This is a genomic window from Parazoarcus communis (assembly GCF_003111645.1).
GTDB classification, from domain to species: Bacteria; Pseudomonadota; Gammaproteobacteria; order Burkholderiales; family Rhodocyclaceae; genus Parazoarcus; species Parazoarcus communis_A.
Genome location: NZ_CP022187.1, coordinates 4,118,935 through 4,233,635 on the forward strand (window position 1 = coordinate 4,118,935; position 114,701 = coordinate 4,233,635).

Genomic DNA, 114,701 nt, shown 5'->3' on the forward strand with positions numbered 1-114,701 from the left:
TTCTTCAAGCCCGATGGTGAGGGCTATGATCCGGACACCATCAGCTTCATCGGGCGCATGGACTACTATCCCAATCAGGAGGCCATGTTCCGCTTCTGCGAACAGATCTGGCCGCTGCTTCGTGCCAAACGGCCCGAAATGAAGCTGCTGATCGTGGGCGCCGACCCCATCCCCGCAGTCATCAAGCTGGGTGAGTTGCCCGGTGTCACCGTGACCGGATCCGTGCCTGACGTGCGTCCCTACATCCTGCGCTCTGCTGCGATGGTCGCGCCGCTCAATATCGCGCGCGGCACCCAGAACAAGATTCTTGAAGCAATGGCGATGGGCGTGCCCGTGGTGTCGAGCAGCATCGCAGCTGGCGGGGTTGATGCCCAGGGTGAGGAGCATTTCCTCGTCGCCGACACGCCGATGCAGTACGCTGATGCCATTCTTCGCCTGGTTGAGCAGCCTGCCGAGCGCGAGCGGCTGTCCCGGGCGGGGCGTGAGCGCATGCTTTCGCACCACGCATGGCCGCGTTCGATGGAACGCCTTGACGGCATCATTGAGCGCTGCCTGACCGAATTTCGCGGCAACAAGGAAACCAGTCAATGAAGATCAGTATTTTCGGTTTGGGCTATGTTGGTGCAGTGTCGCTCGCCTGTCTTGCACGTGATGGGCATCAGGTCATTGGCGTTGATATCGATGCCGCCAAGCTGGCGCTCATCAAGGCGGGCACCACACCGGTTGTTGAAGAGGGCATGGTCGATCTCATGCTCAGCGTTGCCGCAAGTGGCCGAGTCAGTGTGACGACCGATGTTCGTCAGGCCGTGCTCGACAGCGACATTTCGCTGATTTGTGTCGGAACGCCCTCTGCCACCAATGGCAGTCAGGATCAGGGCGCGGTACTTCGTCTGGCAAAGGATCTTGGCCTTGCGATCGCCGACAAGACCGCTCCGCATGTCCTGGTGTTTCGCTCCACCCTGGTGCCCGGCACAGTTGAAGACGTGCTCAAGCCCATCATCGAGGCCGAGTCCGGCAAGCGCGATGGCGAGGGCTTCCACCTGTGCTTCCAGCCCGAGTTCCTGCGCGAAGGCTCGTCGATTCGCGACTACGACAAGCCGCCATTCACCGTTGTGGGCGCAAATCATCCTTATCCGGCCGACCGCCTGCGCGAACTGTTCGGCCATCTGCCGTGCAAGTTCCTGCAAACCTCGGTTCGCGCAGCCGAGATGATGAAGTACTGCTGCAATAACTTCCACGCCCTCAAGATCACGTTTGCGAACGAAACCGCGCGTCTGTGCGAGGCCCTCGGCGTCGATGCGTTCGAGGTCATGGATCTGGTCTGTCAGGACACCCAGCTCAACATTTCGCCGGCCTACCTCAAGCCGGGATTCGCCTTTGGCGGTTCCTGCCTTCCCAAGGATCTGCGCGCAACCAGCTATCTGGCCAAGACGCACGACGTCGAACTGCCCATGCTCAACGGCATCCTGCAGTCCAACCGCCAGCACATCGACCGTGCCATCGCCAAAGTGCTTGAGTCTGGCTGCCGCAAGGTCGGCATGCTCGGCCTGTCGTTCAAGACCGGTACCGACGATCTGCGCGAAAGCCCGCTGGTTACGCTCGCAGAGCAACTCATCGGCAAGGGTGTGCAGCTGTCCATCTACGATCCCGACGTTCAGCTTTCCCGCCTGCTCGGTGCCAACCGACGTTTTATCGAGACCCAGTTGCCGCACATCGGGGAACTGCTCAAGCCGGATCTCGATGCAATCATCGCGGAATCAGAAATGTTGATCGTGGGCGTCTCGAATCCCGCGATCTTCGATGCAATCGCCACGCATTCGCGTGCTGAGCAACGCATCATCGATCTGGTCAAACTTCCGGCACTGGATGGAATGCGGGCACAGGTGGAAGGGCTCTGCTGGTGAAATCCGGCATGGAGCCCAGCAAGGCCGGGAAGATCGCTGCTACGCTATGGCTGCGTCTTTTCCTGGTGTCGGCGGTGCTGACGCTGATTGCAGCAGGTTCGCTGCTGCCGCATCTGAAGAACTCCGCTGAACTTGTGCGGATGCGCAACGCCTTGCTGCTTCAATCAGAACCCGCGGAGTACGACTGGACTCCGGCGACAAAGCCGAAGAGCTTTGCGGTGGACGACGGCGCGCCAATGCCGCTCTATGCAGACATCGTAGCGAGAAACGAGCTTCGGGTCGAAGGCGATGACTGGGCGACTGCGCTGAAAATCGGACAGCACCTGCTTGTCGACGGGAATCGCACTGGGGGCCCGATTCAATCGGATCTTACGCAGACCTATCGACGGATTACCGAGCTTGGCGAGGGCTACTGTGGCGACTTCGCCGATACCTTCACCGGCTTTGCATCCGCTGCAGGGGTATTCACCCGCCCATGGGCTTTCTCGTTCGACGGTTTTGGTGGGCATGGACACATCTTTAATGAGATCTGGGACGCACAGCAGGCGCGCTGGATCATGATCGATGTGTTCAACAACTTCTATCCGGCAGACGCCACCGGACGCCCATTGTCAGCGATGGCATTTCGCAATGCCCTGCTGACAGGTGTGACGGTCCCGCAGCTGGTGCCGGTTGATGCTCTGGCCAAGCCTGGCTTTAAATACGCTGAAAAAGCGATCGCGTACTACCGTAGCGGGCTTCCCGAGTGGTACATGTGGTGGGGCAGCAACGTGTTCGAGAACGATCAGGCGTTCCTTGTGCGCACGCTTGGCGGCACTCATCGCGCCCTTGAACAGTTGGGCGGTATCGTCGGGGGCACTTATCCGGGTATTCGAATCCTCGAAACGTCGCAGAACCAGCCCCAGCGTGATTCAATGCACTGGCTTCGTTTGCGTCTGATCGTTGCAACCGCTGCCGGGGTGTTTTCCTTGATTTTTTTTGTGGCTTGGCTGGCAACGCGCCGCGGAAGTAAGGAGGCTGCACTACAAGGCCGGCCAACATGACGGCAGCGCAAGCACTGCCGCAGGCTTCTGAAGCGCATTCAGAACACCTGCCGTGCATTGCCATTTTTTCGACGCTGTTTCCAAGCAGTATTCAGCCAAACGCCGGGCTATTCATCCGTGAGCGCATGTTTCGCATGGGGCGTCACGCCCCCTTGATCGTAGTGGCACCCCAGCCCTGGTTTCCACTGCAATCGCTGATTCGCCACTTCAAGCCGGGCTATCGGCCGATGCCTCCCCGGCAGGAGGTTCAGGAAGGCGTGACGGTTCTGTTCCCAAGGTTCCTTGCCGTACCGGGGCTTTTTCGTCGGCTTGACGGCCTGTCAATGGCGCTATGCACCTTTACGTTGATGCGTCGTCTTCGCAAGGAGCGGCAGGTCGGCATCATCGACGCGCATTTTGCATATCCCTGTGGGGATGCTGCGACGAGGCTTGGGCGCTGGTTGAAGCTTCCGGTCACCATCACATTGCGTGGGACAGAGTCGCGCCATCTGGCTGACCCCGCGCTAAAACCTCGCGTGTTGCAGGCGGTGACCGCAGCAACCCGCGTCTTCAGTGTCTCGGACTCTTTAAGGCAGCTGATGATTCGGCAGGGCGTGTCGCCCGAGCACATATCGGTCGTGGGAAATGGTGTGGATCTGGCTAAATTCCGCCCAATTTCAAAGCTTGATGCTCGTCTTCAAATGGCTGTGCCCGACGACGCTCCAATCCTGATTTCGGTAGGTGGGTTGGTCGAACGCAAAGGTTTTCACCGCGTCATTGAGCTTTTGCCTGCGCTACTGAAACATTTTCCCCGACTTCACTACCTCGTCGTAGGCGGCCCGAGCCCTGAGGGAGATATGAGTGTTGCCTTGCGGGAGCAGGTCCGCGGGCTCGGCCTTGAGGCGCACGTCACCTTTACTGGTTCGTTGCCTCCCGACCGTCTCCACGTTCCGCTCAGTGCGGCAGATGTATTTGTGCTGCCAACCCGCAACGAGGGGTGGGCAAACGTGTTTCTTGAAGCCATGGCCTGTGGTCTGCCGGTGGTTACAACTGATGTGGGTGGCAATCCAGAAGTCATCAACTCGCCAGCACTGGGGCAAATTGTCCCGTTCGGGAACGCTTCCGCACTAGAGGCGGCAATCACAGCGGCACTTGAGAACGATTGGGACCGCGAGCGTATTGTTCAGTACGCGCATGACAATACGTGGGACAAGCGCATTGACCTGCTTGTCCGTCATTTTCATCAGGTGCTTGCGGACTACCGCGCACCCAACTGAAGAACAAACGATGTCAATTTACACACGGGTTGCTTCCAGGCTTCTGTTTCCGATTCACGAGAAGCTTAAAGGCCACGGCACGGTGGCGCTTCACCGGCAGCTCGAGCTCAGCCAGTGGTGGGAGCCAGAGGCGCTTCGTCGCCACCGTGTCGAGCGGCTGCGCGCTTTTCTTGTACTCATTGGTACAACGGTCCCTTATTACCGGCAATTGTTTGCTGAGCAGAAGTTCGACCCCGCATCCGTGGATTCGCTCGAGGCCTTGTCTGCACTGCCCCTGCTGACCAAGTCCGATATTCGCGGCAACACGGAAGCGATGAAGGCTGAAGGACATGGCCCACTCAGTCGCTACAACACGGGAGGCTCGTCCGGCGAGCCGCTGATTTTCTATATGGGCAAGTCTCGAAAGAGTCACGATGTCGCCGCAAAATGGCGCGCCACACGCTGGTGGGGGGTCGATATCGGTGATCCGGAGCTTGTCGTTTGGGGCAGCCCGATCGAACTCGGCGCGCAGGACCGCATCCGCCAACTGCGTGACGGGCTCATGCGCAGTCAGCTGCTGCCCGCATTCGAAATGTCTCCGGCCAATCTCGATCGCTTCGTCGAAACCATCCGTAGCGCACGCCCGGCCATGCTGTTCGGCTACCCGTCGAGCCTGTCGCTCATTGCCGGGCACGCCCGAAGCAAAGGCGTGGCCATGGACAAGCTCGGCATCCGGGTGGCGTTCGTAACATCCGAAAAGCTCTACGACGAGCAGCGCCAGACCATAAGCGAGGTCTTCGGCTGTCCGGTCGCAAACGGCTATGGCGCGCGCGACGCAGGCTTCATCGCCCACGAGTGCCCGGCCGGCAGCCTGCACATCAGTGCCGAAGACATCATTGTCGAAACCGTGCTTCCGGATGGCTCGTCCACCACCGCTGGCGAAGCTGGCGAGATCGTGATCACCCACCTCGCGACGCCGGATTTTCCGTTCGTACGCTATCGCACTGGCGACATCGGCGTGTTGTCCGATGCGCCGTGCGCCTGCGGCCGCGGTTTGCCGGTGCTCAAGGAAGTACAGGGGCGGACGACGGACTTTGTTGTTGCCAAGGATGGCACGATCATGCACGGTTTGGCGCTGATCTACACGGTGCGCGACCTTCCCGGCGTGGAGCGCTTCAAGATCGTGCAGGAGTCACTGGACCGGACGGATGTCTTTCTTGTAACCAACTCGGGCTTCAACGCAAATTCGGTGTCACGTATCGTTCACGACTTCAAGGCACGGCTGGGCGAGGGGGTGGAAGTGGCGGTACACTGCGTCGACGAGATTCCCGCCGAGGCCTCGGGCAAGTTCCGCTACGTCGTCAGCAAGGTAGGGCTCCAGAACCGGCAGGAGGCGGTCGCCCATGCGTGATCTGCTTATTACCGCAATCGTGCTGGGGACGCTGCCGTTTGTTTTTCGCCATGCCTGGATCGGGGTGCTGTTATGGACCTGGCTCAGCATCATGAACCCCCATCGCCTCACTTGGGGCTTCGCCTACGACGCTCCGTTCGCCGCAATGGCGGCAGGCGCGACCCTGATCGCGCTCTTCTCCACCAAGGACAAGGTAAGCTTGCCGCGCAGCGCAACCTCGAACACCTTGATACTGTTCATCGTATGGATGTGCATCACCACCGCATTTGCAATGTTCCCCAGCGATTCGCTCGGGCAACTCAACAAGATCATCAAGATCCAGCTGATGACACTGGTTGCGCTGGCGGTGCTGCACCACAAGCTCAGTATCCAGTTGTTCGTCTGGATCAACGCGCTCTCGCTCGGTTTTTACGGGGTCAAGGGCGGTATTTACACGATCCAGACCGCTGGCGCCGGGCGGGTGTGGGGCCCCGGCGGGTTCATCGGCGGCAACAACGAGATCGGGCTAGCAATTCTGGTAGCCATCCCGCTCATGTACTACCTTTACTTGGTGACCGAGCAAAAATGGATACGGCGAGGCTTGATCGGCGCGATGCTGCTGTCTGCAGTGGCTGTGCTGGGTACTCAATCGCGCGGGGCCTTTCTGGCGATTGGGGTCATGTCCGTGGTGCTATGGTGGCGAGCGCCGCGAAAGGCTCTGGTGGGTGCCGGCTTGGTTGCGGCGGGCGTTGCAGTGCTGGCAATCATGCCTTGGTCATTTTCGGACAAAGTCAACTCGATCACGTCTTATGAAGAGGATTCGTCCGCCATGGGGCGGATCAACGCTTGGGAAACCGCGATCAACATCGCCAACGATCGCCCCTTTGGCGCGGGCTTCGAGATGTACAACGGACTGGTCTGGGGGCTCTATGCGCCAAATCCGACTGTCGATAGAGCATCGGACCCGTCCATTGTCCGCGCTGCTCACAGCATTTATTTCCAGGTGTTGGGGGAGCATGGCTGGATCGGGCTTGGGCTGTTCCTGATGATCGGGTGGCTGGTATGGCGGGATGCAGCGCGTTTACGAAAGCGAACGCGGGATAAGCCCGAATTCCAGTGGGTGTTTCACCTCGCCAGCATGACGCAGGTGGCGCTGATTGGCTTCGCCGTGGGGGGCGCCTTCCTGAGCCTTGCCTATTTCGATCTTCCATACAATCTGCTGGTGATCATCGTGGTTCTGCAACGCTGGCTTAACCTGCAGGTATCCGAAAACGCGAACAACCCGGCGCCTGCCGCTCGTGGCGCAGTGGGCAGTCCGCACCCTGTCACCGGATTCGTGGGGGATAGACAATAGTGTTCCTCATCCGATCCCTGAACGCGGTTTTCTCTCCGGGGGGGCGCCATGGGCGGCTTTCCACCCTGATCTTCCATCGCGTGCTGGCGCAGCCAGACCCCTTGTTTCCGGAGGAGCCGGACGCGCGGCGGTTCGACGAGCTGATGTCGTGGGTTGGTGCGTCTTTCAATGTGGTCCCGCTCGACCAGGCGCTTACTCAGCTGCGTGCTGGGACGCTGCCGCCCCGGGCACTGGCGATCACCTTCGATGATGGTTATGCAGACAACTGCGAGATCGCAATGCCGATCCTGCGCCGGCATGGCATGAACGCCACCTTCTTCGTCGCAACGGAGTTTCTCGATGGCGGCCGCATGTGGAACGACACCATCATCGAGGCGATCCGTCGCACCGCCGCGCAGGCGCTGAATCTGTCGGACCTCGGGCTGGGAACGCACGATCTGTCGTCCGTGACCAAACGCCGGCAGGCGATCGACAGGCTACTGCCGGCGATAAAGTACCTTGCACTCGACCAGCGTTGCGCCATGGTGGACGTCCTGGAGCAACGCTGCGCGGTAGCGCTGCCGAACGATCTGATGATGACCAGCGGGCAAGTCTGCGAACTGCGCGACGGCGGCATGTCCATAGGCGGTCACACCTGCAGTCACCCCATACTCGCGCGGCTGGATGAGCGCGCAGCGCGGGACGAGATCGTCGAGAACAAGTCAAGGTTGGAACGAATGCTTGGGCAAGCAATCGAGCTGTTTGCCTACCCCAATGGCAAGCCGGGCGCCGACTACCTCGCCCGCGATGTTGGTCTGGTTCGAGAGGCGGGCTACCGCTTTGCCGTGTCCACCTCCGCAGGCGTGGCAAGGCAGGACTGCGATCCATTCCAGATCCCACGGTTTACCCCATGGGACAGGACGCAGTTTCGCTTCGGCATCCGGATGGCACGCAACATGTTCAGCGCAAGCTCGGTGGCGGCGTGAGGCGCGGCGCGGCGCTCCTGTCTGCCGCCCTATTCCTGGGCCTTGCGTCTACGTCCCATGGCGCGGGCGGGGCAGTGCCCCTGGACGACTCGCCGCAGGGCATGACTTGTCATTTCTATTCGAAGGCGGCTCGGCTGAGCTGGCAGCAGAAAGGCGGTGACTGGCGCGATGCCGCTGGCTCGGCGTACGGCGATCTTTCTTACGTCCGCGATTCGGTTGCCAAAGGCGACGCGCTGCAGACGTTTCGACTCGATGTAAGCCCTCTGGCGAGAGACTGGATTGCGGGAAAGGCGCCGGTGGGCAGCATATTCTTGCGCAACACCGGTGGGGGGCGTGCCGGCATCGTGAACTTCGCGAGTCGCGAACATCCTGATGTCGCCCAGCGCCCCAAACTGACGGTGAGCTGGGATGACGGCGTGAGAGCGGAAGAGAACGCGGTTGCAGACACCCATTTTTCCTGTCCGAACCATCGCAGTTACGGTGGAGAGAAGGTGTTCAAGGTTGGCGGAGGACACAACGCGGTGCTTGTGTTCCCGTTCAAGGCTCGCGCGGGCCGAACGCTGGTATCTGCGCACCTTCAACTGTCCAGTGACAAGCAGTACGGCCCCCAGTCGTCGATCGGAGTGTTTGCCCCCGCGCCTGGTGGCAGCGCGCAGCCGTCGACTTCCGGCGGTCTGGCCGACGGCTTTCCGAATGATGTCGGAATCGCAAGCCATCCCGACGTGATCTTCGCCGACCGCTTCGAAGAGCGGGGATGGCAAGCCTTCTGGTCCGGCATCGATGCGCGCTCCGCCGCAGAGATGATCAGCGAGGACCGGGGCAATGGCTTCGAACCGCTAACCGGGCGTGCGTTGCGCGTGACCCTGGCCAAAGGGGTCAATACCGCCCTGAATGCCCATCTGCGCTTCGCCGCCCTCCGTGACGGTGAACCGGAGGAGGCCTACTTCCGCTACTACCTTCGCCTTGGAGAAAACTGGAATCCGACGATCGACGGTGGAAAGATGCCGGGCTTCTCGGGCACCTACGGCAGGGCGGGATGGGGAATGCGCAAATCTGACGGCGTGAATGGTTGGTCCACGCGCGGCGCGTTCTTTCAACAAACCTCGAGTTCGGGTGTCGCAGCGGCGTTGCGCGGCGTGGGCTCCTACGTCTACCACGCCGATATGGAAGGGCTCTCAGGCGATACCTGGGGCTGGAGCCTCGGCCCCTCGGGGCTGCTGCAGAAGAACCGCTGGTATAGCGTCGAGCAGCGCGTTCGAATGAACTCCCTGGGCAAGGCGGACGGGGTGCTGCAAGCCTGGATCGACGGTCAGCTCGTGTTCGAACGAAAGAACCTCCGCTTCCGTGAAGTTCCGGACCTTAAAATCGAATCGGTGTGGATGAACGTCTATCACGGTGGCGTGAGACCCGCCCCGCACGACATGAGCCTCTACATCGATAACCTGGTCGTGGCGCGGAAGTACATCGGGCCGATGAAGGTGGCCGAATAGCCAGAAAGGAGGCGGGATGCGGCGTTTGAAGGGTTGTGCAGCGCTGCGTGCTCTGCTCTTCGTCGGAGCTCTGTTCATGTTCTGCGTACCATCGCAAAACGTGACCGCAATGGATCTGGCGCCCGATTCTTCGGTGCTGCGACGGATCGAGGCGCTGGAGGAAAACCACGGTCTGCGCCTGGGTTCGGCCCGTGTGCTGGGCGACTTCAATGCTGTGGCCCGGCGCTTCGATCTTCATCGCACCGGTCCAAGGAGCCGAAACTACTCCTTGAAGATGGTGTGGGCACCGGAGCGGCAGCGCGCGTTGTTCGCCGGTGCAAATCATGGCAAACCGCACAGACTTAACGACGTGTGGGAGTTTGATCTGGCGGCGCTGGCCTGGGTGATGCTCTACCCGCCCGACAACCCGCGCAGTTACGACGGCCTTGGCGAGGATGCGAGTGACGTCGTCTTCGAGGATGGACTCCTCATCACCCGGCGCGGTGGCCCGGCCGTGATCGGCCACACCTGGTGGGGCATCACCTACGATCCGGTGAATCGACAGATGCTCTTCATGAACATCTGGCTCACTAAACAAGAGGAAGCCATTCGGCAGTTAGGTGGTGACCCTGCTGCTCGCTATACCGGTCCGCCCCTGTGGTCCTTCAAACCTGAGACGGGACAGTGGGCTCCGCTCAAATCCGTGCCACCCGGTCCCCGTGCGCCCTTTGGCGCAATGCTCGAATACGTACCGGAACTCGAAGGAGCCATTTGGCATATGAACAACTGGCAGATGCGCGCGACTTGGCACTACGAGCCAGTGAAACGGGCTTGGACGCTCCTTCCCCTCAACACGGAAGAAAAAGACTTCAAACAGCAGGCACCATCGCGTGAACTGGTTGGCTACTACGATATGAGGCGGGGTATCGTCGTAGCTCAACAGGGCAAGAGCACTTTTCATCTGGATGTCGTTCGTCGCCGCTGGGAAAAGGTTTTGAATGCCCCAGAAAACTCAGATGCGGTGCCATTCGGTCACGATGCAAAGACATCCTTTTACTATGACGCTGCAAGTGGTGATGGGCTGTTGCTCGACCATGAAAAGAAGGAACTCTGGGCCTACACTCCTGACACGTCGAGTTGGAGAGTTCTGAATCCGTCCGGCGACCCGATGCCTAAAGGGGATCGGCTGCTTGCTTATGCCGATCCAGCGCTAAACGCGTTCGTTGTTATCGATGATCGGATGGTCTGGGTGTATCGACATCGCGGAGTACGAGACTAAACCGGGGGAGTGCCTGGAGAGTTGTCGTCTCAGCTTCCAGGTCGCTGCAAAAGGATTTGTCGCCTCATGCGCGCGCCCGCATTGGCCTTATTGCGCATACTTCTCGGCGAACCAGACGAGCCAGTTATACGACAGGAGCGCTGACCGACGGCGATAGATCGTATCCAGACGAGTCAGGTTCTCATCACCGATTGCAGTTAGCAGACGGTTCAATGAGTACCGCACCCGCGCAAGATGGAAGGCCGGGTCGTGTGGCTGAATGGCACCGTAGGACTGGAGGAACTGTGCCTGCATCCGACTCAATAGCGGGGCGGAATAGGTCCAGTCGCATTTAAGCATCTCGAGTTCGAGCCAGAAGTTGCAAGGATCATAGGCGGTTGACCCGTGATCAAACATGCTGAAATCAATAACCCGAATCTGCCCTTTGTGAGCGATTATGTTATGACTGGCAAAGTCGTTGTGGCGGCCGGAAATCGCGGTCACAAGCGGTCTTGAGGAGGCCGCGGTGGTCTGAACCGCCGAAACAATTCTATTGGAAAGGCTCGAGGATACGTATGGTGCAGGACCCTCCGTAAGCATTTTCAACCTGATGCTGCAATAGTCGAGGAGCTCCCATACATCAAATTTCGCAGGTTCGCAGCTCGTCTTTGATTGAAAATCTTTAAGCCACGCACCACATAACCGCATATATAAATCAAGAACTCCGCGTCGGCGAGGCAGCGAGACCAGTCGGGCGTTTCCACGGTACCAATTTCTTAGTGGCGTCCCTTTTGCTGCGAGCGTGACTATGGTGGGAAACTGATCGTAAAAAGCATATGGGGTCGCTACGCCGATGGGCGAACCTTCCGACTGGGCATTGGAAAGTAGCGCCATTATTTCGTATTCGGACCTTAATCGCGCCGACACGAGCGACGCGTTAGACGCATCCATCTTCGGTGTCTTCACGAAGTACGAAGACTTATGAGTTCCCTTCCGAACTGAAACTATGCAGATGTCAGAATAAGGGCTCGCGATCTCGCTTGTGCCGAATTCGGTCGTCCCGTCAAGGGTCCGAAGATCCTGATCAAGTGAAAATTTAAGTAGCTCAATAGGACCTTTATCGTGCGCACTCATACGGTTATGCCTGATTTCACTTCCCTTTTCTAAGTATCGCTACCGGGCGGGCGATGTCCTAAACTCGTGGATAATAGAAAGTAACTTCTCCGTTCGTTCGCGAAACACGAGTTCGTTCGACAAATAACGTACCCTTCCGTTAATTATTCCATGGAGGACTCTTGTTATCTCAAACCTCTTAAGTCTATATTTCGCAGCGGAGAGTAGCCCGGGCTGTCTGGGCCATATCGGAGGAAGATCCTTGGGTTTGAAGTCAATGCCGATCGAACTGCACCAGTCAGTCCATTTGAACTTATTTGTCATTCCCTCTCTTTCGATGCTATTGGAGCGTATTGGGTACCAAGGAATTCGAAGTGCGTCCGCGATAATGGCTCCATGCATCGCTTCGGAGATGACAAAGTCGCACTGGCTAATTGAATCAAGAAAGTCCGGAACGCTCATGTGCGGCGAAATTAAGGACAATCCCATCTCGTTTGCGATTTCCTGCCAGAAATCGTGGGGAGACGAAAAATATGGGACGACGCCAATTTGAGCGGCTCGTGAGGACGGTCTGACGTAATGATAGGCCAACAACGCTGCTGGGTCAGTTGTGGATTTACATTCGTCGATTCCTAGGGCCTCCGCCGTTAGGGGGCCTCGAACTGCCATGACGTGTAAGTCGTGACGGATCTTTACTCCGTGTGCTGGGCCTCTAGCGCCGCTGCCAATCACATAAGTTGTTCGATGAGAGTTAATGCGTTCGTCGAGAATCGAGCCAATTCCGAATAGAACCGATTCGGGGAAAAGCTGCTCTAGTTCCGGAATTAGCCGTGGCCAGATCCACTCGTTCAGGGCGTCGCCGACATTAGGTGGGGTGGTTTTACACCAGTAAAGATTCATTTTTCCGAGAAACTTTTCGTGGAGTGGGTCAAATCAAACGGAAGGGGATTACTTGTATCCGTTTCGACTGGAGCTTGCTGCAAGTTGGAGACGATCGCCGTCAGCTTATTCTGGATGGCAGTACGGCTGTACAAGTCCAAGACGCGGGACCGTCCGGATGTCGCAAGTTCATCACGACGGATGGGGTCCCGAAGCAGCTCGACGCATGCAGTTGCAAATTTCTCGGGAGAGTCTGCTTGAAGAAGGTCCCGTCCTGGCTCCAAGTCAAGTCCTTCGGCACCGATCGTCGTCGAAACCACAGCCCTCCCGTAAGACAGCGCTTCGAGAATCTTGATTCGCGTTCCGCCTCCAAACCGAATAGGAGCGATAACGAGGTCGGCTTCAGCGTAGTAGGGTTCAACCGAGTCGACGCCTCCGGTGACTATGATTGCGTTCCTCCCCCCCAGCTCCTGAACGCAGGGGCGAGGCCGGCGCCCCACGATTGTTAGGCTCACCCTGTCGCCGAGCTCCCGGCGGATAAGCGGATAGATCGAGTCGCAAAAATGAAGGATCGCATCCTCATTAGGAGGGTAGCTGAGCGCGCCCAAAAACATGATTCTCGCAACTCCTGATTCTGGGCTCGGCGGTAGAGCTGGCTTAAATGGGAACGAGTTTGGAACAACAGCGATTTCTGCGGCGCCCGGGCGGCGGAGCAATTCGCTTCTGTCATGATCAGAGCATACGCTGACAAGGTCGGCCTCGCGCTGAATTCGATGCTCCAGCCTCAGCGTTTCAATGCGCTCAAGCTTCGCGACAATGCTGTTCTCTCGGCCCAGACGCTGCCTCAGGAACGGCAGCTCCCGAGCAAGCGTAATGGACTCAATGTCGTCAAAATCAACATACACGCGCTTCGCTGTGACGCCAGTATGCCGCTGGATCTGTTGCCACACGGGGTAGTTTCGGATGCGGAAACAAAACGCCATGTCGTAGCAAAGCGGGGCGCCCGCTTGGCGAAAACTCTCCAGTTCGTCCTTCGCGACAATGTGGGAATCCTTCCACAGCAGCGAAAGCCTGATCGCAAAAGTAAGCCCAGGTAGTTTTCTTGACGTTAGCTTGGAGCTTGGCGATAACCTGACGATCCGCACGCTGCGGCATTTTGTGCGCAACTCTTCCACGTTGGCGCCTCCGCTCACTTGCTTGGCCGTCATGGCAAGGACAAGGTCGACGTCGCCAATGCTGCACAGCGCGTCGAGGTGCGACCACGCTCTCTGTTCGACGCCGATTCCATCGAACGTGGGGAAAACAGGAGAGATGAACAGAAAGGTGGGTCGTTGTTCTTGGGTCATGACGGTAGTCAAATCTCGGATGGTGTTAGCGCACGCTGATGTCGAGGTTCTTATACACTTCGGCGATGCTGGAGGATACCTGATGCCAGGTAAGATGAGCGACCATGGCTCTGCATCGATCGCGAGCATCTGTGGGGGCGCTAGTCGCAGATTCGATTGCACTCCGGAGCATCGAGCGATTGCTTGGATCGATGAACTGGAGATAGGGTGGGTTAGGTAGAAGCCCCAAGCCATTGGATTTTGTAATGATCGCCGGCGTTCCAGCAGCGAGTGACTCGACTGCGGTAAGTCCAAAGGTCTCGCCTGCACTCGCGAGTACAGTTACCCCGGCAGCAGCATATGCAGATGCCAATAGCGGGTCATCGTGAGCTAGGCTTCCAATGTATACGACGCGCTCCCCGCCTTCCTCCAGGCACTGGGCAAGATAGTCTTTGTTGCTTGGTGGTCCGATCAGGACGACGGGGCGATTGGACTGTCGGATCACGCCCAGCTGATTTTTGTAGGGCGATATCGACCCAACTACGAGAACAAATCCCCCTGGGGTAGGGTGGCGTTCGAGGAATAAGTCCGGCTCTGCTGAGAAGAAGGCGGGGTCAATGCCGTTAGAAATACGCGATATACTGCGCTTATCAACCCCGTATCCGTCTGTAAGGACCTGCTCTTCCTCACTGCTCAAGGCGATCAAGCGATCGCTATATTTCAGCGCCGACTGGATGTTGTCAAAGGTGGTGCGTATGTCGTAGCCAGTGAGTCGCCCGGTGATCCAGCTTGCAATCGCGTAGCGCCTGAACGTCCAGCGGCTTTTCTCTGGTTGGAGAATCGGGCTGAGCACTGTTCTCGCTCCTTGAGCCTGCGCTTCGCGGAGGATTACGTGCGTCCCGTTAATCGCAGAGAATACGTGAACTATATCGTAGTTAGAGAAGCGATCGTTAAGGGTGTCGAACACACGTGCATCAATGCCTTCGGCGCGGAGGTGCTCCACGGTCTTTAGGATCTGGACCTGGAGCCCCCCAGTTCTCTGCCATAGCATTGGGTAAGAGGTGATCGCTACTTTCATATTGTCTCTTGGATCGGCACGTTCATAATCAACTCAAGCCTTGCGGGGTCTTATGGTTCGTAGTATCTGCATTATTTCGAAATTGAGGGGATGTCTAACTAAGAAAATGGAAGCGAGCCACGTTACAGAAAAGAGTATCCCCGAAAGCAGAAGAATGCTGAGGTCTGAGAGATCCCACTGATTATAGTTGTTGAATGCACGGAAGGTGATCGGCAAAGCTAACGTTAGGGGAATTAGCAAATAGCTTCGCCATATGCTCTTAAAAAGTGCTGAGGCTTCAAGGTTGAATGAGTGCTTAAGGCACCGCGCAAACAGGAAGGATGTCGCAATTGCCCATATGGAAAGGAGGAGTACCACGTTCTCAAGTGAAACCCATATTGAGCATAATAGTATGAGTATTCTTAACGACTGCGACGTTATCTGAACCTTAAGGAGCGATCCAACATAGCCTGTTGCAATTAGTGCATTTGCGGCCAGGGAGAAGGGGGCCGTCAGCAGGGAGTAGATGCAAAGCACTGACGCCAGCGGGGCGGACCGAGCCCACTGGTCTCCAAAAAAGAAGAGTATTAGTGGCTCGGACATGAGGGCGATAAAGGCTATGAGTGGGACAGTAACACCTGTCATGTGACCCATGGCTTGCGCGTACATGCGTGAGGGATCGCCGCCACCCCGGAAGTCCTTGGCAAACGCCGGAAGAAATACGTCCTGGATTACACGGATTATCTGCGCCATGATCATGTTAATCAGGCCGGCAGCCCTGCTGTAAAACGCGACAGCGGCAAAGTCCAAAGTACGGCCGATGATGATATCCGGCGCACTCGCGCCCGCCTCGTTCACCAGAGTTGCCGCGCTTGCCTTATATCCGAAGCTGAGGACTTCCCGAAGGCCCTTGAATGTCGGGAGAAGCATGACGTGCGCGGGGCGAAGGAGAAAGAGCAGCGCGATGTTTGTGAGCATCCCCGCGATTGAACCCCAAGCCATGCTCATGTAGCCGAAGCCATTTAGTGCGGTGAGGACCGTCACCGCCGCCTGGACTGCGGTGTTAGTGGTTGAGACCAGTGCCAGTTTGCCGAACAGCATTTCGCGCCGCATTACGGAAAGAATGGGGGCGCCAAACGGGATGATTAGGAAGTTGAAGGAGATCACTCCGATGACTTCGGCTACGCTATCCCGTTGATAGAAGTCGGCGATTGGCCACCGCAGCAGAAATAGCAGCGCAGCAATTGTCCATGAAATAAACAGCATTACCGAGAAAGCGGCGCGCATTCTCTCGCGCGAGACGTCCTTGGCCTGAATCAGGTACTGCCCAACTCCAAAGTCGCGCAGAATATGCGCAATCCCAATCAAGGAGACTGCGACTGAGAAAATTCCGATTTCCTCTGGAGTCAGGAGGCGCGATACAACAATCACGCTTCCGAAGTTGAGGATGAAGTTGATTGCCTGCGTCGCTCCACTAATGCCCAGTGATCTTCTGATTGCCATGGTTCGTGATTTGATCTCGTTTGAGTGCGACGGAAGTCAAGGTGGGTTTCGTGCAGAAGATGTGTGCGTACGTGTCCTAGGATGTGACGGGTTAGAGCGTTAAGCTTAAGCGTATGCTGAATTGGTTATCTGTTGGGCGCTGCGCGGCTTGCTCTAAGGTTGCTGGATTTCTGCGATGACTTTCGCGGGCGGAGGGTCGGGGGTGCGCGCGGTGCCTCGAGCGCGGAGCATCGGCTGTGCGGTTTAGTGTTGGCACAACGGCGGGAGGCATAGAGTCGTAGAGACAAGTCGGACATGGTTCGGCTCAAGCTGTATGCAGGGGGAGACGCCCGGCGCAAGACGCCGACGTCGGAGGCATTGCACTGAGCGCCGCGCGTTGCTTCGTGCGGTCGATCATCGCGACCCCTGCTCCTGTGCGACAGGAGGCGAAAGCTGCAACTGGGGGCGGCGCGCGTGGCTGGTGCAGATGCTGAAGAACGGTGTCTTTCCATGGAACGAAAACTGCGCCGTGCCCAGCACCAGAAAAGTTGCTGTGCCGAGCTGGCGGATGCCGAGCCGGCGATGGGCTGCGAGCGATGCCGGGTTGAACGCGGAAATGCGCGACAGGCTCCACTGCACGCCCTGGGCGGCAAGATGGGCGTTGGCCGCTTCCCATAGCCGCGAAAAACTGCGACCGATACGAAAGTCCGGTTCCACATAAACGTCGAAGTCCCATGCGCACAGCGCGGGGGGGACGAGTTCGTAGCGACAGCGCACTTCGTCTTCTTCATAGGCTCCGCGTGCGAGCCACAGAAACCCGGCGAATCGGTCGCCCATCTCGGCCACGAAGCAGGTCGCGCCGTCGGAAAAGCGCCGGGCAATGACGTGCGGCGGGCGCGGAAAGGCGCTTACCACCGGGTCATGTGCGCCGACGATGCGGATGCGACACTTGCCGGCGGCGCGCGGCGCCGCCGGGGGTGTCTGCGGAACGGGCTGCGCGAAGAACTGATAGCGAACGATGCGGACGCGGTCGCCGCTGAGTCGCTGCAAAAGGCGGCCGACCAGGTACACCGCGCCATTGACGGCGCCGAGTTCTTCGAAGGTGTGCTTGAGATTCGCGGGCAACATGGGCTCAGGCGCGCGCGGTTGCGGTTACATCGTCGAGCATGCGGGCCAGATCGCGTGTTCGGCCGCGACGTGATGCGGCTTCAATGGTGCTGTCGGTGGCCAGGGTGCCCTGGGTGGGGCTGGCGACAAACTGCGCAAGGCATTGGGCGATCGCCTGTGCGCTGTCGAGTGGCGCAATCGCGGTGATGCCGGCATCGCGGCAGGTGAGGCCGGTGTCGCCGGCGGGGTCGGTCAGGGCAAGTATCGGACGGCGGGCGCGGAAATACTCGTACAGCTTTGCCGGAACTTGCGCATTGCAGTTGCTCGCCTGCAGCACGAGCAGTGCGTCGGCGCGGAGCATCTCGGAGAGCGCTTCGCGATAAGCGACTGGCGGCAAGGTCTCGATCGCGTCGGCAACATTGTGCTGCCCGGCCAGCTTATGCAGAAGCTCGTCGTGTACCGCAGCGCGGAATCGGACGCGGAGACCGGCATAGACCTCGGGCGAACGCTCCCGAAGCAGGGCGAGCGCGGCAAAGAGCTGGGTCGGGTCGCGTTCGCTGGGGTAGACGATGCCACTGTGAAGCAGGGTACGTTTGCCGGGGTTCAATGCGTCGCCCCCCCGCGGCGTTGGCAAAGGTCTCCTCGTCGTAGCCGTTCTCGAGCAGTTGCAGGCGGTCGGCGCGCTCGGTGTAGCGCTGGCGGTAGTGCGCCACTGCTGAAGGGGTGGTGAAGGTGCTCAGCGCGGCATGCTTGATCGCGTGCGCTTCGATTCTGGCAAAGCTGCGCCAGGTGGCCGGGTCTTCCGGGTAACCATCCTGGGCCATCGGGTCGCGAAAGTCGGCGATCCAGGGCAGTCCGCTACGGGCATGCAGCGTGGCGCCGATGCGGTGGGCCGTGGCGATCGGATAGGTGGACCAGATCGCTGCCGGTTTGAGCTCGCGGATGAGCTTCATTCCGGCAGGAACGGCACCAAGCCACCACGTCAGCCAGCGGTCCGGGCGGGCAAGAAAGCCGGGATAGCGCCCAGCGATGGACAAGTGGCGGGCGGTGTCCCATGCCTGTGCCCGGACGATCTCGATGCCCGGCGGGATGTCGGCGAGCTGGTCGGTAGCGGTTTGTTCGTAGGCGCGGGGGTGTGCGCTGAGGATGATCGGCTTCCAGCCGAACTCCGGCAGGTAGCGCGCGAAGCGCAGGGTGCGCTGCATGCCACTGCTTCCCTGGATCGGCGGGAAGTGGAAGGCGGTCATCAGGATGCGTTTCATTGGGCGAAGGCTTTGGGTTTGGGGGCAGCGGCTGTGGACAAATCCGTCACGGTCAGACTCGAATGGACGCTTATAATAGCAACCGGATTCCTGCGGCATGGTCGATTTAGTCACCGCCGCACATAAATACCTGTCAGGAGTACAGCGTTGGAAATCAAGAAAGAAGTGCTGGCCATTCTCGATGAAGTGTTGAGCCTGGGGGGGCGGGCAAGCGGATTCGAGCTCGAAACGCCTTTGCTAGGCGCTGTTCCCGAGCTGGATTCGATGGCCGTGGTCGGAGTGATCAATCTGATGGAGGAACGTTTCGGTTTCATTGTCGAGGACGACGAGATTGACGGTGCCTCTTTCGCCACCGTTGGTTCGCTGGTCGAGTTCGTTGAAGGCAAGCTGGCCTGAGCGTGTCAGGGGCAATGCGAGAAGCTTTTTTCCTGGATGCTCCGCGGGGTGGGCGATTTTGTCTTGCGACCCGGCCTGCGGGCACATCGAAGGGCGCAATACTGTTCGTGCCCCCCTTTGCCGAGGAGCTTAACAAGTCGCGGCGGATGGTGGCGCTGGCTGCGGGTGCCTTCGCTCGAGAGGGCTGGACCGTGCTGCAGATGGACTGCTTCGGTTGCGGAGACAGTGCAGGTGATTTTTCCGACGCGAGCTGGAAAGACTGGATTCAGGACCTGGGGTCGGGCTGGGACTGGCTGCAACAGGATGGCACGCAGCGCGCTTCTGCGAAGTTGCCGCTCGTTCTATGGACCCTGCGCAGCGGAAGCTTGTTGGCCGCCGACTGGATGCACGAGCGTGGGGAGTGTCCGCCCTTGCTGATTTGGCAGCCCGTGACCAGTGGCAAACAGCACCTCACCCAGTTCTTGCGTCTCAAGGCCGCCAACGAGATGCTGGCCGAATCGGACGCGCGGCAGGTGATGGCATCGATTCGGGCCGCACTGCAGCGTGGCGAAAATGTCGAGGTCGCGGGCTATGGCCTTTCCCCGGCGCTGGCGTCCGGAATGGACGCCGCGAATTTACGTCTGCCGGCGGGCTATGCGGCGCCCGTTGCGATACTGGAACTCGGAAGTGCAGAGCGAGCCGATTCGTCGCCAGCGGTGGCAAGTCTGACTGCAAAGTGGACCGCTGCGGCCATCAGGGTAAGGTCGGAGGTGGTGGCAGGGCCGGGCTTCTGGCAGACCCAGGAGATCGAGACCGCACCGCTTCTGATCGAGCGCTCGCTGGGCATGCTGGAGTATCTCGCTCAATGACGGTGCGTGAAGCCGCCTTCCTGTTCGAGTGCGAGGGCGACGAACTTGTCGGCATCATCGCTGCGCCCGAAGAAATCAGTTCAGATCTCGGCATTCTGGTGGTGGTGGGCGGTCCGCAATACCGCGTGGGGAGCCATCGGCAGTTCGTACTCATGGCGCGCCGGCTCGCGGCAAATGGTTTTGCCTGCATGCGTTTCGACTACCGTGGCATGGGCGATGCAACTGGCGAGCAGCGCGATTTCGAACATGTCGAGCAGGACATTCGTGCTGCGATCGATGCATTCTGCGCGCGCGCGCCAGCGGTGAAGCGCGTGGTGCTGTGGGGCTTGTGCGACGGCGCGAGCGCAGCGTGTTTTTATGCTGCGGGCGATACGCGCGTGGCTGGCATGGTGCTGCTTAATCCGTGGGTCAAGACCGCTGCAGGCGAAGCAAAGACGTATCTTAAGCATTACTATCTGCAGCGTGTGCTTGAGCCGGCTTTTTGGAAGAAGCTGATGGGTGGTGGCGTTTCGATCGGGAAGTCACTTCGTGGCCTTTTTTCTGCGGTCGAAGTGGCGAGCAGCAAGGCGGGCGTGACAAGCGATGGCGCGGCAAAAGGCGACCTTCCGCAACGAATGGCGGCAGGACTTGTCCGTGCGGGAAAGCCCTTTTGTGTTGTACTGAGTGAGCGCGACTACGTCGCCCGCGAGTTCGAGTCGGTGGTTGGGGCGGGCGGAGCCTGGAAAGGGCTGACGGCGGCGACTTCGCCGACACGCATCGCGAAATCCGACCATACTTTTTCCACTGCCGAGTGGCGGGCGCTCGTCGAGGACTGCACCAAAGCCTGGGTCAGCGGTTTAGGACGCGGCCAACCGAAGGAGAAGCTGTGATTCTGAGGCCTTTAAGCGGTGTGATGATGGTGTTGCTGGCGCTGAGCAGCCACGCCTTGTTTGCTCAGGAAGCTCCAGCCGCGCTGGGCTGCGGAACGCTGCAGAACGCGTATGGGCCGTTCGACTACCGCACGGATAAGGGCCGACTCGGTATCGTCGAGAAGTTCCACTTCGGCCCGGGTCAGGAAACGCTGTCGAATAAGGTGGGGCTGGGCGGCAACATCGACTACACCCTGCGCGCGTTTCCCAACCATCACCGCGCCTTGATGTCGATGATGAAACTCGGGTTCCTCGAGCGCACGTCCAAGCCAAAGGGCGCCGACTATACGATCAAGTGTTACATGGTTCGTGCGGAGGCTTTCAGACCGGATGACGCGATGGTCAAGGTCATCCATGGTCTGTACCTCATTCAGTCGGGCGCAGCACAAGAGGCAGTGGCAAAGCTCGAACAAGCCCGCGAACTCGATTCCTATAACGCGAATGTGCACTACAACCTGGGGTTGGCGTACTTCGACCTGAAGAAGTATGAGCTCGCGCTAGAGAGCGCCCATGTTGCCTACGCCCAGGGTTTTCCGCTGAGGGGTCTGCGGGATAAGCTGAAGCGAGCAGGGAAGTGGCGTGACCCGGTTGCGGGGCGTGCAGGCCTCGTTGCGCCTAATTTGCCTTCGGCGCCCGCAGAAATCGTTCCCGAGTTCGAATCACCAGACAAGGGCACTCCGGAGTCGGCAAGTGAGTCCTAGAGACCGGGTTCCTACTGCCCTGTGTGGCCGACTTTTGTTGGCTACAAGCGTGAGTCCGCGTGCTTGAAAATCCGCCCGTTCAAATGGCCGAAAGCGCAGGCCTATGTCAGCCTCATGCCGCGGATCACTCCGCCGTCACGCCCGCCTGAGCCCCTTGCGTCCCGGCCGGATTCAGACCAGTACCTCGATCACCTCCGGATGCCCCAGAAACCCCTGCGGGCTTGCACTGGCTCCATACGCACCGGATTGATAGATCACCACCAAATCACCAGGTTGCGCCACCGACAGGCTCATTCGGTCTGCGAGCAGGTCTAGCGGGGTGCAAAGCGGACCGACCACCGAGACGTTTTCCTGGCCCTCTGCGCCCATCCGGTTCCCAATGGCTGCGGGGTAGTTTTTGCGGATGACTTGCCCGAAGTTGCCCGAGGCTGAAAGATGGTGGTGCAGGCCTCCGTCGGTGACAAGGTATGTCTGGCCTCGCGAGACCTTCTTGTCAATTACCTTGCTGACGTACAGGCCGGCTTCTCCCACGAAGTAGCGGCCGAGTTCGATGACGATCTCTGCTTGCGGCAGGCTGATTTTCGCCTGCTCGACGATATCGGTGAGGTTGGTGCCAATCTGTGTCAGATCCAGCGGCTGTTCGCCTGGGAAGTACGGAATGCCGAAGCCGCCCCCAAGGTTTAGAAACTTGACGGGTGCGGGCGCGTGTTCGGCGAGCTTGCAGGCAAGGGCAAAGCTTTTCTGTTGCGCCTCGACGATTGATTCTGGCTTGAGGTTTTGCGAACCCGCAAAGAGATGAAAGCCCTCGAAGGCGAGCCCGGCGCGGCCGATTTCAGCGAGCAGCTCAGGCACTTGTTCGGCATCGACACCAAACTGCTTTGGGCCGCCGCCCATCTTCATGCCGGACGACTTGAGCTCGAAATCTGGATTGACCCGGACAGCAACCCTGGCGGGTAAGCCGAGCTCCTGTGCTGCGGCCGCAAGGATAGGGACTTCGCGGAACGATTCAACGTTGATGAGAATGCCCGCCGCAACGGCCTGCCGCAGTTCGGCATCGGTTTTTCCCGGTCCGGCAAAGCTGACTTCCTGTGGGTTGGCGCCCGCGTCGAGCGCAACCATGAGTTCGCCCGCGGAGGCAACATCGATGCCATCGACGAGTCCTGCCATGTGGCAGACCAGCGCCGGCATCGGGTTCGCCTTCATTGCATAGTGAAGCTTGATCGCAGCTGGGAGGGCTGATCGTAGCTGTTTCACGCGCGATGTGAGAAGACTGCGGTCATACACATAGAAGGGGGTGCGGCCGATTCTTGCGGCAATGCGACTGAGCGGTATGCCGTTGACCAGGAGTTCGCCTCCCCGCGCGGGAAACTGATTCATTGGCGTATGGACAGGAGGAGTGCGGACTTCAGTCATGTGTTTGTGCTCTTGGTTCTTGGCGTTGGCAGATGGATGCTAGTCGTCGTTTAGTGAGCCGTTTCGTGCTCTCGCATCCAGAATTCCATCATCATCAGAATCCATACCATTTCGCCATAGTAGCCGGGGTGGGCTGGGAGGTGGATTTTCAGCAGGTCGTCAATAAAGTTCGACTTCACAATGCCGCGACCGCGGAAGCTGCCTAGCGCGTCTGCAGCCATGGCTTTGAGCCCTGCGTGCTGACAGGCCCACACGCCAAAGGGCAAGCCAAAGCCGTGCTTCTTCTTGGCGATGATTTCGTCGGGGAGGAAGCCGCGCAAGGCTTCCTTGAAAAACCAGCGCAACGTAAGGCGTTTGAGCTTCCATTCGGGTGGCAATGAGGTCGAGAATGCCAGTAGTTCATCGCTAAGCAGCGGAAAGGCGACATCGATGCCTGCGAGTTGTGTCGTGCCGATGACCTTTGGAAGGTCGTTGTCGGCAAGGGTGTATTTCCAGTCGTAAGCCAGCATGCGGTTGATGTGCGATTTGGCATTGGTCGCATGCCAGACTTCGCGCTGTTCGCGCTGCGGCCGGTCGGTGTCTATCCTGGCAAGGAAGTCGGGTTCGAAGACGTTACCCATGCCCAGTCGCACAAGCATGTTGTACATATGGATACGGTCTGGCATCGGGACGCGGGCCTGCTCGACGTAACTGACCCCCTTCTTGATCAAGGGAATGCGATCCATGCCGGGAAGGGCAAGGCTGGGCTCAAGCAGGCCGCGGCGAAGTGCGCCGGGAACGCTGTCGTACCAGCCGAATACGCGTTGTTTGGCGTAGCGGGTGTTACCACCAAAAAGTTCATCGCCCCCATCGCCAGCGAGAATCTTGTCAATGCCGTCTTCGCGCGCACGGGAGGCGCAGATCCACGCGGGCACGGCTGAGGAATTGCCAAAGGGTTGGTCGTAGTGGGTGGCTACGCACGGTATGCCGTCGAGGAGATCGTCGGGTGTTACGTAGTACTCGTGATGGTCCGCACCAAAGTGCTTGGCAGCGATACGGGCGTATTCCATTTCGTCGTAGCCACTGGCGTCGAAACCAATGGAATAGCTGCGCGCGGGCACGCCGAGCGTCTTGCACAGCATGCCGGTAACGGTGGAGCTGTCAGTGCCGCCCGAAAGGAAGGTGCCCACGTTGTGCCCAGCGGCTTCATGGGTGACGCCGTCCTGAATGATCTGGAGGAACTGTGCTTTAGCGTCCTCCAGATCCGGCGTATTCTGCTCGTCGAAAATCGGCGTCCACCAGCGAATGCATTGTGCTGCCCCCGCCTGCCATTTGAGCAAGTGCCCTGCCTCAAGGCGCAGCACCCCCTCGAAAATAGTGTCTGGGGCCGGAATCATGTGGAAAAAGAGATACTCGTACACTGCCTGCGACGAGATCTGCCGCTTGGCATCGGGAACGCAGTCGGCGCGATCAGAGAAGGTCAGCATATCGGCTGTGGCCGAATAGCAGATCGGCCAGGTTCCGAATCGGTCTGTGGCAAGCAGGACGTCATTACCGTTGTCGCTGATCAGGACCACACAAAAGCGGCCTTTCACCTCTTGAAGCGCTGCTTCGCCATTCTTGCGCAAGGCGCGCATCCATGCCGCGGATGCGCCTTGTTGCGCGCAAATTTCGCGCAGTGAGGAATCGTTGAAGCGGGGTGTTCCCAGAGCGAGGCAGGTAAGGCCGTCTTCACTGAAAGTGCTTAGCGTGTTGGAGTGGCCGAGTGCTCCATGCGGAAAATCATGACGGGACAGGTGCGATGATAGTGCGGGCTGTGCTGGCGCGCCCGGTGTGCTTTGAAAATGACCGCTGAACTGTTCAGGCACTGCGAACTCCATCAAACGTTTTTGCGAAGGCGGGTGCGGAAGCGGGAAAGACTCGGACTTCCGCACTATTTGAGCTGTCAGGCCCGCCTCGAACTGCCTTATGTCCAAGGACTGAGTGCGCTGGAAAACGATGACCGCGCAGGCTGGCAGTCGGGTTGCCTGAAGTGCAGAAGGTGATAGCTTGCCGCTGGCTCAATGCTGCACCAACTCACTCGCCAGCATCTTGCGATCAATCTTTCCATTCGGATTGCGTGGCAGAGGACCTTCTCGGACTTCAATCCGACTGGGCACCATGTATGCCGGCATGCGGGTGCGGCACTCGGTCTGCAGTGCTGCGAGGTCTATCGCGCCCCCCGGTGCTGGCGTGACGATTGCCACGATGGCCTGGCCCAAGGTTTCGTGGGGCACGCCAAATGCAGCGCACTCGCCAACCATTTGCGTTGCGTAGAGGATTTCTTCAACCTCGGTGGGGCTGACCCTGTAGCCTGAGGTCTTCATCATTTCGTCACGGCGTCCGATGAAGTAAAGAAAACCTTCTTCGTCGCGACGAACGTTGTCACCCGAAAACACTGCAAGTTCGGGAATGACGATTCCGGCCTCTCGCCCACCTGCGCCAGAGGGCAAGGGTTTGTAACGCTCGGCTGTTTTCTCGGGATCGTTCCAGTAGCCCATGCCCACGAGCGCTCCCCGCTGCACCAACTCTCCGGGTTCGTGCGGCGCGCATTCCGAACCATCGTCGCGCAGTACAAGCACTTCTGCATTGGGTATGGCTTTGCCAATAGAGTCGGGCCTGCGGTCGACCTCTTCGGGGGGAGGTAGGTGGCGCGGAAGGCCTCGGTGAGGCCATACATCAGGTATGGTTTTGTCTTCGGGAGCGCCGAGCGCAGCTTGTTCAGGGTCTCCAGTGGCATGCGCCCGCCGGTGTTGGCGATGTAGCGAAGATGATCGGTAATGGTTTCCGGCCATTGCAGCTGGGAAAGCTGAATCCACAGTGGCGGCACGGCTGTGAGGCCGGTGACTTTCTCTTTCTCCATGGCCTTGAGTACATCTCGCGGCATCAGGTAATTGAGCAGGACGGCACGGGCCCCGGCATGAAATGCAGTTGTCAGCTGTGAAAAGCCGGCGTCGAACGAGAGTGGCAGGGCGGCAAGCAAGGTATCGCCAGGGCGATTCTCAAGATATTGAGCGACACTTTTGGCGCCGATGACCATATTGCGGTGCGAGAGCACGACCCCCTTTGGCCTGCCGGTACTGCCCGAGGTGTACAGGATGGCGGCCATGTCCGTGTCGATGATGCGATGGCCAGTAGAGGACGGCCCAGCCGTCAGCTCCGACCACACGTGGACTGAGGCCCCTTGCAGGGTCGGGCGCTCGTCGGGGGTACTGGTAAGAATGACGTGGCGCAGGTCATGGCAGTTTTCGAGGGTGCTCTTGAGCGCGCTCAGACGTTCAGGGCTGGTGACCAGCACCCGAACATTGCAGTCCTGCAGAATGTAGCCGACCTGTTCTGCTTTCAGGATGGGATTCACGGGCACGAACACGCCGCCTGCCGCACTGGTGCCAAATGTTGCAACGACGGTTTCGATGCGCTTGTCGAGATAGAGCGCTACACGTTCGCTGCGGCTGAGACCGATCGAGATCAGTCCGTCGGCAAAAGAGGTAACGCGTTCTGCCAGTTCGAAGTAGCTGAGCGTGTCGGCGCCATGTGTTAGCGCCGCACTGTCGGGCGAGCGTTGTGCAGACGCGGAAATAAGCTGATGCAGGAGGTGGGTCGAGTTCATTGCCAGGCTGCCATATAGTGCTGATTGAATATGCAGGCTGCCGAGTCTAGCCCAAAGCAGCCGCACCGTTTGCGACAAATGTCCGCTGATGACCGGAATGGACGCTGTTGCAGTCCGCTACAAGACTAAACGTCTTGCTCATTTCGGAACGGTGATTGAGGCAAGAGGTGGTTCGGTGCTTTGATATGCACCGGGCGTCCATTGGGTCGTGGGCGGCAGGGAGCGAGTGCCACGTGGAAAGGTAAATTCGGCTTGTGGGGTAAGTGCTGGCGGCTCAGCAGGGGAGGCAAGGCCCCGAAGCCATGATGAGTCTCCGAGCGTTAATTCAAGTGTTGCGGGGTCGAGCGCACCGGGCAGCAGCGGGCAGTTTCCACTGTGGCTGCCAGGCAGCAGAGTGGTGAAGACGCCCAGGCCCACGGTGAGGTTGTTGCGAGTTGTGATTGTGGTGTCAGCAGGCAGCTTTTCTGCCCAGCTGCGCACGAACCAGGCTGGGCGCCAGCCTTGGCTGATCAGGGTGTTGTGGGACATCTGCAGCCGGCTATTTGGCCAGGTCGGACCTTCAGCGCCAAAGGCTACGATGACCGGATTCTGGCTCGCTGCGCTTTGACCGATGATGTTTCCGATCAACAGGGCGTCGCCACCGTTTGGGAGGTCGACCTCGTATGAGGCTTCACCAGCAGGGCCGTCGTAGATGAGGTTGTAGCGAAGGTCTGTGTTGCGTGCGCGGGACTTGATCAGGTGCCCCTTGAAGCCGCTGTGGAAGCGACTGCCCGTGATCGAGACGCGAGTAATTTTCCCGATGTAGAGCAGGTGGTTGAGTGTGGGACCGTCGTGCGGGGCAGTGCTGAAAATGCTGTCGCTGATCAGCAGTTCTGCATCCTCGTAATTGGCGGTGAGCAGTCCCATCTGGTTGTCTTCGAACAGGCAGTTGCTGATCGCAAGTTTTCCGCGTTCAAACCGAATCCCCGCCCCATTTCCGTCGGCCACCCGCGTACCGCGGAACTCGATGTTATCCACTGTGTAGTCGCCATTTCGGAACACCCAGATGGCCTTGCCTTCGGCGCTCTTGCCGTCGGCGATCAGCACGGGGCGTCCGTCAATGCCGCGGATTTCGAGTTGCTTTTGCGTCCACACGGCCACATCGCCGCGGTAGGTGCCGCCCTTGATCAGGACGGTGTCGCCGTCCTGGGCAAGACGTGCCGCAGCAGCAATCGTATCAACCGACTCTCCGGGGCCGACCGTAATGACGGCCGCGCTTGCGCCAGTTGTCGTCAGGGCGAGGAGGAGGGCCGCGCGGCGCAGGAGCATGAGGGGCGTGAGGAGCGTGGAGGAGTTGTTCCAGGCAAAAAAACGGAGGCCGTAGCCCCCGTCGTCGTGATTACTTGCTCTTGATCATCGTCCCCACCCCGTGATCGGTGAGGATTTCCAGCAGCAGGCAGTGTTCCACCCGGCCGTCGATGATGTGCACCGACTTCACGCCATTGCGTGCTGCGTCCAGCGCAGATCCGATCTTGGGCAGCATGCCGCCTGACAGGGTGCCGTCGGCGACGAGGTCGTCGATCTGGCGCGGGGTGAGGCCGGTAAGCAGGTTGCCGGCCTTGTCGAGGACGCCCGGGGTGTTGGTGAGCAGCATCAGCTTCTCGGCCTTCAGGATCTCGGCGAGCTTGCCGGCGACGACGTCGGCATTGATGTTGTAGGTCTCGCCTTCTTCGCCGACGCCGATGGGGGCGATCACCGGGATGAAGTCGCCCTTGTCGAGGAAGGAGATCAGGCTGGGGTCGATGCTGGTGATCTCGCCGACCTGACCGACGTCAACGAGGTCGCCGAGCGGGGCGTCGAGCTTTTGCATCATCAGCTTCTTGGCGCGGATGAAGCTGGCGTCCTTGCCCGTGAGGCCGACGGCCTTGCCGCCGTGCTTGTTGATCAGGTTGACGATTTCCTTGTTGACCTGACCGCCGAGCACCATCTCGACCACTTCCATGGTTTCGGCATCGGTGACGCGCATGCCCTGGATGAACTCGCCTTTCTTGCCGACGCGGGCCAGCAGGTTCTCGATCTGCGGGCCGCCGCCGTGCACCACGACCGGGTTCAGGCCGACGAGCTTGAGCAGGACGACATCGCGCGCGAAGCAGTCCTTCAGCTTGGGGTCGGTCATGGCGTTGCCGCCGTATTTGATGACGATCGTCTTGTCGAAGAAGCGCTTGATGTAAGGCAGCGCTTCGGCAAGGATCTCGGCCTTGAGGGCGGGAGGGGTGGATGCGGTGATGCTGGCAGCGGACATCGGGTTTCTCCGGAAACGATGCCCCGATTGTAGTGGCCGCAGGTGTAAACAAAAAGCGGAAGACCGTGGTCTTCCGCTACTGAAAGGCGATCAGGTTCGCAAATCAGTCGATTGTCAGGCGCTTGGCTTGCGCGGCAAGCTTCTTCGGCAGCGTGAGTTCCAGCACGCCATCGTTGAACTTGGCCACGGCCTTGGCTTCATCGACATCCTGGCCGAGCTGGAAGCTGCGCGAGACCTTGCCGAAGTAACGTTCGGTGCGAAGGACGCGCTCGCCATCCTTGACCTCTTTTTCCTGCTTGCGCTCGGCGCTGATTGACACCACCGGGCCATCGATATGGACGTGGATGTCTTCCTTCTTCATGCCCGGGAGTTCGGCGTGGACCTCGTAGCCTTCGGTGTTCTCCTTGACGTCGACGCGCATCTGCGGCGCTTCGGTGTTGGCGACATTGCCGAAATCCACCGGGCGGACGAAGAAGCCGCGGAAAAGATCGTCGAGGGGGTCACGGCGGGAAAGGTTGCTCATGTTCGCTCTCCTTGTCTTGATGTTTGCCGGTGAATCCTCCGGCTTCAAGACAAATATAGGGTCTGGTCGAACAGTTTCAAGTCCCCAGTCGAACCTGTCGGAAAGCGATGTTGATCAATGGGATGGAAACTGCGCGGCCGGCCGGCCGGTTCAGCCGGCGTCGGGGCCTGAGAGGTCGACGAAGGCCCAGAAGGCAAGCTGCTCGCCAGCCCAAAGGGCGGCGCTTTCGCGCAGGATGGCAAGCAGGGTTTCGAAGTCTTCGGTGTGGCGCTCGCGAAAGCTGCCGGCGTGTTCCAGTAACAGGACATGGCCCTTGGCTGGATGCCAGCCGAGGTCGCCGAGGCAGTCGGCAAGGGCGTCCCAGTTGTGACCGAACCAGCGCGGAAACGCGAGTGCAGTGGCGATGCGGGCCAGCAGTGCGGCCTTGTCCTCGCAGTCACCCAGGTCGATGCGTGCGCAACTGAAACCGATCTGCGATGCGGCGGCGGCCAGGCGCTCGGCGCTGCCCGGCGGCAGGGGGCGTACGCCTGCGCGGGAGAGGTCTGCGAGGAGTGCGGTCAGTGGCCGGGGGGCGGTGGATGTGCTCATGGGCGGGGCTCGATGCGGCGGAAGCTGCGGTAATGGTCTGCAGTGTAGTAGAACACTTCGGGGGGCTTGCCGCCGGTCACAATGCGTCTGGCGCCCCGGTCTCGCGCGCCTGGAGTGGGGACGGTGTACTCACGATAGTAGCCGCGCGGGCGATCGGGCAGCAGGCGTTCGCGGTTCTGGAAGACCGTGCCGTCCTTGCGATAGGGGAAGGGGCCGCCATTCTGGATGAGACTCAGGGTGTCGATGGCTTCGGGCGGGAGCCCCGACGCGTCGGTGTTCGACCCGGCTGGTGTGCAGGCTGCGAGCAGGAACAGCAGCGGCAGGATGCGCGCGGCACGCTGCAGTGTGCTCAGGAATGGGGTAAGCGTCATTTGCGGGCGTTGGCTCTGCGGAAAAGGGCCGCCTTGTCGGCGCTGTCCATGACCCGTTCCGGCCGGATGCCATAGCGCTTGATCAGTCCGTGCATGAACTCGGTGATCGCAGACAGGCGGTTGCTGGTGGGCGCGAGCTTGCGTGCGCGCTCGATCAGTGCCCGCGCCTGCCTGGCGAAGGCCTCGTTCCAGCCCCGGTGCTCGATGTGACGCAACAGGGCGAGCGCTGCGTTGAACAGCACATGCGGGTTGCCGGGCATCTTGCGTGCCGCGTTCATCATCTCTGCCACAGCACCGTCGAAGTCACCGGCGTGGGCCTTCTCTGCTCCGACCGAAATCAACTCCTTCACTTCGGTCTGAATGCGTTGCTCGATTTCCTTCGACAGCTTCTCAAGCCCTCGGGATTTCATCAGCGTGCGGGTGGTTTCCACCGTGCGCTCGTCGGCCGAGGTGCGCAGGATATTCATCACCATCTCGCCGCCGGCATCGCCGAGCTGATGATCGAAGCAGGCCTTGATGAGCTCCTGCTTCAGGCCGACCGACATGTTTGCCGCGCCCGGGGCAGCCTTGGCCGCGCCGAGCAGAGCTTCACGGGCGCGTGCAGCCTCGCCGGTGTGGCTGTGCAGCATGGCGGTCGACAATGCCTTGCACAGATCCGCCTTGGGCTGCCCGCCCATGCTGCGGTCAAGGTCGGTGATGGTCGCGCTGGCAGCGTCCACACGGTTCAGCGCAAGCTGCGCCTGCACCAACCGGACGTGATCTTCCGGATCGCGAAAGTCCGAGTACTTGCCCTTGCGCACGACTTCCGCCAGGGCTTCTTCGGCTACCCCCGGGTCGTTTACCGCCAGGGCCAGCGCTCCCACGTGGCGCAGGCGGGTTACCCGATAGGGCGAGCGTTCGCTTGCGGTGCGCAGGACGTCGAGCGCGGCTTCGGGGCGGCCGGTGTCTTCGCGCACCCGGGCCAGCAGGTCATAAGCGGCAATGAAGCGATCATTCTCGGCGATCAGTTCGCTCAGGATGCGGTCGGCTTCATCGTACTGCTTGCTCAGGAACAGCGTGCGGGCCAGGCCGAGGCGCGCCCAGGGAATGTACTTTCCACTGAGAACCTCACGGTAGACCGCCTCGGCTTCGGCCATCTGGCCCGCGGATACGTGCAGCTCAGCCTGCAGGCGCATGAAGTCGACAATGTGCTGCGGATAGCTGTCGACAGCCTCCTTGCAATAGGCGATTGCTTCCGGTGTGTCGCCGATGGCCATCAGGTGCCACGCAGGAAGGAAGGCGTCGCGTTTGTCGAGCGCACGCATCAGTCGTGCGCGCAAGGCTTCGGCTGCAAGTGGCTTGAGAATGTAGTCGTTGGGCGACAGCTCGGCGGTGCTCACCACCCGCTCGTAGTTGCGTTCGCCCGTGATCATGACGAACAGCGTGTCGAGCGGAATGATCTCGTGGGTACGCAGGTCTTCCAGCAGGTGTTGCCCGTCCTGGCCGTCCCCCAGGTTGTATTCGCACAGGATCAGGTCGTAGCGACGCTCACGCAGGCGCCGCACCGCCATGCCCGCAGAAACCGCGAACTGCACCTCGGCAAGGCCGATCGAGGACAGCATGGTCCTGAGCTGCGCACGCATGGTGGGCTGGCTTTCGATGACGAGTACGCTGAGCTGATCCAGTGAGGCCATGAATGGCGGGGCGTGATGCGCCCCGGGTCCGTTGATATGCGCTTGGAAATGTTACGGCATTCCGGCGCAAAAGCTTGAGCGAATTGCGACGGAACTGACCTTGATCGGACCGTAGCGCCCGTCCCGACGGTGGCGACGATGCGCGTCGTGCGTCTTCAACCGGTCTCGCTTACGACCTTCAGGATGTCTTCACCGTAGGCTTCGAGCTTGCGGTCGCCAATGCCGGTGATGCCACCCAGAGCGGCCATGCTGTCGGGCCGGGCGAGGGCGATCTCACGCAAGGTGGCATCGTGAAAGATCACGTAGGCGGGCACGTTGCGTTCTTTGGCCAGCGCTGCGCGCCACGCCCGCAGGCTGTCGAACAGGGTGGTCGGGATGCCGCCCGGGATGTCCAGGCGGGCGGCGCTGCGTCGGCTGCGGCTGCGGGTTTTCTCGGTCGATACCCGCAGCAGGAACTCGGCCTCGCCGCGCAGCAGCGGACGGGCGAGGTCGGTCAGGGTGAGTGCGTTGTAGCGCTCGTGATCCACCGCGACCAGTTCGCGCGCAACCAGCTGGCGGAAGACCGTGCGCCAGCGCTTTTCGTCGAGGTCGCTGCCGATGCCGAAGGTGCTGATGTCGGCGTGGCCGCGCTCCACCACTTTCTCGGTGCTCTCACCACGCAGCACGTCGATCAGGTGACCGGCGCCGTAGCGCTGGCCGGTGCGATAGACGCAGGACAAAGCCTTGCGTGCGGCGTCGGTGGCATCCCAGGTCTGGGGCGGACTGATGCAGTTGTCGCAATTGCCGCAGGGGGCCGAGCTTTCGCCAAAATAGGCCAGCAGGTGCTGGCGCCGGCAGGTGGTGGCTTCGACCAGTCCGACCAGCACCTCGAGCCGGTTGCGTCCCAGGCGCTTGAACTCTTCGCTGCCCTCGGATTCGTCGATCATGCGCCGCTGCTGCACCACATCCTGCGCACCCCAGGCCATCCAGGCCTGCGCCGGCAGGCCGTCGCGCCCGGCGCGTCCGGTTTCCTGGTAATAGCCTTCGATCGAGCGTGGCAGGTCGAGGTGGGCGACGAAGCGCACATCGGGCTTGTCGATGCCCATGCCGAAGGCGATGGTGGCCACCATTACGATGCTGTCTTCACGCAGGAAGCGGTTCTGGTGTTCGGCACGCACTTCCTGCGGCAGGCCGGCGTGGTAGGGCAGGGCGTTGACGCCCTGTTCCTGCAGCCAGGCTGCGGTTTCCTCCACCTTGCGCCGCGAGAGGCAGTAGATGATGCCGGCGTCCGAGGGGTATTCCTCGCGGATGAAGCCGATCAGCTGGCGGCGCGGGTCGTCCTTCTCGACGATGGTGTAGCGGATGTTGGGCCGGTCGAAGCTCGAGATGAAGCGCCGTGCCTCGCCCAGCCGCAGCCGGGTGGCGATCTCTTCGCGCGTCTGGCGGTCGGCGGTCGCGGTGAGGGCGATGCGCGGGATCGACGGGTAGCGCTCGGGCAGGATGGAGAGCTGCAGGTATTCCGGGCGGAAGTCATGCCCCCACTGCGATACGCAATGCGCTTCGTCGATGGCGAACAGTGCAAGCCGGTTGGTGTCGCGCAGGTGGTCGAGCTGATCGAGAAAGCGCGGCGTCATCAGACGCTCTGGCGCCACGTAGAGCAGATCGAGGCTGCCGTCGTAGAGCGCCCGCTCCACCGCGCGCGCCGACTCGGCGTCGAGGCTGGAGTTGAGGAAGGCCGCATTGACGCCGGCCTCCACCAGTGCACTCACCTGGTCGTGCATCAGCGCAATCAGCGGTGACACCACGATGGCCGTGCCTTCGCGCATCAGGGCCGGCACCTGGTAGCACAGCGACTTGCCGCCGCCAGTGGGCATCAGCACCAGTGCATCGCCGCCGCTGGCCACGTGCCCGACGATGGCTTCCTGCTCGCCGCGGAAGGCGGTATAGCCGAAAACGTGTTCGAGGATGTGCAGTGCGGAGGCGGATTTAGCGGGCATCGGGGGGCATTCTAGCTGCAAGGTGGGCGAGGTGCTGCGTCTGTTTGGCGCCTGCAGCGTGCATCCGGCTCACCCGCCGTCGCGGATGCGACCGATCAGCGCCGTCGTGGAGCGATCAACCTCGAATGGAATCGAATGCACCGTGCCGCCCCAGGCAAGCACCTCGGGGGCGCCGACGATGGCTTCGGGCGCCCAGTCGCCGCCCTTCACCAGAATGGCGGGGTGCGCCGCGAGGATGCGCTCGATCGGCGTGTCTTCGTCGAACCAGGTGACAAGATCGACGCTCTCAAGTGCGGCCATGACGGCCATCCTGTCTTCCAGCGGGTTGAGCGGACGGTCATCGCCCTTGCCCAGGCGCTTGACTGACGCGTCGGTGTTGAGCGCCACCACCATCGCCGCACCCAGTGCGCGTGCCTGCGCAAGATAGGTCACGTGGCCGCGGTGCAGGATGTCGAAGCAGCCGTTGGTAAAGACCAGTGGTTGCGGCAACTGCGCGCAGCGCGATGCCAGTGCGTCGGGCGGGCACAGTTTGGATTCGAAAGCGGGGCGGCTGTAGCTCATGGGTGTCTGGCGTGGGAAAGCAGGGTGTCGATTGTAAGCGATTGGCGCTATGCGGACGGGCCCGGGTGACCAGGGCCGGTGGATGAGGGGCCGCCCGACGTGCGCCGATCGACTAGAATCCTGTGCCCGGGATCGCGGCCTGCGGTCCTGCCACGGTGTTTGCGGACGAGGGAGTGAGCAGAGTGAAAGGCTGGATGCGCGGAGTGAGACGGATCGTGTCCCCGAATTTCGACGCCCGCCCGGCGGGCGAGCGTATTTCGCTGGTCGTCATCCACGCCATCAGCCTGCCGCCCGAGCGTTTCGGCGGGCCCGGCGTGATTCAACTGTTTACCAATTCACTGGATCCGCACGAAGACCCGTATTACGCAACCATCAGTCACTTGCGGGTGTCGGCGCATTTTTTCATCCGCCGTGACGGCGAGCTGATCCAGTTCGTTCCCACCGAGGCCAGGGCCTGGCACGCGGGGGTGTCCACCTGGCGCGGACGAGAACGCTGCAACGATTTTTCGATCGGAATCGAGCTTGAGGGCTGCGACAATCAGGCGTTTGAAAGTGTGCAATACGATGTGCTTGCTGCGCTCCTGAAGCGCCTGCGACGGCGTTATCCCGGGGTCGAAATCGCCGGCCATTCGGACATCGCGCCCGGGCGCAAGACCGACCCGGGGCCTTGCTTTGACTGGGTTCGGGCCGGTGCTGTGGCGCCACTGCAACAGGTCGGTTTTGACAAAAGTCAATCAGATCAATAGACTCCGCGCACATTGCATTGCAGCATTGTTTTAAACCAATCAATTTTCGGTGCGTTGCCGGGGCTCGCTAAAGCGACACGGCACTTCAGTCATGGACGTGCGCACCGCGGGACCGGAGTCTGGTTGCGGCTCCTGTCTTACACCTACTGGCGACCGAACATCTCGCACGGCTTCCTGGCTTACCGGCCATCAAGCCGCCCCCACACCGGGTGACCTTCCCGGTTCCGTCATGGCTCCTACCTGAGTCTGGCAGCGATGTGTTCCGGCCACAGCACGGAGGACACCATGAATCACGCAACGTCTTTTGAACGCGTCTGGCGCTCAGCCAGTTCCGGTCTGTTTCGAATGGCGCACGGCAGTTTGCTGGCGCTTGGTCTGGTAGCAGTCGTATTCATCGGCTCCGGCCGTCTCGACGGCGAACAGGCCACTTCCTTCAACGCATTGGTTTCCGAAGCCAATGCAGCAGAAACCCCCGTTGTAGCCGCAGCGCCTGCCGCCAAAAAGGTCAGCGCCAAGGTTGTCGAAGAAGATGTCACGCTGTCGCGCGAAATGGCCCGCGTACGTGACTGGGTTTCGAGGCGCTACAAAGTGTCGACCGTCGCCCTCGAGCCCGTGCTGCTGGCGGCAGAGGAGTCGGGGCGGCATGTCGGCATCGATCCGCTGCTGATCGTGGCGGTCATGGCGATCGAGTCAAGCTTCAACCCCTTTGCCGAGAGCTCCATGGGCGCGCAGGGCCTGATGCAGGTCATCCCGCGCTTCCACATGGACAAGATCGGTGACGAGCGGGGCGAGGATGCGCTGTTCGATCCCGAACTGAACGTGCGTGTCGGCACCCTGGTGCTGCAGGAAGGCCTGCGCCGCTATGGCAGCATGAAGTCCGCGCTGCAGTACTACGGTGGCGCCCTGAGTGATCCCGCTGCTGCCTATGCCCGCAAGGTCATGGCCATGCAGCAGCGTCTGACCACTGCCGCTGGCCGCAAGTCCGACGGCGCTGCCTGAGTCTGCAGGCGGGTTCGCCCCGTCTGAGGCTGCGGTCTTGGCCGCTTAAAGAACCGTACGCATGCGAGCGACTGCTTCAAGCAGTCGCTCGCTTCGCGTTGTATAGGCGATGCGCAGGTGCTGGCGCGGGCGGTGATGGCCGAAGTCCAGTCCCGGCGTCGCGGCCACGCCTGCCTCTTCAATCAGGCGGCGCGCCAGTTGCTCGCTGTCCGAGGTCAGCGCGGATACGTCCGCATAAATGTAGAACGCCCCCTGAGGCTCGGTGGCGATATTGAAGCCGAGTTCCCGCAAAGCCGGCACCAGGGCGTCGCGACGACGTCCGAATTCAAGCCGGCGCGCCTCCAGAATTTCCAGTGTCGCGGGTTCGAATGCCGCCAGTGCAGCGTGCTGTGCCGGGGTCGAGGCCGAGATGAAGAAATGCTGCGCGAGCTTCTCGATCTCCCGCACATAGGCCTGCGGTGCCACCATCCAGCCCAGACGCCAGCCCGTCATCCCGAAATACTTCGAAAAGCTGTTCACCACGAACACGTTGTTCGCCTCGGCCAGTTCCGCCTGTGCCAGCGCGGTTGAACTGTCGACGCCGTAGGTCAGCCCCTGATAGATCTCGTCGACCAGCAGCAGACCGCCGTGCGCCGTGGTGCTGCGATGAAGCGCGACCAGTTCGGCGCCGGTCAGCAGGGTGCCGGTGGGGTTGGACGGGCTCGCAACCATGAGTCCCCGGCTACGGGGTCCCCAGGCCGTGTCGATCTGTTCGGGCGTCGGCTGATAGCGGGTGGCGGCATCGACCGGCAAGCTCGTTGCCACGCCCTCGAACGCTCTCACCAGGTGGCGGTTCGACGGGTAGCCGGGGTCTGGCAGCAGCCATTCGTCGCCGGGGTCGGTTGTTGCTGCCAGCGCCAGCATCAGGGCGCCTGAGGCGCCTGCGGTGATGATGATGCGCTCGGGCGGGACCTCTGCATTGAATTGAGTGCGGTAGAAGCTGGAAATGGCTTCCCGCAGGCGGGGCTGTCCGAGGCTGGCCGTGTAGTGCACGTCGCCGCCGGCAATGAATCGACTGGCCGCGTCAATGATCGGTTGAGGGGTGGGGAAGTCGGGCTCGCCGACCTCCATGTGGATGATGTCCCGTCCCGCGGCTTCCAGTTCGCGTGCGCGGCGCAGCAACTCCATGACATGGAAGGGCTGGATGTCGGACATTCGGCGGGCGAGTTGCGGGGGCGTCATCGTTTGTTCCTTGAAAAGAAAAAAGCGCCGACGGATCGGCGCTTTGTCGTCCGTGCCGGCCGTGACGGCCGGGATGGAATCAGTCTGCGTTCATCGCGAGTTCAAACAGTTCGCGCTTGAGCATGAACTGCTTCGGCAGGCGGTCCTCGAGTTTGTCGAACCACTCCTTGTGCAGCGCAAGTTCCTGCTTCCACGCGGCGGTGTCCACTTCGGTCAGTGCGTCGAACTCGGCCTTGCTGACGTCGGCATCGGTCCAGTCGAGGTCCTCGAAGCGCGGCATCCAGCCCAGCGCGGTTTCCTTGGCGGCGATGCGGCCCTTGCAGCGGTCGACGATCCACTTCAGAACGCGCATGTTCTCGCCGAAGCCGGGCCACATGAATTCGCCCTTCTCGTTCATGCGGAACCAGTTCACGCAGAAGATCTTCGGTGTGTTCTCCACCGTGTGACCCATCTTCAGCCAGTGGTTGAAGTAGTCGCCCATGTGGTAACCGCAGAACGGCAGCATGGCGAAGGGGTCGCGACGCACCACGCCCTGTGCGCCGAAGGCTGCAGCGGTGGTTTCGGAGCCGAGGGTCGCGGCCATGTACACGCCGAAGTTCCAGTTGAAGGCCTGGTAGACCAGCGGCACCGTGGTGGCGCGACGACCACCGAAGATGAACGCCGAGATCGGCACACCCTCAGGGTTCTCCCAGTTGTCGTCGATCGAGGGGCACTGGCCGGCCGGCGCGGTGAAGCGCGAGTTCGGGTGAGCGGCCTTGCGACCGGTTTCCTTGGCGATTTCCGGCGTCCAGTCCTTGCCCTGCCAGTCGATCAGGTGTGCAGGGGCTTCCTTGCTCATGCCTTCCCACCATACGTCACCGTCGTCGGTCAGTGCGACGTTGGTGAAGATGATGTTTTCCTTCAGGGTCGCCATGGCGTTGAAGTTGGTCTTCTCGGACGTGCCCGGGGCCACGCCGAAGAAGCCGGCTTCGGGGTTGATGGCGTAGAACTTGCCATCCTTGCCCGGCTTGATCCAGGCGATATCGTCGCCGACGGTGGTGATCTTCCAGCCGTTGAAGCTCTTGGGCGGGATCAGCATGGCAAAGTTGGTCTTGCCGCAGGCCGACGGGAAGGCCGCTGCAACATAGGTCTTCTCGCCTTCTGGGCTTTCCACGCCGAGGATCAGCATGTGTTCGGCCAGCCAGCCTTCGTCGCGCGCCATGGTCGAGGCAATGCGCAGGGCGAAGCACTTCTTGCCCAGCAGGGCGTTGCCGCCGTAGCCCGAACCGTAGGACCAGATCTCGCGCGTTTCCGGGAAGTGAACGATGTACTTGGTGGTCGGGTTGCACGGCCAGCGGCTGTCCTTCTCGCCGTGGGCGATGGGGGCGCCCACCGAGTGCACGCAGGGCACGAACTCGCCGTTGGTGCCGAGTACGTCGAAAACGCCCTTGCCCATGCGCGTCATGGTGCGCATGTTGGTGACGACGTAGGGGCTGTCGGAGATCTCGATGCCGATATGTGCGATCGGCGAACCGAGCGGGCCCATCGAGAACGGCACCACGTACATGGTGCGGCCATGCATCGAACCCTTGAACAGTTCGTTCAGGGTGCCGCGCATCTTGGACGGCTCTTCCCAGTTGTTGGTGGGGCCGGCATCGCCCTCGTCCTTGGAGCAGATGAAGGTGCGATCTTCAACCCGCGCCACGTCCGACGGATCGGAGAAAGCGAGATAGGAGTTCTTGCGCTTTTCGGGGTTGAGCTTGATCAGCATGCCCGATTCGACCATTTCGGCGCACAGGCGGTCGTATTCTTCCTGGGAGCCGTCGCACCATACGACCTGGTCGGGCTCGGTCAGGGTGGCGATCTCCGCGACCCATTTCTTCAGGCCTTCGTGACGGACATAATCGGGTGCTGCAGCCAGGGCTGCGTCGGCGAAGCGTTGACTCATGGCGAAAAGCTCTCCAGTTTGCTGAAGCGAAACCGTTCCCCGTCGGTCGAGCCCGATCAGTCTCGAAAGGCCTTGCGGCCGGCGGGCGTCAGGCCTGCACAGTCTTGGCCGCAGCGGGCCTCGCTATGCATCCTGCAAAACGACTTGCGGAAAATACTAGGATAGTCCGCAGCCGATGAAAGCCTAACATTATGCCACGGGTCCCATTTTCCGGAAAACGCCAGTGACTGAAAATGCTTTTCGCAATGTGAAAACGCGTTTCACAGGTGTATGCTTGAAAGCTTGCGGCCCGCGCAGTGACCGAAGCTGGATGTTTTTCCGGTGTCGGGCGCTGCACGCGAGAAACCACAAGAACCACAATACAGACGAGACGGAAGACACTCATGGATGAACTGATTCGCGCTGCGGCGCTCGATTACCATCGCTACCCGCGTCCCGGAAAGATCTCGGTTACGCCCACCAAGGTGCTGTCCAACCAGCGCGACCTCTCGCTGGCGTATTCGCCGGGCGTAGCGGCCGCCTGCGATGCCATCGTCGAGGATCCGGCCGAAGCGGCCAACCTCACCTCGCGCAGCAACCTGATCGGCGTCATCACCAACGGGACTGCCGTCCTCGGTCTGGGGAACATCGGCCCGCTCGCAGCCAAGCCAGTGATGGAAGGCAAGGGCGTGCTGTTCAAGAAATTCGCCGGGATCGACGTGTTCGACCTCGAGATCAACGAGCCCGACGCCGACAAGCTGATCGACATGATCGCAGCGCTTGAGCCGACCTTCGGCGGCATCAACCTCGAAGACATCAAGGCGCCGGAGTGCTTCTACATCGAGAGCAAGCTGCGCGAGCGGATGAAGATCCCGGTTTTCCATGATGACCAGCACGGCACCGCAATCGTCGTCGGCGCGGCCATCCTCAACGGCCTCAAGATGCAGGGCAAGGCGCTCGACAAGGTCAAGCTCGTCACCTCGGGTGCGGGCGCGGCTGCGCTCGCCTGCCTCGACCTGCTGGTGATGCTGGGCATCCCGGTCGAGAACATCTGGGTGACCGACATTGAGGGCGTGGTGTACGAAGGCCGCACCACGCTGATGGACCCGATCAAGGCGCGCTACGCCAAGAAGACCGACGCGCGCAAGCTGGCCGAGATCATCGAGGGCGCGGACGTCGTGCTCGGCCTGTCGGCCGGCGGCGTGATCAAGCGCGAGATGGTGGCGAAGATGGCGCCGAAGCCCTTGATCCTGGCGCTCGCCAACCCGATCCCGGAGATCCTGCCGGAAGAAGTGCTGGCAGTACGCGACGATGCGATCATCGCCACCGGCCGCTCGGATTACCCGAACCAGGTCAATAATGTGCTGTGCTTCCCCTTCATCTTCCGTGGTGCGCTCGATGTCGGTGCCACCACCATTACGGACGAGATGAAGCTCGCGGCTGTGAAGGCGATCGCCGAGCTGGCGCGTGCAGAGCAGAGCGATATCGTCGCCGCGGCCTATGGCGAGAAGGTGTCGGGCTTTGGCACCGAATACATCATTCCGCGTCCGTTCGACCCCCGTCTGATCGTCAAGATCGCACCGGCCGTAGCGGAAGCCGCGATGACGTCCGGCGTGGCGACCCGTCCGATCACCGACTGGGACGCCTATCGCGCCCAGCTGAACAACTTCGTGTGGCACTCCGGTCTGATCATGAAGCCGGTGTTCGCTGCGGCAAAGCGTGCGCCCAAGCGCATCATCTTCTCCGAGGGTGAGTCCGAGAAGGTGTTGCGTGCGGTGCAGACGGTGGTCGACGAGGGGCTTGCGCACCCGATCCTGATCGGCCGCCCCGACGTGGTGATGAACAACATCAAGCGTTTTGGTCTGCGTATCGAGGCAGAGCGTGACTTCGAGCTGGTCAACCCCGACTCCGACCCGCGCTTCCATGAGCTGTGGGAGCACTACCATTCGCTGATGGAGCGCAAGGGTGTGTCGGTCGAATACGCGAAGAAGGAAGTGCGTCGTCGCACCACGCTGATCGGGTCGCTGCTGCTCAAGTTCGGCTATGGCGACGGCCTCATCTGCGGCACCTATGGCATGCACCGCCTGCACCTCGACTTCGTCGAAGCCGTGCTCGGGCGTCGTGCGGATGCCAAGCATTGCTATACGCTCAATCTGCTCAATCTGCCGGGTCGCACCTTGTTCCTGGCCGATACCTACGTCAATTACGACCCGACGCCCGAGCAGGTGGTCGAGATGACGCGCCTGGCGGCGGAAGAAATGGTGCGTTTCGGTGTCGAGCCGCGCATTGCGCTGCTGTCGCACTCGTCCTTCGGTTCGGCCGACTCGCCGACGGCCGAGAAGATGCGCATCGCGCTGCGCATGCTGCATGAACAGCACCCCGAACTGCAGGTCGAGGGGGAGATGCACGGTGACTCGGCGCTCGATGCCAAGCACCGACTGCAGGTCTTCCCCAACGCGCGCATGCGTGAAGATGCCAACCTGCTGATCTTCCCCACGCTCGATGCGGCCAACATTGCCTTCAACCTGCTCAAGAGTTCTGCTGGCGAAGGCATGACGGTCGGCCCCATCCTGCTCGGCGCAGCCAAGCCGGTGCATATCCTGACGCCATCGGCGACCGTGCGCCGGATCATCAACATGACCGCGCTTACCGTGGTCGAAGCGGGTCAGGAGGACTGACGCCGTCCGGACCTGTTTTCTCGTCTTCGCGCCTGTGCCATGATGGATTCAGGGGAGGTCGGGCATGGATGAGAAAACAGGGCGGGCAGCGCTCGTATTGACGGGTGGCGGCGCACGGGCGGCCTATCAGGTCGGCGTGCTGCAGGCCATTCGTCACATTCGCGGACCACGTCCGGGAAACCCCTTTCCGATTCTCTGCGGCACCTCCGCCGGTGGCATCAACGCCACTGCGCTGGCGGTGTATTCGGCCGATTTCAATGCTGCAGTCCGCAAGCTGTCGTGGATCTGGCGCAATTTCTGTGCGAGTCAGGTCTATCGCACCGATGCGGCCGCGCTGCTGGGCTCCGGGCTGCGGTGGGGCTCGGCGCTTTTCGCCGGCTGGGCGGTCAGGCAGACGCCGCGATCCCTCCTCGACAACAGCCCTCTGCGCGCACTGCTCGAGCGCACGCTCGATTTCAACGCCATCGATCAGTCCATCGACGCCGGGCACCTGCACGCCGTGAGTGTGACGGTTTCCGGGTATACCTCGGGCGAGAGTCTGGCGTTCTTTTCGGGACATCCGTCCATACAGCCCTGGCGCCGCGCTCAGCGCATCGGCACGCGCGCACGCCTCGGGGTGGATCATCTGCTGGCGTCGAGCGCCATTCCCTTCGTCTTTCCCGCCGCACGCATCAATCGCGAGTATTTCGGCGATGGTTCCATGCGCCAGCTGGCACCGGTCAGTCCGGCGATCCACCTTGGGGCCGACCGCATTCTGGTGATCGGGTCGGGGCGGCTGGCGGAGGAGGGGCGGCAGAGGACCGACAGTTATCCGTCGCCGGCGCAGATCGCCGGACATACCTTGTCGAGCATCTTCCTGGATGGGCTCGCAGTCGATCTGGAGCGCATGGAACGCATCAACGAGACGCTTGGCTGCCTGAGTGAAGCACAGCGTGCCGCAGCGGGCATCCGCCTGAGACCGATCGAAACCCTGGTGATCTCACCGTCGCAGCGCCTCGACGCGATTGCCGGCCACCATCGCGAGTCCCTGCCGCCGCTGCTGCGTGCCGTCTTGCGCGGGGTTGGGGCCATGCGCCGCGAGGGGTCGACGCTGTTGAGCTATCTGCTGTTCGAGCAGAGCTTTACCCGTGCGCTGATGGATCTTGGCTACCAGGACACCCTCGCAAGGCGCGATGAAGTCGCGGCATTCCTGCGCCTCGATGCTTCGGTCTGAGCGATGTCGTTGTGACGGCGGGGCGATAATCTGCACTCAGATTGCGTCATCTCAATGCGGTGTTCGAGCGTTGATGTAACAATCAATTAGGCTTTTTTCACAAGCCACTTCAAAAAAGCTTGATATCTCCCTATTTTCGTTAAGAATTAACGTACACGTCGTTTTCGTTCAGAGCCCCACGATGAAGCCCAGAATTCTCTTTGCCGCGTTACTGTCCCTGGTGCTGGTCCAAGGCGGACTGAGTCCGGCGCTGGCCGCGTCATCGAAGACCACTTCGAAAGCGACAACGTCGGCTTCGAACAAGGCAAGTCAGAAAAAGGCGGTCGCGAAAACGTCGACCCGCAAGGCGAAGCAGTCGACCGCGAAACGTGCGACCAAGAAAGTTGTGGCGAAACGCAGCGCGCCGGCGGCAGAGGAGTCTGCGGAGCTGGCGCTGGACAGCAAGGGCAATCCCCTGCTCAAGTCTTCCGCCTTCTACGTGGCCAACCAGGCGACCGGAGAGGTGCTGCTGGAGAAGAATGGTGGCGCGGTCGTGCCGATTGCGTCGATCACCAAGCTGATGACTGCCATGGTCGTCCTTGAAGCCAGCCCCAGCCTGTCCGAAGAGCTGACCATCGACGAGGAAGATATCGATCAGCTCAAGGGTACGGGCTCGCGCCTGTCCCTTGGCACGCGCATGACGCGCGAGGAACTGCTTAGGCTCGCCCTGATGTCGTCGGAGAACCGAGCGGCGTCGACGCTCGCACGCCATTATCCGGGCGGGCTGACGGCCTTCGTGAATGCGATGAACATCAAGGCGCGTCTGCTGAGCATGACCGATACCCGGTTTCACGACAGCACCGGGCTGAACCCGGCCAACGTCTCCAGTCCGCGAGATCTGGCACGCCTGGTTGCGGCCGCGTCGCGCTATCCCCTGATCCGCGAGTTCTCGACCACCGCTGAGCGCTATGTCGAGGTGCGCGGGCGTCAACTGCGTTTCGGCAACACCAACTCGCTGGTGAAGAACCCGGACTGGGAGATCAGCGTTTCGAAAACGGGTTATATCTCGGAAGCCGGGCGCTGTCTGGTCATGCAGGCCTGGATCAACCAGCAGCCGGTGGTCATCGTGCTGATGGATTCGGTCGGGCGCTATACCCGCACGGCGGACGCACAGCGTGTGCGCAAGTGGATCGACAGCCGGTCGGCAGAGCGTGTTGCAGCTGCGCCCAAGGCGAAGCAGGGCTGAGGCCGCTAGCCCGCCTGGGTCTCAGACGGGCGCATGCTTACTTTGCGATGTAGCCCAGCGACCTGGAAATCTCGTTGGCGGTTTCACGCACCAGCGGGGCCCAGTCCGGATTGAAGCGCTCCGAGGGGGTCGATAGCGACAGGCCGGCGATGAGCTCGCCGCTGTCGTCGCGAATGCCTGCAGCAATGCAGCGCACGCCGGCTTCGACTTCGTCGAGGTCGAAGGCCACCGCATGGCGACGGACCTTGTCGAGTTCCTTCTCCAGCGCCGGCATTGTTGTCAGCGACTCCGGGGTGGACGGGGGCAGGCCGGTGCGGCGGGCATAGTCGCGTACCTTGTCGATCCCGTCCTCGACCAGAAAGAGCTTGCCGGTGGCGGTGGTGTGCAAGGGCGCCCGTGCGCCGACGATGTGCACCACGCGCACCGAGGAGCGTCCGCTCGAGGTGCGCTCCACGTAGACGATCTCGTCACCTGCGCGGATACCGAGGTTCACGCTCTCGCCGGTTGCTGCATGCAGCTTGAGCATTGCCGGCATGGCAGTCTCCCGCAGCGAAATCCGCGACTTGACCAGGCTACCCAGTTCCAGCAGGCGAATCCCGAGGCGATAGACGCCAGGGTCGGAGCGATCGACGAACCCGCTTTGTGTCATCGCACCCAGAATGCGGTGTGCCGTCGACGGATGCAGACCGGTTTCCAGTGCAAGCAGCTTGAGCGGCACGGGGTCGGCGTGCTCGGCAAGCGTGTCGAGCAGTTTCATCATGCGCTCGATCACCTGGATGGGGTTCTTGGCCTCCGCCGGTGCGGGGGCGTCGTCGATTTTTCTTGCGGACACGTTGACCTGCAGAGTTGCGTAACGCGTGAATGGTAACTGCGGGACGCAATTTCGCCTAGTGAAATGAAACAGCAAAAACTGATAAACAGGCGCTTCGTGTGTGCTGCAGGGGTGAAGGGCCGTCGCGGCGGTTCGGGCCCGTGCAGCGTGACTGGCGCGGGGAAGTCGGTGTCGCGCGTCGGCTCGAGGGCTGCCGCATGGAGTCCCTCTGTTGGCACCGGCGCGAATGCGCGGGGGGGCGTGACGAGGCCCACTTGAAACGCAATCTGCAGGTCGCCGGGGAGCCGCAATGCACGCCCGGGGGGCATTTGCGCTCCCGCCATCTGGAAGCTGCGTTTACCTGCAGATATACTTTTGCTCAATAATGCCCGGCCGGACCGGGTTGTTTTTTGCCCTCGTCATCCGCCCCGTAGTGGAACCGAAGTGATTTTCCTGGAACCGGAATGAGTCTTCTCCTTATCGTGCTCTTGCCCTTCATCGGTGCGCTGCTGCCTGCGCTGATGATCCGCGCCGGGCGCAATGCCTGTGCGACGGGCACCTTCGTCACCACGCTGCTCGCCTTCGTGGGGCTCATGTCTCACGCGCCGGCGCTGTTTCGCGGTGACGTGATTCATGCCAGCTGGGAGTGGCTTCCCGGCCTCGGGCTCAACGTCAATTTCTTCCTCGACGGGCTGGGCTTCTTCTTTGCCGGGCTGATTCTCGGCATCGGCCTGCTGATCATCGTCTATGCACGCTACTACCTGTCGAAAGACGACCCGATGGGCAGTTTCTATACCTACCTGCTGCTCTTCCAGGGGGCGATGGTGGGCATCGTGCTGTCGGACAACATCCTGCTCCTGCTCATTTTCTGGGAGCTGACCAGTCTGTCGTCCTTCCTCCTGATCGGGTACTGGAAGCATCTGCCTGAGGGGCGGCAGGGCGCGCGAATGGCCCTGACGGTGACGGGCGGCGGCGGTCTGGCGATGATTGCCGGCATGCTGATCCTCGGCGATATCGCGGGGTCCTACGACCTGACGGTGATTCTCCAGAGCGGCGAGCAGATTCAGGCGTCTCCGTACTATCTGACGGCGCTGGTGCTGATTCTGGTGGGATGCTTTACCAAGTCGGCCCAGTTCCCGTTCCATTTCTGGCTGCCGCATGCCATGGCTGCGCCCACGCCGGTGTCGGCCTATCTGCATTCGGCAACGATGGTGAAGGCCGGCCTGTTCCTGATGGCTCGCTTGTGGCCGGTGCTGTCCGGCACGGACGAGTGGTTCTACATCGTTGCGACCACGGGACTGGTGACGATGCTGCTGGGTGCGTTCATCGCCTTGTTCAAGGATGACCTCAAGGGGCTGCTCGCGTATTCGACCGTCAGTCATCTCGGACTGGTGACGATGCTGTTTGGCTTCGGCACGCCGATGGCCGCGACCGCGGCAGTTTTCCACATCCTCAATCACGCGACCTTCAAGGCTGCCTTGTTCATGAACGCCGGCATCGTGGACCATGAGGCCGGTACCCGTGATATTCGTCGTCTTGGCGGGCTGATGAACCTGATGCCAGTCACGGCGACGCTGGCGATGATTGCATCCGCATCCATGGCCGGTCTGCCCTTGCTCAACGGCTTCCTGTCCAAGGAAATGATGCTGCACGAGGCCGCGCACACTGAATGGGCCGGGCAGGGCTGGGTGCTGGCAAGTATTGCGACCCTGGCCGCCTGTTTCTCGGTGGCGTATTCGTTCCGCTACGTTGCTCATGTGTTCTGGGGCAAGGTCCGTGATGACTATCCCCATCGGCCGCACGACCCGCCTGTGGGCATGTGGCTGCCCCCCGCGGTGCTGGTGGCGCTCGTCATCCTCATCGGGCTGTTCCCCGATACGCTGGCAGGCCCGATCGTTGCATTGGTGTCCCGGGCGGTCACGGGTGGGCAGGTGCTCGATTACCATCTCGCTCAGTGGCATGGCTTCACTGCCGCGCTGGGGATGAGCGTGATCGCGATCGGTGTCGGCACGCTGATGATCCGCGCCTACCCGAAGGTTCGCGCCTTGTGGCAGGCGGGCCCGCATCCGCAGGCCAAGCGCGTGTTTGACGAACTCATCACCGCCATCGTCGGTCTGGCGCAAGGCATCACGCACGGCTTGCACAATGGTTCCATGCAGCGCTATCTGGCCCTGATGCTGGCCGCGATGCTGCTTGTCGGTTTCGCCGTCTTCCACGGCAGTACCCATGCGCTTGGTGAGCGAGTTCTGGTGCCGGCAACGCCGGTCGCGGTCGTTGGCTGGATCCTGCTGATGGGTTCGTGTGCGGCCGTCGTGGTGATGCACCAGCGCCGACTGCAGGCGCTGGTGGTCGTGGGCGTGATCGGACTCATCGTGTCGATCGGCTTCGTCTATCTTTCCGCCCCCGACCTCGCGCTCACGCAGATTTCAGTCGAAGTGGTGACGGTCATCCTGATGTTGCTGGCCTTGAACTTCCTTCCCAAGCGTTCGCCGCGCGAGTCGGCGGCGCCCAGGCGCTGGCGTGATGCGCTGCTCGCGCTGGCTGCCGGTGGCGGTGTGGGCGGGGCCGCATGGGCCGTGCTCACGCGCGATGCGGAGACCCTGTCGGGCTACTATCTCGAGCAGGCGGTCCCCGGTGGCGGTGGAACCAACGTGGTGAACGTCATTTTGGTCGATTTCCGGGGCTTCGATACCTTTGGCGAGATCATCGTGCTGGGGATTGCCGCGCTCGCGATCTTTGCCCTGCTCGATGGCTTGATGACCAGCGCTGCAGGTCATCGCCTGCAGGCCTGGCAGCCCGATCAGGCGCGAGCCGCGGACCGGCATCCGATGATGCTGGCGGTCGCGACGCGGGTGATGCTCCCGCTGGCGCTGATGGTCGGTTTCTATGTCTTCCTGCGCGGGCACAATGTGCCTGGCGGCGGCTTCATTGCCGGCCTGGTGGTCGCGGTGGCGCTGATCGTGCAGTACATGGCCAGTGGTTTTGGCTGGGCTGCACAACGAATGAAGGTGGACTATCACGCACTGATCGGGGTTGGGGTGCTGATCGCGGCGGCAACCGGGCTGGGCTCGCTGGTGGTGGGCTACCCGTTCCTGACCAGCACGGCGTGGCACCTGGACCTGCCCCTGATTGGTGAGTTGCACATCGCCTCTGCAATGTTCTTCGATACCGGGGTGTTTCTGGTTGTCGTAGGTGCAACCATGCTCGCGCTCGCCAATCTTTCGCGCGTGGGCCGTTATGCCGAACACTTGCTGGTCAATCGCGAGCCGATGGACGTCGATCCTTCGCGCGTCGTGCCTGCCACTGGAGAGCACTGAAATGGAATTTCTTGTGGCGAGTGCCATTGGTGGCCTGACCACTGCTGGTGTTTATCTGCTGTTGCGGGCGCGCACGTTTTCTGTCGTGCTCGGTATCGCGCTGTTGTCGTATGCGACCAACGTGTTCCTGTTCGCGATGGGGCGTCTTGCGCCCAACGCACCCCCGGTGATTTCGAGTCTGGCCGTGTCATACACGGACCCCTTGCCTCAGGCACTGGTGCTGACTGCCATCGTCATTTCATTTGGGATGACGGCGGTTCTGGTGGTCATGGCGCTGTGCAGCTATCTCGAGAATGATTCTGATCATATCGATGGTGCGGTTCTGTCCCATCCAGGCCAGGGGGAGTCCGCGGTGCTGCCGGTGGAAGTGTCGGAGGGCGGACGGTGACCCAGTGGATCGTCTTCGCCATCCTGCTGCCGGCCCTGATGGGGCCGCTGCTCGTACTGGTCGCGCGCTACGACATCGTGCTGGCGCGTGTCCTGTCGGTGGCAACCTGCACCCTTCAGCTTGTTCTCGCAGTCGCGCTGATGCTCTCGGCGTCGTCCGAGCCGCCGCAGATGTACGCGCTGGGCGACTGGCCAGCGCCTTTTGGCATCGTGCTTGTGCTCGATCGCCTGTCCGCGCTGATGCTGCTCCTGACCGCGCTGCTGTCGCTGCTGGTGCTGCTTTATGCGATTGGCGGCTGGGACTCGAAGGGGCGTCATTTTCATGCGCTGTGGCAGTTTCAGGTCATGGGGATCAACGGCGCGTTCCTGACCGGCGACTTTTTCAATCTCTTCGTATTCTTCGAGATCCTGCTGATCGCGTCCTACGGTCTCATGGTCCATGGCGGCGGTCGCGACCGCATGAGCGCCGGGGTGCAGTATGTGGTTGTCAATCTGGTCGGCTCGACGCTGTTCCTGATTTCCGTGGGCCTCATTTACAGTGTGACCGGTACGCTGAATATGGCGGATCTTGCGCTCAAGGTGCCGGAGCTTGCACAGGGCGATCGCGCGATTCTCAATACGGGCGCGCTGCTCCTGCTCATGGTGTTCGGCATCAAGGCTGCGCTGGTGCCACTGCACTTCTGGCTGCCTGGTGCCTACTCCAACGCGCCAGCGCCGGTCGCAGCCCTGTTTGCGATCATGACCAAGGTGGGGGCGTATTCCATCCTGCGGCTGTTTCCGCTGGCCTTCGGCGACGGGGCGGGGATGTCGTCCGGGCTTGCCGAACCCTGGCTGCTGCCGGCGGCGCTGATTACGCTGGCTTTGGGCATGATCGGTGTACTGGCGGCGCGCAGCCTGACCCAGCTTGCCAGCTTCGCGGTGATCGGCTCCACCGGAACCCTGATGACTGCGGTGGGGCTGTTTTCGCCACAGGCCACCGGCGCGGCCTTGTACTACCTGATGCACTCGACGCTCGCCGCAGCGGTGCTGTTCCTGATCGCGGGAGAGGTCGCTGTGCGGCGTGCCTGCGCCGACAGGCTGTCGCCGGGTGCCGAGTTCGCCGACCGCGGGTTGCTGGCGGTGTTCTTCTTCATCGCGGCAATCGCGCTGTGCGGCATGCCGCCGCTGTCCGGCTTCATCGGCAAACTGATGATTCTCGACAGCGCACGCGCAGCACCCAATGCAGTGTTGATCTGGGCGGTGATCCTGGTGTCTTCCCTGCTGTGCATTATCGGCTTCGGACGTGCAGGCAGTGCGGTGTTCTGGAAGAACTCGCCGGGTGCGCAGGTGCTGGCGGAGGATTCGCCGCTCTCGGAGCGTCGATCGGTGCTGCCACTGGTGTCGATTGGCACCCTGCTGGCGGCGCTGGTGTTGTTGACCGCATTCGCCGGGCCTATGATGCTCTGGATCGAACAGGCTGCGGAGCAGATCTATCATCCCGCGTACTACATCGATGCGGTGATGGGTGAGGCCGGAGGGTACGAATAATGGAGCATGAGACGCAGGTTCACCAGCCTCGGACGCATCAGGCGAAAACGTTCAACTGGCTTCCGCACCCGTTGATGACCTTGTTGCTGATCCTGATCTGGGTGCTGCTGCAGAACAGCCTCAGCCTAGGCAATGTGGTGCTCGGCGTCTTCCTTGGGGTGTTATTCCCGCTGCTGACGTCCGGCTTCTGGCCCGACCGGCCGCGTGTGCGCAATTATCGAAAGGCAGTCGGCTATTTCCTGATCGTGATGGGCGACATCGTGGTCGCCAATATCGAGGTCGCGCGCCTGATCGTGTTCGCCAAGGTGTCGTCGTTGCGGCCGCGCTGGATCTCCGTGCCCTTGGCGCTGACCCAGCCGGAGGCGATCACGCTGCTCGCCGGCACCGTCACGATGACGCCGGGCACCGTCAGTTGCGACCTGTCCGCAGACGGTCGCCACCTTCTGGTTCATTGCCTGGACGAGCCTGATCCGGACGCCGCCGTGCAGCGTATCAAGACGCGCTATGAGGCGCGGCTGTTGGAGATATTCGAATGATCGAGCATGCCCTGACCTTTGCATTCGGCGCAATTTCGCTCGCCCTGCTGATGAACCTGTGGTCGGTCGTGCGCGGACCCAGCATTCTGGATCGTGTGCTGGTGGTCGACACCATGGTGATCAACGTCATTGCCCTGATCATTCTGTATGGCATCAGTGAAACGACCCCGGTGTATTTCGAGGCGGCGCTGATCTTTGCCATGTACGGCTTCGTATCCACCGTTGCCTACGCCAAGTTCGTCTTGCGCGGCAACATCATCGAATAAGGAGTGACAGCGAGATGCCCATTCTGGCTGAAGTCGTTATTTCTGCGCTGATCGTCATCGGTGCGGTGTTTCTGCTTGTGGGGTCGTGGGGCATGATTCGCATGCCTGAACTGATGACCCGTCTGCATGCGCCGACCAAGGCCACCACGCTTGGTGTGGGCGGGACCCTGCTGGCATCGATCGCTTACTTTCTGGCTGCAGAGGGCAATTTTTCGGTCCACGAACTGCTGATTTCGATGTTCCTGTTTCTGTCTGCACCGATTACCGCTCATTTTCTGGCCAAGGCACACATGCATAGCCGGCTGAGTGCTGCCCTGTTGCCGAAGCCTGAGGGCAAGGGCTGGAGCACCTACGACAAGTCCGATGCAGCGGAACCCGGCGAGGCGTCCGCGCGCGAGTCCTCCTGAGTCATTCCCCGCCTGCCGGCGGTGTGCTGCGCCCCGCCTTGTCATCGGCGAGGGCGTCCCCAAGGGGGCCGGTTCGAGGTTTGTGGCCAGCACGGTGGGCAGATCTGGAGACGGCATGTGCTGCCAGCGGCGCAGTGGCGAGCAGCACCAGCACCGCAAACACGGCCTCGAGCGCCATCTCCCCGCTGCTGGCTGCCGCGACGCCCACGAGTACCAGGGCGGCCCCCAGCGAACCCGCCTTGCTTGCAGAATGTATGCGGCTGTAGCAGTCGGGAAGCCTCACCAGGCCAATCGCGCCGATCAGGCAAAGCAGCGCACCGGCCAAGATGAGGCCGCTTGCCAGAATGCCGAGCAGTGTCTGAGTCATTGGTCGCGCTCCTCCTTGATCGATGCCGCTGGTGGCGACTCGGCTTCGCGTGTCCTGAACATCAGCATGAAGGCGGTGGTGCTGATAAAGGACACCAGCGCCAGAACGACGGCGGCGTCGAGCATCACCGCCTGGCGGGAGTGGAGCGCGAACAGCCCCAGCGCGGCGGTGCCGAGCAGGGTCAGCGCATCGATTGCCACCACGCGGTCGGGGCCGGTGGGGCCTCGAAGCAGGCGCGCCAGTATCAGCGCAGCGCTGACACCCTGCAGGGCGAATGCGAGTGGGATCACCCAGGCTGCACCGGCCAGCTCAAAGCTCATGCTCCATCCTCCGTTGCAGATCCCGCGTCGATCCATCTCAGCAGCCGGAATTCGATCCTGCGCACGCCCCGCTCGACCGCGTCATGCGAATCGGCGTCGAGCGCATGTACGTACATGAACTGGCCGTCGCGGTCGTAGTCGAGCGCAAGGGTACCGGGCGTCAGAGTCACCAGTGCGCCTATCAGCGTGGCGATGCCGTCGTCAGCACGCTTCAGTCTGATCGCGACCACGGCCGGCCGGGTGTTCATCCTTCGGCGCAATACAAGGCGAGCAACATCGAAACTGGCCTTGAATATCTCGCCGATGAACCAGATCACGAAACGGACGCCGTACTCGACCCGAAGAGCGTAACGACGGATGCCAAAGAGGTCGCCGGAGAGTCGCAGTACGCCGAACACGATCATGAAGGTGGCCAGCACCCCGAGCGGGCTCAGCATGTCGGCGAAGGCTGCCAGTCCGAAGGCGAGGGCAAGGTGAAGAAGCGCCATGATTACCTTCCTGGCGCGCCGAGCACGGCGCTGATGTAGTGTGCGGGGTGGGCAAGCTGTTCTGCGGCGGCGCTGGCGAAGTCCATCACCGGTCCCGCGCCGATGCCGATACCGACCGTGATCGCGGCCAGGCCAGCTGCGGCCCACCATGCCGGAGCCTGTCCGGTTAGCGTGCGGCTGCCTGCCGCACCCAGCGGATGTGCCTTGAGGAAGGCCTCATTCCAGATCTTGCTCATCGACAGCAGGGTGAAGATGCCCGTCAGCAGCGCGATACCAACTGCGATCCAGGCGCCGGTCTCAAGCCCCGCCCGCACCAGAACGAACTTTGCCCAGAAGCCCGACAGCGGCGGAATGCCGGCCAGGGAGAGTGCGGGGATGGCAAACATCAGGGCCAGCCATGGTGCGCGGGCATAGAGTCCGCCCATTGCGGGGAGGCGTTCGGAGCCCGTCATGCGGGCGGCGATGCCGCCGATGAAGAACAGGTTTGCCTTCACGACGATGTGATGGATCAGGTAGAACACCGCACCGGCCAGCGCCAGCGGTGTAGCCAGCGCCAGACCGAGCACCATGTAGCCGACCTGGCTGACGATGTGAAAGGAGAGGATGCGCCTGACCTCGGTCTGGGCCGCAGCGCCGAGCACCCCAATCAGCATGGTGGCGCACGCCACCCATAGCAGCACCTCATGCACCAGTCCGGCATCCGGCCACAACAGGGTGACCAGCCGAATCAGCGCATACACGCCGACCTTGGTCAGCAGCCCGGCAAAAAGCGCGGATACCGGCGTCCACGCAACATGGTAGGACGCGGGCAGCCAGCCGAAGACCGGAAACAGTGCGGCCTTGATGGAAAAGGCGAGCAGCATCAGCACCAAGGGCGCCTGCACGCCTGGCGGGGTGTCGCCAGCCGCGAACAATGCCGCCAGTTCGGCCATGTTGAGGGTGCCGGCGCTGCCGTACACAAGGCCGGCAGCGAGCAGGAACATCAGGGTGGCGATCAGGTTGAGAATCACGTAGACCACGGTCCCCGCCAATCGACGCCTGTCACCGCCGAGGGCGATCAGCGCAAACGAGCCGACCAGCAGCACTTCAAACCAGACGTAAAGGTTGAACACATCTCCGGTGATGAAGGCGCCGCAGACGCCAACCAGCAGGCCGTGAGTCAGCAGGTGAAAGTCGCGGCCGCGTGCAGGGTCGGTGTCATGAGCGAGCGAATAGAGCACGGTAGCCGTCGCGATCACCCCGGTAATCGTCACCATCGCTGCCGACAGCCGGTCCACCACCAGCGTGATGCCGTAAGGGGCTGCCCAGCCGCCCATCTGACTGACCAGGATGTCGCCCCGGCCGGCGTATGCGACCAGTGCCAGTCCGACCGCCATCAGTCCGGCCGCACCGAGCAGACTCAGCCCGGCGCAGGCTCGGTGGTTGCCACGGGTCAGCAGACAGGCGATCAGCGTGCCCAGCGGCAGGAGCAGGGGGGCAACAAGCAGCAGGTGAGGAGACGGGGTCATCGCGACGCCTTCTCGTCCAGGTCGGGTGAGGGGCCTTCAGCAACTTCAGTGACGCGGTCAGTCGCGGTGCTGCCATGCAGCTCCCAGGTGCGCCGCAGCACTGCGAGGGCGAAGACAAAGAGGGCAAAGCCGATGACGATCGCGGTCAGCACCAGGGCCTGGGGCAGCGGATTGGCGGCCAGTTCGGGCACGCCGTTGGAAGTGACAAAAGCGGCCGTACGGTTGCCAAGCCTGCCTGCGGTCAGCACGGCAATATTGATGCTGTTGCCGAGCAGCACGATACCCAGGACGACCCGGACCAGATTGCGGTCGAGCAACAGCCACACTCCAATGGCGGCGAGCAGGCCGGCGGTGATCGCAGCGACGATTTCCATCTCAAACCTCCTTTTCCATCAGTCTGAACAGCATGTGGGTGACAGCACCGAACACCGTGAGGAATACGCCGACATCGAACAGCAGCGGGCTGCCCAGAGGAAGCCCTCCCGGGAACAGCCAGGCGCTGGCAAGGAAGGGCCGGCCGTCGGCGAGACCGAACAGGCCGGCGCCCGCGGCAAGCGCCAGGCCGGATCCGGTGATGACGCTGGGTTGAACGTGCAGCAGGCGGCGCGTGCCACCGACCCCGTAACCCAGGGCGAGGAGGACGGCGGCACAGACTGCAACCAGCCCGCCGATGAAGCCGCCGCCAGGCAGATTGTGACCACGCCACAGCAGCACGAGGGAAATCAGCAGCAGCAGGCCCGCGAGCGGGCGCAGCCCCTGACGCAGCATCACGCTGCCGAACTCCGGGTTGCCCTCGTCGCCGCCGCGCTGCACATCCTTGTCAGGGCGCAGCAGCAGTGCGGCAGCCAGCGCAGCGAGCGCCACCACGAGGATTTCACCCAGCGTGTCGAAGGCGCGAAAATCGACCAGGATGACATTCACGACGTTGGCGCCGTGACCACCCGGCAGGCTGTTTGCAAGGTACCAGTCGGCGAGACCTCCGGGCAGTGGCTGGCCGATGGCTGTCAGGATGATCAGCGTCACCGCGATGCCGAAGCCTGCGGCGACGATCAGGTGCAGGCGGCGCCGTCGTGAATTGCGCCAGCCGATGATCTGTACTGCTGGCAGACCATTCAGCACCAGCGCCAGGAAGATCACGGTCAGGGTTTCGACCATGATCTGTGTGATCGCAACGTCCGGCGCGCCCACCGCCAGAAAGAACAGTCCAATGCCCAGTCCGCTGGCGCCGAGCGCAGTGATCAGCGCGATGCGGTCGCGCATCGCCGCGGCGCCTGCCGCGCCGAGCACCGCCAGTACGCAGCCGGCAGTCGCCAGCCAGGACAGTTCGCTTGTGGCGGGCAGGCGCGCACCGTGGTCGCTGGCGAGCACGGTGCCGAGCAGGGCGAACACTGCAGTCACGAGGGCCAGAAGGGCGATGTGCTGACGCAATGAGCCATGCTGGAAGCGGTCGGCGACTTTTCCGGCGACGATGAAGATGCGCTTCAGCAGGCGATCCCACAGCAAATCGCCACTGATCAGCCACACACGTCGCCAGCGCGCCAGCCAGTGACGAACCATGCGACGCTGCAGGTAGATGAAGGCGCCGAGGCAGACCGTGATCACGCTGGCGACGACCGCCGGGGTGGTGCCGCCCCACAAGTACAGCTTGACCGGAACCGCGTCGCGGGCCACCGCCTGTACTGCGCTGTCAATCAGCCACACCTCTGCGATACCGTTGAAGGCGCCGAGCAGGAAGCCACCGATCGCCAGCAGCATCGGGCCCAGCCACATCAGCAGGCTTACCTCGTGCGGGGCGCGAGGATAAGCACCCTGGCGGCCAAGGAAGGTGCGGATGAACACCAGGCCCGCGGCGGCCAGCAGCAGCGCATTGCTGACAATCATCACTGCTGTGCTTGCCCAGCCCAGCGGGCCCATCTCGATCAACCCGGTGTATTTGAACTCTTTTGCGATGAAGCCGAAAAAGGGCGGCAGGCCGGCGTTGGAGAAGGCTGCCAGTGCGACCGCGGCGCCGGTCAGCGGCATGAACCTGATCAGTCCGCCCAGACGTCCCAGTTCGCGGGTGCCTGTTGCATGGTCGACGGCACCGACCGCCATGAACAGGGCGCCCTTGTAAAGCGAATGCGCCAGCAGGTAGATGGCGAATGCCTGAAGGCCGTAGGTGGTGTTGGTGCCGATCAGCATGGTGAGCTGACCGAGGACCGTGACCGTGGTGTAGGCGAGGATGCGCTTGAGGTCGGTCTGGCGCAGCGCAAGTACGGCACCGACGAGGGAGGTGGCAGCGCCGACCACGACCAGGATGGTGCCCCAGCCGTCCTCGCCGCCCATCACCGGGTTCAGTCGCGCAAGCAGATACACGCCTGCTTTGACCATTGTGGCCGAATGCAGGTAGGCAGAAACGGGTGTCGGCGCCTCCATCGCGTTCGGAAGCCACAGGTGGAAGGGGACTTGAGCGGATTTGGTGAAGCAGCCCAGCAGCACCAGCACCAGGATGGCCGGGTAGAACGCATGTCCCTCGATCGCCGCCGCCGACAGGGCCGAGAATTGCCAGGCGTCTCCTGCGAGGCCGAGCAGGATCAAGCCGGCGAGCAGCGCGAGCCCGCCGCCGCCGGTAATCAGCAGGGCCTGCAGCGCGGCGCGGCGAGAGGCTGCACGTTCGTGCTGAAAGCTGATCAGCAGGTAGGAGCTGACGCTGGTGAGCTCCCAGAACACGAACATCGCGATCAGATCGTCGGCCAGCACCAGGCCGAGCATGGCGGCCATGAACACAAGCAGGAAAGCGTAGAAGCGGCCGAGGTGATGATGGTCGGACAGGTAGCTGCCGGCATAAAGAACAATCAGCGTGCCGATCCCTGTTACCAGCAGGCCGAACAGCATCGACAGGCCATCGAGACGGAAGGACAGGGCGACGTCGAGCGCAGGGATCCAGGCGACGGATGCGAGCACGGAATTGCCGCTGGAGACTGACGCGATCTGGCTCAGCAGCCAGCCGAATCCGTAAAGCGGCGCAAGCGCCAGCAGCCAGCCGGCGCGCGTGCCAAGCACCCTGCCCAGCCAGGGGGCAAGAAGCGCAGTCAGACCGATCAGGGCAAGCGCGGTGAGCATTGAGGCTCCATGAGTGGGCAGTCTTCTGCATCGGGCGCGACGTCCGTGGGCCGCAGGTCACGCCGTTGATTGTAGTGTTGGTGAATGACCCAAGACGATCGCGAGAGGTTCCCGCTATCGCGAGGGATGTGTCACCGGGCCTTTGGGCAGGCGTCACATCTGCTTGCGGTGTGGGCGGGCTCTCATGCGGCGGTTCCCTAAAACCTGCTAAAATACGAGGCTTTTTTCAACATAGACCGGAGCTGTCCCCATGGCCATTGAACGCACCCTTTCCATTATCAAGCCCGACGCAGTTGCCAAGAACGTGATCGGCCAGATTTACGCCCGCTTCGAAGAAGCCGGCCTGAAGATTGTCGCAGCAAAGATGGTTCACCTGTCCGAGCTCGAGGCCGGCCAATTCTACGCCGTCCACAAAGAGCGTCCCTTCTTCAAGGATCTGGTGTCCTTCATGGTTTCCGGCCCGGTGATGATCCAGGCCCTGGAAGGCGAGAACGCCATTGCCAAGAACCGTGAGCTGATGGGCGCCACCGACCCGAAGAAGGCCGACAAGGGCACCATCCGCGCCGATTTCGCCGATTCGATCGACGCCAATGCCGTGCACGGTTCCGACGCTCCGGAAACGGCTGCGAACGAAATCGCCTTCTTCTTCCCGGGCATGAACGTTTACTCCCGCTAAGCGGTCCATGCTTCTGGCCCGCTTCGCCCGCTTCGCGGTGATGCGCCGCGAACCGCGCGTGCGGGCCGTTTGCATTGGAGGTAATGATGAATAAACCGGTCAATCTGCTCGATTTCGATGTCGATGGTCTCGTCGCCTGGTTTTCCGGGATGGGCGAGAAGCCGTTTCGCGCGCGCCAGGTGATGCGCTGGATGCATCATGAAGGCTGCGACGACTTCGACGCGATGACCGACGTGGCGAAATCGCTGCGGGCGAAACTCAAGGATGTTGCCCTGATCCAGCCGCCGGTGCCGGTACGCGATTCGGTATCGACCGACGGTACGCGCAAGTGGCTGCTCGATGTCGGTAACGCCAATGCGGTGGAGACGGTGTTCATTCCCGAAACCAGCCGCGGCACGCTGTGCATTTCCTCGCAGGCAGGCTGTGCGCTCGATTGCGCCTTCTGCTCCACGGGAAAGCAGGGCTTCAACCGCAACCTGAACGCGGCCGAGATCATCGGCCAACTGTGGCTTGCGAACAAGTTGCTGGGGGCTGCGCGCGACGAGGCGGCCGACCTCGAGTCGGGCGAGAAGGACAATGGCCGCATCATCAGCAACGTGGTTATGATGGGCATGGGCGAGCCGCTCGCCAATTTCGACAACGTGGTGACCGCACTGCGCCTGATGCTCGACGATCACGCTTACGGGCTCTCGCGCCGGCGGGTGACGGTGTCGACCTCAGGCATCGTGCCCGCGATGGACCGCTTGCGCGACGAATGTCCGGTTGCGCTGGCCGTATCGCTGCATGCGTCCAATGACGCGCTGCGTGACCGTCTGGTGCCGATCAACCAGAAGTACCCGCTGCGTGAGTTGATGGCTGCTTGCGTACGCTATCTCGATCGTGCGCCGCGTGACTTTGTCACCTTCGAATACGTCATGCTCGAAGGCGTCAATGACAGTGATGCGCATGCGCACGAACTGGTTGCGCTGGTGCGTGACGTGCCATGCAAGTTCAATCTGATTCCCTTCAACCCCTTCCCCAATTCGGGTTTCCTGCGCTCCCCTGCGGACCGTATTCGGCGCTTTGCAGGTATCCTGATCGATGCCGGTATCGTGACCACGACGCGCAAGACGCGTGGTGACGATGTCGATGCTGCCTGCGGCCAGTTGGCCGGTCAGGTTCAGGACAAAACCCGGCGCACGGTGGTGCGCCTGAAGCAGTCGACGGAGGTTCGCTGATGACGTTCAGGATGTTGCCGCTGGTGTTGCTGGTTTCGGTGCTTGGCCTGGGGGGCTGCGTCACGGCGCCGACTTCCAGCATCAGCGGCGATGCGGTCGGCGTATCGCGTCCGATGTCGGATGTTCAGCCGGCGGCCGGGCCTGATGCTCGCGCTCGCGTCCATGTGGATCTCGGTCAGGCCTATTTCGAGATCGGGCGCTATGACGTCGCGCTCGACGAGGGCAGGCTCGCCCTGGCTGAAAGCCCGTCTTATGCGCCGGCCTTTCATCTCCTCGGGCTGACCTACATGATGATCGACGAGAACGGCTCGGCTGGGGAGTACTTTACCCGGGCTCTCAATGCCGCGCCTGGCGATCCCGACTTCAACAACAGTTACGGCTGGTTTCTGTGCCTGCAGGGGCGTGAGACCGAGGGGCTGGAGCGCTTTGCCCGCGCTGCCCGTAACCCTTACTATCGTTATCCGACGCGCCCGTACACCAATGCAGGCCTGTGCAATCTGCGGCTGAGCAGGGACGCGGAGGCGCAGCAGCAGTTCATGCTCGCGATACAGGCCGATCCGGCCAATGGCGAGGCGCTCTATCAACTGGCTGCAATCGCGTATCGGCGGGGCGACTTTCAGACTGCGCACGAACAGCTCAACCGTTTGCATCAGCAGCTCAGGCCAACGGCTGCATCGGTCTGGCTCGGCTTGCGTACCGCGCGCAAGCTGGGAGAGCGCAATGCCGAGGCCAGTTATGCCGAACAGTTGCGTAGCCGGTTTGCCGATTCCGCAGAACATGTCTTGATGATGCAAGGGAAGTACGAGTGAGTAGCACGCAGTCCGAGACCGTCACGATGACGGAAACCGCACAGACGCCTGCCGGTACCATGCTGCGCAAGGCGCGCGAAGTGCGTGGCGAGTCGCTTGAAGAGGTCGCTCAGGCATTGAAGCTTTCGATGCGACAGCTGGTCGCGATCGAGAGCGGGCATTACGAGATCCTGCCGGGGCCGGCATTCGTGCGCGGCTTCGTGCGCAATTACGCCCGGCATCTGGGTCTGGACCCGGAGGTGGTGCTGGCTGCGGTTGGGGCCGAAGCGTCCGCAGCAGTCGACCTGACGCCGGTTTCGAACGCCGAAGGCGACATGCCCGCCAATCGCGGATTCAAGTTCAACGTTGTGCCGGCGGCGGTGGTTGCAGGCCTGCTGCTGGTGCTGATTTCGGCCGGCGGGTACTTCGGCTGGTTCGAGGCGCCGACGCAGTCCGAAGTCGACGTCATCGAGCCAGGCGTGGCGCCCATGACGCAGAGCGAGGCGGAAGAAGCGCTGGCTGCGTCTGCGCCGGTCGAGGTTGAGCTTGATCAGCCGCTTGCCGAGCCCGCCGCAGCGCTCGTGGCTGTGCCGGAATCTGCAACGCCTCCGGCGCCTGCTGCCGCGGCTGCGCCGGTCGTGCCGCCAGTGGCCGATCCCGCCGTCTCTGCTGGTGTACCGGTCGATGCAGCAGCGCCTGCCGCCGATGCTGCAGCGCCTGCCGCCGATGCGCCACCGCCGCTACGCTTCGTGTTCTCCGGTGAGTCCTGGGTCGAAGTGAAGGACGCATCTGGCGCAATCCTGTTCTCGGGCATCGGCGTTCCCGGAAGCTCGCGGACCGTTCAGGGGGCGCCGCCGTTTGCGCTCGTGATCGGCAATGCGCGCAGCGTCCGGCTCGAATTCAACGGTAAACCTGTAGACCTTGTGCCTCACACCAAGGTTTCGGTCGCACGTCTCACGGTTCAATGACATGACGCAATCCAGCCCGATTTCCGCGCCCTCCCCACGCCGCTGCACGCGCCTGGTCCGTATCGGACAGGTTGCCGTGGGCGCAGGGGCTCCGGTGGTGGTGCAGTCGATGACCAACACCGACACCGCCGACGTTCTCGGTACCGCGATGCAGGTGGCCGAACTCGCCCGCGCCGGCTCCGAGATGGTTCGCATCACGGTAAACAACGAAGAGGCCGCACGTGCGGTGCCGCATATCCGCGACCGCTTGCTGGCGCTGAACATGGATGTGCCGCTGGTGGGCGATTTCCACTACAACGGCCATACGCTGCTGTCGAAGCACCCCGCCTGCGCCGAGGCGCTGGCCAAGCTGCGTATCAACCCCGGCAACGTTGGTGCGGGCAGCAAGCGCGATCCGCAGTTCGCTGCCATCGTCGAGATTGCGTGCAAGTACGACAAGCCGGTGCGCATCGGCGTCAACTGGGGCAGTCTCGACCAGTCAGTGCTGGCGCGGATCATGGACGAGAACGCGACGCGTGCCGAGCCGCGCGACGCTGGTGCGGTCATGCGCGAGGCGCTCGTGGTGTCTGCGCTCGAATCGGCCGCGAAGGCCGAGGAATATGGTCTGGCGGGCGATCGCATCATTCTGTCGGCCAAGGTGTCGAGCGTGCAGGACCTCATTGCCGTGTATCGCGACCTCGCCGTGCGCTGCGACTATCCGCTGCACCTCGGGCTGACCGAGGCCGGCATGGGGAGCAAGGGCATCGTTGGCTCCACCGCCGCGCTGGCCGTGCTGCTGCAGGAAGGTATCGGCGACACCATCCGCATCTCGCTCACCCCCGAGCCCGGCGGCAGCCGCACCCAGGAAGTGGTGGTGGCGCAGGAGATCCTGCAGACCATGGGTCTGCGTGCGTTCACGCCGATGGTCACGGCCTGTCCCGGCTGCGGACGTACGACCAGCACCTTCTTCCAGGAGCTGGCATCAGGCATTCAGAACTACGTGCGCGAACAGATGCCGACCTGGCGTGACCAGTACGACGGCGTCGAGAACATGACGCTCGCGGTGATGGGCTGCGTGGTCAATGGTCCGGGCGAAAGCAAGCATGCCAACATCGGTATCTCGCTGCCCGGTACCGGTGAAACGCCGGCTGCTCCGGTCTTTGTTGACGGGCAGAAGACGGTTACCCTGCGTGGCGACAATATCGCCGCCGAATTCAAGGCGATCGTGGACGATTACGTCGCCACCCGCTACACCCGCAAGGCCGGTTGAACGCCGGCCCCGACAAGAACAAGACAACGACAAGCAGAATCATCAATGAGTCAGACCTTGCAGGCCGTACGCGGGATGAACGACATCCTGCCCGACGAGGCCGAAATCTGGGAACACTTCGAAGACATCGTGCGCGACTGGTTGCGCAGCTACGGCTACCGCCCGATCCGCATGCCGATCGTCGAGCCGACGCCGCTGTTCAAGCGCGCCATCGGCGAAGTGACCGATATCGTCGAGAAGGAAATGTATTCGTTCGAGGACGCGCTCAACGGGGAACACCTCACGCTGCGCCCCGAGGGCACCGCGTCCTGCGTGCGTGCCGCGATCCAGCACAACCTGGTGGCGTCTGGCGGCCCGCAGCGCCTGTACTACCACGGCCCGATGTTCCGTCACGAACGTCCGCAGAAAGGCCGTTACCGGCAGTTTCACCAGATCGGCATCGAAGCCCTCGGCTTTGCCGGTCCGGATATCGATGCCGAGCACATCATCATGTGTGCCCGCTTGTGGGACGATCTCGGGCTCGAAGATGTCCGGCTCGAGATCAACTCGCTGGGCTCGGCAGAAGAGCGTGCCCTGCACCGTGCGGCGCTGATCACGTATCTGGAACAGCATCAGGATCGCCTGGACGAGGATGGCAAGCGTCGCCTGTACTCCAATCCGCTGCGCATCCTCGATACCAAGAATCCCGACCTGCAGGACATCGTCGAGGCCGCGCCGAAGCTGGCTGACTATCTCGGCGACGAGTCGCGCGAGCACTTCGAAGCCGTGCAGGTGCTGCTCAAGGACGCCGGTATTCCGTACCGGATCAATCATCGGCTGGTACGGGGCCTCGATTACTACAACCGCACCGTGTTCGAGTGGGTCACTACCCGGCTGGGCGCGCAGGGCACCATCTGTGCCGGTGGCCGCTACGACGGACTGGTCAGCCAGCTCGGCGGAAAGCCCCAGCCTGCAGCCGGTTTTGCCATGGGGGTCGAGCGCCTGCTCGCCTTGTGGAAGGAATGCGGCGGCGAGGCCGAGCGCGTGGTGCCCGATGTTTACGTCGTGCACATGGGTGACGAAGCGCGGCGCCTGGCCTTCCGCGCTGCCGAGGCGCTGCGTGGTCACGGCTTTGCGGCGACGCTGCACTGTGGTGGCGGCAGCTTCAAGTCGCAGATGAAAAAGGCCGACGGCAGCGGTGCTGCGGTCGCGCTCGTGATCGGTGAGGACGAGGCTGCGGCGGGTGAAGTGGGCGTTAAGCCCTTGCGCGGACGCGGTGCGCAGCAACGTGTAGCACTGGACCTGCTGGCTGAGACAGTGGCAGAGGTCCTGTTTAACGAACAAGGCGACGAAGGGGCTGACAATGGCGGTGTATGACCTGGAAGAGCAGGAGCAGATTTCCGAACTGAAGGCCTGGTGGGCGCAGTATGGCAAGCTGGTGACGACGATTGCGGTGGTGGCTGCGCTGGCATCGGTCGGCTGGCAGGCTTGGCAGTGGTACTCCAACAAGACTGCGGCTGAAGCCGGTGCCGTCTACTACAGCCTGCAGCAGGCCGCGGCCGAGCAGGATGCGCAGAAGGCACGTGATGCAGCCGGACGTCTGATCGGCGACTACGGCGGCACCGCCTACGCTCAGCTCGGCGCCTTGCTTTCCGCCTCGGTGCAGTTTGCCAAGGGCGATCTGGACAATGCCCGCTCGCAGCTCGAGTGGGCCGCGGATGAAGGCAAGGACCCCGCATTGCGTGAGCTTGCGCGTCTGCGTCTCGCAGCCGTGCTGTTGCAGCAGGACGCGGCCGACAAGGCCCTGGCGCGGCTGCAGCCGGTTCCTGACAGTGCGTACAAGGCCCGTTTCGAAGATCTGCGCGGTGATGCGCTTGCCGCCCAGGGCAAGCCGGCCGAGGCCCGCGTTGCCTATCAGGCCGCGATCGATGCGCTGGCTACCGCTGGCGAAGAGGCGGTGACCCTGCGCGAGGTGGTGCGCATCAAACTTGAATCGCTGGAAGGTTGAGCCATGAAATTTTCATCCCTGCGCACCGTGCCGCTGTTGGGCGCATTTGTGTTGCTTGCCGGTTGTTCTTCGCTGAATCCTTTCGCAAGCAGCGCGCCCAAGCCCGCGGAGCTCGTCGACTTCAAGCCGACTGCCGGACTGCGTGTGGTCTGGCAAGCGAGTATTGGTGAGTCCGGTCCCTATGTGTTCCATCCCGCCGTCGTGGGTGACAGTGTCTATGCGGCTGCCACCGATGGTGATGTTGCCCGCTTCGAGGCAGGGCGGGCAGTGTGGCGTGCCGACGCCGACACCGACCTGTCTGCCGGCGTCGGCAGCGACGGCAAGCTTGCCGTGGTGGTGACGGTTTCGGGTGTGGCAATTGCCTACGATGCGGCCAACGGTTCGGAGCGCTGGCGCGCACCGATTGGTGCCGAAGTGCTGGCGCCGCCGGCGGTCAACGACGATGTGGTGGTGTTGCGTGGTTCCGATCACCGTCTGATCGCGCTCAATGCGCGTGACGGCAGCAAGCGCTGGGTCTATCAGCGCAACAACCCGCCGCTTGCCCTGCGCTCCTACGCGGGCGTGGTGCTCGAGGGCGGCGTGGCTCTCGCCGGCTTCCCGGGCGGCAAGATGGTCGCGGTGAACCTCGCCAACGGCGGCGCGCTGTGGGAGTTGAGCGTGGCTTCGCCGCGTGGCTCAACCGAACTCGAGCGCGTTGCTGACGTGGCCGGAACGCCAGTCATCGGCCGGCGCGAAGTGTGCGCAGTGACCTATCAGGGGCGGGCCGCCTGCTTTGACGGCAGCAACGGCAATGCCCTGTGGTCGCGCGAGTTCTCGAGCAGCGTCGGCATGGATCGCGACGCCCGCTTCGCGATCATTACGGATGACCACGATGCGGTGAACGCGCTCGATGTCTATAGTGGTGCAAGCATGTGGAAGCAGGATGCACTGCTTCGGCGGGCGGTGTCGCGCCCCCTCATCGTCGGCGACTATGTCGTTGTCGGCGATGGCCAAGGATATATCCATCTGCTCAGTCGTGAGGACGGTGCCTTTGTGGCCCGTGACCGCGCCGACAGCAGCCCGGTGGTCGCTGATCTGCGACTGCTGGGCAGTGGTTTTGTGGTTCAGACGCGCGATGGCGATATTGTCGCCTACGACGTGCGTTAAGTCGGAATACGCTCAGTGAAACCTACCATCGTCCTCGTCGGCCGTCCCAATGTGGGCAAGTCGACCCTGTTCAACCGGCTGACCCGCACGCGTGATGCGCTGGTGGCCGATCAGCCCGGCCTCACCCGCGATCGCCACTACGGCATCGGGCGCGTCGGCGATCGTGACTACCTCGTCGTCGATACGGCCGGTTTCGATCCGGTCGCCAAGGACGGCATCATGCACGAAATGGCACGGCAGGCCGAGCAGGCAATCGCTGAGGCCGACGTGCTCCTGTTCCTGGTGGACGGTCGCGCAGGGCGTACGCCCCACGACGAGCAGATCGCGGCGCGCCTGCGCCGCTCCGGGCGTCCGGTGCACCTCGTGGTCAACAAGGCCGAAGGTCTGGAGCGCTCGCTCGCGTCGGCGGATTTTCACGCGCTTGGCTTTGGCGCGCCCTTGCCTGTGTCCGCGGCTCATGGCGATGGCATCAAGCAGCTCATCGATCTCGTGCTCGCGCCCTTTCCGCTGGACGATGATCCCCAGTCAAGCGAGGACAGTGGACCGGCGGTCGCCATCGTCGGCCGTCCCAACGTCGGCAAGTCCACGCTGGTCAATACCCTGATCGGGGAAGAGCGCGTGATCGCGTTCGACTTGCCGGGCACGACCCGTGACGCAATCGCGATACCGTTCGAGCGCGGTGGCAAGAACTACACCCTGATCGATACCGCAGGTCTGCGCCGTCGTGGCCGCGTGTTCGAAGCGGTTGAAAAGTTCTCGGTGATCAAGACCTTGCAAGCCATCCAGGAGGCGAACGTCGCCGTGCTGGTGCTGGATGCATCGCAGGATATTTCGGACCAGGATGCGCATATCGCCGGTTTCGTGCTGGAAGCAGGGCGGGCGCTCGTTGTTGCGATCAACAAGTGGGATGCCGTCGACGATTATCAGCGCGACCAGCTCAAGCAGGAGATCACGCGCAAGCTGGGCTTCCTGTCGTTCGCCCGCTTTCACCAGATCTCCGCGCTCAGGTCCGATGGCGTGGGCGGGCTGCTGAAGTCGGTCGATGCTGCATATGCCGCGGCGATGTCGAATCTGTCGACGCCGCAGCTGACCCGGATCATGCAGGCCGCCATCGCCAAGCAGGCGCCGCCGCGACATGGCACGTCGCGCCCGAAGCTGCGCTATGCCCACCAGGGCGGCATGAACCCGCCGATCATCGTGATCCACGGAAATTCGCTGGAGAATCTGCCAACGTCATATGTGCGCTACCTTGAGCGTGCCTTCATGGAAGCATTCAAGCTGCAGGGTACCCCCTTGCGCATCCAGTTCCGTACTGCGCACAATCCGTATGCGACCAAGGCCTGACTGGCAAAATCCTTGTATCCACACCTGGATTTGGCCGCATACTGTCATGTGGCGGTGCAGCAATAAATCCTATACATTCTTATAAACACAAAATATCGAGGTTCCACAATGAGTAATAAAGGGCAACTTCTACAAGACCCGTTCCTGAACACCCTGCGCCGTGAGCATGTCCCGGTTTCGATCTATCTCGTGAACGGCATCAAGCTGCAGGGCCAGATCGAATCCTTCGATCAGTACGTCGTACTGCTCAAGAATACCGTCACGCAGATGGTTTACAAGCACGCCATCTCCACCGTCGTACCCGCCCGTCCGGTGACCATTCAGCAGCAGGAGCCGGGCGAGGGCGCCAACTGATTTCCCTCCCGTTTTTGCTGAAGGGCCTGAACCTGTCCGCTGGGGTTGCGCACGATGTTTGAGCGTCCCGGAAGTGGCGAGCGGGCCGTTCTCGTTCAGCTCGACCTGCGCCAGGGGGCGTTCGACGAGCGCCTGTCCGAGCTGAAGCTGTTGGCAATGAGTGCTGGCGCCAGCGTGGAGGCGGTCGTCACCGGCCGTCGTGCCGCACCGGATCCGGCGCTGTTTGCCGGGCGCGGCAAGGTCGAGGAGATCGCCGAGGCGCTGCGTGCGAATGAGGCCGATCTCGTCATCTTCAATCACGCCCTGTCGCCCGGCCAGCAAAGAAACCTTGAGCGTGCGCTGCAGCATCGCGTCGTCGATCGCACTGCGCTGATCCTCGACATCTTTGCCATGCGCGCGCGCAGTCACGAGGGCAAGCTGCAGGTCGAGCTCGCCCAGCTCAGCCATCTCGCGACCCGTCTGGTGCGGGGCTGGACCCACCTTGAGCGGCAAAAGGGCGGTATCGGTTTGCGTGGACCAGGGGAGACGCAGCTCGAAACCGACCGTCGCCTGCTCGGTACCCGCGTGAAAATGCTCAAGCTGCGCTTGAAGCAGATCGAGAAGCAGCGTCGTACCCGTCGCCGTGCGCGCGATCGCCGGGATGTACTGTCGGTGTCCCTGGTGGGGTACACGAACGCGGGAAAGTCCACGCTTTTCAATGCATTGACCAAGGCTGGCGGCTATGCCGCAGACCAGCTTTTCGCCACGCTCGACACCACTTCGCGCAGACTTTTTGTCGGCACGGGGAACGTCGTGCTGTCGGATACGGTCGGATTCATCCGTGACCTGCCGCATGCGCTTGTTGCTGCGTTCAAGGCGACACTCGAGGAAACGGCCCAGGCAGACCTTCTGCTTCATGTGGTCGATTCGGCGAGTGAAGACCGTGACGCGCAGATTGCGGCAGTAAACGACGTGCTGTCGGAGATCGGCGCTGCTGAAGTGCCGCAGATTCTGGTGTGGAACAAGATTGATCTGACCCACGCCGGGGCGGCAGTCGAGCGGGATGACTGTGATAGAATCAGGCGCGTTTTTTTGAGCGCAAGAACCGGCGAAGGGCTGGATCTGATTCGCGCTGCGCTGGCCGAGGCCGCGCAAGAGGCAGTTGCACCCGAACTAGAACAGCAAGCTGACTCCGTCAATAACTTTCCATTGCAACAGTGATAACAGGCATTCTCATGTCACTCAACGATCCACGCTGGGGTAACCGCGGAAACGACGGTGATCGCGGCGAAGGCAATCGCGGCGGTAACCAGGGACCTCCTGATCTAGAGGAAGTCTGGCGCGATTTCAATCAACGTCTTTCCGGCATGTTCGGCGGCAAACGCAACGGGCGCAACAACGGCTCGGGCGGTGGCGGCGATGGTGGCGGCGGCGACGGCCCGCAGCTCCCAAATTTCTCCTTCAAGCAGTTCGGCGGCGGCATCGGTGCCTTGCTGGCGCTGGTCGTGGTCGTATGGCTTGCGAGCGGCTTCTACACCGTGGATGCCAACCAGCGCGGCGTGGTCCTGCGTCTGGGCAAGTTCACCGAAACTACCGATCCTGGTCTGCGCTGGCGTTTGCCGGCACCGATCGAGACGCACGAGATCGTCGACTTGACCGGCGTGCGTACGGTGGAGGTCGGCTATCGCGGCTCCGAACGTAACAAGGCGCTGCGCGAAGCACTGATGCTGACCGATGACGAAAACATCATCAGCATCCAGTTCGCGGTCCAGTACGTGCTCAAGAGCCCCGAGAACTACGTCTTCAACAACCGCTTCCCGGACGAGGCTGTCGCTCAGGTTGCCGAAACCGGCATGCGCGAGATCGTCGGCAAGAGCCGCATGGACTTCGTGCTGTACGAGGGGCGTGAAGAGATCGCTGCGACGGCGCAGGAGCTGATGCAGGGCATTCTCGACCGCTACGAGACCGGCATCCAGATCAGCCGTGTGACAATGCAGAACGCTCAGCCGCCCGAGCAGGTTCAGGCTTCGTTCGACGATGCCGTCAAGGCCGGTCAGGACCGCGAGCGCCAGAAGAACGAAGGTGAGGCCTACGCCAACGACGTCATTCCGCGTGCCCGTGGTACTGCCTCGCGTTTGCTGGAAGAGGCTGATGCCTACCGCGAGCGTGTCATCGCAAACGCCGAGGGTGAGGCGAGTCGCTTTGATCAGGTGTTTACCGAGTTCAAGCGTGCGCCCGAAGTGACGCGTGAGCGCATGTACCTCGAAACGATGCAGCAGGTGCTGGCCAGTACCAGCAAGGTCATGATCGATGCCAAGGGCAACGGGAACATGCTGTTCCTGCCGCTGGACAAGATCATGCAGCAGGCTGGCACGATCGCGCCTGCTGTTGTGAATGACCCGCAGGTGACCCTGCCTGCAGCAACCAATGCACCGGCCGGCAGCCTGGACCCGCGTAGTCGCGACCTGCTGCGCAGCCGTGAGCGGGGAGAGCGTTGATGCGTGACAAGATGTCTCTGATTGGCGGCGTGCTGCTGTTCCTCGCAGCCGTTGCCTCGATGTCGCTCTTTACGGTCGATCAGCGTCAGTTCGCGATCGTGTTCCAGCTTGGTGAAGTGAAGGACGTCATCAGCGAGCCCGGCCTGAACGTGAAGTTGCCGCTGATCCAGAACGTGCGTTACTTCGACAAGCGCATCCTGACCATGGATACGCCCGAGCCCGAGCGTTTCATTACGTCCGAGAAGAAGAACGTGCTGGTCGATCACTTCGTGAAATGGCGCATCATCGATCCGCGTCTGTACTACGAGTCGGTGGCGGGCGATGAAGCGCGTGCGCGCATTCGACTGACACAGACCGTCAATGCGGGTTTGCGTGAAGAGTTCGGTAAGCGCACGGTGCACGACGTGGTGTCCGGTGCGCGTGACCAGATCATGGAAGACATGCGGGCCAAGGCAGACCAGGATGCGCGCAAGATCGGCGCCCAGATCATCGACGTGCGTCTGAAGCGGGTCGATCTGCCGTCGGAAGTGTCCGAGTCGGTCTATCGCCGGATGGAAGCGGAGCGGAAGCGGGTTGCCAACGAACTGCGTTCGCAGGGTGCCGCCGAAGCCGAGAAGATCCGTGCAGATGCAGACCGTCAGCGTGAGGTGATCATCGCCGAAGCCTATCGTGATGCGCAGCGGACCAAGGGTGCAGGTGATGCCAAGGCGACGGCGATCTATGCCGAAGCCTTTGGTCAGAGTCCGGAGTTCTACTCCTTCTACCGCAGTCTGGAGGCCTACCGCGCCAGCTTCTCGGGCAAGGATGACGTGATGGTTGTCGATCCGAGTTCGGACTTCTTCAAGTTCATGAAGAACTCCAAGGGGACCGGGCGGAACTGATCTCCAATGGGTGCTACCCTGCTGACGGCCTTCGCGCTGATGTTGATCATCGAAGGCATCGTCCCTTTCGTCGCGCCAGCAACCTGGCGCGAAACCTTTTTACGTCTCGCCCGCATGGCTGACGGTCAGATCCGCTTTATCGGTCTGTCGTCGATGCTGGCGGGGCTGATCCTGTTGTACGTCTTTGGTTGAGCCTTTCATGCGCTGGGTATTGCCCGATCACATACAGGACGCGTTGCCGTCCGAAGCCGACAAGCTAGAAGGCCTGCGCCGCAAGCTGCTCGACGCTTTCCGCCTGCGCGGTTACCAGCAGGTCATGCCGCCGCTGCTTGAGTATCTCGATTCGCTTACCACCGGCGCCGGCCGCGACCTGCGTCTGCGTACCTATCAGCTGGTCGACCAGTTGTCGGGCAGAACGATGGGGGTGCGCGCGGACATGACGCCTCAGGTCACGCGTATCGACTCCCATCTGCTCAATCGTCAGGGTGTGACGCGCCTGTGTTACTGCGGCAGCGTGCTGCATACCTTGCCGTCGACGTTGACCGCGACCCGCGAGCCGCTGCAACTCGGCGCCGAGCTTTACGGTCACGCCGGAATGGAAGCCGACATCGAGGTGTTGCGCCTGCTGGCCGAGGTGATGCGCCTGGCCGACGTGCCTGCGACTCGCATCGACATCGGGCATGTGGGCCTGTTCCATGCGCTTGCCGGGCGTGCCGGACTGGTGCCGGGGCGCGAGGAGATGCTGTTCGATCTCCTGCAGAGCAAGGATGTCCCCGGGCTGCGCGAGATGCTGGTCGATGTTGCCGAGCCGGTGCGCAGCGCACTGCTGATGCTGCCCGAGCTCTATGGCGGGCCGGAAGTGATTGAGCTGGCTGCTGCCCGTCTGCCCAAGGATGCCGAGATTGCTGCCGCGCTCGACGATCTGCGTCAGTTGGCGGTTGCGCTTGCCGATCTGCCGATCAGTTTCGATCTGGCCGATTTGCGTGGCTATCATTACCACAGCGGTGTCGTGTTCGCGGCCTACGGTGGTGGATCGCCTGCAGCGCTGGCGCTGGGCGGGCGGTATGACCGTGTGGCGGAAGCCTTCGGGCGCGCCCGGCCGGCGACCGGATTCAGTCTCGATCTGCGCGAGCTGGCCTTGCGTCTGCCTGACCCCGAAGCGATCGGTGCCATTCTTGCGCCACATGCGCAGGATGCGGCGCTGCTGACCGAAATTGCCGTCCTGCGAGAGCAGGGCGAAATCGTCGTGACCACATTGCCGGGTCACGATGGAACCTGGAACGAAGCCGGATGCGACCGGCAGCTTGTGATGCGGGGAGGCCGGTGGACGGTCGAGCCGCTTCAGGGAGAGTAAATAGATGTCGAAGAACGTGGTGGTTGTCGGTACCCAGTGGGGCGACGAGGGCAAGGGCAAGATCGTTGACTGGCTGACCGATCACGCCCAGGGCGTGGTCCGCTTTCAGGGCGGGCACAATGCCGGTCACACCTTGGTGATCGGTGAAAAGGAATACAAGCTCAACCTGGTGCCGTCGGGCATCGTGCGCGAGGGCGTGGCCTGTTATATCGGCAATGGTGTGGTGCTGGACGTTCACCACCTGCTGTCCGAGATCGCAACGCTCGAGGCGGGTGGCATCAAGGTGCGTGAGCGCCTGCGCATCAGCCCGGGATGCCCGCTGATTCTTGGTTATCACTCGGCGCTGGATCGCGCCCGTGAGGCAAGGAAATCCGCGTGCGACAAGATCGGCACGACTGGCAAGGGTATCGGGCCGACCTATGAAGACAAGGTCGCACGCCGCGCACTGCGGGTGTATGACCTGTTCGATCGTGAGCGTTTCGCCGAGAAGCTCAAGAGCAACCTCGAATATCACAACTTCGTGCTGACCCAGCATCTCGGCGCCGATGCGGTCGATTTTCAGACCGTCTTCGACGAAGCGATGCGCGACGCAGAGAAGATCCTGCCGATGGTCGCCGACGTCTCGGCCGAGCTGTATGCGGTCAACAAGAATGGTGGCAGCCTGCTGTTCGAAGGGGCCCAGGGTACGCTGCTCGACATCGATCACGGGACTTACCCGTTCGTGACCTCGAGCAACTGCGTGGCCGGCCAGGCAGCAGCGGGTTCCGGCGTGGGTCCGGGCCGTCTGCACTATGTGCTGGGTATTACCAAGGCCTATTGCACCCGCGTCGGTGGCGGTCCGTTCCCGACCGAGCTCGATATCGACACCAAGGGTGTGCCGGGCGAGCAGATGTCGACCAAGGGGCGTGAGTTCGGCACCGTGACCGGGCGCAAGCGCCGCTGCGGCTGGCTCGATCTGGCTGCCCTCAAGCGTTCGATCATCATCAACGGCGTGACGGGTCTGTGCATCACCAAGCTCGACGTGCTCGACGGTCTGCCGGAGCTCAAGCTGTGTACCGGTTACATGCTTGACGGAAAGCGTATCGATCTGCTGCCAATGGGTTCCGAAGAGGTGACCAGCTGCGAGCCGATCTACGAAACCATGGCAGGGTGGAGTGGCACGACTTTTGGTGCTCAGAGCTGGGATGCGCTGCCGCAGGAGGCACGTGCCTATCTGCACCGCATCGAAGAGATCTGCGAAGTGCCGATCGACGTGATTTCGACCGGTCCCGAGCGTGACGAGACCATTCTGCGTCGTCATCCCTTTGGTGCCTGAAAGTACTGAGCGTGAAGCTGGCCGCAAGGCTGGCTTCACCGGATGTTTGCTTCCGGTGCGCAGAAAAGAAAAAAGCCGACACAAGGTCGGCTTTTCTTTGAAACTGGTGCCCAGAAGAGGACTCGAACCTCCACGCCTCGCAGCGCTAGTACCTGAAACTAGTGCGTCTACCAATTCCGCCATCTGGGCAGGGAGGCGCATTATAGCCGGGTCTTTTCATGGATGGAAGGCCAGCGTCGAAAATTTTTCCCGGGTCGTGAATTCGACGAAGAAGACTGCACGTCGAGGCGGACTGGCAAAGCTGCCAGTCGATTTTCCCGTACGCGCTTGCGTACAATACAAACAAAAAAGCCGCTCCGAAGAGCGGCTTTCCTGCGAAACTGGTGCCCAGAAGAGGACTCGAACCTCCACGCCTCGCAGCGCTAGTACCTGAAACTAGTGCGTCTACCAATTCCGCCATCTGGGCAAGAGCCGCGCATTATAAGCACTTAAAGAAGAAAGTCAATGACCAGAAACACCAAAAAAACCAATGCCGTTCCCGAAGCCGCTGTTGAAGCACCCAAGGCCGGGCGACGCAGAAGCAGCCGTGCCAAGGGGCCGAGCGCAATTCGTCGTGCCGACCCGTTCTTCGAGCGCGAATCGCTCAAATACGAGCTCCCCTTGCCCAGCCGCGAATACATCGAACAGATCCTGGTTGATCAGGGCGTGCCGATGTCTTTCGACGATCTCGCCCGTGCGCTCGACATCACCGCCGACGAGCTGGAGCATTTCGACCGCCGTCTGCGCGCGATGCAGCGTGACGGCCAGCTGGTGCGCAACCGGCGCGACGCCTATCTGATCCCGGACAAGGCCGACCTGATCCGCGGCAAGGTGGAGGGTCACCCGGACGGCTTCGGTTTCCTGCGCCGTGATGACGGCGGCCCCGACATCTTCCTCGGGCCTAAGGACATGCGCGAGGTGCTGCACGGCGACCGCGTGATTGTCCGCATTGCCGGGCAGGACCGCCGCGGCAGGCCAGAGGGCAAGATTGTCGAGATCCTTGAGCGCGCCAACGCGCGCGTCGTCGGACGTGTGCTGAATGAGCATGGTGTCCTCCTGGTGGTGCCGGAGAACAAGCGTCTCGCTCAGGACATCCTGGTGGCGCCAGGCGGCAAGAAGCCGACGCCGGGCCAGGTGGTGACGGTCGAACTGATCGAACAGCCGACCAAGTTTGCGCAGCCCATCGGTCGCGTGGTCGAGGTGCTCGGGAACTATGCCGACCCCGGCATGGAGATCGAGATCGCCTTGCGCAAGCACGACCTGCCCTATGAATTCTCGTCCGAGACCAAGGCGGAGACGCGCAAGCTGCCGCTCAAGGTGCGCAAGAAGGATTGGGTTGGCAGGGAGGACATCACCGGCCTGCCGCTTGTCACCATCGATGGCGAGACTGCGCGCGACTTCGACGACGCGGTGTATTGCGAACGCCAGGGGCGCGGCTTCCGGCTGATCGTGGCGATTGCCGACGTTTCCGCCTACGTCGAAACCGGCAGCGCGCTCGACAAGGACGCCTACGACCGTGGCAACTCGGTCTACTTCCCGCGCCGCGTCATCCCGATGCTGCCGGAGAAGCTTTCCAACGGACTGTGCTCGCTCAACCCCCAGGTCGAGCGTCTGTGCATGGTCGCGGACATGAGCATCTCGATGACCGGGGTGGTGAAGGCCTACCGCTTCTATCCGGCCGTGATGTTCTCTCACGCGCGCCTGACCTACACCAAGGTCGCTGCGGCGCTGTACGAACAGGACGCTGCGGCGCTGGAAGAGGTCGGTGGCTTGCTGCCCCAGTTGCAGAACCTCGACAAGCTGTTCCGGGTGCTGCTCAAGGCGCGCGCCAAGCGCGGTGCGATCGACTTCGAGACCACCGAGACACGGATGATCTTCGACGAGGGCGGCAAGATCGAGCGCATCGTGCCCGAGGTGCGCAACGACGCCCACCGCCTGATCGAGGAATGCATGCTCGCGGCCAACGTCTGCGCGTCCGATTTTCTGCAGGAGCGCAACCAGGCCGCACTGTATCGGGTGCATGAAGGCCCCACGCCGGAAAAGCTCGAAAAGCTGCGCGGATTCCTGTCCGAGTTCGGCATGGGCATTGGTGGCGGGGACGAACCTCGCGCCAAGGATTACGCAGCGCTGCTGGACAAGGTCAAGGAACGGCCGGATGCCCAGCTGCTGCAGACCGTGATGCTGCGCTCGCTGCGTCAGGCGGTGTACAGCCCGGACAATCTCGGTCACTTTGGCCTCGCCTACGACGCCTACACCCACTTCACGTCGCCCATCCGGCGCTATCCGGACCTGCTGGTGCACCGTGCCATCAAGGCCGCGCTCAAGAGCGACAGCTACCAGCCCGGCGACTGGGACGAGATTGGTGCGCACTGCTCGAGCACCGAGCGCCGTGCCGACGAGGCGACCCGCGATGTCGTGTCCTGGCTCAAGTGCTATTACATGCAGGATCGCGTCGGCGAGGAATTTTCCGGGAGCGTATCGGCAGTGGTACCCTTCGGCCTCTTCGTCGCGCTGGACGATATCTTCATCGAGGGCCTGGTGCACATCTCGGACCTCGGTAGTGATTACTTCCACTTCGACGAGACGCGTCACGAGCTGGCGGGAGAGCGCACCAACGCGCGCTTCAGGCTGTCGGACAGGGTGCGGGTACAGCTGGTGCGGGTGGATCTGGAAACCAACAAGATCGACTTCCGCCTGATCGAAGGCGTAAGCCGGCCGACCGAGCGCAGCGGCAAGACCGCCCGTGACCATGCGCCTGTGGATGCGGGGTCTGCAGCACCGACCCGGCGCAAGGGGCGCAGTGCTTCCGAGCCGGCGCCGCGCCCGGCCGCCGAGCGTGCCCCGGCTTCACGTGCAGGGCGTGGCAGCAAGCCCAAGGCAGCGGTCCGCACCGAAGCACCCGCAGCACGTAAATCAAAACCGAAGGCCGCAGCAGCGGCGGCAACATCAAAGAAGAAAGGCAAGCGTCGTGGCTAAACCCCCCTCCCGTTCCGGCTCCCGATCACGTCCCAGCGAGGACGGCGCGCGCGCCGCACGCCCGCCAGTGCGCGGCGAGCACAGGCCGAAGCCGAAACGTCACGAAACCGCAGTGGTCGTCGAAGCCGTCGCAGCGGACGTCAGCGCCGATGCAGGGCGTCCCGCGTCGCGTCTGATCTATGGATTTCATGCCGTGCTCGGCAAGCTGAAGCGCGACCCGGAAGCGGTGTTCGAGCTCTATCTGTCGAGTCAGCGCCAGGACATTCGCGCGCGCGAAGTACAGCAGCTCGCCGAAGCCCAGGGTGTGCGCCTGATCCCGAGCGAATCGGACCGCCTCGACGGCATGGTTGGCACCCGTCGTCATCAGGGCGTGATCGCCCGTATCGACGGGCGGCATCGCGAACTCAAGCTGGCCGACGTGCTCGAGTCACTCGATGAGCCCGCCTTGCTGCTGGTACTCGACGGTGTGCAGGATCCGCATAATCTCGGCGCCTGCCTGCGGGTTGCGGACGCGGTTGGTGCGCACGCGGTGATTGCGCCCAAGGATCGCGCAGTCGGGCTCAATGCCACTGCGGTGAAGGTCGCCAGCGGCGCAGCCGATACCGTGCCCTATATCACCGTCACCAATCTTGCCCGCGCACTGCGCGAAATGCAGGAAGCGGGGGTCTGGATCATCGGGGCGGCCGGCGAAGCCGAGCAATCGGTGTTCGATGTCGATCAGAAGGGGCCGGTGGCCTGGGTGCTGGGGGCAGAAGGCGACGGACTGCGCCGGCTGACTCGCGATACCTGCGACGTGCTGGCGAAAATCCCAATGCTGGGGTCGGTGGAGAGCCTCAACGTCTCGGTGGCCAGTGGCATCTGCCTGTTCGAGGCAAGGCGTCAGCGCGGTGCCTGAGTCGGCTTGCGCGGTGTTTCCGCGGTGTTGCATGTGGTAGCGGGGTCAGGCGAATAGGGCGTCCGTGGAGGAGATGGGATGAAGTCTGCGCTGGGTTTTCTGGTGGCGGCCAAACGCTGCGAGATTCATGGCCTGGAGCAGCTTGAGATCACCAGTGGTCTCGTGAAGGGCGTGAGTGAGCTCGTGCACATGCTGCAGAAGGAGCGTGGCGTGTCCAACGTCTATCTGGCGTCGGCCGGGCGTCGGTTTGCCGCACAGCGGCTGGAGCGGGTCGAGGCCAGCGTGGCGGCAGAAGCCGCTGCGCGCGAACGCTTCGTCCAGCTCGATACTGACTCCGGACGTATGGCGGGTGGCGTGCGACTGTTCAGTCGCATCGCCTACGTGCTGCACGGCCTCGATGCGCTTCCGGCCTTGCGCAGCCGGGTGGCGGGGCGCACGCTCGGCGTCGAAGAGGCCACCCGCAGCTTTACCGAACTGATCGCTGGTCTCATGGCGGTGGTTTTCGAGGCTGCAGATATCGCCGCAGACCCGGCGGTGTCGCGGGCGCTGGTCGCCCTGTTCAACTTCATGCAGGGCAAGGAACTGGCCGGGCAGGAGCGTGCGGCCGGCGCAGCCGGTTTTGCAGCCGGTCGCTTCGAAGCCACGGAGCAGCAGCGGCTCGCGCACCTGATTGATGCCCAGGACCGCTGTTTCCAGATCTTTGTCGAGTTTGCCGATCCCACCTTGCGCACGATCTGGCGCAATGCCCAGACTTCACCCGCGATTGCCGAGGTGGAACGGATGCGTCGCATCGCCTGCGCTGCGTCGAGTGCCCCCGTGGCAGCCGAGGCCAGCGAGCGCTGGTTCGAATGCACCACCTCACGGATCGACGCGATGCGCCAGGTCGAAGACTGTGCGACCAATGCGCTGCTGCATCTGTGTGAGGCCAAGCTGCTCGAGGCGCGCTCCGATCTGCACGATCACAAGCGCTTCCTCGATGCACTGTCGGCGCTCGGCGGACAGAGTGCGGCGCCGCTGGCGGTTTTTTTCGACAAGTCAGCCACCTCGGCGCCGCCCGCTGAGGGCGACGCAGCCGGGCTGGTGGAGGCGGACGGACTCAGTCCCAAGCTCGGGCGCTCGGTGCTCGATCTCATGCAGCTGCAGTCGCAGCGACTGCAGGACATGAGCGATGAACTCAATACCGCGCGTGCTGCGCTCAATGAACGCAAGCTGGTCGAGCGCGCCAAGGGCCTGCTGATGTCCAGGCGCGGTCTGAGCGAAGACGAGGCCTACAAATTGTTGCGACAAACCGCAATGGATCAGCATCGTCGCCTTGTCGATGTCGCCGAGGCGACGCTCTCGCTCGCTGAGTTCCTCAAGCCTGACTGAGCCGCAGCCGCCTGTGGCGGCCTCGAAAAGGGGCGGGAGCCCGCGCTTCACTGCGGCCTTCAGACGGATTTCTCCATGCCCCGGACGCTGCAGATCGCCCCGCAGTCGGCGGGGGGCTGAGCGCGCACGTCTGCACTAAGCCTGTGCAGATGCGGTGACATTGCACTGCAGCAGTGCGTCGGGTTCATCGCACCTGATACCGAAAATTTCCCTTGGTTCCAGTGTTTCCGCGGGCTGTGGCCTCATGCGCGTAGCTGGCACGCTTACTGCATTGGAAAACGCAAAGCCGGATCAACGATGGTCCGGCGGTTGACACAATCCCGAACACTGGACAAAGGCGTCCATTCCCTCCGCGCTGCAAGCGCCGAGCAGGAATGGACGCCTTTTTTGCATTTCAGAATTCAATCAAGGAGTTCACGATGACCAAGCAGACGATCAAAACCCCCGAGTTGACCCGTCGCGGTTTCATCAAGGCCGGTGCTGCAGCAGGCACCGCAGCGATGCTGTCCGGTCTTTTTCCCGGCGGCGTCTGGGCTGCTGGCTCGGAAGGGCTGGAGAAGACCACGCTGAAGTTCGGCATCATCCCGCTCACCGACTGTGCGCCGATCGTGATCGCCAGGGAAAAGGGCTTCTTCAAGAAGCACGGCCTCGATGTCGAGGTGTCGAAGGAGGCGTCGTGGGCCAACATCCGCGACAAGGTTTCGCTGGGCGAGCTGGACGGCGCCCATATGCTGGCCGGCATGCCGCTGGCGGCCACGCTCGGGGTCGGCGCCAACCAGCAGGAAACCGTCACCGCCTTTTCGATGGATCTCAACGGCAACGGCATCACCGTGTCGAATGAACTCTACGAGCGCATGCTCGCCGCCGACCCGGCCGCGATGCAGGGGCGCCCGACCTCGGCGCTGGCGCTGAAGAAAGTGATCGAGGAGGACAAGAAGGCGGGCAGGGAGCCGATGACCTTCGCCATGGTGTTCCCGGTCTCCACCCACAACTACGAGATCCGCTACTGGATGGCCTCGGCCGGCATCGATCCCGACCAGGACGTGCGCCTGATCGTGATTCCGCCGCCGCAGATGGTGGCCAACCTGCAGTCGAAGAACATCGTCGGCTACTGCGTGGGCGAGCCGTGGAACCAGCGCGCAGTGGAGATGGGCATTGGCCGCTCGATCATCACCAACTACGAGATCTGGAACAACAATCCGGAGAAGGTCTTCGGCGTCACCCGCGAGTGGGCCGACAAGAATCCGAACACGCACAAGGCTGCGGTGCGCGCGCTGATCGAGGCCGCGCAGTGGATGGACAAGCCCGAGAACCGCGATGAGGTGGTGAAGATCATCTCCGCCAAGTCCTACGTCAATGCACCGGCGTCGGTGGTCGAGAACTCGATGACCGGGACCTGGATGTACACCAAGGCCGAGGGCCCGCAGAAGATGCCGGACTTCAACGTTTTCTACCGCTACGCGGCGACCTTCCCGTGGCGTTCGCATGCGGTGTGGTTCCTTACGCAGATGGTGCGCTGGGGCCAGATCGAGAGCGCGATCAACTTCAGGAAAGTGGCTGAACAGGTCTATCGCAGCGACATCTACCGCGACGCCGCCAAGGATCTGGGTATCGCCATCCCGACCATCGACTACAAGACCGAAGGCTCGCACGCAGCGGGGTGGACGCTGGACAAGGCCACGTCGCCGATCGCGATGGGGCCGGATCGCTTCTTCGACGGCATGAGCTTCGACCCGTCCAGGCCGGTGGATTACCTCAAGGGCTTCAAGGTACATGCGATGAAGGTCAGCCTTGATGCACTTGCCAAGGCCAACGCCTGATTCCGTGCATGACGACTGAAAAGGACAAGGACATGACTGCGATTTCAGTGACTGTCGGCCGGCCTGTTGCCGAGCCGACCGAAAGCAGGGCAGGGACTGCGGATACCGCGGCTCGTGCGGTGGTACATCCGGTTGTCGCCGAGTCGGAAGCGCCCGGGCTGATGGAGCGACTTCGCCCGATGGCGTCCGGGTTAGCGCGCAGCCTGGTGGCCATGGCCGCCGGCATGGGGCTGCTGCTCGCGATCTGGTGGGCGGTGTCGAGCCGGATCGACATCTTTCCGGGGCCGCTGGTGACCTGGGATGCAGCAGTCGAGCTGCTGGCCGACCCGTTCTATGACAACGGCCCCAACGACATGGGCATCGGCTGGAATGTGCTGTATTCGCTGGGGCGGGTCGGTGTCGGTTTCGGCCTTGCCGCCGTGGTCGGCATCCCGCTGGGTTTCATTGTTGGTCGCTTCAAGTTCATGAACATGGCCACCGAACCCGTCATCGGCCTGCTGCGTCCGGTGTCGCCGCTGGCCTGGCTGCCGATCGGTCTGCTGGTGTTTCAGGAGGCCAATCTTGCCGCGATCTGGGTGATCTTCATCTGCTCGATCTGGCCGATGATCATGAACACCGCGGCGGGCGTGCGCTCGGTGCCACAGGACTACCTGAACGTTGCCCGGGTACTGAACCTGTCTGAATGGAAGGTGGTCACCCGAATCCTCTTCCCCGCAGTCCTGCCCAACATCCTCACCGGCGTGCGCCTGGCCATCGGTACCGCCTGGCTGGTGATCGTCGCCGCGGAAATGCTCACTGGCGGCGTCGGCATCGGCTTCTGGGTATGGGATGAATGGAACAACCTCAAGGTCGAGCACATCATCATCGCCATCTTCATCATCGGCATCGTCGGCCTGATTCTCGAGCAGGCCCTGATGATGGTGGCCCGCCATTTCAGCTACGAAAGCCGCTAAGGAGATCGTCATGACCAAACGTATCGTACAGATCGAAAGTGTCGGTCAGTCCTTCGACACCAAGAAGGGGCCGTTCGTCGCACTGCGCGACGTCAATCTGGAGATCCGCGAAGGTGAGAGCATCTCCCTGATCGGTCACTCCGGCTGCGGCAAATCGACGCTGCTCAATCTCATCGCCGGACTCACCCTGCCCAGCAGTGGCGTGATGCTGTGCGACGGCCGCGAGATCGCAGGCCCCGGGCCGGAGCGGGCGGTGGTGTTCCAGAACCACTCCCTGCTGCCGTGGCTGACCTGCTTCGACAACGTCTACCTTGCGGTCGAGCGCGTGTTTTCGGCCAGGGAAGGCAAGGCGAAGCTCAGGGAGCGTACTCACGAGGCACTTGAACTCGTCGGCCTGGCGCACGCCGAGAACAAGTATCCGAACGAGATCTCGGGTGGCATGAAGCAGCGTGTCGGCATTGCCCGCGCGCTGTCGATGCAGCCAAGAATCCTGCTGATGGACGAGCCCTTCGGCGCGCTCGACGCGCTGACCCGCGCCAATCTGCAGGATGAACTGATGAAGATCCTCGCGGCCACCAGGGCGACCATGGTGATGGTGACGCACGATGTCGACGAGGCCGTGCTGCTGTCCGACCGCGTGGTCATGCTCACCAACGGCCCGTCGGCGACCATCGGCGAGATCCTCGAGGTGAACATCGAGCGCCCGCGCGAACGGCTCGCCCTGGCCCACGATCATCACTTCGCCGAGTGCCGCGCGGCGATCATGGAGTTCCTCTACAACAAGCAGCTCAAACGCGCAGCCTGACCCGGAGACGGACATGTCAAAAGTGTATCTGATCGGTGCCGGACCGGGTGCCGCGGACCTGCTCACGCTGCGCGCGGCCCGGCTGCTCGCGGAGAAGGCGGAAATCGTGCTTGCCGACGACCTTGTTTCCGACGAGATCCTCGCCATGGTGAGGCCTGACGCGCGGGTGCTGAAAGTGGGCAAGCGTGGCGGCAAGGCATCCACGGCGCAGGGTTTCATTCATCGGCTGATGGTTCGCTATGCGCGTCGCGGAAAGTGCGTGCTGCGGCTCAAGGGGGGAGACCCCTTCGTGTTCGGGCGTGGCGGTGAAGAAGTCGAAGCACTTGCCGCAGCCGGTATCGAAGCCGAAGTCGTGCCGGGGCTGACCGCAGGGATCTCGGTGCCGGCCGCGGTCGGCATTCCGGTGACGCACCGCGCCTACACCCAGGGCGTGACGCTGGTGACCGGTACCTCCGGCGAGGGCTGCGACGAGCCCAACTGGCGTGCGCTGGCCCAAGGCGGCACGACCCTGGTGATCTACATGGGGCTGTCCCGCGTGCTCAATATCGTGGCACGCCTGATTGCCGCTGGTCTGCCCCCCGACACGCCTGCCGCAGCGATCGCATCGGGCACCTTGCCCGGCCAGCGCCACGTCAAGGCCACGCTCGCCGACCTGCCTGCGCGCGTCAGTGCGGAAGGGCTGGCCTCGCCGGCGATCATCGTTGTGGGCGAAGTCGCCGCGCTCGCAGTGGCGACGGTTTCCTCCCCGGACATTTCGGCCCGAATCCTCGCGGCCTGAAGGAGTACATCATGCAGAAACAGAAACTGGTCATGGTTGGTAACGGCATGGCAGGGGTGAAAACCCTGGAGGAGTTGCTCAAGCACGCCCCCGACTGCTTCGACATCACCGTGTTCGGCGCTGAGCCGCACGGCAACTACAACCGCATCCTGCTGTCGCCGGTGCTGGCCGGGGAAATGACCCTGCCCGACATCATGCTCAACGATCTCGACTGGTATCGCGACAACGGCATCACCCTGCACGCCGGGCGCAAGGTGGTCGAGATCAATCGTGCGCGGCGCACGGTGCGTGCCGATGATGGCACCGAGGTCGCATACGACCGCCTGCTGCTGGCGACCGGTTCGGTGCCGTTCATCCTGCCGGTACCGGGCAAGGATCTGCCGGGAGTCATTGCCTACCGCGACATCGCCGATACCGAAGCCATGATCGACGCGGCACGGCATCACCGCCACGCGGTGGTGATCGGTGCCGGCCTGCTCGGTCTTGAAGCGGCCAACGGCCTGATTCTGCGCGGCATGGAGGTGACCGTGGTGCACCTCGGCGGCTGGATCATGGAACGCCAGCTCGACAAATCGGCGGCGGACATGCTGCAGGCCTCGCTCGAAGCCAAAGGCATGAAGTTCTGCCTGCAGGCGCAGACTGCGGAGCTGGTGGCGGCAGATAGCGGTCGCGTGGGCGCCGTTCGGCTCAAGGATGGCACCGAGCTGGCTGCCGACCTGGTGGTGATGGCGGCGGGCATTCGCCCCAGCACCAGCCTGGCCGAGTCGGCCCGTCTGCTCTGCGACCGTGGCATCGTCGTCACCGACACCCTGCAGACGGTCACCGATCCGCGTGTCTATGCGGTGGGCGAGTGCGCAAACCATCGCGGCACCGCTTACGGGCTGGTGGCCCCCTTGTTCGATCAGGCGAAGGTGTGCGCGAACCATCTGGCGGGCTTCGGAATCGGTCGCTACGAAGGCTCGGTGACTTCGACCAAGCTCAAGGTCACAGGCGTGGATGTGTTCTCCGCTGGCGACTTCCAGGGTGGTGCCGACTGTGACGAGATCGTGCTGCATGACCGGGCCGGTGGCGTCTACAAGAAGCTGGTGCTCAAGGACGACAAGCTCGCGGGCGCGGTGATGGTGGGCGACACCGCCGACGGCGCCTGGTACTTCCAGCTCGTACGCGAGGGCAAGGACGTGTCGGAGATGCGCGACCACCTGATGTTCGGTCAGAGCTTCACCCAGTCACAGCTTGGCGACGCTGGCCATCAGGGGCAGAGCCAGGCCGCACTCCTGCCGGACAGTGCCGAGATCTGCGGCTGCAACGGGGTGTGCAAGGGCACCATCGTCAAGACGATCCGCGAGAAGGGCCTGTTCACGCTCGAAGAGGTGAAGAAGCACACCAAGGCGTCGTCCTCCTGCGGCTCATGCACCGGACTGGTGGAGCAGATTCTCGCCTCGACCGTCGGCGGCGCCTATCAATCCACCGACAAGTATGCGAAGCCGGTGTGCGGGTGCACCGAGCATACGCATGGCGAAGTGCGCGAGGCGATCCGTCAGCACAAGCTGCTCAGCATTCCCGACACCATGCGGGCGCTGGAATGGAGCACGCCGAACGGCTGCGCAACCTGCCGTCCTGCGCTCAACTACTACCTGATCTCCACCTGGCCGTTCGAGGCCGAGGACGACCCGCAGAGCCGCTTCATCAACGAACGTGCCCACGCCAACATCCAGAAGGACGGCACCTACTCGGTGGTGCCGCGGATGTGGGGCGGGCTGACCACGCCGGACGAACTGCGTGCGATCGCAGACGCGGCCGAGAAGTACAAGGTGCCGACGGTCAAGGTCACCGGTGGCCAGCGCATCGACCTGCTCGGCGTGAAGAAGGCCGACCTGCCGCTGATCTGGTCCGACCTCAACGCAGCCGGCATGGTCTCCGGTCACGCCTACGGCAAGAGCCTGCGCACGGTGAAGACCTGCGTCGGCATGGAGCACTGCCGCTTCGGCACGCAGCTGGCGATGGATCTCGGCGTCAAGCTGGAGAAGATGCTGTTCGGCATGTGGAGTCCGCACAAGGTGAAGCTGGCGGTGTCGGGCTGCCCGCGCAACTGCGCCGAATCCGGGATCAAGGACGTCGGCATCATCGGCGTTGATTCCGGCTACGAACTCTATGTGGCCGGCAACGGCGGCATCAAGACCGAGGTTGCGCAGTTCTTCTGCAAGGTCGGCAGCGACGAGGAGGTGATGGAGTACGGCGGCGCCTTCCTGCAGCTTTACCGCGAGGAGGCCTATTACCTTGAGCGCACCTGCCACTACATCGAGCGTGTCGGTCTCGAGCATGCGAAGAAGCGTGTCGTCGAAGACGTCGCCAACCGCAAGGCGCTGTACGAGCGCCTGCTGTTTGCACTGAAGGACGCGCCCGATCCCTGGGCCGAGCAGCGTACCGCGCCCCTGGTGCGCAACTACCAGACTATTGACCTGAACAACAGCAGCGGAGATCGCCATGGCCTGGCAGAAACTGTGTCCTCTTGAAGAAATCCCGGCACTCGGTGCGCGCGTCGTCGCGCATGCCGATGGCGACATCGCGGTGTTCCGTGCCGAAGGCGACAGCGTGTTCGCGATTGCCGATGCCTGCCCGCACAAGGGCGGCCCCCTGTCGCAGGGCATCGTGCATGGGCAGAAGGTGACCTGCCCGCTGCACAACTGGAACATCGAACTCGATTCCGGCCATGCGTGTGCGCCGGACGAGGGCTGTGTGCGCAACTATCCGGTGCGGATCGAAGCCGGGGAAGTGTGGCTGGAGACCTGATGCTGCGCCGGTCAGCGTGCCGTTGTCTTCAGGACCAGAGTGCGCTGACCGGGGCCTCAGGTGAGAAGCGGTGGGCGATCTGCGCCTGCAGCAACTCGGCGGAGGCGAGCGCGTCGGTCAGTGCATGGTGTGGCCGGTAGCGCGGCAGTCCGTAGCGGCTGCGGCTTGCGGCAAGCCGGATGGAGCGCTGTTTGTGGCCGAACAGACGTGCAAACAGCCCAAGACGCTTCTTGCGGTGAAGGCGGGCCTCGAGCTCCATGGTGTCGATCACCGGGAACTCGATCTTCTCGCCGATGCGTGGTCGCAGCGCGCCGTTGAGAAACTGGCGCTCGATCGCACTGCAATGCACCACCAGCACATGGCCTGCCATGTGCTGCAGCACTTCGTCGAGGATCTCGATCAGGTCGGGTGCGGTATCGACCTGCGAGTCGGTGATGCCATGAATCGTCACCGACTCCTCACCCAGCGCCGTACGCGGCTTCAGAATCCAGTGCCGCGACTGGCTGGCGAGGATGCGGTCGAGGCGCATCGGCACCAGTCCGATGCTGACAATCCCGTCGCGCACCGGATCGAGGCCGGTGGTCTCGACATCAAGCGCCATCAAGGGCACCGCCGACAGCGGTGTGTCGCCGGCGACCGCGCCCGCCGCGTAGAAGCGCTTCAGCCGCTCGTCGTGCGCCGCCGCTGCCAGTTCGGCAAAGCGCTGCGGCCAGTCGTGCACTGTTGTGCCGGATGTGGCGCCGGGCTGTTTCTGCTGCAGTGAGCCTAGATGTAGCACGATGGGACCCTCAAGCGCTGCGGCCGGGCTGGTAGCGGAACTTCAGGTATTTCTGCGCGTTGCTCAGGATGAGGAAGGCATCGCGCAGACTCTTGCGCTCGAAGTCGGAGAGGCTCTCCGGTTCGATGCTGTTGTCGGGCTCGTTGCCCACGGCGAGGTCGCCCGCCTGATTGCGGATGCGCACCATGGACACGAATTCGAGCGCGTCGTGGAGGTCTTGCCCGCGTCCGCGCGGCAGGATGTCGGCTTCGATGATGTCGCGCAGGCGTTCGAAGGAGTTCAGTGCAACCGATCCCACGGCCAGCGAATGCACCCGAATCAGGTCGGCGAGCGGGGCCGTGCCGCGTCGCTTGAGATTGATCGCGCGGCTGTGTCGTCCGTCGGACTCCACCACGAAATCCTTGAAGAAGCCCAGCGGCGGGGTGCGCAGGAGCGCATTGCGTGCCATGCACGCGAGAAAGCGCGAGTTGCCCTTGGCCTTGCGCGAGATGAGGCGGCGCAGCCCATCGATCCATTCGGTCTTGCCCCAGACGCCATCGAGGTCGAAAAAGATGCCGCTGTTGAGCAGCGATTCCGGCGTCGGCTTCTCGATCCAGTCGGTGAAGTAACGCTCCCACTCGCGCAGCGGCTGTCGCCACTTTGCATTGGTCGCCATCACCCCGCCGGTGCAGTAGGTGTAGCCGCAGCGCGCCAGGCCGTCGCTGACGAAGGCGGCCAGCGACTTGAAGTAGTCGTCGTGGCGTGCGGGATCGAAACTGTTGTCGAGCACCAGCGCGTTGTCCTGATCGGTGACGATGAGCTGTTCCTGTCTCGCCATCGAACCCAGTGCCAGAAAGCAGTAGGGGACGGGCGGCGGTCCAAGATGCTCCTCCGCAAGTTCGAGCAGCCGCTGCTTGAAGCTGCGCCCGATCACGGCCATTGCGCTGCCGATCATGCGCGAGCTCGCATCCTCGGTCACCATGCGCGCGAAGCAGGCGTGGACGTCGGCGGTGAGCGCCGCGAGTTCATCGACGCTGTGCTGGCGGAAAATGCTGCTGACCACGAACAGGCTGTTGCGCGACTCGTAGCGGATGATGTCGGACAGCGCGACTACACCGATCGGGCGATGATTCTTGAGCACCGGCAGATGGTGCACGTTGTTGCGCAGCATCTGCAGCATCGCTTCGAAGACGAGCTGGTTGTGTTCCACCCAGACCAGCTCCGACGACATGATGTCGGTGACCGGCGTGTCGTAATTAAGGCCTTGCGACACCAGCCGCACGCGGATGTCACGGTCGGTGATGATGCCGACCATGCTCGGCGTCGACGATGCCGCATCCGGTTCGTCGACAATCAGGAGTGAAGAGACGCCCTCGTCGGTCATGCAACGCGCCGCATCCATCGCGGTCGAGCCGCGCCCGAGCATGACCGGCTCGCGACTGATCAGCACATCGACGGTCGCCGACATCAGCTGATTTGCGTCTTCGCGGCGGGACACGACCTGGCGCAGGCGGGTGCGGTCCTCGACCTCGACCAGATCGGCGAACTGCTCGTTGTTCTCGAACAGGTCGGTGAATACCGGCTCCGGGATCAGATAGACAAGGGTGTCTTCGAGCGCCGCAGCCGGAAAGCGCACCTGTTTGCGATGCAGTAGGCCGAACTCGCCGAAGTAGCCGCCTTCTGTCAGGCGGTTATAGAGCGTGCCGTTGCGGCGGAAGACTTCCACCGCGCCGCTGCGCACCACATACCAGGCAAGCGCCTCCTCGCCGAACTCGAGGATGCGGGCGCCGGCCTTGAAGTAGCGCACGTCCACCGACTGTGCGACGACGTGCAGGGTCTCTTCCGGCAGTTCCTGGAACGGCGGATAACGGCGCAGAAAATCAAGGATCTCTAGCTGTTCGTCCTGCATCTGGGTGGCCACGGTGAAGGTGAAAAAAAACGGGCGGGCACTTGTTCAGCAAGCGCTCGCCCGGTTTGACTGCCATGCGGCAAGCGTCAGGTCAGGAGGCCCTGGGCTCCGACGCCAGACCCTTGATCACCGATATCGTGGCAACCAGAAGCACGATGGTGAAGGGGAAGCCGGTCGATACCGCCATCGCCTGCAGCGCGACAAGTCCGCCCCCCAGAATCAGTGCAACCGCGACCAGGCCTTCGAAGGTGCACCAGAAGACGCGTTGCGGCGTGGGGGCATCGACCTTGCCGCCGGCTGCGATGACGTCGATCACCAGTGAGCCGGAGTCGGACGAGGTGACGAAGAACACCACGACCAGAATGATGGCGAGGAAGGAGGTGATCTGCGCCAGCGGCAGGACGTCGAGCATGTAGAACAGCTGCAGCGGCAGGTCGGCGTTGGCCGCAGCCTCGTAGCCGTCCTTGACCAGCTGGCTGATCGCAGTGCCGCCGAATACCGTCATCCACAGCACGCAGGCAAGCGAAGGCACGAGCAGAACCGAAATGATGAACTCACGCACGGTGCGACCACGCGAAACGCGGGCGATGAACATGCCGACGAAGGGTGACCAGGAAATCCACCATGCCCAGTAGAAGGCCGTCCAGCCCTGGGAGAAGTTCACGTCTTCACGGTTGATCGGATTGGCCAGGGCGGGCAGATACTCGAGGTAGGCGCCGAGGTTGTCGACAAAGCCGGTCATGATGGCCAGCGTCGGGCCGACCAGGATCACGAAGGCCAGCAGCAGCACCGCGAGCACCATGTTGATCTCGGACAGGCGCTTCACGCCGGCGTCGAGTCCGGCCAGCACCGATACCAGTGCAATGGCGGTAATGCCCACCACCAGTACGATCTGCGTGGTATTGCCCAGCGGAATGTCGAACAGGTAGTTGAGGCCGGCGGCCGCCTGCGAGGCGCCGAAGCCGAGCGAGGTGGCGAGACCAAACAGGGTCGCGAGTACCGCGAGAATGTCGATCACGTGCCCCGGCCAGCCCCACACACGCTCACCGAGCAGGGGGTAGAACACCGAGCGGATCGTCAGCGGCAACCCCTTGTTGAAGGAGAACAGCGCGAGGCCGAGCGCGAGGATGGCGTAGATCGCCCACGGGTGCAGGCCCCAGTGATAGATCGTTGCAGCCATCGCAAGACGCGATGCGCCCGCGGGATCGCCGGCCGCGGCACCCAGCGGTGCCCAGTCGGTGCGCACGCCGTTTTCCATTGCGGTGCCGCCGAGCGAGCTGCCGAAGTGCGAGAGCGGTTCGGAAACGCCGAAGAACATCAGGCCGATACCCATGCCGGCGGCGAACAGCATGGAGAACCAGCCGGTGTAGGTGTAGTCGGGTTTCGCTTCGGTGCCACCGAGGCGAACCTTGCCCAGCGGCGAGATCGCCAGTCCGATGCAGACCAGGACGAAAATGTTGCCCGCGCCGATGAAGAACCAGTCGAGGTTCGAGGTCAGCCAGCCGCGCATGCTGCTGAACATCGGTTCGACCTGAGTCTGGAACATCAGGGTCAAAGCCACGAAGGCGATGACAGCAATGGCCGAGATTGCAAAGACCCGGTTGTGGATGTCGAGGCCGAAGGGCCCGACATTGACGAGGATATTGTCCTGACCAATCTTGTAGTCGGTATCGATGGGATTGACGTCACCGTCGGGGATCATTGGATCCCGTTTCTCTGTCATGGGAGGCTTCCTTGTTGGGGACGATGGAGAGGGATGGGTCGCCAGATACAAGGTACTAGGCTGATGCTGCTTAGCGCTTGGAGTCTACCACGCATGAAAGTCGACCTGCTTTGGTGCGGCATGCGCCGCCTGTACGCATGCCGCACCGGCTTACTCTGAATCGAAGCCAAGCAGCCTCTGTTCGATGATCCGCTGTGCCACGCCCTCGGGCACGTCCTGCTCCCAGTTGCCGCGCCCGCGCCGCAGTCCGGCCAGGGTTTCGGCAGCGTCGATCTCGAGGTGGCCAGCGTCCTGCGGTTCGATCGCGACCAGCTTGCCGTTCTCCTTTAGGTGGGCGAGCAGGTGGCGCAGGTGCCCGGGCACCGGGACGTTGTCGAGCGTGATCATCTCTGCCGCGCCGTGGGGGCGGGAGGGGTAGACGTAGACGTGCGTGTTGTCGGGAAACAGCTTGCCGAAGGCCTCGAGGATGCCGCCTTCAAGCCCGTCGTAGTATTTCTCGTCGAACAGCACTTCGAGGTCGCGCACACTCATCACGATGCCGATCGGTTTCTGCGTGTAGCGACGCAGGTAGGCGCGCAGGCGGAAGAAGCGCACGTAGTCCGAGATCATCACCGTGTATCCCTGCGAGGCGAGCAGGTCGATGCGCGCAAGGAAATCCGCGCCGTCGATGCTGTCGCCGCTGGCGAGCGAATTCATCGTGATCTCGGCCAGTGACAGGACTTCCTGCTCAGCCACCGCAGACTCCTGGCTGAACTGCTTCTGCCCGCCCAGCATCATGTCGATATTGACGCAGGTCACCGGCTTGAAGCTGCCGCGGATGACCAGCATCGGCTTGCGGTAGAGCAGTTCGCCGGGCACCACCACCTCGCCTGCCGGATTGAAGATGACGGCACGGGTCAGCCAGCTGCTGATCAGGTGCAGGTTCATCAGCCGGTTCTCGACTTCCTCGAAATATGGACCCGCGAAGTGGATCAGGTCGACCTCGATGCGCTCCGGGGAGAGTCCGTCGGCCAGGCCCTCGATGACCCACTCGGGCTGGTCGTGGTGGAAGAATGCGCCGTGGATCAGATTGACGCCGAGAATGCCGAGCGCTTCGGACTGGAGGGCATTGTCGTTGTCGAGCATCCGCACGTGCAGGATCACGTCGCTCGGTTGTGCGCCAGGGTGAAGCTGCAGGCGGATGCCGATCCAGCCGTGGCATTCGTTCTTCTGCTTGAAGCTGCGCGCGGTGACCGTGGCTGCGTAGGCAAAGAAGGTGGTGTTCTTGGGGCGGACATGGGTGAGCCGGTCGACGACCTGGGTGAACTCCTTGTCCAGCATCTGCATCAGTCGTGCGCGACTGACGTAGCGATCGACATGACCGTAGATATCGTCGCTGACCGCCATGTCGTAGGCTGACATGGTCTTGGCCACCGTCCCTGCAGCCGCGCCGACATGGAAGAAGCGGCGCGCGACTTCCTGCCCTGCGCCGATCTCCACGATGGAGCCGTACTTGAACTTGTCGAGATTGAGGGCGAGTGCCTTCTGGTCGGTCGAGAGGATGGTGTCACGTTTGCGCATCGGGTCGACTCCGTACGTTAGGGCAGGGCGACGGACGCGAGCGCGCCCGCCGCTGCAGGGCGGGCTTACTTCAGCTGGAAACCGCGCTTGTTCAGCGCTTCGACGAGGTGGTCGCGGCCGGAGAGCGTTTCCGGGCCGGCGATCCGCTTGGCCGAGTGAATTGCCCAGGTGCCGTGGACTTTCATCTGCTGTTCTTCATAGAAGCGCGCCATCGCTGCATTGTAGGCTTCGATGCCAGGTGCTTGCGCGGGCAGCGAATAGCGCTCGTGGTGCACGACGACCGATTGCGGCGGACGCGGCTTGACCGCAGCCGGCTTGGCCGGGTCGGGGGTGCCCACGCACATGCCGAAGACGGCGACCACGCGGGGCGGCAGGTTCAGCAGTTCTGCCACGGCTTCGGGCTTGTTGCGCATGCCGCCGATGTACACCGTGCCCAGACCGATCGACTCGGCTGCAGCCGCAGCGTTCTGCGCGGCCAGTGCCGCGTCGATGACGCCAACCAGGAACATCTCCAGGTAATCGAGCGCAGCACTCGGGCGCTCGTTCGATGTCGCCAGGCTTTCGAGGCGGGCAAGGTCGGCAAGCCACACCAGTTGCAGCGGTGCATCGCTTACGTGCGCCTGACCGCCTGCGCATTCGGCGAGCGCGGCACGAGTGGCGGGGTCGCGCACGGCGACGACGCTCCACGCCTGCAGGTTCGACGAGCTGGAAGCCGACTGCGCTGCGGCGATGATGGCGCTCAGCTGGTCGTCGCTGACCGGGGTGGGCAGATAGCTGCGTACCGAACGATGGCCGAGCAGGCTGTCGATGAGCGGGCTCCAGCTTTGCGGTGCGGGCATTGCATTGCTGCCGTAACGGGTGTCAAGGCGAGACTGCGTGTCGCTCATGTAACTGTCCTGTCTGATAAGGGGCGGTCGATTCGACGGATTCCGTGTCGCAGCGTACTGCTGCGAGAAGGCTTCAAGTATACGTGCTTGAGGCGCTTCCGTTCATAGTGGCTGACGTTGCGGGCGATCGCTGTTATAGTGCGCGCCGTGGCGGGTCTCCCCGCATTGCAGCGCGGTGAACCTGGTCAGGGCCGGAAGGCAGCAGCCACAGCCGTTCCCTGCAAGTGCCGGGGGCCAGGCTCGCCACCCTCATTTCAGAAAGGGCGTCTCCGAAAGGTGACGCCCTTTTTTCGTCCGTGACGTCCGACCCCGGCTGGCCGGTTCAGGCGAGGAGCGTGTCCATCAGCATCATGGCCACGAAACCCGTCATCAGGCCGCTGGTCGCCAGTGTTTCGTGCCTCTTGCGATGCGACTCGGGGATGATCTCGTGGCTGACAACGAACAGCATCGCGCCCGCTGCGCCAGCCAGCCCCCAGGGCAGCAAGGCCGAAGACGCCGTTACCATCAGGGAGCCGGTCACCGCTGCGATCGGCTCGATCAGTCCGGACAGGGCCGCGACCGCGAACGCGAGCAGGCGCGAATAGCCGGCCGTTGCCAGCGCAATCGCCACGATCAGGCCTTCGGGGACGTTCTGCAGCGAGATGCCGGTCGCGACCGCGTTGCCGCTGCTGGCGGTTCCGCTGGCCACGCCGATGGCGAGCCCTTCCGGGATGTTGTGAACCGCAATGGCGAAAACGAAGAGCCACACGGCTGTCGCGGACTTCGAGCCATCCGGTGAATGGGTGTGCGGCAGCATGCGATCCATCGCCAGCAACAGGGCTGCGCCGACGGCGAGCCCGGTGGCAACGAGCAAGGCGGCATCCGTGCTGCTCGCGCTCGCGCCTTGAGCCTGTGCGGCGCTGAAGGCCGGTATCAGCAGTGAGAACACACTGGCTGCAAGCATGACGCCCGCGCCGAATCCGAGCAGCAGGCCCTGCATGCTGGCACTGATCCTGCGCATGACCAGCAAGGGGACGGCCCCGAGCGCGGTCGCGGCGGCGGCCATCGCCCCACCCGCAACCGCGTCGGCGAGCGGACCGTCGAGCTCCGCCAGTCCGGACGCGATGCGGGTGGCCAGCAGACTGAAACCGATCAGGGCGATCAACCAGCCGCCGGCGGCGCGCAAGGCGCCTGCCGCGCTGTTGGGCTGGAAATGCAGTCGGGCAACTCGAGCGATCATGGCAGTACCTCTCAGAATCTGTGCCCGGGCAACGTGTCCGGGCACAGGCTTAGTATGGCTTTCGTGCTTCCATAGTAAAAATTGAGCGTAATGATTGATGTGATAGGTTGGCGGTATCGACATCGTGCATTCAGGCCCTTGAGTGCAGCGGCCGGCAGCGCATCCGAAGGAAGAGGGCTCAGACTGTGTAAGCGAAGTCGGCACAGATCTCGCGCAGAGTTTCCAGCAGTGTCTGGTAGTTGAAGTTCGATGTGGTCATGGCTTTCCGGTCTCCGGGGTATCCGTTATCTGGGTTACGGCGCCAGAATAAGTGGCGTCTTTTGATAGCGTCAATCAATTGAATGTATTGTTTCGATGGTCGTTGATTATCGAAGGATCTTGCCATCAAGCTCTCCCGGAGAGCCGGGGTTGCTCTGATAGAATCGCTGCCCATGAGCTATCAGGTTCTCGCACGTAAATGGCGGCCGAAGTCCTTCGGTACGCTGGTTGGACAGGAGCATGTGGTCCGTGCGCTTTCGCACGCGCTGACCACCGGCAGGCTGCATCACGCCTGGTTGTTTACGGGAACGCGTGGGGTGGGAAAGACCACCATTTCGCGCATTCTTGCCAAGGCGCTCAACTGCGAGACCGGTATCACCGCCGAGCCGTGCGGTGTGTGTGACGCCTGTCGGGCGATCGATGCCGACCGCTTCCCCGACTATGTCGAGATGGACGCCGCGTCCAATCGCGGTGTCGACGACATGGCGGCCTTGCTGGACAAGGCGGTCTATGCGCCGGTGCAGGGGCGCTACAAGGTCTACATGATCGACGAAGTCCACATGCTCACCGGCCATGCCTTCAATGCGATGCTGAAGACGCTCGAAGAGCCGCCGGAGCACGTCAAGTTCATTCTGGCGACGACCGATCCGCAGAAGATTCCGGTCACCGTGTTGTCGCGCTGCCTGCAGTTCAACCTGAAGCAGATGCCGCAGGGCAGTATCGTCGATCATCTTTCGGGTGTGCTTGCGGCCGAAGAGGTTGTGTTCGAGTCCGGCGCGCTGCGCCATATTGCCAAGGCGGCAAACGGTTCGATGCGCGACGCGCTGTCGCTGCTCGATCAGGCCATTGCGCACGGCGCGGGGAAGGTGCTCGAGGAGCCGGTCACGCACATGCTCGGCACGGTTGGCGACGATCACCTGCATGCATTGCTCGATGCGCTCGCAGCGGGTGATGTCGCCGCGATGCTGGCGGTCGCCGACGGCATGGAGGCGCGCAGTCTTTCTTTCGATGCCGCGCTGCAGGCGCTGGCGTCGATGCTCGGCCGCATCGCGCTGTTTCAGTTCGCTCCCGGTGCGATTGCCGACGAAGTGGAGCGTCAGCGCCTCGCGCCGCATGCCGAAAAGTTCGATGCCGAGTTTCTCCAGCTGGCGTACCAGATTGCGATTCACGGCCGCGACGAGTTGGCGCTGGCGCCTGACGAATACACCGGCTTCAGCATGACGCTGTTGCGTTTGCACGCGTTCCGTCCTGACCAGCCTGCTGCGATGGGTTCTCCTGCGCTTGCGGGGAGCGGCGGTAGCGGCGAGGCGAGAACGGTTCCACCGCTTTCGGCGGGGACTGAATCGCGTCCGGCTGCGGCTGCGACGCCCGCTTCATCTGCTGCCCCTGTCGCCGAGCGTAGTGCGGCTCCGTTGCCAGCGCCTCAGCCGGTGCCGGCTTCGCCCCCGCCTGCCATGCCGCGCGCCATGGCCGCACCGGTCGAGAGCAGGCCCGAGCCGCAAGCCGAATTCAGGCCGAAGCTCGAGTCAAAGCCGGAGCCAAAGCCAAAACCGCCCAGCCGCGACCTCGCACCGTGGGAGGATCTGCCGCCCGAGGCATTGATGCATGACGATGCGTATTCGGGAGGCGCCAATGCCTTCGATGACGGGGCAGACGCTGCCCCCGCTGAGTCAGTAGCGCCGGCGGGCAATGCGGCTGCGCGTTCCGAGATGCCCGTGCGCACGCCTGCGCTGGAGTCGCCGATCGTCGTGCCTGCTGCGCCGGCAGCAGCCCCCGTGCCGCGGGATGCGCAAGGCGATGCCGACCTGGCTGCCGCATTTGCCGCCGGTGACTGGCGCATGGTGGTCCGGCTGCTAGGGATCGGCGGGCTGGTGCGTGAGCTTGCGCAGCACTGCGAGTGGGTCGAGTGTGTCGATGACCTGCTGGTCCTGCGCCTGTCCGACACTCATCGCCATCTGCTCGACATGAACCGCGCTGCGGTCGAGCGCGTGCAGGATCTGCTTGCATCCGCGCTGTCGCGCCCGCTCAGAATTCGGGTCGATGTCGGTGCAATCACCGGGGAGACGCCTGCACAGCGTGACGAGATCGAGCGTCGCGCGCGCCATGCTGTCGCTGTGGCTGCACTCGAGAGCGACCCCTTCGTGCGCGAACTGATCGAGCGCTTCGATGCCACGCTGGTCGAAGCCACAGTCAAACCCTTCTAACCATCCATCTCACTTTGGGGAGTTGTCACCATGATGAAAGGCGGTCTCGGAGGCCTGATGAAACAGGCCCAGCAGATGCAGGAAAACATGAAGAAGATGCAGGACCAGCTGGCCAGCGTCGAAGTCGACGGCCAGTCGGGTGCCGGCATGGTCAAGGTCGTCATGACCTGCAAGTACGATGTGCGCCGGGTCTCGATCGACGACTCGGTCATGGACGACAAGGAAATGCTCGAGGATCTCGTCGCTGCGGCCGTCAATGACGCTGTGCGCAAGGTCGAGAGCACCACTCAGGAACGCATGGCCGGCTTTACCTCGGGCCTGAACCTGCCGCCCGGATTCAAGCTGCCGTTCTGATATCAATGCAGCCTTCGAGTCTTGACGAACTGATCGACGCCCTGCGTTGCCTGCCCGGGGTTGGCCCCAAGTCGGCGCAGCGCATGGCCTATCACCTGTTGCAGCGTGATCAGCGTGGCGCAGGCCGCCTGGCGCGTGCGATGGGTCATGCACTCGACGTGCTGCGTCATTGCGACCGCTGCAACACCTTCACCGAAGAGGCAGTGTGCCAGCGCTGCGCCAGTCCGCGGCGTGATGCCAGTCTGCTGTGCGTGGTCGAGATGCCTGCCGATCTTGCGATGATCGAGCAGACGCAGTCCTACAACGGGCTCTACTACGTCCTCATGGGGCGCCTGTCGCCGCTGGACGGTGTCGGTCCGCGCGAACTGAAGCTCGACAAGCTGCTCGCCCGGGCGGGCGATGGCAGTGTGCGGGAAGTGATTCTTGCCACCAATTTCACCAACGAAGGTGAGGCGACCGCGCATACACTTGCCACCTTGCTAAGTGCGCGCGGACTGTCCGTGAGCAGGCTGTCGCGCGGTGTGCCGGTGGGTGGCGAGCTTGAGCATACCGACATTGGCACGATCGCCCAGGCGCTCGTTGAGCGACGGGGCCTCTGAGGCTCGAAATTGTGCGCCGCGGCATCGGTGGGGGCTTTGCGGCTTCTTCCGTTGTGCGCAAGGGCTTGAAATCCTTGACTGCTCAAGGTCTTGAGCGGTCTATGGCTTTCTCTGTTGCAGTGAGTTCGCTATAATCCTTGGGTTTTTGTATCCAGGTCTTTCGTTTTCCATACTGGGAAGAGGGTCATGAGCGTTGAACAAAAGATGGACAGCGGTCGCCGCACATTGTTGCTGGCAACGTCTGCCGTAGGTGGCGCAGCCGCCGTGGCGACGGCAGTGCCGTTCGTTGCCAGTCTGACGCCGTCCGAGCGCGCAAAGGCAGCAGGCGCGCCGGTTGAGGTGGATGTGGGCAAGCTCGCTCCGGGCGAGATGATGACGGTCGAGTGGCGCGGCAAGCCGGTCTGGGTGCTCCGTCGCACCCCCGAGATGTTGGAGGCGCTTGCAAAAGCCGAACCCAACCTCAGCGACCCGGGTTCGGAGAAGCAGCAGCAGCCCGAGTACGCAAAGAACCAGCACCGTTCGATCAAGCCGGAGTTTCTGGTCGCGGTCGGTATCTGTACGCACCTTGGTTGCTCACCGTCGGAGAAGTTCAAGCCGGGCGCGGAAGCAGGCATGTCTGCTGACTGGCCGGGCGGCTTCCTGTGTCCATGTCACGGTTCGATGTTCGATCTGGCTGGCCGCGTGTACAAGAGCATGCCGGCGCCGGACAACCTCGAAATTCCGCCGCACAAGTACCTTGCGGACACCACTATCCTCGTTGGCGACGACGGAAAGGCGTAAGTGATGACGACCAAATCTCAAGCCTTGCTGAACTGGGTCGATGAGCGTTTTCCGCTGACCTCGTCGATCAAGGGTCACCTGACCGAGTACTACGCACCGAAGAACTTCAACTTCTGGTATTTCTTCGGTTCGCTCGCGCTCATGGTGCTGGTGATCCAGATCGTGACCGGTATCTTTCTGGTCATGCACTACAAGCCCGATGCCTCGCTGAACGCCGCCGGTGTGCCGGTGGCCTTTGCCAGCGTCGAGTACATCATGCGCGATGTGCCGGGTGGCTGGATCATCCGCTACCTGCACTCGACCGGGGCCTCCGCGTTCTTCATCGTGGTCTATCTCCACATGTTCCGCGGTCTGCTCTATGGCTCGTACCGCAAGCCGCGCGAACTGATCTGGATCTTCGGTACCCTGATTTTCCTGGTGCTGATGGCCGAAGCGTTCATGGGCTATCTGTTGCCATGGGGGCAGATGTCGTTCTGGGGCGCACAGGTGATCGTTAACCTGTTCTCGGCCATTCCGCTGATCGGACCTGACCTGTCGCTGGTGATTCGTGGTGACTTCGTCGTTTCGGACGCCACTCTGAACCGCTTCTTCTCCTTCCACGTCATTGCCGTGCCACTGGTGCTGATCGGCCTCGTTGCTGCCCATATCGTGGCGCTGCACGAAGTCGGCTCCAACAACCCGGACGGTGTGGAAATCAAGAAGAAGAAGGACGCCAACGGCATCCCGCTCGACGGCATTCCCTTCCATCCGTACTACACGGTGAAGGACATCGTCGGCGTGGTGGCCTTCCTGTTCTTCTTCAGCGCAGTGGTGTTCTTTGCGCCTGAAGCAGGTGGCTACTTCCTCGAGTTCAACAACTTCCTGCCGGCCGACCCGCTGGTGACCCCGCCGCACATCGCGCCGGTGTGGTACTTCACGCCGTTCTACTCGATCCTGCGTGCCGTGACCTATCCGCTGTTCGGTCTCGACGCCAAGTTCTGGGGCGTGGTGGCGATGGGCGCATCGGTGGTGATCATCGCCTTCCTGCCGTGGCTGGACCGCAGCCCGGTCAAGTCGATGCGCTACAAGGGCGTGATCTTCAAGAGCGCTGTTGCGATTTTCGTGGTCTGCTTCGCCATTCTCGGTTACCTGGGCGTGCTCCCGCCGACCCCGGGCCGTACCCTGGTTTCGCAGATCTGCTCGGTCCTGTACTTCGCCTTCTTCCTGGCCATGCCGTGGTACAGCAAGCTCGACAAGTGCAAACCCGAACCGGAAAGGGTGACTTTCAAATGAAATCGCGTGTAATCAGTTTCATCAAGCGTGCTGCTGCCGTGGTGCTGTTTGCGCCGGCAATGGCGATGGCTGCCGGTGCTGTCCTGCACCTCGACAAGGCGCCGGTGAGCACGGATCCGGCTGCGCTGCAGCACGGTGCCAAGCTCTTCGTCAACTACTGTCTGAACTGCCACGGTGCCTCTTTCCTGCGCTACAACAGGCTGCAGGACATCGGGCTGTCCGAGGAGTCGATTCGCGACAATCTGATGTTCACCGGTGAAAAGACCGGCGATCTGATGAAGATCGCGATGCGCCGTGAGGAGGCCAAGCAGTGGTTTGGCGCAGCGCCTCCCGACCTGACCCTGGTTGCACGTGCCCGTGCTTCCGAGTTCGGCAGCGGCGCCGACTGGCTCTACACCTACCTGCGTCAGTTCCATCGTGACCCGAACCGTCCGACGGGCTGGAACAACCTGGTTTTCCCGAACGTCGGCATGCCGCACGTGCTGTGGGAGCTTCAGGGTGAGCAGGTGGCGAAGGCCGGCGACCATGGTTCGACGCTTGAGCTGGTCAAGCCGGGCAAGCTGACCGCCGAAGAGTACGACAATGCCATCGCGGATCTCGTGTCCTACATTGTCTGGATGGGAGAACCCGTCGCCGAGAAGCGCAAGACCATCGGCATGGTTGTGCTTGCCTTCCTTGCAGGTCTGTTCGTTCTGGCGCTCGCGCTGAAGAAGAACTACTGGAAGGATATTCATTGAGCGGATCGGTGACTGGCCGCAAGGCCTGACACTCGTTTCCCTCCAGACGCACCGCGCAAATCAATGCGTGGTGCGCTTTTGTTTTTTGCATCCGGAGTCGCAACATCATGATGAATCTTTATTCCGGTACGACCGATCCCTTCAGTCACCGTTGCCGGATCGTGCTCTTCGAGAAGGGCATGGATTTCGAGGTGATCGATGTCGACCTCTACAACAAGCCCGAAGACCTTGCGATCATCAACCCGTACGGCCGCGTGCCGGTGCTGGTGGATCGCGATCTCGTGCTGTACGAGTCGAACATCATCAATGAATATATCGACGAGCGCTTCCCGCATCCGCAGTTGATGCCGCCGGATCCCATCCTGCGTGCGCGGGCGCGGCAACTGCTGCATACGTTCGAACACGAGCTGTTTGCTCACATCGCCGCACTCGAGGCCAACCAGAAAGGCGTGGACAAGACCCGCGCGCATGTGCGCGACCACCTGACCCAGCTGGCACCGATCTTCACCAAGCAGAAGTTCATGCTGGGTGACGAGTTTTCCATGCTGGACGTGGCGATCGCGCCCTTGCTGTGGCGTCTTGAGCACTACGGAATCGAACTGCCGAAAGCGGCTGCTCCGATGATGAAGTACGCCGAGCGCATTTTCAGCCGTCAGGGTTTCATCGACGCGCTGACGCCGTCCGAGAAGGTAATGCGGCGCTGACATGACGACGCTTCGACCGGTCGCGCGGGATTGTGCGGTCCGGTCGGGCGGAACTTAGGACACGCAAGACATGGTATCCACCAAGCCTTACCTGGTTCGTGCCATCTACGAATGGTGTTCTGATCAGGGCTTCACGCCCTATCTTGCCGCCCGGGTCGATTCCAGCACCCGCGTGCCACCCGGCTACGGCAAGGACGGTCAGATTGTGCTCAACGTCGGGGCGGACGCGACCAACAAGTTGACGATGGACAATGAGTCGATCAGCTTTCAGGCGCGTTTCAACGGCTCGGTGCAACACATCCTGATTCCGATGAGCAATGTTCTGGCCGTCTATGCGCGCGAGAACGGGCAGGGCATGGCGTTCGAGGCGGACATCGATGATGGTGAGCCGTTCGAAGAAGATGCGCCGGATGACGCCGATGTGACGGGGCTCGAGCTTGCACCCGAGCCCGAGGCATCGCCCGAGCCGTCCGAGTCGCCCAAGTCCGGTGACGATCGTCCGCCGCCCCCTCGTGGCGGCCATCTCAAGATCGTCAAGTAATACCCACCCCGTCAGGCGACGCTCAGCTGCGCCGCCTGACGCCGGTGATCTGTGACCCACGTTTCGTAGAGTGCGCCGAGTCGCCGACTCATCTCCTCGGTGTGCCACTGCTGCGCATAGTCCCGCGCATCGCTCCCCAGTTGCTGCAGTTGTCTGCGATCGCTCAGCAGTTGGGCAACGATCTCCGCAAAGCGGACCGGATTGTTCGGCGCGATCCTGCAGCCCTGCTGCGGTGCCAGGATATCCACCGTTCCCATTTCGGCAAGGGCCACCACCGGCGTGCCCAGTGCCATCGCTTCCAGCAGCACAAGCCCCTGCGTTTCGGTGCGTGACGCAAATACAAAGAGATCCGCGGCCCGATAGCAATCGTGCAGTTCGTTGTGACGGTCGAGGTAGCCGAGGAAGCGGATGTGCTCGCCGAGGCCTGCACGTTCGACCTTCGTGCGCAGGCTGCTCAGCGCAGGACCTTCTCCGGTAATGAGCAGCATTGCCGCGGGCTCGCTCCTGCGCAGCTCACCGACCATGTCGATGAGAAAGTCGATGTTCTTCTCGTGTGCGACCCGGCCGACAAAGAGCAGCAGGCGCCGGCTCTTGGGAATGTCGTAGCGCTGACGAAAGTGACAGCCGTCGCCACCGTGAAACTGGTGTTCCGGAATCCCGGTGGGGAGGATGTGCACCGGCGTGCTCACACCGTAGGCCGCAAGCGTATCGGCCATCGCCCGTGAGGGCACGATGACGGCGTCGAGTTCGTTGCACTGCTGGCGCGAGAAGCGTCGTGCCGCGCCGCGCAGCCATGCGCGGGGCACGAAGGGTACGTAGTGAAAGAGGTATTCCTCAAAAAACGTGTGATACGTGGCGACGCAGGGAAGGTCGAGGGCCTTCGCCAGTTCGAGTCCGGCGTAGTGCGCAACGAAGGGCGTGTGGATGTGCACCAGATCGAAGCGCTGTCCCTGCAAGGCTGCGATCTGGTCGTGGATCGCCGCACGCTGCATCATGCGATCCTCCGGGTCTAGCGGGATGAAGCGCGAGGGAATCCGGATGATGTCGCCCGCGCTGCTGGTGCTGTGCTGAGGGTAGGCGGGGGCAATGAGCGTGGAGCGGATGCCGCGTGCCTTGAGAGAGTTGCGGAACGTCTCTATCGATGTGCTGACCCCATTGATGCGGGGAAAGAACACATCTGAAATCATCAGGATGTTCATGGTCTGTGCCGGTTGTCGTCAGCCCAATCTAGCGTTTCCCGATGACCGCTTCATTGCAGTGTCCTGGAGGGGAAGGGTTTTTACAGTATGCGGTTGACCGACATCATCGGACCGGTGACGATTCTGCGTTATAAAGCGGCACCGCAAGGCCCGAGTGGGCCGATGTTCAGGAGAATGCAAGGATGGCACTGATGCAATGGAACGAGCAGCTTCAGCTCGGTCTCGGAAAGATGGACCAGACCCACGAGGAGTTCGTGAGCCACTACAACGCCGTTGTCGAGGCTGCGCCCGAGCACTTTCTGGCACGCCTCGATGACTTCATCGCCCACACCGAAGCACATTTCGATCAGGAAAATCGCTGGATGGAGCAGGTGAATTTCCCCGGCTGCCATCGTGCCGAGCACGACCGTGTCCTGGTCGTGATGCGTGACGTACGCAATCGTCTCGAGCGTGGTGATGCGTTTCTGGGCAAACGGCTGATGGAGGAGTTGCCTGCCTGGTTCGACAATCACGTCAATGGCATGGATGCCGCACTGGCCTTTCATCTGGACAGTATCGGCTTCGATGTCGAGACCGGCGTGATCACGCCGCCTGAGGGTGACTGCAGCGGGAGTGCACCGGCAGGCAGTTGTGCCTGCACGTCTGCACCTGCCCGGGCGGACGCGGAGAAGGTGTAAGCCCCCCCCCCGCGATGCGCCCGCTGTGTCAGGGGCGCCGGACGGGGAAGGGCACGGTCGGTGCGCGACCGTGCATCAGGCCGGCGAGAATCTCGGCCGAGCCGCAGGCCAGGGTCCAGCCCAGCGTGCCGTGGCCGGTGTTGTACCAGAGATTGACGCCGCGCCCCTTGCCGATGATCGGCAGGTTGCTCGGGGTGGCGGGGCGCAGCCCGGTCCACAGTTTCGCCTGAGCCGGGTCGATGGCGCCGGGCAGCCGCGTGCGGGCCCAGTCCAGAATCGCACGGCCGCGCGCGGGATCGATCGTGAGGTCAAAGCCGTTGAGTTCGGCTGTGCCGGCGATACGCAGCCGGTCGCCGAGCCGGGAGCAGACGATGCGGCGGGATTCATCGGTCAGGCTGACCTGCGGAGCCCGTGCCGGGTCCGCAACCGGCGCCGTGATCGAATAGCCCTTCACCGGATAGATCGGCAGGTGTTCGCCAAGCGAGTGCACGATGAGCGGGCTGAAGCTGCCCATGCACACCACATAGGCGTTGGCGGTGAGGGTGCCAGCCCGCCCTTCGCTGTCACGTACCTCGACACCGTCGATCAGGCCGCCAGTGTGGGTCAGACGCTCGATTGTCGTCTGATAGTGGAACTGCACACCGTCGCGTGCGAGCACCTTCGCCAGCGCGCTGGTAAAACGCATCGCGTCGCCGTTCTCGTCGCCCGGTGCATGCAGACCACCCGCGAGCGTCGGCGCAAGCGCGGCGAGCGCGGGCTCGATTGCAAGGCATTCGGCGGCTGAGCACACCCGGACGTCAATGCCGAGTCGCATCAGATGCTCGGCGCGTGCCGGTGCATGCGCGAAATCCCTGGCGCTGAAAAACAGGTGAAGAATGCCCTGCTCGCGCGCATCGTAGTCGTTCCCGATGCCGGCGGCTGCGCGTACCCGGTGCAGCTCGCGCTGACTGTGGATGGCAAGCGCTGCAATCGCCTCGGTGTTGCGCTGCGTGCGCCACGGCAGACACTCATGCAGAAAGGACAGCGCCCAACGCCACTGGTCAAGGCTTGCCTGAGGGCTGAAGCGCAGCGGAGCGTCATCCCGGCCGAGCCAGCGCAGCGCCAGGAAAGGTGCTGCAGGGTTGGCCCAGGGCTCGGGATGGCTGACCGAGATCTGACCGCCATTGGCAAAGCTCGTTTCCTGTCCGGCCTGCGGCTGGCGGTCTATCACGCTGACCTCGAACCCCGCCTGCTTCAGGTACCAGGCGGTGGTGACGCCGGTGATGCCGGCGCCGAGAACCATCACATGCATAACTTGGCTTATGTGCTCCAGAAAGACTGCCCGGTACGTGTCCGGGGCAGGGCAGCGAACCGCCAAGCCGTAAATGATAACCGCCAGTGTGCATCTCGTGGTGCGCAGACGTCGCGGAAACGGGATAATCGGGTCTGACATCTTCAATCATCCGTCTCCGGGAGTTTTGCACATGCGTCGCGTCACCCTTACCCAATTCCTGATCGAGCAGCAGCGCGCCGGACGCGTATCGGCCGATCTGCGGCTCTTGCTCGAGGTCGTGGCTCGCGCCTGCAAGGCAATCGGTGTCAATGTGTCCAAAGGGGCGCTCGCAGGCGTGCTGGGCGAGGCCGGCACGGACAACGTGCAGGGCGAGGCACAGAAGAAGCTCGACGTGATTGCCAACGAGATCCTGCTTCAGGCCAACGAATGGGGTGGCCACCTTGCGGCGATGGCGTCCGAAGAGGTCGAAACCGTGCATCAGATCCCGTTCGATTTCCCCAAGGGCGGCTATCTGCTGATGTTCGACCCGCTCGACGGTTCGTCAAACATCGACATCAACGTCACGGTGGGCACGATCTTCTCGGTGCTGCGCAACCCCGAGGGCGAGGGCGATCCGACCGAGGAAAGCTTCATGCAGCCGGGCAGCGAGCAGGTGGCCGCCGGCTATGCGATCTACGGCCCCTCCACCCAGCTGGTGCTGACAGTGGGCAAGGGCGTTCACGCCTTCACGCTCGATCGCGAGATGGGCAGCTTCGTCTACACCACTCCTTACATGACGGTGCCCGAGGAAACCCGCGAATACGCCATCAATGCGTCCAACGCCCGCCACTGGGAGGCGCCGGTTCAGCGTTATATCGCCGAACTGCAGGAAGGCAAGGCCGGCCCCCGAGGTGTCGATTTCAACATGCGCTGGGTGGCATCAATGGTGGCTGACGTGCACCGTGTGCTGACCCGAGGCGGCATCTTCATGTATCCGCTCGACGAAAAATGCCGCGCCCAGGGCGGCAAGCTGCGGCTCATGTACGAAGCCAATCCGATGGCCATGCTGATCGAACAGGCCGGTGGCGCAGCGACCACCGGGCGCGAGCGCATCCTCGACATCAAGCCCAGCAAGCTGCACCAGCGTGTGCCTGTCGTGCTCGGCTCGAAGAGCGAGGTCGAACGCGTGACTGCATATCATCTTGAAGCTTGATTCACTTTTCCGTGCGCTGAGCCACCTGGCCCTGGGATGTCTTCTCTTGTGGGGAAACGGTGCCGGGGCACAGGATCGCGTCAGCGTGGCGCTCGAGGCGCCGGACGCCGTCAGCGCACTGCTGCGGCAACACGTGCGCGTGCTGAAGTCGGCCGAGCTGACGGTGCCCGAGGTCGGGCCCGATCAGACCGCGCTGGTGCGTCGCACGCGGCGGGAAGTCGTCGACCTGTTATCCACGGAAGGCTACTTCAAGTCCGAAGTCAGGCTCGACCGGCGCAGCGGTGATAGATGGACGCTGGTCGTGGAGCCTGGCGTGCGTGCCGCCATTACCGCGGTCGATATCGGTTTCGAAGGCGAACTGGCGAGTGCGAGCGATGCCGAGGCAGCAGCCTTGCGTGACAGCCTGCGCGAAAACTGGGCCTTGCCAGTGGGCAGACCCTTTCGTCAGTCCGAATGGGATCGTGCCAAACAGCAGTTGCTCGATGCGGTGAGTCGCCGCCGTTACGCTGCTGCGCGCACACTGAGTACGCGTGCCGAAGTCAATGAAGCCGGCACCGAAGTGGGGCTGTCGGTCGTGATCGACAGCGGCCCGACCTTCAGGCTTGGCGAGCTCGCAGTCACTGGCCTGACCCGTCTGCCGGCCGACCTTGTTACGCGCTACAGCACGGTTGAGGCGGGCGATATCTATGATCATGACGCGCTGCTTGCCTTGCAGGAGGCCTTGCAGGGCGCACCCCAGTTTGCCTCGGTGGTGGTCGATATCGAGCGTGACCCGGCGCTGGCTGCTGCCGTGCCCGTGCGTGTGCAAGTGGCTGAAGCCCAGTCGCGGCGCCTGAGTTTCGGTGCCGGTGTATCGAGCAATACCGGCTATCGGGTCGAGGCAGCGTATCGCGACGTCAATATTCTTTCGCGTGGATGGGAGCTGTCATCGGGCATTCGTCTCGAGCAACTGCGCCAGTCCGTGTTTGCCGATCTGTTCTTTCCGCCTGCGCCCGACGGCCATCGCGACAGCATCGGCGCGTTGATCGACAACAGCGATCTTGAAGGGCTGAAGACGGAAAGTCAGGCGATCGGTATCGGCCGCACCACCGTTCGGGGTGATATCGAAACCCAGATCGCGCTGCGGCTGCAGCATGAGTCCCTGCATCCCGATGGCGCCGATTCGTCCAGCCTGACAACCCTGACGGCAAACTGGACCTGGGTGCAGCGAGCGGTGGATAACGTGCTCGATCCGCGGCGCGGGCATGTTCTCGAGGTGCAGATTGGCGGCGGTTCGAGCATTGCGCTTGCGGAGCAGGACTTCGTGCGCCTCTATGGCCGATATCAGCACTATTTTCCGATCGGTGAGGCCGACATGCTGACCCTGCGCGGAGAGCTGGGTGCCACGCTCGCACCTTCCCGCGACGGTATCCCGCAGGATTTCCTGTTCCGCGCCGGCGGCTCGCAATCGGTGCGGGGTTATGCCTATCAGAGCCTCGGCGTGACCGAAGGCGATGCAACCGTGGGTGGCCGCTATCTGGGAACGCTCAGTGGCGAGTACGTGCATTGGTTTCGTCGCGACTGGGGCGTGGCGGCATTCGTCGATGCCGGCGATGCCGCGGACTCTCGCAGTGAGTTCCGACTGCGCACCGGCTACGGTCTGGGTGCGCGCTGGCGCAGTCCGGCAGGCCCGCTGGCGATCGATCTCGCATGGGGCCACGACGACGCCCGGCTGCGTCTGCACTTTGGCGTAGCGGTCGCGTTCTGAACTGCTCGCTGCGGCGCAGCAAATTTTTCTTCCGTCTCCGCTCTTGAAATAGCGAAACCCCGCCCCTATTATTAGCACTCGTTGGCAGTGAGTGCTAACAGTCCGGCGCAAGCCGTGACCACTGCGAATTTTCCGGCGGGATGGTCCCGCCACAGTTTAAACAGTACTAAGGAGTGAACTCGATGAAGATTCGTCCCCTGCACGATCGCGTGATCGTCAAGCGTCTGGAAGCCGAACGCAAGACCGCCAGCGGTATCGTGATCCCCGATTCCGCCGGTGAAAAGCCCGATCAGGGCGAAGTGCTGGCTGTCGGCAACGGCAAGATCCTGGACGACGGCAACGTGCGTCCGATGGCCGTCAAGGTGGGCGACAAGGTGCTGTTCGGCAAGTACGCCGGCCAGTCCGTGAAGGTCGAAGGCGACGAGCTGCTCGTCATGCGCGAAGAAGACATCATGGGCGTGGTTGAAGGCTGAGCCTCCCGCAATCCCACGATTCTCGATTCGAAATAATTCAGGAGTTCTAAAGAATGGCTGCTAAAGAAGTCAAGTTCGGTGATTCCGCGCGCGAGCGCATGGTTGCTGGTATCAACACCCTGGCCAACGCGGTCAAGGTCACCCTCGGCCCCAAGGGTCGCAACGTCGTGCTCGAGCGCTCCTTCGGCGCCCCGACCGTGACCAAGGACGGTGTTTCGGTCGCCAAGGAAATCGAACTGAAGGACAAGTTCGAGAACATGGGCGCTCAGATGGTCAAGGAAGTTGCTTCCAAGACCTCCGACATCGCCGGTGACGGCACCACCACGGCAACCGTGCTGGCTCAGTCGATCGTTCGTGAAGGCATGAAGTTCGTTGCTGCCGGCATGAACCCGATGGACCTCAAGCGCGGTATCGACAAGGCTGTCATCGCCACCATCGACGAGCTGAAGAAGCTGTCGAAGCCCTGCTCGACCAACAAGGAAATCGCCCAGGTCGGTTCGATCTCCGCCAACTCCGACGCTGACATCGGCGAGATCATCGCCCGCGCCATGGACAAGGTTGGCAAGGAAGGCGTGATCACCGTTGAAGACGGCAAGAGCCTCGCCAACGAACTCGACGTCGTCGAAGGCATGCAGTTCGACCGCGGCTACCTGTCGCCCTACTTCATCAACAACCCGGACAAGCAGGTTGCCATCCTCGACAACCCGTTCGTTCTGCTGTTCGACAAGAAGATCTCCAACATCCGTGACCTGCTGCCGGTACTCGAGCAAGTTGCCAAGGCTGGCCGTCCGCTGCTGATCATCGCTGAAGATGTCGATGGCGAAGCGCTGGCGACCCTGGTGGTGAACAACATCCGTGGCATCCTCAAGACCTGCGCCGTCAAGGCGCCGGGCTTCGGTGACCGCCGCAAGGCCATGCTGGAGGACATCGCTGTCCTGACCGGCGGCCAGGTGATCGCAGAAGAAGTGGGTCTGACCCTCGAGAAGTGCACGCTGGAAGAGCTGGGCCAGGCCAAGCGTATCGAAGTCGGCAAGGAAAACACCATCGTTATCGACGGTGCCGGCGACGGTGAGCGCATCGAAGCACGCGTCAAGCAGATCCGTGTTCAGATCGAAGAAGCAACCTCCGACTACGATCGTGAGAAACTGCAAGAGCGCGTGGCCAAGCTGGCCGGCGGTGTTGCGCTGATCAAGGTTGGCGCTGCGACCGAAGTCGAAATGAAGGAAAAGAAGGCGCGCGTCGAAGACGCACTGCACGCCACCCGTGCTGCCGTTGAAGAAGGTATCGTTCCCGGCGGCGGCGTTGCCCTGCTGCGTGCTCGTGCCAACCTCACCGGCCTCAAGGGTGACAACCATGACCAGGACGCAGGCATCAAGATCGTGCTGCGCGCCATGGAGCAGCCGCTGCGCGAAATCGTCGCCAACGCGGGTGACGAGCCCTCGGTGGTGGTGAACCGCGTGACCGAAGGTGAAGGCAACTTCGGCTACAACGCTGCGACCGGCGAGTACGGCGACATGGTCGAGATGGGCGTGCTGGATCCCACCAAGGTGACCCGCACCGCGCTGCAGAACGCAGCTTCGGTTGCTGGCCTGATGCTCACCACCGACTGCATGGTTGCTGAACTGGCCGACGACAAGGCTGGTGGCGGCATGCCCGACATGGGCGGCATGGGTGGTATGGGCGGTATGGGCGGCATGGGCATGTAATTGCCCGCTGACCTTACGGTCCGGCTCAAAAGCCCCGCTTCGGCGGGGCTTTTTTTTGCCTGTCGAGTCCTGCCCCCAGCTCGTAATGGCGCGGGGCAAGGGCGCGCGCAATCGCGCATGGAGCAAAGCGCTACGCGCAATGACTCAGGCGTGGGATAATCGCGGAGAAAGGAAAAGACGGCAGGGAGCATCGGCGCCATGAGCGCGACGCTCCCCGGAACGCGTGCGCTGCTGAACGCGTGCGTTCCCGAAGACCGAGTAAAAGGAGAACAGCGGGGCTGAATTTAATGGGTTCCGCTTACATTCAACTTACATCCGGAATCCTATGCGCATTCTTCTAGCGGAAGATGACCCAGTCATCGCCGACGGAATCGGCAGGGCACTCAAGCGTGGCGGGTATGCAATCGACCATGTCGCCAATGGTGCAGACGCGGATGCAGCGCTCGCTTCGCAGCCCTACGACCTGCTGATTCTCGACCTTGGACTCCCGAAGCTGCCAGGAATCGAGGTGCTCAAACGATTGCGGGGGCGCAAGTCTGCAATACCGGTCCTGATCCTCACCGCGCAGGACGGTGTCGAGGATCGCGTGCGCGGCCTTGATGCGGGCGCGGACGACTACATGACCAAGCCCTTCGCCTTGCCCGAACTCGAGGCCCGTGTGCGTGCCCATACCCGGCGTGGTACCGGCCAGCCGCGCTGCATCGAGGTAGGCAACCTTACGTACGATCAGGCCGACCATGTGGTCAAGATCAATGGTCAGATGGTCGAACTCTCCGCGCGTGAGGTCGGGTTGCTGGAGGTCTTCATCCTGCGGGTCGGGCGGCTGGTGAGCAAGGACCAGCTGGTCGACCACCTGTGCGGCTGGGGTGAGGAAGTGTCGAGCAACGCGATCGAGGTCTATGTGCATCGACTCCGAAAGAAGCTCGAGGATAGTGGCGTCCGTATCGTGACCGTTCGCGGTCTGGGCTATTGCCTGGAAAATCCGGATGCTGTCCCGGCTGCGAAAGGCTGACCGGAAGCCGAGCGGGCAGCGCGCGCCCGGACAGCCCAACTCACTGTTCGGCGAAATCCTCGACTGGTTGCTCGCGCCCTTGCTGTTCCTGTGGCCGATTTCCATCATCGTCACCCACAACGTTGCGGACAACATCGCCAATCAGCCCTACGACCGTGCGCTGGCCGACAGTGCGCGCGCGCTAGCGCGGCTGGTCAAGGTGGAGGACGGCAAGGTGGTGGTGCATTTTCCGGCGCCACCGCGCGCCCTGTTCAGGGCCGATCAGGACGACACCGTCTATTACCAGGTCGCCGACCAGGGGGGCGAGACCATCACCGGTGACCGCGAGATCCCCTGGGTGGCGCCGCCTGCGTCGGTGCTGGGTGAGGAGGTGCGTTACCGCGACGAGGTCATCCATGGCGAGGAGGTGAGGGTCGCCTATCAGTTCCTGCGTGCCTGGCCGGAGCCTGCCAGTCCGCTGGTGCTGGTGCAGGTTGCCGAAACCCGCAACAAGCGCTCTGACCTCGCCTCGCGGGTGGTGACCGGGGTGCTGCTGCCGCAGTTCGCGATCATTCCGCTGGCCGTGGTGCTGGTGTGGGTGGGGCTGACGCGCGGGATTGCGCCGCTCAACCGCCTTCAAAGCCTGATCCGGCGACGGCGTCCGACCGACCTGTCGCCGATCGTGCCCGCCAGCGTCCCGGAGGAGGTGCGGCCGCTGATCATCGCCTTCAACGACATGATGGCGCGTCTTGAAGAGAACCTGCAGGCGCAGCAACGCTTCATTGCCGATGCCGCGCACCAGATGCGCACGCCACTGACCGGTTTGCGCATGCAGACCGAGCTGGCACTGCTCGAGAGCGATCCCGAGCAACTGCGCAATTCGCTGACGCAGATTGCCGACAGCACCGAGCGCGCCGGGCACCTGATCAACCAGCTGCTTTCGCTTGCCCGTGCCGAGGCCAGCTTCGAGAAGCTCTACGCGGTCGAGCCGGTCGATGTCGAGGCGATGGTGCGTGAAGTGGGGCAGGATCTGTTCCCGCGCGCGCTTGCCAAGGGTATCGATCTGGGGGTGGAGAGCAGCGGGCAGGGCATGCTGGTCGAGGGCAACCCGGTGCTGTTGCGCGAGATGGTCAAGAACCTGATGGACAACGCCATCAAGTACACCCCGCGCGGTGGCAGCGTGACTGCACGCACCCGTCACGCCGGGGCGCCGATTTTCGAAGTCGAGGACACCGGCGAGGGTATCCCCGAGGCGGATCGCGAGCGCGTATTCGAGCGCTTCTATCGGGTGCTGGGCAGCGGCGCGGACGGTTCGGGGCTGGGGTTGCCCATCGTGCGCGAGATTGCCGAGCTGCATCGCGCCACGGTCAGCCTGAGCCCCAATCCGGCGGGGCAGGGGACCGTCGCGCAGGTTGTCTTTCCGCGCAGCCAGCTGCAGCTGCCGCCGCCCGTGCATGGCGACTACTATCCGCTGGGCTGAGCGTGCGATGCCGATTGTCAATGTCGCGTTCAGTCAGGGTTAAGAAATCAGTAAGCTGTTGATATAAAAGAATAAAAAACAGTTTACGTAAGCTCGTCGTAAGTCTCCCTCACTACCTTGTGGCTGGCCGGGCACATGTCCGGTGCGATCAACGCCCGCGTGGAGGGGGAGACATGGAAAACGATTCGGTGGCAAAGATTATTGCCAACCCGAAATATCAGCGCCTGGTGAGTACGCGCTCGAAATTTGGCTGGCTGCTGACGGCGATCATGATGGTCGTCTACTACGGCTACATCGCGATCATCGCTTTCGACAAGGAGCTGTTCGCGGCCCGTCTGGGCGAGGGTGTAATGACTGTTGGCATCCCGGTGGGTTTCGGGGTGATCGTCTTCACCATCATCATCACGGGCATCTACGTGCGCCGTGCGAACTCCGAGTTCGACAAGCTGAACGAAGAAGTCGTCAGGGAGGCAGGCAAATGAACGCCCGCCATCTCAATATTCTGGGCGGCCTTGCGCTTGCCCTGCTGTCCGCGGCCGCGCTGGCGGCCGGTGGCGACCTCGGGCAGGCCGAAAAACAGGCCACCAACTGGACTGCAATCAGCATGTTCGGTGGCTTTGTGGTGCTTACCCTGTTCATCACCAAGTGGGCAGCGGCCAAGACCAAGTCCGCTGCAGACTTCTACACCGCAGGTGGCGGCATCACCGGCTTTCAGAACGGTCTGGCGATTGCCGGCGACTACATGTCGGCCGCGTCCTTCCTCGGTATCTCGGCCGCGGTGATGGCGAGCGGCTACGACGGTCTGATCTACTCGATCGGCTTTCTTGTGGGCTGGCCGGTGATCACCTTCCTGATGGCAGAGCGGCTGCGCAACCTGGGCAAGTTCACCTTCGCCGACGTTGCCGCCTACCGCTTCAAGCAGACCCCGATCCGGGCCTTTGCCGCATCCGGTACGCTGGTGGTGGTGTCCTTCTACCTGATCGCGCAGATGGTCGGCGCGGGCCAGTTGATCAAGCTGTTGTTCGGCCTCGAGTACTGGATGGCGGTGGTCATCGTTGGTGCGCTGATGATGGTCTATGTGCTGTTCGGCGGCATGACGGCGACCACCTGGGTGCAGATCATCAAGGCCTGCCTGCTGCTGGCCGGCGCGTCCTTCATGGCCTTCATGGTGATGGCGCAGTACGGCTTCTCGCCGGAAGCGCTGTTTGCCGCATCGGTGCAGGTCAAGGCAACGACTGCCGTGGCGGCAGGCAAGACGATCGAGGAGGCGGGGATTCTCGGGCAGGCGATCATGGGGCCAGGGTCCTTCATCAAGGACCCGATTTCGGCGATCTCCTTCGGCATGGCGCTGATGTTCGGCACCGCTGGCCTGCCGCACATCCTGATGCGCTTCTTCACCGTTCCCGATGCAAAGGAAGCGCGCAAGTCGGTGTTCTGGGCCACCACCTGGATCGGCTACTTCTATGTGCTGACCTTCATCATCGGTTTCGGCGCGATCGTGCTGGTGTCGACCAATCCGGGCTTCCTTGATGCGAAGGGCGGCCTGATCGGCGGCAACAACATGGCGGCGATCCACCTTGCCAATGCGGTGGGTGGCAACGTGTTCCTCGGCTTCATCTCCGCAGTGGCTTTCGCCACCATTCTGGCGGTGGTTGCGGGGCTGACGCTGTCCGGTGCTTCTGCCGTCTCGCACGACTTGTACGCCACGGTGTTCAAGAAGGGTAACGCCGACTCGGCTTCCGAGCTGCGTGTCTCGCGCATGACCACGCTTGCGCTGGGTGTGGTCGCCGTGGTGCTGGGGATCGCCTTTGAGAAGCAGAACATCGCCTTCATGGTGTCACTGGCCTTCGCGATTGCGGCATCGGCCAACTTCCCGGTGCTGTTCATGTCGGTGCTGTGGAAGGATTGCACAACGCGTGGTGCGGCGATTGGCGGCTTCCTCGGGCTGACCACTGCGGTGGTGCTCACGGTGGTGTCGCCTTCGGTGTGGGAAGCGACGCTGGGCAACCCCAAGGGGTCGGCGTTCTTCCCCTACACTTCGCCGGCGCTGTTCTCGATGGCGGCAGGCTTCATCGGGATCTGGCTGTTCTCGGTGCTGGACAACAGCGAGCGTGCGAAGCTCGACCGTGCGGGGTATCTGGCGCAGAAAGTTCGCTCCGAGACCGGCATCGGTGCGTCGGGGGCTTCCGGTCACTGATCTGCTCTAACAGATGCGCTCATCCGCAGGGTGCTGCGGTGAGCGTGAAATGAGCCAGCAGGCTGCAGTGGGCGATGCCCGCTGCAGCCTTTTTTCTTACTGTGTCAGCGGCAAGCTGACTTGGACCCGCGTGCCCTTGCCGCGCGGCGAGGCTGAGATCCTGATGCTGCCGTGATGGCAGCGCGCAATCTCGCGGGCAATCGGCAGTCCGAGTCCGCTTCCCGACAGGCTCGTTTCGGGCAGGCGGTAGAAGCGCTCGAAGACGGCTTCCCACCTGTCCTCCGGAATCCCCGGGCCAGTGTCGCTGATCTCGAGTTCAAGCATCCCGTCTGCCACCGCACAGTGCAG

At 62.4% G+C, this 114,701-nt stretch carries 102 protein-coding genes, 2 tRNA genes, 1 other RNA gene and 1 pseudogene (2 of these 106 only partly in view); 67 read left to right on the forward strand and 39 right to left on the reverse strand.

From position 1 onward, the window contains the following. The 9 genes from CEW83_RS18790 to CEW83_RS18830 form a co-directional block, all read left to right on the forward strand. Positions 1-591: the 3' portion of a TIGR03087 family PEP-CTERM/XrtA system glycosyltransferase gene (locus CEW83_RS18790; protein WP_108950722.1), read on the forward strand. The gene continues 621 nt to the left of window position 1, outside the view; 591 of the gene's 1,212 nt are visible here — the last part of the coding sequence; the start codon falls outside the window, past its left edge; it ends in the stop codon at positions 589-591. Then, positions 588-1,904 carry a nucleotide sugar dehydrogenase gene (locus CEW83_RS18795; protein WP_108950723.1) on the forward strand — a complete coding sequence of 439 codons (1,317 nt, stop codon included), beginning with the start codon at positions 588-590 and terminating at the stop codon, positions 1,902-1,904. The genes CEW83_RS18790 and CEW83_RS18795 overlap by 4 nt, the downstream gene beginning before the upstream one ends. An 8-nt stretch (positions 1,905-1,912) precedes the next feature. Then, positions 1,913-2,947 carry a hypothetical protein gene (locus CEW83_RS21520; protein WP_234418904.1) on the forward strand — a complete coding sequence of 345 codons (1,035 nt, stop codon included), beginning with the start codon at positions 1,913-1,915 and terminating at the stop codon, positions 2,945-2,947. Next, entirely contained in the window at positions 2,944-4,203 is a 1,260-nt protein-coding gene (locus CEW83_RS18805) for a glycosyltransferase (RefSeq protein WP_108950724.1), read from the forward strand. Before CEW83_RS21520 ends, CEW83_RS18805 begins: the two co-directional genes overlap by 4 nt. Before the next feature lie 10 nt (positions 4,204-4,213). Then, positions 4,214-5,593: a phenylacetate--CoA ligase family protein gene (locus CEW83_RS18810; RefSeq protein WP_108950725.1), complete on the forward strand. Its 1,380-nt coding sequence runs from the start codon at positions 4,214-4,216 to the stop codon at positions 5,591-5,593. Continuing rightward, entirely contained in the window at positions 5,586-6,926 is a 1,341-nt protein-coding gene (locus tag CEW83_RS18815; protein ID WP_108950726.1) for a putative O-glycosylation ligase, exosortase A system-associated, read from the forward strand. Before CEW83_RS18810 ends, CEW83_RS18815 begins: the two co-directional genes overlap by 8 nt. After that, positions 6,926-7,891 carry a polysaccharide deacetylase family protein gene (locus tag CEW83_RS18820; protein ID WP_199915159.1) on the forward strand — a complete coding sequence of 322 codons (966 nt, stop codon included), beginning with the start codon at positions 6,926-6,928 and terminating at the stop codon, positions 7,889-7,891. Before CEW83_RS18815 ends, CEW83_RS18820 begins: the two co-directional genes overlap by 1 nt. Positions 7,892-7,965: 74 nt before the next feature. Continuing rightward, positions 7,966-9,381: a polysaccharide lyase gene (locus tag CEW83_RS18825; RefSeq protein WP_108950727.1), complete on the forward strand. Its 1,416-nt coding sequence runs from the start codon at positions 7,966-7,968 to the stop codon at positions 9,379-9,381. A gap of 16 nt (positions 9,382-9,397) precedes the next feature. Next, positions 9,398-10,639, forward strand: a complete 1,242-nt coding sequence (locus tag CEW83_RS18830) for a hypothetical protein (RefSeq protein WP_159099501.1) — start codon at positions 9,398-9,400, stop codon at positions 10,637-10,639. A gap of 87 nt (positions 10,640-10,726) precedes the next feature. Here CEW83_RS18830 and CEW83_RS21150 read toward each other — a convergent pair whose 3' ends face one another. From CEW83_RS21150 to CEW83_RS18865, 8 genes are all read right to left on the reverse strand, one after another. After that, complete coding sequence (locus CEW83_RS21150; RefSeq protein ID WP_159099502.1) at positions 10,727-11,752, reverse strand: hypothetical protein; 1,026 nt, start codon at positions 11,750-11,752, stop codon at positions 10,727-10,729. 39 nt (positions 11,753-11,791) lie between these two features. Then, positions 11,792-12,631: a polysaccharide pyruvyl transferase family protein gene (locus tag CEW83_RS21785; protein WP_108950730.1), complete on the reverse strand. Its 840-nt coding sequence runs from the start codon at positions 12,629-12,631 to the stop codon at positions 11,792-11,794. After that, entirely contained in the window at positions 12,628-13,956 is a 1,329-nt protein-coding gene (locus tag CEW83_RS18845) for a glycosyltransferase family 4 protein (protein ID WP_159099503.1), read from the reverse strand. Before CEW83_RS18845 ends, CEW83_RS21785 begins: the two co-directional genes overlap by 4 nt. Before the next feature lie 25 nt (positions 13,957-13,981). Then, positions 13,982-15,013: a glycosyltransferase family 4 protein gene (locus CEW83_RS18850; RefSeq protein ID WP_108950732.1), complete on the reverse strand. Its 1,032-nt coding sequence runs from the start codon at positions 15,011-15,013 to the stop codon at positions 13,982-13,984. Between the two features lie 33 nt (positions 15,014-15,046). Continuing rightward, complete coding sequence (locus CEW83_RS18855; RefSeq protein WP_108950733.1) at positions 15,047-16,495, reverse strand: lipopolysaccharide biosynthesis protein; 1,449 nt, start codon at positions 16,493-16,495, stop codon at positions 15,047-15,049. 393 nt (positions 16,496-16,888) lie between these two features. Beyond that, positions 16,889-17,602 (reverse strand): GNAT family N-acetyltransferase, encoded by a 714-nt coding sequence (locus CEW83_RS18860; protein ID WP_199915160.1) that lies wholly within the window; start codon positions 17,600-17,602, stop codon positions 16,889-16,891. A 4-nt stretch (positions 17,603-17,606) separates the two neighbouring features. Then, entirely contained in the window at positions 17,607-17,978 is a 372-nt protein-coding gene (locus CEW83_RS21525) for a hypothetical protein (protein WP_234418905.1), read from the reverse strand. 40 nt (positions 17,979-18,018) lie between these two features. Beyond that, positions 18,019-18,843 (reverse strand): hypothetical protein, encoded by an 825-nt coding sequence (locus CEW83_RS18865; protein ID WP_234418907.1) that lies wholly within the window; start codon positions 18,841-18,843, stop codon positions 18,019-18,021. Between the two features lie 147 nt (positions 18,844-18,990). On the opposite strand from CEW83_RS18865, the gene CEW83_RS18870 reads away from it, so the two are divergent. The 4 genes from CEW83_RS18870 to CEW83_RS18885 are packed head-to-tail and all read left to right on the forward strand — an operon-like array spanning position 18,991 to position 21,696. Next, positions 18,991-19,239, forward strand: coding sequence for an acyl carrier protein (locus tag CEW83_RS18870; protein ID WP_108950734.1), 249 nt, complete (start codon positions 18,991-18,993; stop codon positions 19,237-19,239). A gap of 14 nt (positions 19,240-19,253) precedes the next feature. Continuing rightward, positions 19,254-20,087, forward strand: a complete 834-nt coding sequence (locus CEW83_RS18875) for a hydrolase 2, exosortase A system-associated (protein WP_108950735.1) — start codon at positions 19,254-19,256, stop codon at positions 20,085-20,087. Next, complete coding sequence (locus CEW83_RS18880; RefSeq protein WP_108950736.1) at positions 20,084-20,956, forward strand: hydrolase 1, exosortase A system-associated; 873 nt, start codon at positions 20,084-20,086, stop codon at positions 20,954-20,956. Before CEW83_RS18875 ends, CEW83_RS18880 begins: the two co-directional genes overlap by 4 nt. Next, entirely contained in the window at positions 20,953-21,696 is a 744-nt protein-coding gene (locus tag CEW83_RS18885) for a tetratricopeptide repeat protein (protein WP_234418908.1), read from the forward strand. Before CEW83_RS18880 ends, CEW83_RS18885 begins: the two co-directional genes overlap by 4 nt. A gap of 171 nt (positions 21,697-21,867) precedes the next feature. On the opposite strand, the gene CEW83_RS18890 is transcribed toward CEW83_RS18885, so the two are convergent. From CEW83_RS18890 to rfaE2, 11 genes and pseudogenes are all read right to left on the reverse strand, one after another. After that, positions 21,868-23,109, reverse strand: a complete 1,242-nt coding sequence (locus CEW83_RS18890; RefSeq protein ID WP_108950738.1) for a pyridoxal-dependent decarboxylase, exosortase A system-associated — start codon at positions 23,107-23,109, stop codon at positions 21,868-21,870. 50 nt (positions 23,110-23,159) lie between these two features. After that, positions 23,160-24,956, reverse strand: a complete 1,797-nt coding sequence (locus CEW83_RS18895) for an asparagine synthetase B family protein (RefSeq protein ID WP_332871093.1) — start codon at positions 24,954-24,956, stop codon at positions 23,160-23,162. 192 nt (positions 24,957-25,148) lie between these two features. Continuing rightward, positions 25,149-26,737: pseudogene (locus CEW83_RS18900) on the reverse strand (acyl-CoA ligase (AMP-forming), exosortase A system-associated). A 138-nt stretch (positions 26,738-26,875) separates the two neighbouring features. Further along, entirely contained in the window at positions 26,876-28,045 is a 1,170-nt protein-coding gene (locus CEW83_RS18905) for a right-handed parallel beta-helix repeat-containing protein (RefSeq protein ID WP_108950740.1), read from the reverse strand. Positions 28,046-28,115: 70 nt separating this feature from the next. Continuing rightward, positions 28,116-29,018 (reverse strand): acetylglutamate kinase, encoded by a 903-nt coding sequence (argB, locus tag CEW83_RS18910; RefSeq protein WP_108950741.1) that lies wholly within the window; start codon positions 29,016-29,018, stop codon positions 28,116-28,118. 103 nt (positions 29,019-29,121) lie between these two features. Further along, entirely contained in the window at positions 29,122-29,541 is a 420-nt protein-coding gene (locus CEW83_RS18915; protein WP_108950742.1) for an Hsp20/alpha crystallin family protein, read from the reverse strand. A gap of 150 nt (positions 29,542-29,691) precedes the next feature. Further along, the gene (locus CEW83_RS18920; protein ID WP_108950743.1) at positions 29,692-30,129 is read right to left on the reverse strand and encodes a barstar family protein; all 438 of its coding nucleotides are present in this window, start codon (positions 30,127-30,129) and stop codon (positions 29,692-29,694) included. After that, positions 30,126-30,500, reverse strand: a complete 375-nt coding sequence (locus CEW83_RS18925) for a ribonuclease domain-containing protein (protein ID WP_108950744.1) — start codon at positions 30,498-30,500, stop codon at positions 30,126-30,128. The genes CEW83_RS18920 and CEW83_RS18925 overlap by 4 nt, the downstream gene beginning before the upstream one ends. Then, on the reverse strand, positions 30,497-32,173 hold the full coding sequence (locus CEW83_RS18930; RefSeq protein ID WP_108950745.1) for a response regulator: 1,677 nt from the start codon (positions 32,171-32,173) through the stop codon (positions 30,497-30,499). Before CEW83_RS18930 ends, CEW83_RS18925 begins: the two co-directional genes overlap by 4 nt. Positions 32,174-32,328: 155 nt before the next feature. Beyond that, a complete protein-coding gene (gene recQ / locus CEW83_RS18935) occupies positions 32,329-34,149 on the reverse strand; it encodes a DNA helicase RecQ (protein ID WP_108950746.1) in 1,821 nt (606 codons plus the stop codon). Between the two features lie 69 nt (positions 34,150-34,218). Continuing rightward, positions 34,219-34,710, reverse strand: coding sequence for a D-glycero-beta-D-manno-heptose 1-phosphate adenylyltransferase (gene rfaE2, locus CEW83_RS18940; RefSeq protein ID WP_108950747.1), 492 nt, complete (start codon positions 34,708-34,710; stop codon positions 34,219-34,221). A 194-nt stretch (positions 34,711-34,904) separates the two neighbouring features. Here rfaE2 and ampD point away from each other — a divergent pair, with 194 nt between their 5' ends. Continuing rightward, a complete protein-coding gene (ampD, locus tag CEW83_RS18945; RefSeq protein WP_108951527.1) occupies positions 34,905-35,456 on the forward strand; it encodes a 1,6-anhydro-N-acetylmuramyl-L-alanine amidase AmpD in 552 nt (183 codons plus the stop codon). A 285-nt stretch (positions 35,457-35,741) separates the two neighbouring features. Then, positions 35,742-36,455 (forward strand): transglycosylase SLT domain-containing protein, encoded by a 714-nt coding sequence (locus CEW83_RS18950; RefSeq protein WP_108951528.1) that lies wholly within the window; start codon positions 35,742-35,744, stop codon positions 36,453-36,455. A gap of 45 nt (positions 36,456-36,500) precedes the next feature. Here CEW83_RS18950 and CEW83_RS18955 read toward each other — a convergent pair whose 3' ends face one another. Both CEW83_RS18955 and CEW83_RS18960 read right to left on the reverse strand, forming a co-directional pair. Next, on the reverse strand, positions 36,501-37,676 hold the full coding sequence (locus CEW83_RS18955) for a pyridoxal phosphate-dependent aminotransferase (protein WP_108950748.1): 1,176 nt from the start codon (positions 37,674-37,676) through the stop codon (positions 36,501-36,503). 79 nt (positions 37,677-37,755) lie between these two features. Beyond that, a complete protein-coding gene (locus CEW83_RS18960; protein WP_108950749.1) occupies positions 37,756-39,603 on the reverse strand; it encodes a phosphoenolpyruvate carboxykinase (GTP) in 1,848 nt (615 codons plus the stop codon). 383 nt (positions 39,604-39,986) lie between these two features. Here CEW83_RS18960 and CEW83_RS18965 point away from each other — a divergent pair, with 383 nt between their 5' ends. From CEW83_RS18965 to pbpG, 3 genes are all read left to right on the forward strand, one after another. Continuing rightward, complete coding sequence (locus CEW83_RS18965) at positions 39,987-42,260, forward strand: NADP-dependent malic enzyme (RefSeq protein WP_108950750.1); 2,274 nt, start codon at positions 39,987-39,989, stop codon at positions 42,258-42,260. Between the two features lie 64 nt (positions 42,261-42,324). After that, positions 42,325-43,473, forward strand: a complete 1,149-nt coding sequence (locus CEW83_RS18970; protein ID WP_108950751.1) for a patatin-like phospholipase family protein — start codon at positions 42,325-42,327, stop codon at positions 43,471-43,473. 181 nt (positions 43,474-43,654) lie between these two features. Further along, positions 43,655-44,698, forward strand: coding sequence for a D-alanyl-D-alanine endopeptidase (gene pbpG / locus CEW83_RS18975; protein WP_108950752.1), 1,044 nt, complete (start codon positions 43,655-43,657; stop codon positions 44,696-44,698). Between the two features lie 37 nt (positions 44,699-44,735). Here pbpG and CEW83_RS18980 read toward each other — a convergent pair whose 3' ends face one another. Beyond that, positions 44,736-45,530 (reverse strand): IclR family transcriptional regulator, encoded by a 795-nt coding sequence (locus tag CEW83_RS18980; RefSeq protein WP_108950753.1) that lies wholly within the window; start codon positions 45,528-45,530, stop codon positions 44,736-44,738. Positions 45,531-45,973: 443 nt separating this feature from the next. On the opposite strand from CEW83_RS18980, the gene CEW83_RS18985 reads away from it, so the two are divergent. The 6 genes from CEW83_RS18985 to CEW83_RS19010 are packed head-to-tail and all read left to right on the forward strand — an operon-like array spanning position 45,974 to position 51,949. Next, complete coding sequence (locus tag CEW83_RS18985; RefSeq protein ID WP_108950754.1) at positions 45,974-48,826, forward strand: monovalent cation/H+ antiporter subunit A; 2,853 nt, start codon at positions 45,974-45,976, stop codon at positions 48,824-48,826. Between the two features lies 1 nt (position 48,827). Further along, entirely contained in the window at positions 48,828-49,214 is a 387-nt protein-coding gene (locus CEW83_RS18990) for a Na+/H+ antiporter subunit C (RefSeq protein ID WP_108950755.1), read from the forward strand. Beyond that, complete coding sequence (locus tag CEW83_RS18995) at positions 49,211-50,740, forward strand: monovalent cation/H+ antiporter subunit D (RefSeq protein ID WP_108950756.1); 1,530 nt, start codon at positions 49,211-49,213, stop codon at positions 50,738-50,740. The genes CEW83_RS18990 and CEW83_RS18995 overlap by 4 nt, the downstream gene beginning before the upstream one ends. Beyond that, complete coding sequence (locus tag CEW83_RS19000; RefSeq protein WP_108950757.1) at positions 50,740-51,276, forward strand: Na+/H+ antiporter subunit E; 537 nt, start codon at positions 50,740-50,742, stop codon at positions 51,274-51,276. The genes CEW83_RS18995 and CEW83_RS19000 overlap by 1 nt, the downstream gene beginning before the upstream one ends. Beyond that, entirely contained in the window at positions 51,273-51,542 is a 270-nt protein-coding gene (locus CEW83_RS19005; RefSeq protein ID WP_108950758.1) for a K+/H+ antiporter subunit F, read from the forward strand. Before CEW83_RS19000 ends, CEW83_RS19005 begins: the two co-directional genes overlap by 4 nt. A gap of 14 nt (positions 51,543-51,556) precedes the next feature. Further along, positions 51,557-51,949, forward strand: a complete 393-nt coding sequence (locus CEW83_RS19010; RefSeq protein ID WP_108950759.1) for a Na+/H+ antiporter subunit G — start codon at positions 51,557-51,559, stop codon at positions 51,947-51,949. Position 51,950: 1 nt separating this feature from the next. Here the strand turns inward: CEW83_RS19010 and mnhG are convergent, their stop codons facing one another. Genes mnhG through mbhE form a run of 6 tightly spaced genes read right to left on the reverse strand, consistent with a single transcriptional unit; the run spans position 51,951 to position 57,734 of the window. Beyond that, positions 51,951-52,316, reverse strand: a complete 366-nt coding sequence (mnhG, locus tag CEW83_RS19015; RefSeq protein ID WP_108950760.1) for a monovalent cation/H(+) antiporter subunit G — start codon at positions 52,314-52,316, stop codon at positions 51,951-51,953. Beyond that, entirely contained in the window at positions 52,313-52,636 is a 324-nt protein-coding gene (locus CEW83_RS19020) for a monovalent cation/H+ antiporter complex subunit F (RefSeq protein ID WP_108950761.1), read from the reverse strand. Before CEW83_RS19020 ends, mnhG begins: the two co-directional genes overlap by 4 nt. Next, positions 52,633-53,124: a Na+/H+ antiporter subunit E gene (locus tag CEW83_RS19025; RefSeq protein ID WP_108950762.1), complete on the reverse strand. Its 492-nt coding sequence runs from the start codon at positions 53,122-53,124 to the stop codon at positions 52,633-52,635. The genes CEW83_RS19020 and CEW83_RS19025 overlap by 4 nt, the downstream gene beginning before the upstream one ends. 2 nt (positions 53,125-53,126) lie before the next feature. Then, positions 53,127-54,632, reverse strand: coding sequence for a proton-conducting transporter membrane subunit (locus tag CEW83_RS19030; protein WP_108950763.1), 1,506 nt, complete (start codon positions 54,630-54,632; stop codon positions 53,127-53,129). Continuing rightward, positions 54,629-55,006, reverse strand: coding sequence for a sodium:proton antiporter (locus tag CEW83_RS19035; protein WP_108950764.1), 378 nt, complete (start codon positions 55,004-55,006; stop codon positions 54,629-54,631). The genes CEW83_RS19030 and CEW83_RS19035 overlap by 4 nt, the downstream gene beginning before the upstream one ends. Before the next feature lies 1 nt (position 55,007). Then, positions 55,008-57,734: a hydrogen gas-evolving membrane-bound hydrogenase subunit E gene (gene mbhE / locus CEW83_RS19040; protein WP_108950765.1), complete on the reverse strand. Its 2,727-nt coding sequence runs from the start codon at positions 57,732-57,734 to the stop codon at positions 55,008-55,010. Positions 57,735-57,984: 250 nt separating this feature from the next. On the opposite strand from mbhE, the gene ndk reads away from it, so the two are divergent. The 16 genes from ndk to CEW83_RS19120 all read left to right on the forward strand — a co-directional run bounded on the left by ndk (position 57,985) and on the right by CEW83_RS19120 (position 73,490). Further along, a complete protein-coding gene (gene ndk, locus CEW83_RS19045) occupies positions 57,985-58,410 on the forward strand; it encodes a nucleoside-diphosphate kinase (protein WP_108950766.1) in 426 nt (141 codons plus the stop codon). An 86-nt stretch (positions 58,411-58,496) separates the two neighbouring features. Further along, the gene (gene rlmN / locus CEW83_RS19050; RefSeq protein WP_108951529.1) at positions 58,497-59,627 is read left to right on the forward strand and encodes a 23S rRNA (adenine(2503)-C(2))-methyltransferase RlmN; all 1,131 of its coding nucleotides are present in this window, start codon (positions 58,497-58,499) and stop codon (positions 59,625-59,627) included. Next, positions 59,627-60,436 (forward strand): type IV pilus biogenesis/stability protein PilW, encoded by an 810-nt coding sequence (gene pilW, locus CEW83_RS19055; RefSeq protein WP_108950767.1) that lies wholly within the window; start codon positions 59,627-59,629, stop codon positions 60,434-60,436. The genes rlmN and pilW overlap by 1 nt, the downstream gene beginning before the upstream one ends. After that, entirely contained in the window at positions 60,433-61,383 is a 951-nt protein-coding gene (locus CEW83_RS19060; RefSeq protein ID WP_159099504.1) for a helix-turn-helix domain-containing protein, read from the forward strand. Before pilW ends, CEW83_RS19060 begins: the two co-directional genes overlap by 4 nt. A 1-nt stretch (position 61,384) precedes the next feature. Beyond that, the gene (gene ispG / locus CEW83_RS19065; RefSeq protein ID WP_108950769.1) at positions 61,385-62,632 is read left to right on the forward strand and encodes a flavodoxin-dependent (E)-4-hydroxy-3-methylbut-2-enyl-diphosphate synthase; all 1,248 of its coding nucleotides are present in this window, start codon (positions 61,385-61,387) and stop codon (positions 62,630-62,632) included. A 45-nt stretch (positions 62,633-62,677) separates the two neighbouring features. After that, on the forward strand, positions 62,678-63,988 hold the full coding sequence (hisS, locus tag CEW83_RS19070) for a histidine--tRNA ligase (protein WP_108950770.1): 1,311 nt from the start codon (positions 62,678-62,680) through the stop codon (positions 63,986-63,988). Continuing rightward, positions 63,975-64,619 carry a YfgM family protein gene (locus CEW83_RS19075; RefSeq protein ID WP_108950771.1) on the forward strand — a complete coding sequence of 215 codons (645 nt, stop codon included), beginning with the start codon at positions 63,975-63,977 and terminating at the stop codon, positions 64,617-64,619. The genes hisS and CEW83_RS19075 overlap by 14 nt, the downstream gene beginning before the upstream one ends. A gap of 3 nt (positions 64,620-64,622) precedes the next feature. After that, positions 64,623-65,765, forward strand: a complete 1,143-nt coding sequence (gene bamB / locus CEW83_RS19080; RefSeq protein ID WP_108950772.1) for an outer membrane protein assembly factor BamB — start codon at positions 64,623-64,625, stop codon at positions 65,763-65,765. Positions 65,766-65,780: 15 nt separating this feature from the next. Beyond that, positions 65,781-67,109, forward strand: coding sequence for a ribosome biogenesis GTPase Der (gene der, locus CEW83_RS19085; RefSeq protein ID WP_108950773.1), 1,329 nt, complete (start codon positions 65,781-65,783; stop codon positions 67,107-67,109). A 108-nt stretch (positions 67,110-67,217) separates the two neighbouring features. Beyond that, positions 67,218-67,463, forward strand: a complete 246-nt coding sequence (hfq, locus tag CEW83_RS19090) for an RNA chaperone Hfq (protein ID WP_108950774.1) — start codon at positions 67,218-67,220, stop codon at positions 67,461-67,463. Positions 67,464-67,517: 54 nt separating this feature from the next. Continuing rightward, positions 67,518-68,663, forward strand: coding sequence for a ribosome rescue GTPase HflX (gene hflX / locus CEW83_RS19095; protein ID WP_108951530.1), 1,146 nt, complete (start codon positions 67,518-67,520; stop codon positions 68,661-68,663). Positions 68,664-68,677: 14 nt separating this feature from the next. Next, complete coding sequence (hflK, locus tag CEW83_RS19100; RefSeq protein WP_108950775.1) at positions 68,678-69,940, forward strand: FtsH protease activity modulator HflK; 1,263 nt, start codon at positions 68,678-68,680, stop codon at positions 69,938-69,940. Further along, on the forward strand, positions 69,940-70,821 hold the full coding sequence (gene hflC, locus CEW83_RS19105) for a protease modulator HflC (RefSeq protein WP_108950776.1): 882 nt from the start codon (positions 69,940-69,942) through the stop codon (positions 70,819-70,821). Before hflK ends, hflC begins: the two co-directional genes overlap by 1 nt. Before the next feature lie 6 nt (positions 70,822-70,827). Then, on the forward strand, positions 70,828-71,013 hold the full coding sequence (locus CEW83_RS19110; protein WP_108950777.1) for a DUF2065 domain-containing protein: 186 nt from the start codon (positions 70,828-70,830) through the stop codon (positions 71,011-71,013). A gap of 7 nt (positions 71,014-71,020) precedes the next feature. Next, on the forward strand, positions 71,021-72,175 hold the full coding sequence (locus CEW83_RS19115) for an ATP phosphoribosyltransferase regulatory subunit (protein WP_108950778.1): 1,155 nt from the start codon (positions 71,021-71,023) through the stop codon (positions 72,173-72,175). A 4-nt stretch (positions 72,176-72,179) separates the two neighbouring features. After that, positions 72,180-73,490, forward strand: a complete 1,311-nt coding sequence (locus CEW83_RS19120) for an adenylosuccinate synthase (protein ID WP_108950779.1) — start codon at positions 72,180-72,182, stop codon at positions 73,488-73,490. Between the two features lie 104 nt (positions 73,491-73,594). Here CEW83_RS19120 and CEW83_RS19125 read toward each other — a convergent pair. Both CEW83_RS19125 and CEW83_RS19130 read right to left on the reverse strand, forming a co-directional pair. Further along, a tRNA-Leu gene (locus CEW83_RS19125) sits at positions 73,595-73,679 on the reverse strand. 192 nt (positions 73,680-73,871) lie between these two features. After that, positions 73,872-73,956, reverse strand: a tRNA-Leu gene (locus tag CEW83_RS19130). Between the two features lie 38 nt (positions 73,957-73,994). Between CEW83_RS19130 and rnr the strand changes: the two genes are divergently transcribed. From rnr to nirD, 9 genes are all read left to right on the forward strand, one after another. Next, entirely contained in the window at positions 73,995-76,505 is a 2,511-nt protein-coding gene (gene rnr, locus CEW83_RS19135; protein ID WP_234418909.1) for a ribonuclease R, read from the forward strand. 112 nt (positions 76,506-76,617) lie between these two features. Beyond that, complete coding sequence (gene rlmB, locus CEW83_RS19140; protein ID WP_199915335.1) at positions 76,618-77,400, forward strand: 23S rRNA (guanosine(2251)-2'-O)-methyltransferase RlmB; 783 nt, start codon at positions 76,618-76,620, stop codon at positions 77,398-77,400. Positions 77,401-77,478: 78 nt separating this feature from the next. Then, positions 77,479-78,768: a nitrate regulatory protein gene (locus CEW83_RS19145; protein WP_108950781.1), complete on the forward strand. Its 1,290-nt coding sequence runs from the start codon at positions 77,479-77,481 to the stop codon at positions 78,766-78,768. A gap of 419 nt (positions 78,769-79,187) precedes the next feature. Further along, entirely contained in the window at positions 79,188-80,588 is a 1,401-nt protein-coding gene (locus tag CEW83_RS19150) for a CmpA/NrtA family ABC transporter substrate-binding protein (protein ID WP_108951531.1), read from the forward strand. A gap of 32 nt (positions 80,589-80,620) precedes the next feature. Then, a complete protein-coding gene (gene ntrB, locus CEW83_RS19155) occupies positions 80,621-81,541 on the forward strand; it encodes a nitrate ABC transporter permease (RefSeq protein WP_199915161.1) in 921 nt (306 codons plus the stop codon). A gap of 10 nt (positions 81,542-81,551) precedes the next feature. Beyond that, on the forward strand, positions 81,552-82,346 hold the full coding sequence (locus CEW83_RS19160; protein ID WP_108950782.1) for an ABC transporter ATP-binding protein: 795 nt from the start codon (positions 81,552-81,554) through the stop codon (positions 82,344-82,346). A 13-nt stretch (positions 82,347-82,359) separates the two neighbouring features. Further along, complete coding sequence (gene cobA / locus CEW83_RS19165) at positions 82,360-83,124, forward strand: uroporphyrinogen-III C-methyltransferase (protein ID WP_108950783.1); 765 nt, start codon at positions 82,360-82,362, stop codon at positions 83,122-83,124. A gap of 11 nt (positions 83,125-83,135) precedes the next feature. After that, positions 83,136-85,637: a nitrite reductase large subunit NirB gene (nirB, locus tag CEW83_RS19170; RefSeq protein ID WP_108950784.1), complete on the forward strand. Its 2,502-nt coding sequence runs from the start codon at positions 83,136-83,138 to the stop codon at positions 85,635-85,637. Continuing rightward, positions 85,609-85,914, forward strand: a complete 306-nt coding sequence (gene nirD / locus CEW83_RS19175) for a nitrite reductase small subunit NirD (protein ID WP_108950785.1) — start codon at positions 85,609-85,611, stop codon at positions 85,912-85,914. The genes nirB and nirD overlap by 29 nt, the downstream gene beginning before the upstream one ends. 28 nt (positions 85,915-85,942) lie before the next feature. Here the strand turns inward: nirD and CEW83_RS19180 are convergent, their stop codons facing one another. The 5 genes from CEW83_RS19180 to CEW83_RS19200 all read right to left on the reverse strand — a co-directional run bounded on the left by CEW83_RS19180 (position 85,943) and on the right by CEW83_RS19200 (position 92,750). Beyond that, a complete protein-coding gene (locus CEW83_RS19180; protein ID WP_108950786.1) occupies positions 85,943-86,692 on the reverse strand; it encodes a 3'-5' exonuclease in 750 nt (249 codons plus the stop codon). Positions 86,693-86,702: 10 nt separating this feature from the next. Further along, on the reverse strand, positions 86,703-88,580 hold the full coding sequence (locus CEW83_RS19185; RefSeq protein WP_108950787.1) for a DUF294 nucleotidyltransferase-like domain-containing protein: 1,878 nt from the start codon (positions 88,578-88,580) through the stop codon (positions 86,703-86,705). A 91-nt stretch (positions 88,581-88,671) separates the two neighbouring features. Beyond that, on the reverse strand, positions 88,672-90,303 hold the full coding sequence (locus tag CEW83_RS19190) for a BCCT family transporter (protein ID WP_108950788.1): 1,632 nt from the start codon (positions 90,301-90,303) through the stop codon (positions 88,672-88,674). Positions 90,304-90,453: 150 nt separating this feature from the next. Next, positions 90,454-91,863 carry a nicotinate-nucleotide adenylyltransferase gene (locus tag CEW83_RS19195; RefSeq protein WP_108950789.1) on the reverse strand — a complete coding sequence of 470 codons (1,410 nt, stop codon included), beginning with the start codon at positions 91,861-91,863 and terminating at the stop codon, positions 90,454-90,456. Between the two features lie 65 nt (positions 91,864-91,928). Next, positions 91,929-92,750 (reverse strand): nitroreductase family protein, encoded by an 822-nt coding sequence (locus CEW83_RS19200; RefSeq protein ID WP_108950790.1) that lies wholly within the window; start codon positions 92,748-92,750, stop codon positions 91,929-91,931. Between the two features lie 149 nt (positions 92,751-92,899). Here CEW83_RS19200 and ffs point away from each other — a divergent pair. After that, positions 92,900-92,998: signal recognition particle sRNA small type (gene ffs, locus CEW83_RS19205), an RNA gene on the forward strand. Between the two features lie 74 nt (positions 92,999-93,072). Here ffs and CEW83_RS19210 read toward each other — a convergent pair. Next, entirely contained in the window at positions 93,073-93,969 is an 897-nt protein-coding gene (locus CEW83_RS19210) for a ZIP family metal transporter (RefSeq protein WP_108950791.1), read from the reverse strand. Between the two features lie 431 nt (positions 93,970-94,400). Between CEW83_RS19210 and dnaX the strand changes: the two genes are divergently transcribed. The 8 genes from dnaX (at position 94,401) to CEW83_RS19250 (ending at position 101,418) form a co-directional block, all read left to right on the forward strand. Continuing rightward, positions 94,401-96,431: a DNA polymerase III subunit gamma/tau gene (dnaX, locus tag CEW83_RS19215; protein ID WP_108950792.1), complete on the forward strand. Its 2,031-nt coding sequence runs from the start codon at positions 94,401-94,403 to the stop codon at positions 96,429-96,431. Between the two features lie 30 nt (positions 96,432-96,461). Continuing rightward, on the forward strand, positions 96,462-96,785 hold the full coding sequence (locus tag CEW83_RS19220) for a YbaB/EbfC family nucleoid-associated protein (protein ID WP_108950793.1): 324 nt from the start codon (positions 96,462-96,464) through the stop codon (positions 96,783-96,785). Between the two features lie 5 nt (positions 96,786-96,790). Continuing rightward, a complete protein-coding gene (gene recR, locus CEW83_RS19225) occupies positions 96,791-97,384 on the forward strand; it encodes a recombination mediator RecR (protein WP_108950794.1) in 594 nt (197 codons plus the stop codon). 186 nt (positions 97,385-97,570) lie between these two features. After that, positions 97,571-98,164, forward strand: coding sequence for a ubiquinol-cytochrome c reductase iron-sulfur subunit (petA, locus tag CEW83_RS19230; protein WP_108950795.1), 594 nt, complete (start codon positions 97,571-97,573; stop codon positions 98,162-98,164). 3 nt (positions 98,165-98,167) lie between these two features. Beyond that, positions 98,168-99,436 (forward strand): cytochrome b, encoded by a 1,269-nt coding sequence (locus tag CEW83_RS19235; RefSeq protein WP_108950796.1) that lies wholly within the window; start codon positions 98,168-98,170, stop codon positions 99,434-99,436. Then, on the forward strand, positions 99,433-100,173 hold the full coding sequence (locus tag CEW83_RS19240) for a cytochrome c1 (protein WP_108950797.1): 741 nt from the start codon (positions 99,433-99,435) through the stop codon (positions 100,171-100,173). Before CEW83_RS19235 ends, CEW83_RS19240 begins: the two co-directional genes overlap by 4 nt. Positions 100,174-100,280: 107 nt before the next feature. Continuing rightward, positions 100,281-100,877: a glutathione S-transferase N-terminal domain-containing protein gene (locus CEW83_RS19245; protein ID WP_108950798.1), complete on the forward strand. Its 597-nt coding sequence runs from the start codon at positions 100,281-100,283 to the stop codon at positions 100,875-100,877. Positions 100,878-100,947: 70 nt separating this feature from the next. Next, a complete protein-coding gene (locus CEW83_RS19250; protein WP_108950799.1) occupies positions 100,948-101,418 on the forward strand; it encodes a ClpXP protease specificity-enhancing factor in 471 nt (156 codons plus the stop codon). An 11-nt stretch (positions 101,419-101,429) separates the two neighbouring features. On the opposite strand, the gene CEW83_RS19255 is transcribed toward CEW83_RS19250, so the two are convergent. Next, a complete protein-coding gene (locus tag CEW83_RS19255; RefSeq protein ID WP_108950800.1) occupies positions 101,430-102,617 on the reverse strand; it encodes a glycosyltransferase in 1,188 nt (395 codons plus the stop codon). A gap of 182 nt (positions 102,618-102,799) precedes the next feature. Between CEW83_RS19255 and CEW83_RS19260 the strand changes: the two genes are divergently transcribed. Continuing rightward, on the forward strand, positions 102,800-103,294 hold the full coding sequence (locus CEW83_RS19260; RefSeq protein ID WP_108950801.1) for a hemerythrin domain-containing protein: 495 nt from the start codon (positions 102,800-102,802) through the stop codon (positions 103,292-103,294). Positions 103,295-103,322: 28 nt separating this feature from the next. Here CEW83_RS19260 and CEW83_RS19265 read toward each other — a convergent pair whose 3' ends face one another. Continuing rightward, positions 103,323-104,585: a D-amino acid dehydrogenase gene (locus CEW83_RS19265; RefSeq protein ID WP_108950802.1), complete on the reverse strand. Its 1,263-nt coding sequence runs from the start codon at positions 104,583-104,585 to the stop codon at positions 103,323-103,325. Between the two features lie 172 nt (positions 104,586-104,757). On the opposite strand from CEW83_RS19265, the gene CEW83_RS19270 reads away from it, so the two are divergent. The 8 genes from CEW83_RS19270 (at position 104,758) to CEW83_RS19305 (ending at position 114,353) form a co-directional block, all read left to right on the forward strand. Then, positions 104,758-105,759 carry a class 1 fructose-bisphosphatase gene (locus tag CEW83_RS19270; protein ID WP_108950803.1) on the forward strand — a complete coding sequence of 334 codons (1,002 nt, stop codon included), beginning with the start codon at positions 104,758-104,760 and terminating at the stop codon, positions 105,757-105,759. After that, a complete protein-coding gene (locus CEW83_RS19275; RefSeq protein WP_420094086.1) occupies positions 105,749-107,506 on the forward strand; it encodes an autotransporter assembly complex protein TamA in 1,758 nt (585 codons plus the stop codon). The genes CEW83_RS19270 and CEW83_RS19275 overlap by 11 nt, the downstream gene beginning before the upstream one ends. A gap of 182 nt (positions 107,507-107,688) precedes the next feature. Next, on the forward strand, positions 107,689-107,979 hold the full coding sequence (gene groES / locus CEW83_RS19280) for a co-chaperone GroES (protein ID WP_108950805.1): 291 nt from the start codon (positions 107,689-107,691) through the stop codon (positions 107,977-107,979). 53 nt (positions 107,980-108,032) lie between these two features. Further along, positions 108,033-109,685 carry a chaperonin GroEL gene (groL, locus tag CEW83_RS19285; RefSeq protein ID WP_108950806.1) on the forward strand — a complete coding sequence of 551 codons (1,653 nt, stop codon included), beginning with the start codon at positions 108,033-108,035 and terminating at the stop codon, positions 109,683-109,685. A gap of 325 nt (positions 109,686-110,010) precedes the next feature. Further along, the gene (locus CEW83_RS19290; RefSeq protein WP_108950807.1) at positions 110,011-110,697 is read left to right on the forward strand and encodes a response regulator transcription factor; all 687 of its coding nucleotides are present in this window, start codon (positions 110,011-110,013) and stop codon (positions 110,695-110,697) included. Then, positions 110,672-112,156, forward strand: coding sequence for a sensor histidine kinase (locus CEW83_RS19295; RefSeq protein WP_108950808.1), 1,485 nt, complete (start codon positions 110,672-110,674; stop codon positions 112,154-112,156). The genes CEW83_RS19290 and CEW83_RS19295 overlap by 26 nt, the downstream gene beginning before the upstream one ends. A gap of 173 nt (positions 112,157-112,329) precedes the next feature. Continuing rightward, positions 112,330-112,638, forward strand: a complete 309-nt coding sequence (locus CEW83_RS19300) for a DUF485 domain-containing protein (protein WP_108950809.1) — start codon at positions 112,330-112,332, stop codon at positions 112,636-112,638. Next, positions 112,635-114,353, forward strand: a complete 1,719-nt coding sequence (locus CEW83_RS19305; RefSeq protein ID WP_108950810.1) for a cation acetate symporter — start codon at positions 112,635-112,637, stop codon at positions 114,351-114,353. The genes CEW83_RS19300 and CEW83_RS19305 overlap by 4 nt, the downstream gene beginning before the upstream one ends. Positions 114,354-114,449: 96 nt before the next feature. Here the strand turns inward: CEW83_RS19305 and CEW83_RS19310 are convergent, their stop codons facing one another. Beyond that, a protein-coding gene (locus CEW83_RS19310) for a sensor histidine kinase (RefSeq protein ID WP_108950811.1) crosses the window boundary here: on the reverse strand, positions 114,450-114,701 show its final stretch. 1,161 nt of this gene lie beyond the right edge of the window; only the last 252 of its 1,413 coding nucleotides appear in the window; its start codon lies off the right edge, out of view — the gene reads right to left on this strand; its stop codon occupies positions 114,450-114,452.

Bases quoted from the DNA above. Each gene is read 5' to 3' on its own strand.
- CEW83_RS18795 (WP_108950723.1), top strand. From the start codon at position 588: ATGAAGATCAGTATTTTCGGTTTGGGCTATGTTGGTGCAGTGTCGCTC.
- CEW83_RS21520 (WP_234418904.1), top strand. From the start codon at position 1,913: ATGGAGCCCAGCAAGGCCGGGAAGATCGCTGCTACGCTATGGCTGCGT.
- CEW83_RS18805 (WP_108950724.1), top strand. From the start codon at position 2,944: ATGACGGCAGCGCAAGCACTGCCGCAGGCTTCTGAAGCGCATTCAGAA.
- CEW83_RS18810 (WP_108950725.1), top strand. From the start codon at position 4,214: ATGTCAATTTACACACGGGTTGCTTCCAGGCTTCTGTTTCCGATTCAC.
- CEW83_RS18815 (WP_108950726.1), top strand. From the start codon at position 5,586: ATGCGTGATCTGCTTATTACCGCAATCGTGCTGGGGACGCTGCCGTTT.
- CEW83_RS18830 (WP_159099501.1), top strand. From the start codon at position 9,398: ATGCGGCGTTTGAAGGGTTGTGCAGCGCTGCGTGCTCTGCTCTTCGTC.
- CEW83_RS21150 (WP_159099502.1), bottom strand. From the start codon at position 11,752: ATGAGTGCGCACGATAAAGGTCCTATTGAGCTACTTAAATTTTCACTT.
- CEW83_RS21785 (WP_108950730.1), bottom strand. From the start codon at position 12,631: ATGAATCTTTACTGGTGTAAAACCACCCCACCTAATGTCGGCGACGCC.
- CEW83_RS18845 (WP_159099503.1), bottom strand. From the start codon at position 13,956: ATGACCCAAGAACAACGACCCACCTTTCTGTTCATCTCTCCTGTTTTC.
- CEW83_RS18850 (WP_108950732.1), bottom strand. From the start codon at position 15,013: ATGAAAGTAGCGATCACCTCTTACCCAATGCTATGGCAGAGAACTGGG.
- CEW83_RS18855 (WP_108950733.1), bottom strand. From the start codon at position 16,495: ATGGCAATCAGAAGATCACTGGGCATTAGTGGAGCGACGCAGGCAATC.
- CEW83_RS18860 (WP_199915160.1), bottom strand. From the start codon at position 17,602: ATGTTGCCCGCGAATCTCAAGCACACCTTCGAAGAACTCGGCGCCGTC.
- CEW83_RS18865 (WP_234418907.1), bottom strand. From the start codon at position 18,843: ATGAAACGCATCCTGATGACCGCCTTCCACTTCCCGCCGATCCAGGGA.
- CEW83_RS18875 (WP_108950735.1), top strand. From the start codon at position 19,254: ATGCGAGAAGCTTTTTTCCTGGATGCTCCGCGGGGTGGGCGATTTTGT.
- CEW83_RS18880 (WP_108950736.1), top strand. From the start codon at position 20,084: ATGACGGTGCGTGAAGCCGCCTTCCTGTTCGAGTGCGAGGGCGACGAA.
- CEW83_RS18890 (WP_108950738.1), bottom strand. From the start codon at position 23,109: ATGACTGAAGTCCGCACTCCTCCTGTCCATACGCCAATGAATCAGTTT.
- CEW83_RS18905 (WP_108950740.1), bottom strand. From the start codon at position 28,045: ATGCTCCTGCGCCGCGCGGCCCTCCTCCTCGCCCTGACGACAACTGGC.
- argB (WP_108950741.1), bottom strand. From the start codon at position 29,018: ATGTCCGCTGCCAGCATCACCGCATCCACCCCTCCCGCCCTCAAGGCC.
- CEW83_RS18915 (WP_108950742.1), bottom strand. From the start codon at position 29,541: ATGAGCAACCTTTCCCGCCGTGACCCCCTCGACGATCTTTTCCGCGGC.
- CEW83_RS18920 (WP_108950743.1), bottom strand. From the start codon at position 30,129: ATGAGCACATCCACCGCCCCCCGGCCACTGACCGCACTCCTCGCAGAC.
- CEW83_RS18925 (WP_108950744.1), bottom strand. From the start codon at position 30,500: ATGACGCTTACCCCATTCCTGAGCACACTGCAGCGTGCCGCGCGCATC.
- CEW83_RS18930 (WP_108950745.1), bottom strand. From the start codon at position 32,173: ATGGCCTCACTGGATCAGCTCAGCGTACTCGTCATCGAAAGCCAGCCC.
- recQ (WP_108950746.1), bottom strand. From the start codon at position 34,149: ATGCCCGCTAAATCCGCCTCCGCACTGCACATCCTCGAACACGTTTTC.
- rfaE2 (WP_108950747.1), bottom strand. From the start codon at position 34,710: ATGAGCTACAGCCGCCCCGCTTTCGAATCCAAACTGTGCCCGCCCGAC.
- ampD (WP_108951527.1), top strand. From the start codon at position 34,905: ATGCGCGGAGTGAGACGGATCGTGTCCCCGAATTTCGACGCCCGCCCG.
- CEW83_RS18950 (WP_108951528.1), top strand. From the start codon at position 35,742: ATGAATCACGCAACGTCTTTTGAACGCGTCTGGCGCTCAGCCAGTTCC.
- CEW83_RS18955 (WP_108950748.1), bottom strand. From the start codon at position 37,676: ATGACGCCCCCGCAACTCGCCCGCCGAATGTCCGACATCCAGCCCTTC.
- CEW83_RS18960 (WP_108950749.1), bottom strand. From the start codon at position 39,603: ATGAGTCAACGCTTCGCCGACGCAGCCCTGGCTGCAGCACCCGATTAT.
- CEW83_RS18965 (WP_108950750.1), top strand. From the start codon at position 39,987: ATGGATGAACTGATTCGCGCTGCGGCGCTCGATTACCATCGCTACCCG.
- CEW83_RS18970 (WP_108950751.1), top strand. From the start codon at position 42,325: ATGGATGAGAAAACAGGGCGGGCAGCGCTCGTATTGACGGGTGGCGGC.
- pbpG (WP_108950752.1), top strand. From the start codon at position 43,655: ATGAAGCCCAGAATTCTCTTTGCCGCGTTACTGTCCCTGGTGCTGGTC.
- CEW83_RS18985 (WP_108950754.1), top strand. From the start codon at position 45,974: ATGAGTCTTCTCCTTATCGTGCTCTTGCCCTTCATCGGTGCGCTGCTG.
- CEW83_RS18990 (WP_108950755.1), top strand. From the start codon at position 48,828: ATGGAATTTCTTGTGGCGAGTGCCATTGGTGGCCTGACCACTGCTGGT.
- CEW83_RS19000 (WP_108950757.1), top strand. From the start codon at position 50,740: ATGGAGCATGAGACGCAGGTTCACCAGCCTCGGACGCATCAGGCGAAA.
- CEW83_RS19005 (WP_108950758.1), top strand. From the start codon at position 51,273: ATGATCGAGCATGCCCTGACCTTTGCATTCGGCGCAATTTCGCTCGCC.
- CEW83_RS19010 (WP_108950759.1), top strand. From the start codon at position 51,557: ATGCCCATTCTGGCTGAAGTCGTTATTTCTGCGCTGATCGTCATCGGT.
- mnhG (WP_108950760.1), bottom strand. From the start codon at position 52,316: ATGACTCAGACACTGCTCGGCATTCTGGCAAGCGGCCTCATCTTGGCC.
- CEW83_RS19020 (WP_108950761.1), bottom strand. From the start codon at position 52,636: ATGAGCTTTGAGCTGGCCGGTGCAGCCTGGGTGATCCCACTCGCATTC.
- CEW83_RS19025 (WP_108950762.1), bottom strand. From the start codon at position 53,124: ATGGCGCTTCTTCACCTTGCCCTCGCCTTCGGACTGGCAGCCTTCGCC.
- CEW83_RS19030 (WP_108950763.1), bottom strand. From the start codon at position 54,632: ATGACCCCGTCTCCTCACCTGCTGCTTGTTGCCCCCCTGCTCCTGCCG.
- CEW83_RS19035 (WP_108950764.1), bottom strand. From the start codon at position 55,006: ATGGAAATCGTCGCTGCGATCACCGCCGGCCTGCTCGCCGCCATTGGA.
- mbhE (WP_108950765.1), bottom strand. From the start codon at position 57,734: ATGCTCACCGCGCTTGCCCTGATCGGTCTGACTGCGCTTCTTGCCCCC.
- ndk (WP_108950766.1), top strand. From the start codon at position 57,985: ATGGCCATTGAACGCACCCTTTCCATTATCAAGCCCGACGCAGTTGCC.
- rlmN (WP_108951529.1), top strand. From the start codon at position 58,497: ATGAATAAACCGGTCAATCTGCTCGATTTCGATGTCGATGGTCTCGTC.
- pilW (WP_108950767.1), top strand. From the start codon at position 59,627: ATGACGTTCAGGATGTTGCCGCTGGTGTTGCTGGTTTCGGTGCTTGGC.
- ispG (WP_108950769.1), top strand. From the start codon at position 61,385: ATGACGCAATCCAGCCCGATTTCCGCGCCCTCCCCACGCCGCTGCACG.
- hisS (WP_108950770.1), top strand. From the start codon at position 62,678: ATGAGTCAGACCTTGCAGGCCGTACGCGGGATGAACGACATCCTGCCC.
- CEW83_RS19075 (WP_108950771.1), top strand. From the start codon at position 63,975: ATGGCGGTGTATGACCTGGAAGAGCAGGAGCAGATTTCCGAACTGAAG.
- bamB (WP_108950772.1), top strand. From the start codon at position 64,623: ATGAAATTTTCATCCCTGCGCACCGTGCCGCTGTTGGGCGCATTTGTG.
- hfq (WP_108950774.1), top strand. From the start codon at position 67,218: ATGAGTAATAAAGGGCAACTTCTACAAGACCCGTTCCTGAACACCCTG.
- hflX (WP_108951530.1), top strand. From the start codon at position 67,518: ATGTTTGAGCGTCCCGGAAGTGGCGAGCGGGCCGTTCTCGTTCAGCTC.
- hflK (WP_108950775.1), top strand. From the start codon at position 68,678: ATGTCACTCAACGATCCACGCTGGGGTAACCGCGGAAACGACGGTGAT.
- hflC (WP_108950776.1), top strand. From the start codon at position 69,940: ATGCGTGACAAGATGTCTCTGATTGGCGGCGTGCTGCTGTTCCTCGCA.
- CEW83_RS19110 (WP_108950777.1), top strand. From the start codon at position 70,828: ATGGGTGCTACCCTGCTGACGGCCTTCGCGCTGATGTTGATCATCGAA.
- CEW83_RS19115 (WP_108950778.1), top strand. From the start codon at position 71,021: ATGCGCTGGGTATTGCCCGATCACATACAGGACGCGTTGCCGTCCGAA.
- CEW83_RS19120 (WP_108950779.1), top strand. From the start codon at position 72,180: ATGTCGAAGAACGTGGTGGTTGTCGGTACCCAGTGGGGCGACGAGGGC.
- rnr (WP_234418909.1), top strand. From the start codon at position 73,995: ATGACCAGAAACACCAAAAAAACCAATGCCGTTCCCGAAGCCGCTGTT.
- CEW83_RS19145 (WP_108950781.1), top strand. From the start codon at position 77,479: ATGAAGTCTGCGCTGGGTTTTCTGGTGGCGGCCAAACGCTGCGAGATT.
- CEW83_RS19150 (WP_108951531.1), top strand. From the start codon at position 79,188: ATGACCAAGCAGACGATCAAAACCCCCGAGTTGACCCGTCGCGGTTTC.
- ntrB (WP_199915161.1), top strand. From the start codon at position 80,621: ATGACTGCGATTTCAGTGACTGTCGGCCGGCCTGTTGCCGAGCCGACC.
- CEW83_RS19160 (WP_108950782.1), top strand. From the start codon at position 81,552: ATGACCAAACGTATCGTACAGATCGAAAGTGTCGGTCAGTCCTTCGAC.
- cobA (WP_108950783.1), top strand. From the start codon at position 82,360: ATGTCAAAAGTGTATCTGATCGGTGCCGGACCGGGTGCCGCGGACCTG.
- nirB (WP_108950784.1), top strand. From the start codon at position 83,136: ATGCAGAAACAGAAACTGGTCATGGTTGGTAACGGCATGGCAGGGGTG.
- nirD (WP_108950785.1), top strand. From the start codon at position 85,609: ATGGCCTGGCAGAAACTGTGTCCTCTTGAAGAAATCCCGGCACTCGGT.
- CEW83_RS19185 (WP_108950787.1), bottom strand. From the start codon at position 88,580: ATGCAGGACGAACAGCTAGAGATCCTTGATTTTCTGCGCCGTTATCCG.
- CEW83_RS19190 (WP_108950788.1), bottom strand. From the start codon at position 90,303: ATGACAGAGAAACGGGATCCAATGATCCCCGACGGTGACGTCAATCCC.
- CEW83_RS19195 (WP_108950789.1), bottom strand. From the start codon at position 91,863: ATGCGCAAACGTGACACCATCCTCTCGACCGACCAGAAGGCACTCGCC.
- CEW83_RS19200 (WP_108950790.1), bottom strand. From the start codon at position 92,750: ATGAGCGACACGCAGTCTCGCCTTGACACCCGTTACGGCAGCAATGCA.
- CEW83_RS19210 (WP_108950791.1), bottom strand. From the start codon at position 93,969: ATGATCGCTCGAGTTGCCCGACTGCATTTCCAGCCCAACAGCGCGGCA.
- dnaX (WP_108950792.1), top strand. From the start codon at position 94,401: ATGAGCTATCAGGTTCTCGCACGTAAATGGCGGCCGAAGTCCTTCGGT.
- CEW83_RS19220 (WP_108950793.1), top strand. From the start codon at position 96,462: ATGATGAAAGGCGGTCTCGGAGGCCTGATGAAACAGGCCCAGCAGATG.
- recR (WP_108950794.1), top strand. From the start codon at position 96,791: ATGCAGCCTTCGAGTCTTGACGAACTGATCGACGCCCTGCGTTGCCTG.
- petA (WP_108950795.1), top strand. From the start codon at position 97,571: ATGAGCGTTGAACAAAAGATGGACAGCGGTCGCCGCACATTGTTGCTG.
- CEW83_RS19235 (WP_108950796.1), top strand. From the start codon at position 98,168: ATGACGACCAAATCTCAAGCCTTGCTGAACTGGGTCGATGAGCGTTTT.
- CEW83_RS19240 (WP_108950797.1), top strand. From the start codon at position 99,433: ATGAAATCGCGTGTAATCAGTTTCATCAAGCGTGCTGCTGCCGTGGTG.
- CEW83_RS19245 (WP_108950798.1), top strand. From the start codon at position 100,281: ATGATGAATCTTTATTCCGGTACGACCGATCCCTTCAGTCACCGTTGC.
- CEW83_RS19250 (WP_108950799.1), top strand. From the start codon at position 100,948: ATGGTATCCACCAAGCCTTACCTGGTTCGTGCCATCTACGAATGGTGT.
- CEW83_RS19255 (WP_108950800.1), bottom strand. From the start codon at position 102,617: ATGAACATCCTGATGATTTCAGATGTGTTCTTTCCCCGCATCAATGGG.
- CEW83_RS19260 (WP_108950801.1), top strand. From the start codon at position 102,800: ATGGCACTGATGCAATGGAACGAGCAGCTTCAGCTCGGTCTCGGAAAG.
- CEW83_RS19265 (WP_108950802.1), bottom strand. From the start codon at position 104,585: ATGCATGTGATGGTTCTCGGCGCCGGCATCACCGGCGTCACCACCGCC.
- CEW83_RS19270 (WP_108950803.1), top strand. From the start codon at position 104,758: ATGCGTCGCGTCACCCTTACCCAATTCCTGATCGAGCAGCAGCGCGCC.
- groES (WP_108950805.1), top strand. From the start codon at position 107,689: ATGAAGATTCGTCCCCTGCACGATCGCGTGATCGTCAAGCGTCTGGAA.
- groL (WP_108950806.1), top strand. From the start codon at position 108,033: ATGGCTGCTAAAGAAGTCAAGTTCGGTGATTCCGCGCGCGAGCGCATG.
- CEW83_RS19290 (WP_108950807.1), top strand. From the start codon at position 110,011: ATGCGCATTCTTCTAGCGGAAGATGACCCAGTCATCGCCGACGGAATC.
- CEW83_RS19295 (WP_108950808.1), top strand. From the start codon at position 110,672: ATGCTGTCCCGGCTGCGAAAGGCTGACCGGAAGCCGAGCGGGCAGCGC.
- CEW83_RS19300 (WP_108950809.1), top strand. From the start codon at position 112,330: ATGGAAAACGATTCGGTGGCAAAGATTATTGCCAACCCGAAATATCAG.
- CEW83_RS19305 (WP_108950810.1), top strand. From the start codon at position 112,635: ATGAACGCCCGCCATCTCAATATTCTGGGCGGCCTTGCGCTTGCCCTG.